Origin of the sequence: Nostoc sp. WHI, from assembly GCF_015714725.1 — a bacterium.
GTDB lineage: Bacteria > Cyanobacteriota > Cyanobacteriia > Cyanobacteriales > Nostocaceae > Nostoc.
Map to the genome: position 1 here is coordinate 1 of NZ_WBKM01000145.1, position 111512 is coordinate 111512.

Below are 111512 nucleotides of genomic sequence, written 5' to 3' on the forward strand. Positions count from 1 at the left end.
ATACTGCATCACCAGTATCATCGCCAACCGCCAAGGTGCTTGCGCTGGCTGACCGCGTTGCGGATAAAGTGCAGCGAAGTCTTCATCTTGATAAAAGACCCCAAGTTCATCACGCAAGCGCATATATAAATTACCTTTTGGAAATGCGGCCTTGGCTACACGTACCGTTTCATCGGGAATAGGAGGAATTTCTTCAGGATGTAAGCACATATACTGCCTCCACAGGTATTTCTTCTAGTTTATTGATTATTGAGGCAGCTAACTTAATTTTTTTCTTTCCGTGTATTACATGGGAAGGTAGAATTACCCTTCCCATGTAATACACGGTAAAATCGGCGTTTTTATGTTAAGTAATGTTTCGCCAACAGTATCAGATATCTGCAAGATGGGACACGTTGTAAAGTTTTGTCAAAGTAATGCTCAAAACTATTGATTTACCGTTGCCCAGAGCAAAAAAATTTAATCACAAAGGCTGAGAAAATTCATCATAGGTTAGATGGCCATCATCATGAAAACAAGTAAAATTGCAGACTGATGAATCCGTCAAAATCCTTTTGGAATGGAGTGTCGATAATGACATTAGCAATGACTCCACAAATAAAGCCTTTAACAGATGAAGAATTACGGAAGATAAACGCTTACTGGCGTGCAGCTAACTATCTTTCGGTTGGGCAAATATATCTACTCGACAATGCGCTGCTCAAAGAACCGCTAAAGCTGGAACACGTCAAACCCAGGCTATTAGGTCACTGGGGAACAACGCCAGGGCTGAACTTTATCTATGTTCACCTGAATCGGGTCATCAAAAAATATGACCTAAACACAATTTATATTGCCGGCCCTGGTCATGGAGGACCTGGACTGGTAGCTAACACCTACCTAGAAGGCACTTACACTGAGTATTATCACAACATCTCCCAGGATGCTGAGGGAATCCAGAAACTCTTCAAACAATTCTCTTTCCCCGGTGGTATTCCCAGCCACGTTGCACCGGAAACCCCCGGTTCAATTCACGAAGGCGGGGAACTAGGTTATGCCCTCGTCCACGCTTACGGTGCTGCCTTTGATAACCCTGACTTGATCGTTGCTGCTGTTGTCGGTGATGGCGAAGCTGAAACAGGCCCTTTAGCAACTAGCTGGCATTCCAACAAGTTTCTTGACCCCGTGCATGATGGTGCTGTACTTCCGATCCTGCATCTGAACGGGTATAAAATTGCCAATCCAACAGTACTGGCACGGATCAGCCATGAGGAATTAGAAAACTTATTTGTGGGCTACGGCTACAAGCCATACTTTGTTGAAGGGGAAGATCCCGCAGATGTCCACCAGCAAATGGCGGCGACTCTAGATACAGCGATCGCCCAAATTCAAAGCATCCAAAGAGAAGCCCGCGTACATGGTTTTACCGAACGTCCCCAGTGGCCGATGATTGTCATGAGAACCCCTAAAGGTTGGACAGGCCCCAAGGAAGTAGATGGTAAAAAAACCGAGGGTTCTTGGCGATCGCACCAAGTTCCCTTGACCAACATCGCCAAACAGCCAGAACACCTAAAACTTCTAGAAGATTGGATGAAGAGTTACAAACCAGAAGAACTCTTTGACAGCAACGGGAAGCTGATGCCCGAACTAGCAGAATTAGCTCCCAAGGGTCAGCGACGCATGGGTGACAATCCCCACGCCAACGGCGGTATTTTGCTGTGCGATTTGAAAATGCCCGACTTTCAAGATTATGCCGTAGATGTTCCTGAACCAGGTAAAGCGATCGCTGAAGCTACCAAAGTTGCCGGAAAATTCCTCCGGGAGATCATGCAGCTTAACCAGGAAAGCCGTAACTTCCGCATCGTCGGCCCCGACGAAACGGCATCGAATCGCTTAGACCCTGTGTTAGAAGTCACAGATAAGACTTGGGTAGGCCAGATCCTCCCCGAAGATGACCACCTTGCCTACAATGGTCGGGTGATGGAAATTCTCAGCGAAACTTGTTGTCAAGGATGGTTAGAAGGCTACCTCCTCACAGGGCGGCACGGGTTCTTCTCTTGCTACGAGGCTTTTATCCACATCATTGACTCGATGTTCAACCAACACGCTAAATGGTTGAAAACTACCTTAGACATTCCCTGGCGTAGACCAATAGCTTCTCTCAATTATCTACTCACCTCCCACGTTTGGCGGCAAGATCACAACGGTTTCTCTCACCAAGACCCCGGTTTTATCGACCATGTAATCAATAAAAAAGCAGAGATCGTCCGCGTGTATTTGCCCCCCGATGCCAACACTCTGCTATCGGTAACTGACCACTGTCTAAGAAGCCGCAACTATGTGAATGTCATTGTTGCCGGAAAGCAACCAGCATTGCAATATCTTGATATGGATGCTGCTATTAAGCACTGCACCAAAGGCATCGGTATTTGGGAATGGGCAAGCAATGACCAAGACGGCGAACCAGATGTAGTGATGGGTTGTGCTGGCGATGTTCCCACTTTAGAAACCTTGGCGGCCGTTGACATCTTACGCCAGCACTTCCCTGACTTAAAGGTGCGGGTAGTGAACGTAGTCGATTTGATGACACTACAGCCAAGAGGCGAACATCCTCACGGTTTGAGCGCAAAAGATTTTGATACGATTTTCACCACCGATAAACCGATTATCTTTGCCTTTCATGGCTATCCTTGGCTGATTCATCGCCTAACCTATCGCCACACTAACCACACTCAGCTGCATGTACGTGGCTACAAGGAAGAGGGAACTACCACCACCCCCTTTGATATGGTTGTTCTCAACGATCTTGATCGCTTCCATCTGGTGATTGATGTAATCGATCGCGTGCCAAAATTAGGATACAGGGCAGCTTATGTCAAGCAGCAGATGCAAGATCGTCTGATCGAACACAAGCACTACATTGAGAAGTACGGCGACGATATGCCAGAAATTCGCGACTGGAAGTGGCCCTATTAGCTTAAGGGTAACACCTGCGACGGCACACGAGTACTTAAGCAATAAATGCTCCTCCAGTCAGAAAAACTGGAGGGGTATATAGCAATACGGTTCAGTTAAGGGTTATTGGTGCAGATAATTAGTCTTTCAAGACGCGATAAATCGCCTCTCTACATCAGGGTTTTGGGCTTATCTGAACTGTGTTGAGGCATATAGGACAATACACTTGGGTTAGTGATGTTTAGTGTTCGGAGATCCCCGCAACCCCTTTAAAAAGCTTGCTCATATCTCTTTCACCCCCTTTTTAAGGCAGGGCTGTTTCACAGCCTAAAACAGGTAAAATTGCAAGTGTTGAGGGGATAAAAAATCATGGGTGCAAATCTGATTGAACAACTGCGGTAAGTCGAAGACTTCAGAACGACTTTAGTTAAGCTAAGTCCATCTAAAGAACCATAAATGCATCTTTTTTGACACTATATGTAGTGATTAAAAGGTTGACATTGTAGATGAAATAATAAATTATGGTGACGGGATAAGGAAATTAAAACTTTAATCCCAAGTCAAACAACTTTGATCGAGGATATCTCTAATGGCTCGTATCCAAATTACTGATCTTAATCCCTCTGAGTCTGAACTATTATTGTGTGAACTTACTGCCGAAGAAATGTTAGAAATTAATGGAGGTAGTTGGTTTACAAGAATAGTAGGGGCTACATTAATAGTTGCTGGGGTTTTGACAAGTTCAGTTGGTATAGGTGTTGCTTTGATTGGAGCAGGTGCAACTATTTTTGCATCTGGGGAAGAATAACTTTTTTCCTAGTCTTTTTAGGTATTAATTAATATCACTCACTAAACCACTGTCTAATAGCCTATTTTCTAGTTGTTTATTTCTATCAAAATAAACAACTAGAGAATAAATTTATGAATTGGGCTTAGATGCGGTTCACGACCGTTTGAAAAGTGGATGAGGCGATCGCTTGTTAGCTGCAAAACTTTTCGGCAGCTAAATAATTTAATTATTGTACTAATTATCTAGATTTTCTATTGCAACTATTTATTGCGGGATATCTGGATATAAGCAACCAACACTTGCACTAAAAATTGTTTGTCCAATATTCGTGACATAAATGGTTTATTAATGTCTAATAAATACTTAGCAAAAATATTTAAGTAGTTTTTACATACCCTAGAATCAATAGATATTAGGCAATCATACTGCTCAGTAACTAAGCCTAAAAATAGTCACAAATTTAGAGGGAAATCAACATGGAAAGCAAAGAAAGAAACTATAACGGTCAAATTCAAATTGACGATCTAATTAATGATGCTGTAGAGAATGCATTAGCACGACGGAACCAAGCTTTAGATTCAGAAGATGTTTTGTCTAATGAAGAAATGAAAAATGTTGTAGGCGGAATAAGTATTATTAAACCTCCTCTTATATCAGGAATCATAGTATGTCCTACCACAATAGGACTCGTAGCATATCCAGATGAAAGCCTTTTGTCATAAAGATTCTCTTCACTGGAGGTTCAATTGATGAAAGAATTTGCTGGTGATAAAACTACACTCTGTCCCAGTGCTAGACCCGAATCTGTGGATAGTGTTGTCTTTGGCGTAATAGGTGGGACAGTTACAAAACCCCATGTAGCTTATCTCAAGCATCCTCAACCCGTCACAGATGAACTAATAGCAAAAGCTAGTCCAATTACACCTGCCGAAATTTTTCGGACGGCGGCGCCTTGCGCTACTAAAGCTTGTCAGCATTTTGATGGGCAAGATTGTCGTCTAGCAACGCGAATTGTCGAAAAGTTACCTGTAGTAGCAGAAGAACTACCCCCCTGTTCCATCCGCCGAGATTGTCGATGGTGGCAGCAGGAAGGTAAAGCAGCTTGTATGCGTTGTCCGCAAGTTATTACAGATAACTACAATCCCTCTGAACTAGCAATTAAAGTAGCGACACCTATTGTTGGTTAAACACAACTACAGATTAGGTTTCTTAAGCGAAATAACTTTCTAACAAACATTTGATTAAGTAATTTCAATCCAATTTTTAGATGCACAAGAGTCGCTGTCAGAGTTGGCTGAGGAAGACGAGAAAGGCATTCATGGCGGTTATGGAATTATTTTCGGATATTTTCCAGTGGATATATTGGCATAATTTTCCTGAATACAGTCCAGAAAAATTATCCAATAAACTGGTTCAATATTCAAACAAAATTACCAACTGTTAAGTAAGTTCAGGAGCAGAAGATTATGTCTCTAGAAAATGTCAAAGCTTTTTACGAAAAGCTAGCAAATGATGAAGGGTTTCGTAATCAAATTCAAGGCGTTAGTAGTAAGGAAGAATGTAGTCAAATAGTTAAAGCTGCTGGCTACAATTTCACTTTAGAAGAGTATGAAGAATATACCGCTCAATTGTTGGAATCTGCCGCTGGTGAAGGTGAACTCAAGGATTTAAGCGAAAAAGAACTAGCAGCCGTTTTTGGTGGATTAACTGGAAAGCCCCAAATCCAACCATTATATGGGGCTGTTTGGCCACCCTATCAACTCATGTATGGAGTTATTCGGGTAGATGACATACTTTAGGGAACCTCTGTTGCTACCATAACAGATTAGATTTCTAAGGACGGATGGGTATCTGTCCGTCCTTAGAAATTCAAAGGAAAATCGAAATGAAAGATAACAAAAGAATGTACAACGGTCAAAAATATATTTAATTAATCAAGTTCAGGAGAATATTATGTCCTTAGAAAATGTCAAAGTTTTCTACGAAAAGCTAGCAGATGATGAAGCATTTCGTAATCAAATTCAAGGCGTTAATAGCAAGGAAGAATGTAGCCAAATAGTTAAAGCTGCTGGCTATTATTTCACTCTAGAAGAGTATGAAGAATATACTGCTCAATTGTTCGAGTCTGGTGCTGGTGAAAGTAAACTCAAAGATTTAAGTGAAAAAGAACTGGCAGCCGTTTTTGGTGGATTAACTGGGCAGAACAAATTCCAACCACCCTATGGAGTTGTTCAGACGAATGACATAGTTTAGGAAACCTCTGTTGCTCCGAAAACAGATTAAATCTCTAAGGACGGATGGGGATTTGTTGTGCCTTTCTAGAAAAATTAATTGAGGGTATTTTCATGACTTATCGCCGAATTAGTTATGCAGTTTGGGAAATTACACTTAAGTGTAATCTGGCCTGCCAACACTGCGGTTCTCGTGCTGGTCAGACAAGGGCGAACGAACTTTCTACAGCAGAAGCCCTTGATTTGGTCAAGCAAATGGCGGAAGTTGGAATCACAGAAGTAACCATAATTGGTGGTGAAGCTTTTCTCCGTCCTGACTGGCTAGAGATTGCCCAAGCAATTAACAAAGCTGGGATGTTGTGTGGTATGACCACTGGGGGTTATGGTATCACATTAGATACAGCCCAACGGATGAAGGAAGCTGGTATTGGCGTGGTTTCTGTATCGGTTGATGGTTTAGAAGCAACTCACGATCGCTTACGTGGTAAATTAGGCTCTTGGCAATGGGCGTTTAAGACCATGAGCAATCTCAAGGCAGCAGGTATACCCTTCGGCTGCAATACTCAAATCAATCGTCTCTCTGCACCAGAATTTCCTCGTATTTATGAGCATCTCCGCGATGCCGGAGTATTCGCTTGGCAAATTCAGTTGACTGTACCGATGGGAAATGCCGCAGATAATAGTGAGATTCTGCTGCAACCTTATGAATTACTAGATTTATATCCGATGATTGCTCGTGTTGCTCAACAGGCAAAGCGCGAAGGAGTGCAGGTACAACCGGGAAATAATATCGGTTATTACGGGCCCTATGAGCGACTGTTGCGCGGAGGAGATGCTTGGTCATTTTGGCAGGGATGTAGTGCTGGATTGTCTGCTTTAGGCATTGAAGCAGATGGTGCTATTAAAGGTTGTCCCTCACTGCCTACCACTGCCTACACTGGAGGTAACATCCGCGACTATTCACTGCGGACAATTATTGAAGAAACCGAGGAACTGCGGTTTAATTTGGGTGCTGGTACTTCCAAAGGAACAGAACATTTGTGGGGTTTCTGTAAGTCTTGCGAATTTGCCGAACTTTGTCGTGGTGGTTGCAGTTGGACTGCTCACGTTTTCTTTGATAAGAGAGGTAACAATCCTTACTGTCATCATCGCGCCCTGACTCAGGAAAAAGATGGTATTCGGGAGCGAGTGGTTCTCCAACATCAGGCAGAGGGGAACCCCTTTGATAATGGTGTGTTTGGGCTAATTGAAGAACCGATAAATGCCCCTTGGCCTGAAAACGATCCACTTCATTTTACTAGCGATCGCATTCAATGGCCAGAAAGTTGGGAAGAAGAACTTGAGTTAGTTTCATCCTTAGTTAGTTCTAAATCGCATTCAGATAAATAATATGTTAGGTGATTTTATGCCTCTACAAGATACAACTATTACTCATATTGACCAATCTCAAAGTAAGGTAGAGCCTCTACCAACCCTGTTACCTCGTTCAGCTTGGAATAGTCAGTTAGATTATTTGCGACTAATTTTTAGAGCTAAGAAGGCTTTAGATCGGATTGAGAAGGAAGCTGGTATTTTTAAAAGTTCCAACTAATGGATTAATATCTATGACATTTATCTTAAATTCACAGAGTGTTTTCGATTATTTACTTCAAAAAGGATTATGTAATCAATCTGAACAACCTCCCATTAAGATAGAACCAGTTACAGCTAAAAATTTTAATTTATTACTGAGTTGGTCAGGCGATCGCAAGCTGCTTGTGAAGCAAGAACGATACAATCAGGAAGGGAAAGCGGCTGGTGAATTTTTAAGTGAGTGGCGAATTCAAGAATTTTTACAGCAATTTCCAGAAATTAACCACTACCGCTCATTTTTACCAGAGGTGCTGCATTTTGATGCTGAAAATTCCATTCTTGTCTTCAGATATTTGGATGATTATCGAGATTTAATGGATTTCTACACTAAAGAAAAGAGCTTTCCTACAGAAATATCTAGGGAAATTGGCACTATCTTAGGGACTATCCATTGTGATACTTTTAATCGCCAAGAATATCAGGAATTCTTTTCTAAAAATTCAGATAATCTAATGGCTGATCAAGTATCACATTTAGTTCGGAGATTAGAACGCGTTGAACCGGAAATTTTTGGTCTAGTTCCTAGCGATGGGTTAAAGTTTTTTGCTCTATATCAACGTTATGATAGTTTGGGGCAGGCGATCGCTGAATTAGGTAATGCTGTAATTCCCTGTTGTCTAACCCACAATGATTTGAAACTGAATAATATTCTGTTGTACAAAGATTGGCAGGATTCCAGTAATAACATTGTCCGACTAATTGATTGGGAACGCTCGACTTGGGGAGATCCAGCTTTTGATTTGGGAACACTTCTTGCCAGCTATGTACAAATCTGGCTGAGTAGTTTGGTTATCAGTAATTCTTTGAGTATTGAAGAGTCTTTACGCTTGGCAATAATACCTTTAGAACTGCTTCAGCCTTCAATTGCTACATTAACCCAAGCTTATTTCAACACTTTTCCAGAAATTCTAGAACACCGCCCTGATTTCTTGTCGCGGGTGGTACAATTTATCGGTTTTGCTTTAATTCAACAGATTCAGGCGATGATTCAATATCAAAAATCCTTTGGCAATATGGGGATTGCCATGCTTCAGGTTGCTAAGACGCTATTAAGCCGTCCTGTACAATCGATGCCAACAATTTTTGGTGCTGCTGCTGTTGAATTAACTCACCTGAGCAGTTCTGTTGTTTAAATCATTTTATTATTACTAAACGTAGTTATGCAATTATTAAATTCTCCTCAAACTCAGCTAGAGACTGGTTTAACTGGGCAATTACTGGATGTTCTGCAAGATATTGTTCGCAAAATTGAAATAAAATCTGATTTCTCCATCCACCATCCAGATTACAAACCTTTGGAATTACCATTTGAGGCAATTGAACGTTTTCAGAAGTTGCCAACCCAGATGCAACAGAAATATCTGAGTCTACAATTGCGGAGTTTTCTTTACGGTATTTATTACAACGGTTCTATGCAAAGTACGTTGGCACTAGATGGGGAGGAAAATGATTTGCCCTTAGATTTGGAGAATAATACTGTTTTAGGGGTAGATGTGGGGTTTTATAAGCGATTGCATGAAAGTAATTTTGGAAAGGGCTACTTTGACCCTGGTTGGTCTGTTTTGAAAGAAGAAACTGATGGTAGTTTAGCAGTAAGTAAAGGCGGTTTGAGACTGCATATTGAAAGGAATAAGCATCTTCAACCTACTGAAGTGGCAGCTGTGGTAGGTGATTCTGTCGCTATCCAGATGCCAAAGAATCTGGTGCAAAATGGCTTTTACATGGCAGTTAGCAATGTCGCATCTAAAAGTCATGAAAATCTGGTACGGGTATACTTTAATTTCAGCCCTGAAGGTGCAGTGGTGGTTATGGGTAGCCTGACGCGGCGGCTGAATGCCATTTCGATTTTCTTCCACTTTAAGGTGCTGTATAACCCAGATGACTACAAGCGTTACGATTCAGGGGTACTGTATTTTGAAAAAGGCAACTATGAAGTTGTCCAGCAAGTCCTTGAGGCCGTCTATGCAGAAAACCAATCCCATTTTCAGCCAGAAGTCCCATTATTCACCATGCAACTTGCACCAGGATTAGGGTTGGCAGAAGAACCAGATCAAAAGTTTGGTGTTCAGGAAAGCTTTGGAATGAATCGCTGTCAGATTGTGGCGAATGGGTTGCTGGAAGCTTGGTATCAAGGAGATGAATCAATTGAGGGGAGGATGCAGGCTATCATTAAGCAATTTTCTAGTTTGGGGATTGACTTGCAACGCCCTTATGTCAATGCCAATTCAGAAGATATTTATTAGTAGTTCCATTGATTGAGGGGAATAAGCTGATTGGCTAAACTATAGTCCGATGCTTCGATGTTGGCGATGGACTTAACGATACTCAGGTAGCTCATGCTTTTTGATGGGTCAGGGTGCTGGTAGACTGCTAAAATGCCGGGATGATTTGGGTTTGCTTTGTGCAAAGTCTGGAAGTCATCACAGTTGCGAGTCAATAATACACGCTGTTCAATTCTTGCATAGTCAAGTACAAGTGAGTCAGGCTTGCTCATTAAAGCTGCTTCGTTGACTGTTATTACATTATGACCTGCACTCCGTAACAAATTAACTAAACGTTTTGCCTGGGAGTCTTCATCAATGAGTAGTTTTAGGCTCAAGGCAGACTCCTTGTTGTTCGAGGCGATAACGCTCCTCTTCTGCTTCAAGCTTTAAAAGTTCTTGGTGACTTTCGCAATAGTGAATAGCTTCGTCGATCGCAGCAAGGGGGAGGTTCCAATTATCTGCTGCCTCTTCTATTGACATCTGGTTAACAATCATATCCTGCCAAACAGTCGAGGCAAGTAGTTTTCGCCCTTTGATGTAAAGTTGCCGCCGCCAGGGGTGAGGGCGTTCCACCAGATACAGCCCGTTGCCTGTTGGGGGAGATTCAAGTTCTGGGATAAGTAGGCGAACTTGCCCTTCTGGGGTATGGAGAAACAGTTGAGTGCCTGGACGCATGTGGCGCTTGAGAGTAACCATTAGGTCGATGGAACGCAGGATTGTTTCTTTGGTATTAGGAGCTGCGATCGCATCACGTAGCCAGTTGAGTTTTGCTTCTTGTTCTGGAGTAATGTTGAAGTTCTGTCGCTTGGTTTCTACCGTTTCTGAATTAGATGATATCGGCGTAGTCATGTTACCTCATAACTAGGAATCAGCTTTGTAAGTACAATATGAGTATACCAAACTCATAAAGAGATGTGATCAGCCTAGAGTTTGGATGCCAACTTTGTAGAGGTTGTGGAAAGCGATCGCGCAGTTTGCAGCACATCTCACCTAACTTCGACAGATTGTAGCGAATAGCATGGGGTTTGCTGCTACTGCGACAATAAGATAGCCCTAAATTTTTATCGTTCAGTCTTAAAGGATTCTTGGGCTGATTTTTTGTGGCTTTTGGTTAGTTCAAAATCTATAGGGACATAACTGTTTTAATTTTGTCTCTCGTCAAGCTTATCTACTTCTACAATCCTCTACAAAAAATAGATTTTTACCAGAAATAGCCGACTATTTTTACCTAAATATGTAACTTTTATGGTCTGTTCACTCTGTTGAAATGTCTACGAATATTCAGTTTTTTAAATAAGATGTAATCAGGAAGCAAACATAACTATTTGATTCCTAATTACTAACACAATTGTATTGGAGACTAAACTAAAATGGCTAATATCAAAGTTAATGACATCAAACCTGCTGGTGCTGACTTGTTTGGCGATTACGAAAGTTACATGGATGAACTGGTCGATAGTGAAATTAATAATATCAAAGGTGGTCGCGCATCTGGTGTTCAGGTTACTGTGGTTGCTAGCTGTGCATGCCAAGCACAGCGCTAGCACTAGCAGAGTAATAGCTAGCTGATATCATTTCCTAAGCAACTTAGGTACACCCAAATTTTGTTTACCAAGGTTAGTAGATTTGAAAACGTACCTCACCAGGTTGGTAACCGCCATAATGTCTTAAAATGTATTAGGGACTTGCGTAAGAACAAAGTACCAGTAAAATCAGTTCTACTCAAAAACTGACAAAACTTGTTTGGTATATTAATAATCCGCAAGTTCCTTACTTCTTCATCGTTTTTACTTAATCTCTGCTAAGACAACGAGATTAAATATTCTAATATTGAGGTAAAATCTTAACATATTATTTACAATCTTATTGATATTCAATAGCAGAAAAAGTAGGTTTATCATGACAACTAAGCTAAACTCTAACAATGTATCTCAATACTTACTTGAGGTTAGTCTTTCCGAAGAACAGGATATAGAATTAATTAATATTAAACCTAAATGTAGCCAAGGCAGCAATAATTTAATTTTTTTAACGATCCATCTACCCAGTGGTCAACAACTATTTGTTAAGCAGGATTCTCATCACTACGATAATAAAAAAACCAACATAATTAATTGTGAGTGGCGGCTTCATAAATTTTTGCAATCTTTGCCAAATTTATCTCAAATTTATTCTTTGTTATTAGAAATACTTCATTTTGATGATATCAATTCTATTCTAATTTACAAACAATCAGATAACTACATTAATTTAGAAAGTCATTACAAAAAAAACAAAAGCTTTCCTATAGCAATAGCAGAGTTAATGGGTATTACTCTAGCAAACTTACATCGCGAAACTTTAAATTGCCAGAATTGCTGTGATTTCCTAAATGAGGAAGCAGTTGATGGCAAATGTTACTATCAATTTCCTCATCCAAGTCATTTATTAGGTAGACTTAAGCCAGAGATTTTAACTCAAGAGTATCCCCCAGAAGGCAATATATTTATGTCTTTTTATCACAACTGTGAAAACTTACAATCTACAGTTACAGAGCTTGTAGCTACTCATAATCACTACTGCCTAACTCATAACGGGTATGAGTTAAATAACATTTTAATTCCCCGGTCAGGTGAGGGAATTTTGTCTAAAATTGAGAGGTCTAATGAGAGGATTATTAAGCTTATTAACTGGGATAAATGTAGCTGGGGCGATCCAGCTTTTGATGTAGGGACAGCGATCGCTGGTTATTTGTTGTTATGGCTGGAAAGTTTAATTATTCATCCTGCTATTAAATTGGAGGAATCTCTTAAGCTAGCTATAATACCTTTAGAAGCGGTTCAACCTTCAGTTGTCACCCTCACTAGCTCTTACATTAGTAGTTTCCCCAAAGTTCTAGAGGAATTTCCTGATTTCCTTAGTCGAGTTGTCCAGTTTACTGGTCTTGCCTTACTCTACAAAATTATAGCAAGAATTCAGTCATTTGAAGCATTTGATCATAGGCAAATTTGCATACTTCAATTGGCTAAAAGGTTGCTATGCCAACCAGAAAAATCATTTAGCTCTATTTTTGGGATGACGGAAGCTGATTGGCTAAAAGCTTTGAAATTACCTTAACTTCTGGCTAGGTTACGGTTCAAAATTTTGACCAGTTTATGGGTAAAAGCATATTGAAACAGTTAAATAACATCAGGATTAATAGTCATGCAAGTGCTACAAATACTTCAAGAGCTTGCCAGTCAAATTGAAATTGAATCTTATAATTTTGTGGTCATTCATCCTAAGTTTCAGCAGCAAAAAATACCTGCTGATGTTCTGGCACAGCTTCAAAAACTGCCTCAAAATGTTCAAGATGAGTACCTTATATCACTTCTGCAAAAATTAATCTTTGGCATTTACTACAGTGGAGAATCTTTACTAAAAAAAAATCAATTAACACAGATAAATTATGAAATTGGATTAGAGGATACCCCTTGCGAAGTAGACTGGGAATTCTGTGACAAACTACATAAAAACAATTACGGTAAAGGTTCTTGGAATCCAAACTTTCGTGTCCTAAGACAGGAAGCTGATGGCAGTCTCGCAGTTGAAAAGAAAGGTATTACAATACACATCCAGCGAGACCATCATCTTAGGTTAGAAGAGCAATCAGCTGCGATAGGTGATATGGTGTCAATACCTAGGCCATCTAGTCACATCAGAAATCAATTTTATATAGCTTATGGGGACTTAGTTTATACTTGGAGTTATCCATCAGTGTATATCTACTTTAACTTCAGTCCTAAAGGTGCAGTTGCACTAATGGGACATCTAACAAAGCAATTAAATGCAATTAAGATTCCTTTCGACTTCAATGCCTTGTACAATCCCTCTAGCTATGGGCGATATAACTCAGGAATTTTACGAATTAATAAGGATAGCTACGAAGTAGTTCGGCAAGTACTACAGACTGTTTACGCAGAAAATGAATCCCACTTTCAAACTCATGTTCCTATATTCACTAAAGTGCTTGCGCCAGGGCTGGCTTTAGCAGAAAGACCTGAAAAAGAATTTAGATTTCTGGAAGATTTTGGCATGAACCGCTGCAAAATTGTTGCCAATGCCTTGCTCGACGCTCATAACAATAGTGATGAATCTCCAGAGGCTAGAATGAAATACATACGCCAGCATTTCAAGGATCTGGAAATTGACCTCGAGAGTCCCTATCTCAATCCTAATTCTGAAGATATTTACACACCATTGTTTACATCCAATGGTGTGTAAGCCAATAGAGCTGTTAAACTCAATAAAACTCAAGGTTCAACTTTAAGATAAGAACTCAGCTAAGGTCGTTCCAGTGCTTAATAACCTCAATTTTTGCAATTTGTTGCTTTAACCATTCAGAAAACAGATGTGAATAAATTTCTTGGTACAACTTGTCATTCAATTGCGATTGAGTAATCTCCTCAACTAAAATCAAGTGTACTCCCTTAGAAGTCAAAATTGGTTTGATAAGCTCCGGTGGTTTAGCAGTAAAAACAGCAGCAGAAATTTCTGGCTTCAGTGAGTCGCGGAACACCATTCCTTTATATCCTCCAGAACGGCGTAACTCTGTATCCTGAATGTATTTATGACCAACATCATAGAAACTCATCTCACCTTCTTTAATAGCATAGAAAAGTTCTAGCGCTAAGTCTTCATCATCCAACACAACCTCATACATTACCACACCAGCATAGTCTAGCTGATGTTCAAAAAAATAAGGTTCGATTTTATCTATGAATAGATGTTGGCTTAACTTACTAATAAGAATACTGTTATATACGATTTCTTCAAAGTCATCTAAGGACAACCCATATTTTTCTAGCCATTCCCAAGTCTCTTCAGCACTTGTGAGTTTATTTATTAAGCGGAATAAGTCTGCTGTTTTTTGTAATTCTTCTGTATCTATTTTTATCCCAGCTTCTTCCGCAGCAGTTCTAATCACTTTGCGGCTAATAATCTGCTCAACTATTTCAGGAATTTTGTAAGATAACTTAACTTGCTGAAGAATATCTTTGTTAGTAATAGTGATAGTTTGTAGCATTATATTTCTCCTAAATTTGGTTAGCAAAATTAAACATGAGAGCATGACTTATTGGCTAGATGTAGAGACATTACATGTAACGTCTCTACATTTCCAATTCCTATGTCCCTTGGACACAAGGAAGGGGGTTAAGTTTTCTACAATTTCACCCCACCCTGTTGCAACTGCTTAAACGGATCAAGCAGAAAATCAATAATCCGACGCTGGCGTACAATTACCTCAGCTGTCGCCGTATCCCCAGGACGCAAGGCAATACACTTATTAGCCGAGGGAATACAATTTTGGTTTAGGGCAATTTCCAAGTCATAAGCTGCCACCTTTCCATTAGATGTTTCTACCTCTATAGTAGTAGGAGAAATGTCTAACAATTCTCCTTCTAGTACTCCATAATCCTGAAACGGATAAGCATCAAACTTTAACTTGACTGGCAATCTTTTTCGCAAAGAACCACTCTCAGTTGTCGCCATTTGCGCCCGAATTATTAAAGGCGAACCTTGCGGTGCAATCTCCGCAATCATTGTTCCTGGTTGCACTACAGACCCAGCCCGTTGTATTGGTAACAGAAACAATCTACCATTGACGGTGGCTCTTAACTCTCGTTGTCCTAACTGAAACTTTAACGAAACAATTTGACTCTTACTTTGAGCAATTTCTGCCTGAAGCGTAGTAATTTCTGTCTCCAAATTCTTCTGTTGCTCGTCGATTCTTAGCAGAGCTAGCTTACTAGAACGAGTCAAGGTCTGATAACTCCTTTCCTGTTCTTTCAGTCGCAACTGTGCCTGCTCAATATCTGCATTTGCTTGCCGAATAGTCCGCTCATAACTACTCTGTTGTTCTACCAAACGTAGTTTAGCCTGCTGAATATCTGACTGATTTTGTTCGTATAACTGTTGCTTATCTTTAGCTATATCTTGCTTTTCCACAACATTAATTTCTGGAATAACCCCTGACTGCCAAAGACTGCGATAGCGTTCAACTTCCCGCTTGTTACTCGCCAAACTACTGTTTACTAATTTATTAGCAGTTTGACTATGCTCAAGAGTTTGTCGTGCCTGATTGACTTGAGCCAATTTTTCGTCTTTTTGTAAGTCATAGGAATTCCTAAGAGCATTCATATTCTGTCGCGCTTGGTCAATTTGAGACTGCTTTTCCAACTGTTGAGATTGATTTTGTTGCTGTTGCGTTGTCAAAGATACAACTAACTGACTTGTAGATAAATTTAACTGAGAAAGTCGATTTAATTGTCCCTCTAACTTATCCTGTGCCTGTCGTAATTCCGCCTTAACTAATTCTGATTCCAATACCAACAAAGTCTGCCCAACTTTAACCGAATCACCCTCTTTTACCCGAATTTCGGCAACAGTACCAGCCACAGCCGCATCCAGCCTAACCGTCTTTCCCTTTGGCTCAAGTCGCCCTCTTGCCGTACCTGTTTCATCTACCTTAGATAGCATCGCCCAAGGTAAAATGATCGACACAAACACTACCAAAAAATATAGCAATCCCCTTGTCCAAACCTGGGGCAAGCTATCAAGTAAATCCTTGGTCGCGTCAGCCCAATCATCAGTTGATCTAGCTGGTGTTTGTTCTTTTAAAATTTCCTCGCGCTGTTCTACCTCATAGATTTGGGTTTGAACCTTTCCATTCAATGTGTTTGGCATGATTTTTCCTGATATCAATTTTTGATTTTGAGAGTGGGGACAATACGGTTCGGTTAATATGTTTGGCTCTCGGAGATCCCCCCCAACCCCCCTTAAAAAAGCTACCGTGTACACACAAGTCGAATTTCTTCTTAAATCCCAAAGATTACCTACTTAATCGCAGTGATGGTTAGGGTGGGGTAAAACTAAAGCTAAAACCTTAGTAAATCAGGTTTCAGGTGAGGTTTTAAGAATTTATGCAATAAATATATTGATTTCGGGTGGTCATTTATTGATTTCGGGTGGTCGTTTATTGATTTCGGGTGGTCGTTTATTGAATTCGGGTGGTCGTTTATTGAATTCGGGTGGTTGTTTATTGAATTCGGGTGGTCGTTTATTGAATTCGGGTGGTCGTTTATTGAATTCGGGTGGTTGTTTATTGAATTCGGGTGGTCGTTTATTGAATTCGGGTGGTCGTTTATTGAATTCAAGCAGTGGTTAGGGTGAGGTAAAACCCAGATTCTTGAACAATTTCAGACTTGTGTGTACACCGTAGCCTTAAAAAAGGGGGGCTTAGTCTCCTATTTACCTGTTTTTTAAAGGGGTCGCCGCAGGCGGGGGATCAATCTTATCCGAACGGTATTGGGAGTGGGGAGACAAAAAAAGCTTCCTGCTTGTCCTCTTGTTTCACCCCGCAACATCCAACTGCTGATGATTGAGATAAAAATAATGTCCCCGCTTCGCCATCAACTCTTGGTGAGTTCCACTCTCAATCAACACGCCGCGATCTAGCACCAAAATTAAATCTGCATTTCGTACAGTTGAAAGGCGATGGGCAATTACTAAGGTGGTTCTGCCTTTGAGAATTGTGTTTAAATTCGTCTGAATAATCCTTTCTGATTCTGCATCCAGATGGGAAGTCGCCTCATCTAAAATCAACAGTTTAGGATTGCCTAACAACGCTTTAGCGATCGCAATTCTTTGTCGCTGTCCTCCAGACAACATCCCCCCTCCTTCACCAATCTGGGTTTCATAACCCATAGGTAACTTTTTAATAAACTCATCAGCACCCGCCAATCGCGCCGCCTCAATGATCTCTGCTAAAGTTGCCCCAGGATGTGCCAAGCTAATATTTTCCCGAATAGTTCCGCCAAACAAAAAGGTATCTTGGTCAACTACCCCAACTTGCTCGCGTAGAGAACGCAACGAAAGACTGGTAATATCGTGACCATCAATCAACACCTTGCCATTTGTGGGAGGATATAACCCCAAAACCAGCTTAGAAATCGTGGTTTTCCCCGAACCACTCCGTCCCACCAAGGCAACCATTTGCCCGCTTTGTATTTCAAAACTGAGATTTTCCAAAACATTGATATCGCTTTCAGGGTGATAGCGAAACGTCACGTTGTCAAAGCGAATGTTACCTTGAATGGGTGGTAAAGATTGTCGCGCCTGGTGCTGCAAATCCTCTTCTGGTTCCGCATCCAACACATCATTAATGCGTTCCACGGCAATCACCACTTCTTGCAATTGATTCCACAAAATTGTTAATCGTTGGAAGGGTCTAATAATATTTCCCAGCAACATATTAAATGCTACCAATTGACCAATGGTTAGCTGGTTGTGAATTACTTGGTACGCCCCGAACCACAGCAACATAGTAGTTACCACTGCTTCAATTGTGTTGCTGAATATTTGCAGACGATTGCTGATAATTTGCCCGGAAAAGTTAGTTTTTATTTCCTTACTTAATAACTCTTCCCAATGCCAACGCACTGTCTGCTCCACTGCTGTGGATTTAACTGTTCGCACACCAGAAAGGGCTTCAATTAGATAGCTACTTTCATTAGCAACAGCATTAAAGATTTCCCTAGAAATCTTTTGTAAAAAAGGTGTGGCAATCACTGCCAGCAGGAAAAAAGGCGGTACAATCACCAACACTAGCAACGCCATTTTCCAACTGTACCAAAACATCAATCCTAAATAGATAAAGACAGTGACTAAATCCAACAGGATGGACAACGCCTCACCGGAGAGGAAGCGTTGAATTTTGCGGTTTTCCTGTACACGAGAGATAATATCCCCCACATAACGGGACTCAAAGTAACTCAAGGGTAGCCGCAGGGTATGGCGAATAAATCCCACAATCAGTGCTAAATCGAGCTTATTCGCCGTGTGGTCTAACAGATATTGCCGTAATCCCGTCATCGCCACACGAAATAAACTAAAAATCAGTAACCCTAACCCTACCGCCGTTAAGGTTAGTTCAGATCGCTGCACCACCACTCGGTCTAAAATTAACTGCGTGAATAGGGGGGTAACGAGTCCAAAAATCTGGATAAATAAGGAAGCGACAAACACTTCCAGCATTACTAAAGAGTGAGGCTTCATTAACTCAAAGAACTGCCAAAAGGGAGTTGTAGTCTCTTTGGCATCCTTCAACCAGGCTGTGGGTTGCAGCAGCAGTGTATAGCCAGTCCAGTTGGCTTTAAATTCCTGGTGGCTGAGGGTGCGCTGACCAATACCAGGATCTGCCACAATTACCTGTTTTGGGGTGATTTCATAGACAACGATGTAATGCTTACCCTCCCAGTGGGCGATCGCAGGCAATTTTTGCTTTGCCAATTGGTCAATACTCGCTTTCACCGGTCGTGTAGCAAACCCAATACTTTCCGCCGCCGTCGATAACCCCCGCAGCGATGAGCCATTACGGTCAACATTGGCGATATCCCGCAGGCGATTTACACTAAAGTTTTTCCCCCAATAGCGAGACACCATCACTAAACAAGCTGCACCGCAATCTGATCCACTCTGTTGGGCAAAAAACGGATAGCGCCGAATCGCACGTTGTAATAAATGCCCGACTCGCTGCGTGGAGTTGGGAAAATAGGCTTTGCTAATCTTTTTCTCGCGTGGCTCTACTGCTGGTGTTGACAAAATCTTCGTTTCATGCAGCAGTTTTGAATCCGATAGAGGCTGATCTGAGTCCAGGTGTTGGGGGTTACGGGATAGTGCCTTAGCCCACAAATGCTCCTGAATTTGGGGATATTTAGCCATCAATGGCCATAACACTTCACCCGGAATAAAGCACAGTTGCAAGTTGACTGAAGCCCTTGCTGCATAAGGTCTGAAGTCATTCTCCTTAAACAAGGTAAATTCCCCAAATGAGTCTCCCGCCTCCAAAGTAGCGATTAACTCATCGGCGCTATCTAGTAACCTTGCTTTGCCAGCGATCGCAATATATATACCCGCTTTAGCATCAGTTCCTTGCCAGAATTTGCCGACTTTTGGATTGATAAATTTAACTTGTTGAAGACAGTGTTGAAATTCCTCTGTTGAAAGAGAATAACCCAGAGTATTGTTGAACTGTTGCAGAGTAAGCAACTGAGCAGATATATTTTGCGCCATGAATGTCTAAATGTTTTCCTAATTTTGCAAAGTTAATAGGTAAAAATTCGGAATCATCTGGAATAGCTGCCGATTTGAGGTCACAAATCAAAATTTTGGAACCCTGAGCCTGTTCATTACTGTTTTGTTCAACATTATTGGGTTTTGGTAGTGTGGATAATCCCATCTGTTTGAGTAGCCGCTTGATATGGCGATCGCTTACCTCAATGCCAAATTCCTTTGCTAGATGTTTCGCAAGCCAGTTTGCTGTCCAGCGTCGAAAAGCATAGCCATGATCGCGAGGACTACTGTTAACTAATTCCTTCAAACGCTCTAAATACTGATCATTCACAGCCTTCGGGCGACCAATGGGGCAATCTTGCCATTGGTGCGCCATCCCAGTCCGGGCTATGTGTGTCCAATGTCGTGCTGTTGCTGCACAACATCCCAAGGTTTGACAGATATCTGTTTGAGTTTCCCCTTCATCTGCCAATAACATGATTTCAATTCGTTGGCGGTAGGATTCAGGTAAACTATTGTGCAAACTTTGTAGTAGCAGTTTCCGTTGAAACGGTGTTAAACACTTACCACCAGATGCACTTAAGTACTTAGTTTCAGGTTTTGCTTGGCAGTCGGACATATACGTAGAATTTGCTAGTTTTATAGATCCACAAATGCCCTGTACTTGATGCATGATTTGTCAAGCACTTCCAAATGAGTGTTTACACGTACAAATTATTACACTAATAGCGCACATTATTTTATGTATTTTATTATGTATATATCAAGCTACAAGTCATCTGTTGTAAATTCCGAAGATTAAGGGCTATATAAATTTTGATGAAATATTGGCTAAATACGCTAATTGCGTATAATTACTATATTAGGACTTACGCGCTGTAAAAATTTATTATCTTGTGCATCAACGAAAATATGTCGTTTCAGGCTTTTATCAATTATCCTTCAATAAATAGTGTAGGCGCAGCCCGCCGTAGGCATCGCCTAAAAAGTGCCGAAAAATCAAGGTTTAATGCCTGAAATCCATACCTCATATTTAGTTTCCCCTGTCAATGCGTAAGTCCTAAGATATTTGATTTACAAGTATAAATATTTTCAGGATATATAGTTAAGTTTTATCCAGACAGTCTCTTGATCTATCTTCTCAACTATATCGAATTTTACTTTAGTTACTATTTGCCTGACAGGTTAAACTTCAAGCAAAGGGAGACTAACAGTAAATGTTGTGCCCACTCCAACTTGACTATTGACTGTAATTTCGCCTCCGTATGCTTCGACAGACTTTTTAGCGATCGCTAGCCCCAAACCGGTACCAGGAATGCTTCCCACATTGTCCGCACGTTGGAAAGGCTGAAACAGTCGCTTTTGGTCTTCTTTCGGAATGCCAATTCCCCAATCTTGAATTCGGAAAATAACTGTTTTTTCCTGACTAATTAGTTCAAAGCGCACTATGCCACCCGGTAGTGAATACTTAATAGCATTGCTAAGTAAATTGCCCAGAATGTGCCGCAGTAAACTTTTATCCCATAATGCTTCGCCTAATTGCCCAAAAGTGGCGAATACCAAAGTCAGATGTTTCTCATCTGCCATTAATTGAACTTCTTCGATTAGTTGGTGGCAAAAAGCTTCTAAATCTAAGCAGATGAGTTCAAATGGCAGTTTACCAGAATCAGCTTTACTGATGAATGAAACTTCATCTAATAGCTGCGCCATGTTTTTAATCGCCGAGCCAATCATTTGCAAATGATTCTGTTTTTTCTCTTTGGTCAATTTTTCGTCGTAGTTTTGTAGCAATCCAGCAGCCAAGAGAATAGTATTTAGGGGACTACGAATGTCATGAGAGAGCATTGAGACAAATTCAGATTTGAACTGGTTGAGTTCATTGGCTTTCATCAGTTCAGCAGTTCGTTCTTCAACTCGGATTTGTAACGTTTCATTGACCGTGCGTAATGATTCTAAAACCTGTTTGCGCTCGATCGCATGACGCAGGGAGCGAACCAATACATCTGAATTTACCTGGCGCTTGATTAGATAATCTTGTGCCCCCCGCCGCACTGCCTCAATTGCCAGTTCTTCATCATTTGTATTGGTTAGGACAACAATCGCTATGCTTGGGGCTAGATCAATCAGAAGAGGCAGAGATGACAATCCTTCACTGTCAGGTAGAGTTAAATCTAACAAAATAACATCGTAATTACACTGAGTTAGTTGCTGAAGTGCTTCTCCCAATCGCTTCACATGAACCAAAGTAAATTCTTGGGACTGGGCTTGCATCAAAAACTCTTGTAACAACCTAGCTTCTGCTAGATTATCTTCAATTAACAGGATTTTTACTGAGTAGCTTACAACCATAATTTTCGGGTTTCACCCCTGGAAATTTTTGAGTGGTGAGTTAGGATTAGCCCTGTTAAGGTGAGTCTCCTATTCATCAAGCTGTTCCACATCTAGTTTACATATCTAAATTTAATTAAACATTGTATTAGGATTTACGCAAAACTACACGAGGTAGGGGCAATTCATGTAGACGCAAAGCGGCTTCCCGCAGGGTATTGCCCCTACCCAAAAATAAGGGTTTTGGCTATTATTTGCGAGCATCCCTCACTCCGATGGTAGCGTGACAGTACAGAGCCAAAAATCTACAATACTCTTGACGATTTGGAATAGCTGGTTAAGGTTGCGGGATTTAGTGATATAGCAATTCACATGCAAGTTGTAGCTGTCAAAAATGTCATCCTCATTTTTTGAGGTTGTTAACACAATGACTGGAATACATTTTAATGCTGGGTCAGTTTTAATTTCCGCTAGCACTTCTCTACCATCTTTCTTGGGCAAATTCAAATCCAGGAGGATGAGGTCAGGGCGCGGTACATTAGCATATTCGCCTTCTTGGCGTAAATAAGCCATAGCATCTATGCCATCCCTGACTGTGACCACCTCGTATGGCACTGAACTATTTTTTAACGCTTCTTGAATTAAGCGAATGTCGGCTTTATTGTCCTCAACCAAAAAGATAGTTTTGTGTTTTTCTCCTGTTTCTCCGTTCAAGTTCATGTCCTCCAACTGGAATCGTAAAGTAGAAGGTTACGCCTTCACTCTGTTCTGACTCTACCCAAATCCGCCCTCGGTGGCATTCGACAATCTTCTTACATATCGCTAAACCTATACCTGTACCGATATATTCATCCCGTGTATGTAGGCGCTGAAAGATGACGAAAATGCGATCGCTAAATTGTGGGTCAATGCCAATACCATTATCCCGAACTGAGAACAGCCAGGCATCTTCTATCCTTTTTGCTCCCACATGAATTTGTGGCGGCTGGTGACTGTGGAATTTAATGGCGTTACCGATCAGGTTTTGGAATAGCTGCATCAGTTGGGTGCTGTCAGCCATCACCGTTGGTAAGGGGTCGTGGGTGATAGTAGCCCCACTTTCATCAATGCGTTGACGCAAATTGCCCAGCGCCCGATCTAAGGGTGTTTTTACCTCGATCATTTGAAATGCGATCGCCTGCATATCCACTTTCGAGTATGCCAGCACGTCATCAATTAAAGTCTGCATTAGGGTAACTCCCTCTACAGCGTAGCTGATAAACTCCTGGGCATCTTTGTCGAGTTGTTTGCCATAGCGCATCTCTAACAGCTGCACGTAATTCACAACTTGATTAAGAGGTTCTTGTAAGTCATGGGAGGCGACATAGGCAAACTTTTTCAAGTCTGCGTTAGAACGTTCTAAATCCTGCGCTAACTGGGCAAGTTCATCGGCTTGACGCAGCACAATATTGATAATTGCTTTCCGCAGTTCCAATACTGCTTTAACTTCTACATCTTTCCAAGGCAAAGATGTTAAGCGAACAGTTTCTTTCCACAGTTCAAATGATTTACGTGGACATAAACTGACATTTCCTTCTGACTCGCTAACTTCAAACGCCTGATTAGGATCGCCACCCCAGTTTACAGTTTGAATTACTTCCGGTCGAAACCATAAAACATAATTTCGTTTGGCAATGGAAATAGCTAATAAACCGCTAGCGACATTTTTAAAATTTTCGGCATCTGGATAAATCTGGGGCAAAGAATCTGTATAGAATATTTCTTCTTCAACGTTATTTTTGAGCCATTGCACTAAAAAATTCAGGTCTTCTTCTTTCGGCGTTTCACCAACTACCGTGCATTTTCCCCTGTAACACACGGCTGCGCCTTGAGCGCTAGCCAAATCTAAAAAATGCTGCGGGTTTTTAACTAAACCATCAATAAAGTTTTCTTCTTGAGACATATATTCAATCAAGACTAATTGAATATGTGTCAGATTTATCCGATGATCGTAGTCTTGTGTCTCTTCTCTAGCTGAGATTTCGGCAAATATTACTCGCCCCAAAAATTCGCAAGCTTTACGCAATTCGTAGGAGATATATTTAGGAGATTGATGATGGCAAGCAATAAGCCCCCAGAGTTTTTGGTCTTTAATTAAAGAGATAGTCAGCGTTGCACCAACACTCATATTATGCAAGTACTCTATATGACAGGGAGCAGCACTTCTGAGAATAGAGTTGGTTAAATCAATGGGGCGATCGCTAATTGGATTATTAATAGGAAAAATTGTTACTGGTTCAGAAGAAGAATCCGGGATGATTCTAATGGAATTGGCAACAAATAATTTTTTAGCTGGTTTGGGAATATCTGACTCTGGGTAATGCAATCCTAAGTATGGTTCTAGGATTTCTAGTTTGTCTTCTGCGACGACGGAACCATGTCCATCATCATCAAATTTATATAACATTACCCTGTCAAATTCCGTTATTTTCCGAATTTCTTGAACGATAACTTGACCAAACTCACGGAGATTTGATGTTTTTTGGAGTTGATTTATCGAGGATTGAACTAGATGATAGAAGCTTAAAAATGGAATCTTTTCCTGAGTAATAGCAGGTTCTAATTCCAAAATCAAAAATTTCTCTTGATTGCGGTGAAATACTGCATCAAATACTATGTAAGTATCACCTTTTTTTCGCACCCAAACTTTGGTGGAATTGATGAAATCAATATCTACCCCGCATAGCCCTGTTTGAATTCTCTCTATTTGGAATGGGTCGAGTAAATCTTCTAGTTTTTTCTGCAACATACTTTCGGGAGTGATCCCGAAAATCTTTAATGTATTAGTGCTAACTTGTAATATTTTTAACTCAGGTTCCTCTAAGACTAACAGGATACCATGAGGCTGAATTTCACTAGAAAGATGAATTGATGCCTCTTTCAAGCTAATTAAATTAATAACTGGCAGTTCTAAGTTCATTTTGATGACGATCCTCCTTTATTGTGGGGGAGTATCAAAACTAGAATATTTATTAATAACGAAGAATCATCAATGTAAAAAATTTTATAATTTCTCATTTATTATTTTTACCTTAGTATATAATTTAATATGCTCTAATCTTGTGTTTTGTAGTTTTAATATCATCGGCTTGGGCTTTTAACAGTCTAACAGTAAATAAAGCTACATAATGATAATAAATGTGATGTCACTGCTTTTTCACGTCAAACCGTTTCTCTCCGACTCGGAAAGGGACAGACTTAAAGAAAAGTTCAAACTGACGTTATGTTAAGTTGAGAAAACTGCTCAATGTTCCCATACCTTCTTTAATCAGATCCAAGAGTTGAACCACATTCGCAGTTTATAGCCCTCAGGGGACAGGGGTAAAGCCAAATATACAGGCATCCAGAAAATAAAAGCAGCCAGAATGATAAAAGTAATGGTGATACCTAGCGCCCGGAGTTGTTGATAATAACTGCGAAGACACTGATCGACAAACCAAGCGATCGCTAAAAATACAAACACTACTGCACACATATAATGGTAGATAAAAACGCACCTCGTTACCTTCATCCAAGGTACTAAGTTTGCGGCATAATTTAAAATTAAATATAAGGCAATCCAACTATCGACACCAAGAGTTTCAGGCACAGAAAAACGCTTTTGCTTTACCAAATTAATCACAACTTTTGATACCAGCATCCCTGTTAAAAACAACATGGCAGCAACACCAAACCACCACAAAAAGGGATTGCCCATTGCATGAACATCATAAATAACTTTCCCAGCACCAGCAGGTAAAGGCGGCCCCATCACAGGTAATGGAGCAGTGATACTTTCAGCCATTTGATAATAATATGCCATTGGTCGAATCATCAAAGGCCATTTGTACCAGGCGGCACAATAAGGATGCACGTTAGGACTATTGCCACCTAGCTGTAAGTGAAACTTTAAAATTTGCTGATGTACTGCAATAAATCCATAAGTTTTATCTAGTTGAAGGTGGGGAATCCAAATGATGCTGTAGATAAAAGCTGGAATTAGTCCTAGATAAAACAACATTTGGAAAACATTTAGCTGAGTCAGGTTTTGTAGTGGTGTCTGAGATGAAGGAGAATAATTACTAACTCCTGCCTCCTTCAATGAGGGGGATATAAAAAGAAGTTTGGAGTTAGGAAGAGAATACATTCCCTGAATTATCCATGCTGTTATCCAAATGAGATAAGCACCTGACAGGAACCATAAACCATTCCACTTAGTCCCGACTGACGCACCAAAAGCAATGCCAGCAAGAACTAACCAAAAAGAACGTTGCCGATGTTGGTTATCTAATGCCAATAATAAAAACCAGTGTCCTAATAAACCAAAAATGACGATATAAATATTACTTAAAGCATAGCGAGACTCAACTAGAAAGATGCCATCACAAGCTGTGAATAAACCTGCAAGCATTGCAAAGCTACGACGATAACTTAATTGATAAGCGATCGCAGCCACAATTAAAGGAATAAATGAGCCGGTGAGGGCATTTAACCACCGATAAGTCCAAGGCGATCGCAATGAACCTGTCAGCCCATTTACCGTATCGTGCCAAAAAGGAATGTGACTACCAATCCAAATGCCGATACCAATAATATATTGACTTAGCGGCGGATGAGCATTAAAAAATGGTGTATGCGTGAGATAATTATTACCGAATTTAGCAAAGTAAACTTCATCAAATACCAGAGTATTGAATCGCTCCAATCCCCAAAATCGCAAGGCAACTGAGAGAATAAATATACTCACCACCCCAATTCGGAACCACTTTTTAGTCATTAGTCATTTGTTATTTGTCCAAAGTCCAATAAGAGTGCTGAGTTAAGAGTCAAGAATTATCCCCTATTCCCTTAGTCCCTTACTCTCCCTCATCTCCCCCTGCTCCCCCTACTCCCTGCTCCCTACTTACCCTCCACTCTTCAGGTGCATCTAGTTTAAACAGAAGTAGTTCAATGCCGTAATACTTGTTTGTCCGCCCTATTGGTTTCATACTCAATCGTTCAGTTACACGGATTGAAGCATGATGTCCTGGCTTCACTACGGCATAAATCACTGGCAAGCTCAAAACACTAAATCCGTAGTTGAGCATAGCTCGTCCTGCTTCTGTTGCATACCCTTTACCCCAAGAAGCTCGCCGTAAGTGCCAGCCTACCTCATAATCTTGAGTGAGTAAACCATCTTTGTCAGGCAATTGTTCGAGAAGGATAGTTCCCACAATTGTTGTAGTTTCTTTTTCGACAATTGCCCAAGATCCATTACCATTTTCGTTAATTAAGCGCAGACGTTGTGACTCAACACTTGTGACGCGAGAGCCGAGAAAGTGCGTAACTTCAGGGTCATTATAAATTACAAACGCTTGTTCGGCATCGCTTTCGGGTATCCAACTGCGAATGATCAAGCGTTCGGTTTCTAAAAGATTTGTCATCTTGCTTTTGGCTAAACTAAATCGCCATTCTGCAAAATAGTAAGATACTTATGGTTGAGCAGTCAAAAGTTTTGTAGACAATTACACAAACAAAATATAGCGATCGCTATGCTATGGGCAATTATCCAGAAATATAACTACCGTTGGCTAGGTAATCGCAAATTCTGAATTTTCTCTCAGTTCCTCAGACCGGAATCCCAATACAATCCGATCCTTTGCTACACCTGCCCTAACTAATTCTGTTGCTAGCCCCTCCTCAGTGCCATCACGTTGAATCCAAATTTTGTTATCAATAATATCAATGTGAATCAGACAGCCGTGAACGCGGCGGGTTGCAGTTACGGAAAGTTCAGGTACTGGTTCTCGACCAAGAATCATCACTAAATATCGATCCTGTTCTTTATCAAAAATAGTTTCATGCTGAATATTACCGTAAGAGTAAGGAATTTTCGTGTGTTCAGTAAGAAGGGTGCAAATTATCTGTCTGTATTGTTCCAGAGTATCCATCGGACTATAATCTCCCGCTTTGGATTGAAAACAATGAGAGGAATTTTGTAATCTTCCAATATAAGTTTACCAAGGGGTTCTTCCTCAAAAACGTCATTAAAAATATCCTCGTGAACAGCAATATACAAAACCCTCTCTGGATAATTGCGGGACATTACAGCAAGGTAAGTAAAGTACTGACCAATTGCCTGTTCGAGGTTCGCCACTTCTGAGTCACCACTGAAAGTTTTGATTTCAACAGCAATTTTCTGCGTTCCTTTTTCTGCTATGAGCAACTTTTCGGCTGCCAAATCCACGTAAAGATCCTTTTTTCCCCACTTTAGATGAAAGGGGTCATCAGTAACAATCCAGCCATCTTTGATCAGCGCATTCTTTAAGTTATTGTGGTAGCGGTCTTTAGCTGGCATACATTACTCAAATTACGAATTACTACTCTCAACTTTCGCAACTTCCAGCATTGTCTTTAAAACCGAATCTGGATTCAGACTAATCGAGTCAATTCCCTCTTCAACTAAAAATTTGGCAAATTCTGGGTAATCACTGGGTGCTTGTCCACAAATGCCGATTTTGCGATCGCATTTTTTCGCCGCTTGTATCGCCATTTTGACCATTTGCTTCACACTCTCACTGCGCTCATCAAATAACCGCGCCACTAATGCCGAATCCCGATCTATTCCTAATGTCAACTGAGTTAAATCATTGGAACCAATGGAAAAGCCATCAAATACTTTAGCAAACTCTTCAGCCAAGATGACATTACTGGGCAACTCGCACATTACGTAAACTTGCAAACCATTAACACCCTGCTGTAAGCCATTTTTTGCCATCTCTGCCAAAACCAAACGCCCCTCATCAGGAGTACGGCAAAAGGGAATCATCGGGATGACATTAATCAAACCCATATCTTCTCGTACCCGCTTTAGGGCATGACACTCCAAAGCGAAAGCTTCTCTGTAGCCTTCATCATAGTAACGCGCCGCTCCCCGCCAACCCAGCATGGGGTTTTCTTCATGGGGTTCAAACTGTCGCCCACCTAATAAGTTGGCATATTCATTACTTTTAAAATCTGACATTCGCACAATCACAGGCTTGGGATAAAATGCCGCCGCAATTCTGCCTACACCTTGGGCTAATTTATCTACAAAATATTGAGATTTATCGTCATAAAGTGCAGTAATCTGAGCAATTTTAGCTTTCACAAATTCATCTTTTAACAAGTCATAGTGAATCAACGCCATTGGATGAATTTGGATTTGGTTAGCGATGATAAATTCTGTTCGTGCTAAACCTACGCCATCGTTGGGAATTGCTGATAAACTCAATGCTTCTTGAGGATTACCCACATTCATTAAAATTTGAGTGCGGGTACGGGGTAAGTTTTCTAATGGGACTTCTTGAACTTCAAAAGGTAATAAGCCTGCATAAACTTTTCCTTCTTCGCCTTCAGCGCAAGAAATTGTAACCTCTTGACCAGGTTTCAAGATTTCCGTAGCATTGCCGCATCCGACGATCGCAGGTACACCCAATTCTCGCGCAATAATCGCTGCATGACACGTTCTGCCACCAGAATTTGTGACAATTGCACTGGCGCGTTTCATAATCGGCTCCCAATCGGGATCAGTTCTCTCTGTCACCAAAACTTCCCCAACTTGGAACTGTCCGAGTTTCTGAACATCTAAAATTAAGCGGGCTTTTCCTTGACTAATGGCTTCTCCAATAGCACGTCCAGTAACAAGGGGGAGTAGGGAGTCGGGAGTCGGGAGTGGGGAGTGGGAAGATTTTTCGCCAGTTCCTAGTCCCCAATTTCCAGTCTCCAATAACAAGCGATAACTCCGCAATATATTTCCCGTTTTCTGCGACTGGACGGTTTCGGGACGCGCTTGGACGATAAAAAGTTGGTTAGTAATGCCATCTTTCGCCCACTCAATGTCCATTGGGGTGTAAATGCCGTGAACTTGAGAATAATGGTCTTCAATTAAACACGCCCAATTTGCTAATTGTAAAATCTCTTGATCACTCAGGGCGAATTTGCCTCTTTCACTGGTTGAAACAGTTACATTTTTCGTTAATTTGGAGCCGTCATCATAAACCATTTTTAATTCTTTGCTGCCCAACTTCTTATCAATAATTGGACGAAAGCCTGCTTTTAAAGTTGGTTTAAAAACATAGTATTCATCGGGATTTACAGACCCCTGTACAACATTTTCTCCTAAACCATAAGCAGCTGTAATCAATGCTGCATCTTTAAAACCGGTTTCTGTGTCAATGGAAAACATCACCCCAGAGGTTGCTAAGTCAGATCGCACCATTTTTTGCACACCCACAGCTAGAGCAATGCTAAAGTGGTCAAATCCTTTGGTGTGGCGATAAGAAATAGCGCGATCGGTAAATATGGAAGCAAAGCATTTATGACAAGCTGCTAAAACTCCCTCAGCACCGACAACGTTAAGATAAGTTTCCTGCTGTCCGGCAAAACTAGCATCGGGCAGATCCTCAGCAGTGGCGCTGGAACGGACTGCAACATCTGTCTCTGCATGGTATTTTTCACAAAGACTTTGGTAAGCTGTGGCGATCGCTTCTCGCAATTCTACCGGAAATGGAGTGTGGATTAATAGCGATCGCGCTTTTTTTCCCCGTTCTCGTAAATTTTTGACATCTTCAACATCCAAGTCGGCAAAGAGTTTGCGGAGTTTGGCTTCTAACCCTGCTGATTGAATAAAATTACGATAAGCGTAGGCAGTGGTAGCAAATCCAGTGGGAACGTTAATACCTTTGGGCGTTAGCTGTTGAATCATTTCCCCCAGTGAGGCATTTTTCCCACCAACTATAGGGATATCAGCAATGCCAACTTCATCAAACCACAGAATGAGCGATCGCTCTTGGGAAAATTGAGATAAAGTGCTTTTAGATACTGTAGCCATAAATATTACCTTCTAAAGTCGTAAATACGTAATTGCTAGTATATTTTTCTCCTGTTTAATTTTAGTGCTTGTAGCAACTGTGTTGCAGGGTAGGGTAAAGTAGCTAAATTTTGACTTTTTACAGGATAAAGAAAAATAATTTGGTTACCCTAAACACATAACTCCTTAAGAGTATTTATGTCACGGAAACCGATATCATAAATAAACGTAAGGTTTTGTTTGTACCACTTGATTTATATTGGTTTAGAGAAACTTTTGTGACTAACATTGCGATTTTCGTGACAACATCGCAATTTTTGTCATAACATAGCGACTTTCATGACTAACATCACGACTTTTGTAACTAAATCATGCTGCGTGAACCCAATTTTCTTCAACCCTCGTGAGATTGTGCCATCGCTGATGTCGCCCTCCCACAGTTGAGCCATCTCTACCTGGGTTTTATCCAGGAAGGCAGGAGGCAGAGGGCAGGAGGCAGGAGGAAAAATGGGGTCTTGGGTTTAAGACCTGACTTTTCACGGTATCTGAAAAACCTCTCTCTAAATCTCTCTCCTAAAAGGAGAGAGACTTTGAATTTTCCCCCTTCCCGACACGGGAAGGGGGTTAGGGGGTTAGGTTTTCGTGGACTTATCCACATAACGTGAAAAGTCAGGTTTAAGACAAGAACACTGAACTCTCGTTCAGTGGCTCTAAATCAGTAGGGGTCGAATCCCCTACTATTTACTCCTTCTGCCTCCTTCAATACCATGAGATTTAGCAAAAGCCCGAAATTCATCCCAGTCTGTGATTTTGTGGTTGTTTCCAGGCGGATGGTTAGGCAACGGCAGAATATCTCCGGTTTCAGCTTTGCGCTGCAACCATAGGTTGATCGTGTTGCGGCTGAAGTTGAACAGTTCGCTGGCTTCGCTTTTCTTGAGTCCATCTCCGTGGACTAATAAAAACTCAAAGTTACGGGATAACATCTCCTAATGTTTTGGATTTTGAATCGCTCTTAAGAGTTTTATGTGATATTGTCTAAGCAGTTTTGAGAATTCAGCTTTGCTGTTTGGTATCGTAGCTCTAAATCAGGAAGAAATCTATGTATCGATTCCAGATCAGCGCATCCACGCAAATAGGTGAATCCATCGGTATCGTCGGTTCTACCCCCGAATTGGGACTGTGGGACATTAAAAAATGTGTCCGCCTTCGTACAAATGCCGCTCGCTATCCTTTATGGTGGACAGAGACAAAAATCGCCATTCAGCCATCTCTGGAGTCAGATGATGTCTCACAACAAGCCACTCCGTATCTACACCAGAAAATTGAATATAAATATATACGTCTCGATTCAAATGGCGGCGCGCGATGGGAAGCTTTAGGTTCAAACCGCTGGGTGCCGATCAATCCTGACGAGTCCAATACTATTGTTGTTGATGATGGCGCATTCGGTTATTTGCAGCCTTATCCATTCGGATACGTTGAAGAGCCTACTGTCAAAATGCCCCTGAACGAAGAGTCTGAGAGGCTCAAAATTGCAGTCATTGGCAGTTCTGTTGCATTTGGTCATAAAGCCTGGCTATTTAAAGGTTGGGTCTCGCTTTTGGGAGAGGCTTTGCAGCAAAAATACGGACACCAACTCGTAAATATATCTGAGGCGGGGACAAATGTCAGCAGAACGATCGCCCGTTTTATCTCAGATGTCACCCCAGAACAACCGGATGTGGTCATTATTACCCTGTCTCTGGGCAACGAAGGGTTAGCCCAGTGTGCCCCTCACCAACGCCGGGCAATACAGCGACGGTTTGAAAGTGGCTTGCAGCTGCTTGTCAAAATGACGCGCGAAATAGGAGCATATCCGATTCTGGGTGGGGTCTATCCCAATAACAACTATGAGTCAGAACATTATTTGCTGCTAAAGGAGACACACAACCGGATGCTGAATTGGGGCTTGCCCGTACTGGATTGGTTAGCAGCAGTCGATAATGGACAAGGACGCTGGAAAGCGGGGATATCCTTCGACCCGGCTCACCCCAACACAATCGGTCATCGCCTCATGTATGAAGCGATCAATCTGCATTTGTTCCAGATTGACAAAAATGAATTGGCAAGAGAAGAGCAACGCTTTCGACAGAGGAATGAAGTCCCCATCTACCTTGACAATGGGGGCTTCCATGTCTTTGCTCATATCGAAGAAAAGCGTTTACGGATCACCAATTTATCACAATACAGTTACACGATCGCTCCCTATTGGCAGGAACTACAAACTGCACTGCAAAGTAAGGCAGGATTGATACCGGGCATTTACATTGCCAAGTCTGTCAAGGAAGGGACACCCCCCTTCTTTGCCGTGCAAGAGGATGGCGCGATCGCAACCACAATAAACATCCCCCCTGATGCTGACCTAGAATATAGAGCCACCTTCAATCTCTTTTCGCCGAACAACTCACAAGTTTTGTTCTATGACGGGGATCTGGGGATTTTACAATCGGACGAACGCAACCTCTGGGTGATCAACGAATCAGAGAATGAGTATAATATCCAGCCGATGTGGCAGGAAGTTTGCAACGCACTGAAAGCCATGCCATCGGGCGTCTATGAAGATCCACTTGCTCCCAATGCTCCCTTTCGTACCATGATGATTGGCAACAATGGGCTAGAAAGCCGGGTGAAAGCGCCGCCCAAGTCTGCTATGTTGTTTCAATACAAGTGTAAATTAACGGATATCAGCCGTGTTGCCATTCTCCCCCTTGGCGATCGCTGTGCCGTCCGCATGATGTTGTATAAAATGGAGTACGACGGCCCCGCTTTTCCGTTTGATCTGACGCGCACCACCAATATTGGAGATGTTGCCGATGCGATCAAAAACGGTTTTGATGACATGTGGAACCCTGCCTTCCTGCACTACAGTCAAGATGCAGGCAGAATCTATCATAGTAAGTGGTCGGGTCTGTCCTTTGCCCATGAAGTCGAGGAGACAGATGACCCTCTTAATAATATGTCTCCCGTCCATGAACGAATGCGCGTTCGATACACAGCACGCTCTGAAAGGTTTTGGTATGCACTGCGGCACTGCGACAAAGTACTTTTCGTTCGCACAGGAATTAGCGATCGGGCTGGTGTGATTGATCTGGTTGACAAATTGCAAAAACAATGCCAGGGGAAACCATTTCAACTTTTGATCCTTTCTCCCCAAAGCGATGATGAGTTTTTAAACCTTCCCAATGTGCTGCATTATAATGTTGAGTTTAATCCCGATCTGATGTATGACGATTTGGGACACTGGATGTACTGCACAGAGGTAATGCGCCAAATTCTGAAATCCCTTGATGTGTCCAGTAAAAACCTCTTTTGGTGCCCGCCGAATCCTCCGAAGGAGTGAGAAATTGGATAGGGGCAATGCCCTTCGACGCAGGCTCAGGGTAAGACCTGCGGCGGCCTACGCTTACGCTCAGGACTCCAGACCTTACGGAATGAAAACTCTCCTTGCACCTATGTAGTTCCCAATGTAAAGCACAATTTCAACCAGACGATCAACACAATCTTCTCGATAACTGGAGTCAGTTAACACTCGATCAGCATTACCAATTGTTACCACAGGTAATGAGTTCGGGGTATTTTCTTCACGCATGACTTGTTCAAGTGAGTCTTCATCTTTCATGCTTCGATTTGCTGTAAGTAAAATCATTTGATTCTTTTGAGCCAGCCTCCAGACTACTCTATCGCTGCTATCAATTGACAATCCCATCTCTTCAAAGGTGACAAAACGAATTGGGACAGAATCAAGCCAACCAAGGCTTGCAATACTCCCAAGAAGGATTCGTGCATGTCCCTTGAGGTTATGATCAACTAAAAAAATCATGACTGGGACTGATGTCGTGCCTTCGATGCCTGAAGTTTTTCCCAGGCGGCTTCTAGTCCAGGTGGTGGTGGTAGGGTTGCAATCTGGGCAACGCGCTCACGATTTTGTTCTTCATAGTACTGCCGAAGTTCCTCAGCTTCCTTAAGAACAACTTGGTACTCGGCTTCAATTTCAGCCCGATGTCTCTCTATGTAAGAGAGCGCAGCGTCGATTTGTTCTTCAGTCAGGTCAAACAAGGAGCGAATAAATTTAGGAGGGTACTGGGCAGTCACGTAATCCATAACATCATAGAGGGTGATACGGGTTCCTGCGATCGTCAGTCCGCGCTCTGTGCGGATAATGGCTGTTTGTCCACTTGATGCCAGAGTCATATCATTAGCTCCTCTGAAAACTAATTCTATACTACACCTCTGCAAAACCTCTTCTGGTGTCCACCCGAACTCCCAGTTTATAGGCAAATAGAACTTATTTATTCATTTTCAGTTAGTTAAGATTATCTACTTCTAATTTTATGAGTTCCATTGTTGGATTTGTTGTAACATTAAAAACTCTTGCGATTAGATATTTATCTGCTATTTCCATTAGAGCAAACTCATTTGGTGAAATAAAGAAAGCGACTTTCTCTACATTTTTGCTATGTGGTGTTGCTTTACTGTCAATGTATATTTCTTTTCCATTCTCCACAATTTTAAAATCGTGATCCTCAGTTGTATTTTCTAAAATATTACGCCAAAACACCTCTACAAAATTTCCTATTTTGAAACCAGTTTTTGTTTTTTGAAGAGGTCGTCTGCTGTATTTTTGGCTGTAAATACGTTTTAGTTCTTCATACACAAACAACTCACCTTTTCTACCCAAATCTTCATCAGATTGGTTGTAAGGTCTGTTTCCTTGGTTAATTGCAACACTTTCAGGCTCTTTTGGATTTAAAAAATTTTCAGGAATAAGGTTAATATCATAGCCTTTCTCGTTTAAATACTCTACTCCGGTTGCAAAAGTTTCTAAAAGCAACACAATCAAAAGTCTTTCAGCATATCGTATACCTAAAAATTTACCTAAAGGCTCAACCAATCCATCTAAAACTCTTGGACTATACCAATTACCGACATAGTAAAAATTATTTTCTTCTGCCCAAGAACTTCGTTTTTGTTTATCATCTTCATTGCCATAAGACAGATAAATTTCAGAAGTTTCAAAAAAACAAATGTTTTTGAGCTTCTTGTTTATTCGTTCATATTCTAATTCCCACTCTTTAGGATTTTTTGATTTTTCAACAGATATAACTGCAACCAATGGAGAAATATGCACAAGTTTGTTTTTTAGGTCTTTGATTTCTACTTTGCTGTTTGGAATAGAGACTGTTACTTTATCAATAATTGCTACCCCAAACAAACGCAACAATTCAATAATTTCAGGAGTTAGTTTTTCAGTGTATGCCAACTTTGAAGCCCTAAAACCTTCAACAGTAACAATAGATAAATCTTTGGGATAGAAAAATATACTTCCGTCTTTGGACAAAAGCTTATTTTCTGTACCCCAAATGTTGATTTTTTCTTTGTCTGAACTATGCAAATTTATTGAGGCTAATTTTTCATAGATTAGCCTTATTCGTTTTTCATTATCCTTCTGTTCTTCCTCGCTTATAGTTATATTTTGCGATATGCTTGCAAGTACTTGCAGGTAGTCGCTTACTCCCAAATCCCGTTTAAAATTCAGATAATTTAACCAATCGGGTGGAATAGGCTCATTATAATCAAAAATAGGTAAATATTTCCCTACCATTTCTTTGATTTTGGGTATATCACTGCTAAAAACTTCTGAGGCTTTTAAGCAGGTTTCTTGAGTAGTAGGAATGAATTTAGAGTTTTCCAAACTCCAAAAAAAGTAATTTTTAACATCTACTTTACTTCCATAATGTCCCCAAGGCATCGAAGCTAACTTCTCAACTGAATTAATGCTAATACCTAAAAAGGCTTGTTTCCAAAATAACCGAGCAAAATTTATACTTTCTCTAGCAAGTTCAGAATATGCTATTTTATTTATGTAGACTGAATTATAAGAATTTACCAAAGTAGGATATCTGTGACCTTTATTGGCTTCTGCTCCAACTTCTTCAAAATATTCAAGTTCAATTTTATCTAAATCATTACTGCGATTGACTTTTATATATTGCAATTCGATATTTTCATTTACACCAATTTTCAGGAAAAAAGTTTTCCATTCACTTTTGAAATCTTTGCTTTCAAAATAGGTGTCAGAAACATAAAAATCGTTTTTATAAACGGTTTCGATACGTAACTCAGGCTCGTAAAAATCAGATAAATATGTACTTTCAGCAGTAATTAAATTTTTTTCTTTGGTTATAATTTTAAATTTTTGTAATTCTTCATAATGTTGCTCTTGCAATGTACCTTTTTTATGAGCATTAAAAAGGTATCTACCAATTTGTAAGGCATTATCTTTTGTAATATATGTATCAACTTGGGCAATAATATTTTTTTCAATAAAGCTCAAATCTGAAGGCTCACTTACACCCAAAATTTCAAGCCAATTTCTGATAAATTGATTTTGATTGATTTTTTCTACTACGCTATTGTGAATTATGCTAATATCCGAACTAAAACTATCTGAAAATTCAACTGAAGGAAAATAAATGTGTTTGGGGGTTTTCGGTTTTTGAGTTTCATCTAAAATAAAAGGCGTATATCTTAACTTTTCATTCCAAGTATTTCTTTCGTCATTTTTTGAACGTTCGGCTTGTTTATAGAGAAATGAAATAAGTTTAAAGTTTTCTTCCAATTTGTGTTCACTTACAAAAATATCAGAAGCAAGAAATCCTTCTAGATCATCAATATCAAACATTTTAACGCCTATTTTACCCAAAGTGCTAATAGGTTCTAGATAAGGCACAAAAGAATCAATAGTAAAACTTGTTGATAATTTTTGATTAACATAACTGATAAGTGTTTGCTTATCAATAAAATCGGAAATATTTGTTTTATCAAAAATAACTTGGCTAACTTTTAACAAGTCACAGCTTAAATTTGGAATAAACGCAATCGTTTCAAGTGCTTCTTTATAGCCTTGGTTAAAACTTTGCTCTAATGCACTAGAACCATCCAATTTATGAGGTAAAATACTCAAAAACTGCTTATTGTATTTGCTTGATTTACTTGCAAGTTCGGCAACCCACGCAAAGAACTTTAAAGGAATTTGTCTAAAAATCCACTGATTCCAAAAAACATCTTGATGCAAATGTTCTCTTCCTGCATCAGTCAAAAAACTTGCATTAACCAAAAATGGAAAACTGTAATTAATAGAAGTCGGCAAATAAGTAAATATTAAACGATTTTCTTTATCAATAGCCTTCAATCTATTTTCTTTTAATTGAATGGCAAACGAAATTTCTGTACGCAATGCATCTTTTAGCTTTTTTGGTGATTTTTCATCATCATTTATTTGTTTTCGTACATCTAAGGGAATATCAAAATGTTCTGTTTTAATAAGCCATTCGCTTTGTGTATTACCGTTTCTTTTTAATAGAGTAATTTCTTCTTTTGTTTTTTCAATTATTAGTTCTTCGCTGCTATTTACTGTTATTAAAACTTTTTCACTACGCAGAAAAAGGACAATTTGTGTATTAGAAAGTAAATTAGCTAAATCTTTTTTAAGTTTTTCAACCTTATCGTATTTGATAACTGTTGAAACGTTAAAATCCCGAAAAACAGAAAGCTGTTTTAATTCTGGAGGTAATTCTGTCCAAATCGGAATAACTTGCCAAGGCATTTTTGGCTGTTCATCTTTATGCTTGGCTCGTCTTTCATTCTGCCAAGCACTTTTACTGCTCCACTTGCTATTCCAATAGTCTTGCCAATAGTTTCTATCATATCGAAAACAGAAATTTTTGCTTTTAATAATTACAAAATTAGAATGAGAGAAAACAGACTTAAAGCCAATTCCTTTAAAGCCTGTTTTATTGTTATCTCCTGTTTTTGTTCCGTCACCCGCACTCGATATGCTTTCAATGTCAATTTTTGAAAAAGGCTCTCCCTTATGTGAAACTATCAGATAATCACCTACGAAATCTATTTGAGCATCAAGCCTATTATTTTGATTGCTTGCATCATCAGCATTTTGAAGAAGTTCATAAATAAAACGCTGACTATCGGTATTTATATCTCTTGAAATTGTATTACAGAGATTTGCAGTAGTAATAGCCAATTCAGGATTGTTGTAATCTGAATTATTGTGGGTTAGATTTTCAAGAAATCGTTTTTCTGTCATTGCAAATATCTCTGTTATTGGGACTTAAACAAAAAAAAACTATAAAATAGCCTCAAATGTATATACAGAGAGACTTTGACATCTTTGTGCTTAATTTATTGATATATCTGGGTTTCAGCCATCTTTGAGCATTTAGTGTATTTCCTTTACCCTTCATGGGTTTGAGGCTTGTTTTTTACTCAAAAATGTTTAAGTCCCGCTATCTCCTCTGAAAACTAATTCTATGCTATACGGATAAAAAACCAGTTAGGGAAAAGCGATCGCTTTTCCCTAACTATGAGTTGGCAATAACAGTGAATTTTAATTGATGCCATTCCTCAATAGCCCAATGGATGCCGGAAATCACCAACCACTTTGTCAAGTTCTTGAGCGATCGCTAGCAACTCCATCTCGCGCCATCGCTTGCCCACAATTTGCATTCCAATCGGTAAGCCATTGTAAGTTTGTCCTATGGGAATCACCACCGCCGGATGACCACTGAGATTAAATGGCATGGTGTAAGATCCATTTGCCACCACATAAGGATAGGATTTGCCCATCAAACACTTCGACAGCAGAGACTTGGCGATCGCAAATCATCTGAGCAAGTTGATGGGCGGGTAGGAAAACTAAGTCACTCATCGGTCGATTTTACCTCATTTTTCGGACTCCCAGGCTTGATAAAGTTAATTATATTGACTTAAGTTTAAGGGGTTACAAGGTTTGAAACTCTAGGTTTAATTAGGGCTTAACGATCGCTATAATCGAAATAGTTCAACCACCGTCGGCTTAATAACTTTCCCCATAGCGTTGCGTGGTAATTCTTCAAGCGTCAAAATTTGGGTTGGCACTTTATAAACAGCCAATCGCTCTTTTACCCAACTCCTAAAAGATTCTAATGTTAAAGTTTGTGAGCTTTGCAATACTAACGCCGCACAGACCCGCTCACCCCACTCTATATCTGCAACCCCAACTACTGCACATTCTTGAATATCTGGATGCGATCGCAACACTTCTTCAATTTCCAAAGCAGAAACTTTATACCCTCCTGTTTTGATGATATCCACGCTCATCCGTCCCAAAATGCGGTAGTTGCCATTCTCGACTACGGCAGTATCTCCAGTGCAGAACCAGCCATCTTGGAAGGCTTTGGCGGTTGCTTGGGGATTTTGCCAATATTCTAGAAACACTCCAGGGCTTTTAACTTGGATCTCTCCTGGTGTTCGTGTTGAGACTAACTCCCCGTTCTCATCTACTAATCTCACTTCAACTTCAGGCAGGGGCTTCCCCACATATCCTGACCACCGTTGACCGTGTAAAGGGTTCGATAGCGCCATGCCTATTTCCGTCATCCCATAGCGCTCAAGCAGAAAATGGCCGCTGATAGTCTGCCACTTTTCTAAAACTTGAACTGGTAACGCTGCCGAGCCAGAAACCATCAGGCGCATTTTAGCACAGCCTGCTGACATACTTTTTTGGCGTTCGCTTGAAGCAGCTTCCCAAGCTGCAATCAGCTTCACATAAATTGTCGGTACTGCCATAAATAGGGTTAAGTCACCATCACAAATTCGGTTCCAAACAATTTCGGCATCGAACTTGCTCAACAGATGGCACTGTGCCCCAGCCCATAAAGCACAAGTCAATACGTTGACAATCCCATGAATATGATGTAATGGTAATACATGTAAAATGCGATCGCTAGATGTCCATTCCCAAACGGTGGTCAAGCTAGTTACTTGCGCTTGAATATTTTGATGAGTCGTAACCACACCCTTGGGTTTACCTGTTGTACCGCTAGTGTAGAGAATTAAAGCGCGTCTAGTGATATCTACATCTGGGAGTGGAGCAATATCAGATGGAAGCGTTTCTGAGGTGAGGATAAATCGCAAATTTTGTTCAGTTGCGATCGCTCGCAGTATAGCCTCAAAATTGGGATGGGCAACGATAATCGCTGCTCCAGAATTTGTAATGACATACTCTAGTTCTGGTCGCGGGTGGGAAATACACAGAGGTACAGCGATGCCACCAGCACGCCAAATCCCCCACTGAGTAGCTACATACTCAAACCCAGGCGGGATCAGAAAAGCAACTCGCTGCTCCTGTAAATCTTCAGTATTCTTAAGCAAATTTGTCGCTATTTGACTAGAGGCATAGAGCAAATCCCCATAGGTAAATGCTCCGACTGTTGTAGCGTTGGCGCAGCCTCTCGGAACGAGAATCGCTATTTTCTCATTGTGTTTTTCAGCACGAGTAATCAATGGGAGATTCACGTTACTTTACCGGTTGAGGGTTGATTTCAGTCTAATTACTGAAAGCATATAGCAATCCCGGCAGTGGTAAACATGTAGTGATGCAAAAGTCTGAAATCTTTATTGTTTAGTGAAGAATCAAGCCCCTCCGGGGTGGTAACAAGGAACTCTTAACAGAGATGGAAGCTACTTTTTGATGTTCAGCTACCAGGCGTTGCTTTTGAATATATTCATTCAGTTTGACTTGAGCTTGAGCGTAAACTAGAGTATCTTTGGGAATATTTCGGAGAAGTTTCACAGCACTATTAAAATCACCAATAGATGCTTTTTTATACGCTTTCTGTAAAAAATATGCTGCTCTGATCTGCCGCTTTCGACTGTATTCGGCCAACTTGTCTTGAATTAAAGCACCTGCGGAACTTTCTTGAGGAATTTGACGCAGATAATTTAAGGCAGCAGAAAAGTCTTTTTTCCTAGCTCTTTCGTAAGCTTTTAGTAATAAATTTTCCGTCTGGGCTTCAATGTTGACGTATGCTTGCTGAACTAATTTATTTGTTTTAGATTGCCAATACAAAATATCTGGAACTTTAGCCGATGCCTGAAGAACATCCGACCATCTGCTCTCATTAAAAGCTGTTTCAGCTATTTGATATTCCTGTGCGGCTACTTGCCATTGCTGTTGCCATTCTCCCATTGTGGCTTGAGCTTCTGGATAAACATTGCTGTGAGAGGGAATTGATTTAACCAGTGCGATCGCTTCTTGCAAATCCCCTGCTTGATATTCTTTTTTTGCTTGATATAAAGCGTCTGTTTCTGAGTACGCGGGTGAAGTATTAATTAAGGAATATACACCAAATCCCATCAATAAAGAGTTAGCCGCCAGCCCTACTTTCATTCCTGTTAATAACGTCGATGATTTCCTATATGTAGGATTTTCAGAATTATCATCTTCAATCGCCGCTTCTATAGGAAAGTAATCATCTACTTCTAATATTTCTGGTGGCTGAGTTTCCCAGATTATTTGTTTAAGTACTCGCAGTACCTCACCCGCAGACTGAAAGCGATCTTCGCAATCATAGCGGATCATTTGGCTGAGAACAGCAGCTAGATAATCGTTAACTGGTGTGTTTTGCGATCGCCAAAAAATTTCATTAGTATAAGGATCAGCCTTTAATTGTAGTGGTTCTAACCCAGTTAAAGCTTGGATGGCAATCATACCCAAAGCATAAATATCACTGTTGGGTTGTGTTTTACCAATAAATTGTTCTGGCGGTATATACCCCAATGAAGTGACGGGAATTCTATAAATTGGCAATTCCGCACCTATGCCAAAATCGATAGACTGGATTGAACCAAAGTCAATCAATACTAACTTACGTAGGGCTTCGCCATTACGTCTAATCAAGTTTTCTGGTTTAATATCGCAATGGATAATGCCTTGAGAGTGAACAAATTCCAGAATACCTAAGACATCTATCAAGAATTCTACAACTTTGCTTTCACTCCACAGACACCCCCACTCTTGATTGATGGGCAATTCCGCAGTCAGCGTATGTCCTTCAATCCACTCTTGCACTAAATAAAATCGCTCGTTTTCTTCAAAGCAGGCGATGAATTCTGGAATTTGGTGATGGCTTCCCAGCAGCTTGAGGGTTTGGGTTTCAGTCAGAAACAGTGACCTCAGCATCTCCAAGTAGCCGGATTCAGAACTGCTAACTTTTATCTGCTTAACAACGCATTTGGGATTATGTGGATAATCTACATCTATAGCAATGTATGTTTGTCCAAATACCCCTGCACTCAGGCTTTGGACAATTTCGTAACGCCCTTGTAGTAATTTACCGATTATGTGCTGGCTCATGACCTGGTTACTCAGTAAGTCCTTTTATTTAGTTTTTCTGACATTCCTTCGTGTTTCCGGAATCATTGAAGAATAGATTTCCAGAACATTAATACTAAAATACAAACTTGATTTCTTTCAGTATTTTTACTTAAAAAAATAGTATTTTAATTTATCAAAGGTTATTATAATTATTAAATATTAATATCACGATATTTTTTTATATAACTAATAAAAAATCTCAAACTTAAAAGCTATTTTTTGTCTTTTTGCAAGAGATTACACGTAATTTGAAGGGGAAAAATGGAGAAGCCATAAAAACTGTATAAAGTTTATATGTTTTTACTTACGATGGTATTCTATAGTATCATGTTACTAACAGCATTGTTTAATCTAATACATAATTTACAGTGCTAATACAACCCTAGTTCAATACTGAATTTTTCACTATGCTTAGTTACTCTGATTGTGGAGCAACTGTGTCCTTTGAAAATCAGTAATTGCACAGGAAAAATTTTTGTGATTTTCACTTAAACCGATTCAAATTTAGAGGGATATTCCATGAAAAACTGTTACAAATTGGCAATTACGGCTGCTATTGTTGGATTCGGATTAGGAACGCTGAACGTAGCGCAAGCAGCAACTGTTAGTTTGACTAGTTCAAATCAAGGTTGGTGGAGTACGGATAGGAGTAACCAGAATCAGAACGAAAACTATATAACTGGAAATCTCGGCATCGAAGGTTTTCGTAGCTTTTTTACATTCGATCTTGGTACTCTAGCTAGAGTCTCCACAGCAACTTTACAAGTTCAACGATATGAAGGTTCAGTAAATCCAACAACGACTCTAGGTTTTTTTGATGTTGAAACATCTGCTGATGTACTTAGTCAAAAAGTTAATAACCCAGATATCAATATTTATAACGATTTGGGAAGTGGGAAAAACTATGGAACCTTTAATGTCACCAACACTTTTGGCAATTCAGACGAAATCCTAAATTTTGTTCTCAACTCGGACGCTATTGCAGATATTAATGCTAGAAGCGGGAAATTTTTCTCAATTGGAGGTGCGCTTCTGGGTGTTCTTGAAACTGAAGACCAGGTTCAGGTTCTATTTGGAGCTAGTGGTGATTCGTCTGCGATACTTGTGGTTGATGCCGATTTAGTCCCTGTTCCAGAACCTGCCACTCTTAGCGGTATAACACTTGCTGGTATTACGGGTTGGTGGCTAAAGCGCAAAAGAAAAGCGTTCCAAGCTCTATAAACTAATCTAATTTGATGTCTGTCCAAAAAAGTATTTTTTCCTAAAAAAATGTTAATGCTCTTGCAAAAAAGCAAGAGCATTTTTGACACTAGCAGGACTCACGCAAACAAGGCATCACCGTGCCAAACCGGGTTAATTGTACTCTAAGGCTGAAAGTAAGATGAGGTAAGCCTTTCAAGAAGCGCTTTTTGGTGAAAAAACTATGATTATGCTGCTAGTTTTGATCGAGTTTGAACGAAAAATCGTCGTTTCAGGCACTTGAATTTGTCTTAGCGTACAAAAAACCTTTTTTGGCACGGTGATGCCAACAATAGCCGAAACCCTTATTTTTAATAGAGGCAATTTATGAATTGCCCCTACAGCGTGTGGTTTTACGTAAGTCCTAACTAATTTGTAAAAAAAGTTTATAGTTATTGAGATTTTTCTCTGCTTTCTTGTTCCTCTATAGCCTCGGATTTATCTTGTAAAGGTTTCACTACTCGCGCGATCGCTTCCTGAATAAAAGCTTTAATAAATTCATCTCGGCGATTAATTTGAAACTGTCGCTGCACAACTTCCGTCATTCCACCATCACCCCAATCTTGGTCATGACGAAAATATTCGATAAAACTTTTACCAGCAATTCGTGTTAAATAAGCTGCTGTCACGCCTTGAATCGCTCTACCAATAATAAAAGTAGCAACATTGAGCTGCAAAGCTGTAGATAATAATTGAATTGCTCCCTTGACAATGCCTAAACTAGCGATGGTTTTCGCTAAAGAAAGGGCTAACTCTCGTCCCCGTTCCATATTCAATTCACAGCCGTAAACTCTCCCAATTTCCACAACCATTTGAGCATTAACTGCGGCTGTTGCTAATAAATCTACGACTGGTATAGGCGTGACTGATACCACCCCAGCACCAATCCACTGAAACCGCTCCACGATTTTGTCAGCTTGACGGCGACGTTGGCCATCAATGAGTTTTCGCGCCTCGTCTCCCAATCGCAGAGATTGCAAAAGAATGTTATCCGCCACCAAGTCTTCACCCTCGGCGCGTAAAACAGTAGCTGTGCGCCGCAGCAAAGGAACAATATCTGGTTCCGGCTGGAAGGTTTCGCCAGTTTCTAGTTGTACAGATTGGGGATTAGCAGCGATCGCCACCACATCATTAGTAGCAATAAATCCCCGTACCCGTTGACGCAATCTAGCGAGGATAGCTTCTTTATCTTCATCTGTATATAAATCAGTTTTATTGAGAACTAAGAGCGATCGCTTACCAATTTCTGCCAACCCCCGCAACGGCTCATATTCTGAGCGACGTAAATCATTATCGACCACAAACAACAGTAAATCTGCTTCTGTTGCCAGTTCTCGCGCCATTTGTTCCCGTTCTGTCCCCGCCACACCCGCTTCTAAAATCCCCGGCGTATCTGTAATTAAAATCTTGCGTTCTAATCCCTTTAACCGCAGACAATAGGTTTCCCCAACTTGGGTTGTACCCATCGGTGCATCCACCTGACCAACCATCCGCCCCATAATCGCATTAACTAGGGAAGTTTTACCAGCACTTCCCGTACCAAATACCACTACTTGAATTTCACCCCGGGCTAAATTTGCCTCAATCTCCCGCGAGCGACTTAATAAAGCTTGGCGTGCTACCTCATCTTGAATTTGCCCTACCTGTTGCCGCACAGCCTGGAGAGTTGTAGAAGCAGCGTCAGATTTGCCAGCCGGAATTTGCGCCGCAGTCACTCGCTTAGGGTTGCGGCGCGATCGCTTTTCCCCAGCCCGAATCACCACTACATAATAGACAAAAGCAGCAACCAAAGCTCCTATAAGCACAATCAGCAGCAACAACAGCAGATTGCCTAGCAACGGCGAATAGGACAATTGCCAGTAAAGCCGTGATAGGGAATCAATTAGCCATAGGGCTAGCCCCAAAATGACGATCAGACCAACAATCAGCGTTATTATGCGTGACAGAGGCATGGCTGGGATAAATTAGTGGGTATTTAAGTAAGCAGATGCTTCTGATCTTAATAGTTTCAGTATTTTTTACCAGAGTAGTAAGAAGCAGCTTTTAATCAACGAGGCTAAAGTTTGAGCCTCTGAGGGTGGAAGTTGAGCCTCTGAAGGTGGAAGTTGAGCCTTTGAGGATGGAAGTTGAGCCTTTGAGGATGGAAGTTGAGCCTTTGAGGGTGGAAGTTGAGCCTTTGAGGGTGGAGGTTGAGCCTTTGAGGGTGAAACTTTAAGTTCTAACTTTTCACTACCCAATACTTCTAATCTTTATAGCTTCAGTATTTTTAACTAGGGTAGAAAAAAGCAACTTTTGATAGACTGAGAGCGCATTTTGGATCAAATTTGCTTTCACTCACTTGCGGCTAGATTCGTTGTTTTTGATGAAAAACCGCCGACTAAAAAAATTCAATAGCGAGTTATACCATGACTGCAACACCTGAATTAAGATACTTTAACTGGGTTCAACAAAGATTTCATCGGCTTAGTATTCGGCAAAAAATTTTTTTTGGGTATAGTCTGGCTTTGGGAATTGCAGTTTTGGGAACAACGGCAGGATTGATAATAGGCGATCGCTATTTCCAACAAGCTAGACAACAGAGGATACTGGCAGATGAGCAAGGAAGCTTGTTAAGTAGTTTGCAAGGAGAAATGTTGAAAATACAGACCCACCAGCAAGAAATACTGCCTTATTTGCAACAGCCACAAGCGTTGCAAAGGGGAATTTCTCATTTCAAAAGCGATTTGGCGGAAACTGAAACGTTGCTTTTTCAGATGGAGGAATTTAGTCAAACCAATTTGCAAGCAGATTTACAAACTTTGCTCACAAAGCATGACAGCACGATCACTGTATATTTTCAGCAACTTAGATCGCTAATTCAGCAAATTTTGCCATTAAGTTCACAGCCAGAGGGAGCACTAAAAGCGGAGCAATTAATCTTGCAATTTAGTCAAAGTCAGGATGCTCTGAAGTTTTATGAATTTGCCCATGAGTTAACCGAGTTTGCCAAAACAGTTCAAGAACGCCAAGAGGAGGCTGGTATAGCCCAAGAACGGGCTGCGTTAATCCAAGCTGAAATTATTATTGGTAGTATGCTGCTGTCAGTAGCGATCGCTGCCATGCTTGCTTTCTACACAAGTAGAATCATCGCTTATCCCATTAACGCGGTGACGAATATCGCTCAAAGAGTTACCCAAGAAGCCAATTTTGATTTGCAAGCGCCTGTAACTACAGAAGATGAAGTTGGTGCATTAGCTAGCTCCCTTAACCAGCTAATCCAACAGGTAAAGCGCCTTTTAGAAGAACAACAAGCCGAGGCTCAAGTCCGATTAATTGAAAGTGAGAAAATGTCTAGTTTGGGACGGATGCTGGCTGGTGTTGCCCATGAAATTAATAATCCTGTAAATTTTATCTCTGGTAATCTTATACACGCCAAAACCTATACTGACGACTTATTAAGACTACTAGAAACATACAAAGCCGAAGTTTCTCAGCCTTCCACTGCTCTGCAAACTTTAGTAGAAGAAATTGATTTGGAGTTTCTAGAAAAAGATTTGCCAAAACTCTTTAACTCAATGACAGTTGGCGCTGACCGCACACGAGAAATTGTCCGAAGTTTGAAAGATTTCTCTCGTTTAGATGAGGCGGAAATGCAATTAGTAGAGCTACACGCTTGTATAGATAGTACACTGTTGATTCTGAACGATCGCCTGAAAAATAGTATTAACCTTGTTCGCAAATATGGGGATATTCCACCGATTCCAGGCTACACAGGTTTACTTTATCAGGTATTTATGAATCTTCTTAGCAATGCCATTGATGCTTTAGAAGAAAAATCGACTGAGAATCCCGAATTTATCCCTGAAATCACTATTATCACAGAATGCTGGCAGAATGATTTGGTAGTGGTGCGAATTGCAGACAACGGCTCTGGTATATCACCAGAACATCAGCAGAAGATATTTGAAACCTTTTTCACCACCAAACCACGAGGCGTTGGTACAGGTTTGGGGCTAGCGATCGCATATCAGATTGTGGTAGAAAAACATCAAGGTAAGATTACTTGTCAGTCTGAGTTAAATCGAGGTACAGAATTTGCAATCGCTCTACCGATTTCTCACCCTTAAGATCCTAGCTTTTAAAAGTTAATTTTTTCATAATAGTCAGCAGCAAGTAAAAGGTGGCGTGTTTAAATCTTTTGGTAGACTTACGAAACGCCTATTCAAACACTTCAAGCCAATTTTCGCCAGCTTTTTGTGAACAAACGGAGAAACAAACTTATGGGACTTTTCGATCAAATTCTCGGTGCCGTCGCTAATCCTAATCAACAAGGTAGCTTAGGTCAACTAGGAAGTATTGTTAACACTGTACAGCAGATGAGCGATCAAAGTGGCGCAAACCCCTCTACCATCCAATCAGTTTTGTCAATTGTGGGTGGCCAAGTGCGTTCTGCTTTACAACAAAAGCAAGCCACAGATGGTAATGAAGCCGCACAAACTCTAGTAAATCAATATGCTGGTACTTCTTCCAACTCCCAAGCTGTCGATTCGCTGTTTTCTCCTGACATACAACAGCAGGTAGCTGAAGTTGCTGCCCAACGCACTGGGCTAGATGCTGGTATAGTTCAACAATTGCTGCCAGTAGCAGTACCTTTGGTACTTAAGTTTTTGCAATCAGGTGCCAATGCCCAAAATCCCCAAACTGGTGGTAATTCTGTACTCAATTCCTTCTTAGATGCTGACGGCGATGGTGATGTCGATATCGCTGATGCCATCCACATGGCTAGTCAACATATAAGACGGTAATAATTTTCTTCCCACTCTCTGATGATAAACCGCTCGTCCTAAGACATCGGCAATTAGGACTTGCTAGATATTTAGCTAAGACATAGGCTGAGAAGATAGTATATTTGCAAATATTAAGTCAGACAGTCTATGGCTAAAATTTTTGACTGTATTACTGAGGAACTGCAAGACTTTATTGCTGCCCAACAGCTTTTCTTTGTTGGCTCTGCACCCTTGAGTCCTACGGGTCATGTTAACCTCTCTCCTAAAGGTTTTGACTGCTTTCGTATCCTCTCCCCTAACCAAGTAGCTTACCTCGATCTCACAGGCAGTGGTAACGAAACCTCAGCCCACTTGCAAGAAAATGGGCGGATAACCTTCATGTTTTGCGCTTTTGCAGAACCCCCATGTATTCTACGTCTCTACGGTCAAGGAAACACAATTTTACCGAATTCTCCAGACTGGAACTCTCTGTATTCTCTGTTTTCGCCAATACCTGGGAATCGTCAAATTATCGTCGCTGATATCCAAAAAGTACAGACCTCCTGTGGTTTTGGCGTACCACTTTATGAATATCAAGGTCAGCGCCAGATATTAGTAAACTGGGCTAGTAAAAGAGGTGAAGAGGGAGTTCGAGAGTATCAACAACAGAAAAATCTCGTCAGCCTTGATGGTTTAGCAACTCCACTGAGTAAATTACTCTAAATTTGTTTGACACAAACGGACTTTTGAGCAGAAGTTATGGATTATTTTACTCGTTTACTGACACAGCAAGACGAGCTTTTTCTATGGCAAATGCTGTACGAGGCGGCGCACATGGCAGAAGAAGGTAATTTAACAATGCAAGATGCGATGAATCATCCTGATTTAGCAAAATATGTTAAAAATTGGGGACTTAAAGATGATATTGGTTTCATCGCTATTTTGAAAACTAATAATCAGCCAGTAGGAGCAGCATGGCTGCGTTTACTGATGGGTGAAAATAAAGGATATGGTTATCTTAATGATCAAACTCCTGAATTAGCAATAGCTATTCTTCCCCAATATAGAAATCAGGGCATAGGAACGCAGTTACTAACGCATTTGTTAGCAGTAGCCAAAACATTTTACCCATCAGTATCACTCAGCATCAGAGAGACTAATCCAGCTTTAGGTTTATATAAACGATTAGGTTTTGAAGTGGTTGCTGGAAGCGAAACAATTAACCGAGTTAGCGGAATCTCTTTCAAAATGAAAATTGATTTTTATTAGCTTGTAGGGTAGGCATTACAATGCATTGGTGTCAACTTAAGCCAAAATCCCTTTTAAATCTCGTTTCTAGCCTCTGGCTAGAAATGCTGCTCATCGCGGCTCTGCCGCAAGTCTTGAGGCGGAGCCTCCCGTTAGGCATTCCCAGTCGGAGACTGGGAACGAGACAATCTCTAAAAGCATTGTCTAGACTGGTTTTTACGTTAAGTTGACACCAATGCATTACAATGCCCACCCTACTGTTAAATCATCAAGCCAAATTCCAGGTTTTGCTAAAAAAGTCGAATAGATAAAGTGATAGGTCGCCAACCCAATAGGATTTCTATCAACCTCAGCTAAAAGAACGAAAGCAAGGGGCTTTTCTCCAAATAAATCCATTTCTAACTTTTTCGGAGTTGCTTCTACAGATTCAGGACAACCATCAAATTCAGCTTTCAAATAGATTAATTCCATAATGGCAGCAATGTCTCTCTTGTTGGCATCTCGAACTGAAATATTTGTACTAATCATCTTCTTTTTACTATTTCCTTAAAATTCGTATTTGGGAATAATTTCTGTTTCATTCTGTGCTGCCTTTATCCACTCTTGCATTGCTGGAAGTGCCAAAACTGCCTCAACATAATCTTTAGAAACAGTATCTAACTGCACATCATAGGTTATAAAGCGCAAGATAACTGGAGCAAAAAACGCATCAGCAATTGTGAAATTACCAAATAATAGATTACCGCCAGCCCCAAATTTTTGACGAGATTCTCGCCAGATGTTGGTAATATAGTCAATGTCTTGTTGTACACCGGATGCTAAACCTTTACCAGGATATTTCTTACGGCAGTTCATCGGCATATTCTGACGCAAATTTTGAAACCCTGAATGCATTTCCGCAGTAATGGAACGAGCTAATGCCCTTGCTGCCTTATCTTCTGGCCACCATTGCCTAGTCGGAAATGCTTCAGCTAGGTATTCACAAATAGCCAGAGAATCCCATACAGTTTGTGTATCGTGCAATAGTACAGGTACTTTTCCTGATGGTGAGTATTGCCGAGTTTTTAATAAATAGTCTGGGCAGTAAAGAGGAATCCGAATCTCATTGAATTCCAAACCAAATTGCTTCATCGCTAGCCAGGGACGAAGTGACCAAGATGAATAATTCTTATTACCAATTACCAAAGTGAGTTGCGTCATATTTCTAGTACCTATAAAGTTGTTCAATTTAGTTAAGGGACTTTCAACAAATAAATAAATGATCCAACGCTAAGGATGCATTCGCGTAGCGTCTCGTAGAGAAGAACGCAAAGGAAAAGAAGGAAGAGATAAATCAACTTTTAGGCAAGTCTTTTTTTAACTTCCTCAGCCAAATTTTCTAGTAAAACTTCTACTTGGTCGCCTGTTTTTAAATCTTTGAGTGAGGATTTTTGTGCGGCTGCTTCTTCAGAACCAATAATTACACAGAATTGAATTCCCTGTTTGTCTGCTAGCTGAAATTGTTTACCCAAGGGACGCTTATCAAAGCTAGTTATAACATTAATTCCTGTCTGACGCAGATGTTGAGAAACTTTTAAATAAGTGGGCATTAAATCATCTTGCATATTTACTACCATCACCTGGGCTGGTGTAGCAGCTAATGTATTAAGAATACCAGCTTTGAGCAACCGGCTAATTAAACGAGTTAAGCCTATAGAAATGCCGACACCTGGCATTTTTTCGCCCAAAAACACCCCAACTAATTCTTCATATCTGCCACCAGAACAAATACTACCTAATGCTTCATGTCCTAATAGAGTTGTTTCGTAAACTGTGCCAGTATAGTAATTAAGACCACGCGCAATAGATAAATCAATACAAAAACGATTTTCGGCAACTCCCAGATTGCGAACACCTGCAATTACTGTTTCTATTTCAGCAATTCCCAGGCTCAAGTGCTCGGTTTCTGGTAGATTTTGTGTAAGGTGCTTGAGTTTATCTAATATTTCATCAACCGAACCATCAATTTTAATAAAATCAATAACTTTCTGAGCTTGTTCTGCTAGAATACCCTCTTTTTCTAAATCCTGTTTTACCTTGGCTTCACCAATTTTTTCTAAGGTATCAACGATGCCAATACAAGATTTAATTTGATTTTCAGTAATTCCCACAGATTTAAAAAAACCTGTCAGAATTTTGCGATTATTGATGCGAATCAGAAAATCGCCAATATTAATTGCTTCAAATATCTCAGTGATAATTGCAGGCATTTGAGCATCATAGAGCAAGCTGAGTTCACGACGAGCGACTACATCGATATCGCACTGACGGAATTGACGAAAACGCCCATCTTTTGCCCGTTCTCCCCGAAAAACCATATCCATTTGGTAACGAGCAAAGGGAAAGGTCAATTCATTGAGATGACGAGCAATATACGCCGCTAGAGGAACTGTTTGGTCAAACTTTAAAGCTCTTGCTTCTGAACCAGTTTCACCTGACTTATCTCTCTCAGCTTGTCGATTTGGTGGCAGAATAGGATCAATTCCATAAATGATATTGTCGCCTTGGTTGCCTTTAGCTTGGAGTACTTCTAAACGTTCTACCGCAGGTGTTTCAATAGGTGTAAATCCATAGCTTTCAAAAACTCTACGGATGATATCTAGCAAATATAATTCTAAACGCTTTTCGCTAGGCAAAAATTCTGGGAAACCGCTAGGAGTAGAAAAGTTTATTTTGTCACCTTTGGCCATGCGTGTACCTTACCAAGTTGAACTTGTTTGGCGTTGCTAAATGAAGCTAATTCATCTTTTGACTCAGCAACGCCGATTGTTTTATCTTAGCCGTTGTTCTTGAATTAAGGTGCGTTGAAAGATTTGATTGTTTTTAAACCAATGCCAAGTGCGGGCACGATTGTTACTGTCTGGACTAATGTAGATCATTTCATATAAGCTCATTTCTGGGTTTGTCTTGTAAGCAAACCACAAAATCACGACAGAATCATCAACTTCCCAAGCTTTACCTTGAATGCGATCGCTGTCAAACCATAGCTTATTATCTTTATAGATTCCGGGAAACTCATACTCTTCTTTTTTACCATCAGACCACTTGTAACGATTTATTTGGTAGTAGGGATAAAGTCCATTTTCTGGGAATTGACAAGTTAAGTAAGACTCATGGCTGTCAAGAATTTTTCCTGCTGTGTCAATTAATGTATAAGTTCCTACCCAATCACCCTCATGACGAGCCAGCACGGGCATTCCTTCTAGAATATTAGAAACCATGTTAAATCACCTTTTATTGTTCTAACATTTGAAAAAATCGGGTAAAGTAATCTGGAAAGGTTTTCGCTGTACAACCGGGGTCTTTAATTACAATCCCCGGAACTTTTAAGCCAGTGACAGAAAAGGCCATTGCCATGCGATGATCATGATAAGTTTCGATCGCAGCTGGAGTAATGGGGCCAGGCTCAATCTTGAGTCTATCGGCAAATTCTTCAACCTGGACTCCTAAGCGCCGCAACTCGGTAACAACCGCGTGAATACGGTCGGTTTCTTTATAGCGAATATGTTCCACATTGCGAATGGTAACAGGTGAACTGGCAAAGGGGGCGATCGCTCCTAAAGTTTGTACCAAATCTGACATATCGTTCATATCAATATCGATACCCAGCAATTGCTCTGGCCCTGTTACTTCGGTGTAATCATCGGATTCATGAATTTGGCAACCCATCTGTTCTAAGACATCGAGCCAAAGAATATCACCTTGACAGGATTGTTTGGTCAAATGCTTAACCCGCACCCGTCCACCAGTGACGGCGGCGGCGGCAAAAAAGTAAGAAGCATTTGACGCATCAGGTTCTATTGTGTAATGACGAGCCTGGTAACGCTGACCTGCTTTAATTTGAAATTGATTTTCACCGATTTCAATCACCTCTACGCCAAAATCTGCCATCAGGCGACAAGTCATTTTGATGTAAGACTGAGAAACCAGCGTACCCTCAACTTCAATAATTGTGTCTTGTTGAGCATAAGGCGCAATCATCAGTAATGCCGAAAGTTGCTGACTTGTTTGGTTGGCTTGCAAACGAAAATTTCCCCCAGAAAACTGCCCACCGTAGATGGTGTAAGGCATAAACCCAGGATTTCCCTCGAAGTTAACGGTTATTCCGCTTGTTTGCAGCACCGTCAGCAAATCACCCATCGGTCTTTCTCGCATCCGAGGAACACCGTCTAGGCGATATTCACCGTTACCCAATGCCACCAGCGCCGAGATAAACCTTGCTGCTGTACCTGCTAAACCCACAAATAAATCTGCTTGCTTCGCTGGAATTTCGCCTCCCCTTCCTGCCACTTGAATCTGAGCCAGATGAGGATTTAGAGTAATGGGAATGCCCAATTGCTCTAAACATTTAGCAAAATAATCGCTGTCGTCACTAAATAAGGCATTTTCTAAAATAGAGTTGCCTTGCGCCAAAGCAGCAACGAGTAACGCCCGATTGGTAATACTTTTAGAACCAGGAATCTCTACCGTGGCATCTATTGGGCGATTCAAAGGAGGGATTGCAATAGTATCCACTTAAAACCTCTATATAAGTGTTTAGCTACAATTCACTTATGTTCTCATATTTTGACACTCTCAGGTCTAAAGACACTGAGATTCTGCGGACAGAGTAAACTTAGGTAGCATCCAAAGTCTAACTCTCGCTGCGGTCGTCAAGACCCGCCTACCCAGTAAGCCTAAGTCTAGGCTTAGATTGCTGGCTACTTTTCGCAAAATATTCGCGCTGCCGTTCAAATCTGCATTTACAATTGAACCATTTGCTGACTGATACAGACCTCTTTTAATCCGCTTACCAGATGCTTTCCACCCAATAGGTTTTTGACCATATTTGGGTAGGGAGTCTCCATCTAGAAAGCTAGCTTTTGACGTGTAGGCTTCCTCGGTTTCAATAAATCTAATGCCGTGCAAATCACACAGTTGTTTCAATCGGTCTTTCAATTTACCCAAAGGCATTTGAACAAACTTCTGATTGTTCACTCTACCCATATTGGCATTAGACTTAAAACCCTCGTTCCACCCAAGTACTAAAGTACCAACGCCATATTTAAGGCAGTGGTCAATAATTAATCTTGCTGCTTTGTTAATCCCGTCCCGCATCTGGTGATTACGTTTACGGGTTACACGGTCTAACCAATTGTCCCAATAGCAAGATGGTTTACCCTCCTTACGTGTTGATACTTTCTTATTCCATAGCTGATTCATCGCCTTCATTGCACGGGCATCAATCAACAGGGAATTACCCAATGTATCAACACAAGCAGCTAAATTATCAGCAGTCCCAAGGTCAATAGACAACGCCTGATTTGTATCTAGATCGTGCTTTTGTTTGGCGACTTCGTAGGACATCTCAAGATAAAAAGCACCATTCTTAGGTAGAATCGTAAACTCTTTAACCTTTGAGTAGTCAATGTTTGACGGCATTGGCAGAAAGAACTCAGACACACCAAACCAACGCCTAACTGTCAACCCCAGAGAAAACCTAAGTTGTCCATTAACTAATGTTGGTTTTTGACCTCCTGAGTTTGGATAGGCGACTTTGAATAACTTTAACCCTTTTAGATAATTAGGTGGTTTCGGCCTGAAATGTAGTTCACCTTTTAAATACAAATCTCTCAATTCTTTGAAAGACTTGAACGCCTCTGTAACTGACATTAGAGTTTGTTGCATTGGCGTAGAAGGCAGAGATTGAGCAAGCATTGACTTTGCAATTGATGGCTCAAATGCTAAATCAAATTTGCCTGTCAACAGTTTATTTGTTTTAAAAAAAGTTTGTCGTGCAAAATAAATCCCTGTATTGTAAAGCTTGCCTGATTGCTCGCAGAGATATTCTAATAGCGCTTTCGTCTCATTCCTTGGGAACAACAAAACTTGTTGCACACCCATGCTTTTGTTAGGTTTTGCCACTATTTGCACCTACAAGATTAGTTGCTTTGCATATAGTAATTGATTATAGTAGATAAATTAATACATATCTACTAATCTAGGATGCTCACTCAGCAAGATTATAATACTCATAACCATGTCAAGTACTTGATTAACTATCATTTTGTGTTTATCCCTAAACGGCGAAAGAAAGTTTTAGTAGGTGAAGTGACAACTAAAATTAGACAGATATTTGCTGAATTAGCTATAGAGAAAAATTGGGATATTCTCGCTTTAGAAATAGCTCCTGACCACGTTCACTTGTTTGTTAGCGTCAAGCCTACAGATACTCCACATTTAGTAGTTAAGGCTTTTAAAGGACGCTCTAGCTATTTGCTGAGAAAAGAATTCCCTGCTCTTTTAAAACTTCCTTCATTATGGACAAGTAGTTATTTTGTGAGTACTGCTGGTAACATAAGCAGTGAGGCGGTTAGAAAGTATATTGAAGATCCTCACCATGCCTCAAATTAAGAAAAAAATACTACTGCGACTAAAGGAGCCACTGCGTTGCGCGGGTTAAGAGCGTTGTAGCAAGTGGCGTTCGCCCGTGCCGCTTCCCTCTCAGGTCTGAAGACGCTGAGTTTCCCGCATCCCGCGTATTCCTATGAGTGGGGAGTGGGGAAGGTTATATCGTCAAAATTGCGTTTCTGAGTGGATGTGAAGAGTTTCGCCTGTCTGTGGATGCTCAAAACGAAGTTCTCTAGCGTGCAGATGTAACCGACTTGCTTCTGCACAGCATCCATAAAAGCGATCGCCTAAAATAGTTACCCCAAGTCCTCGCGCATCAGCTGCATGAACCCTTAATTGATGAGTGCGTCCTGTTAGCGGTATAAATTCTATGCGGGTGTAGTCTCCTCCTTCTCTCGCCATTACCCGGAAGTGTGTCAAGCTGGGTTTACCGCGCTGCCAATCAACTTTTTGCTCAGGGCGATTTTGCGGATCTCCCCACAATGGCAGATCAATTGTACCTTGGTCAACTGTCGCAGCCCCGCCAAGTATGGCTTCATAAACCTTGTGAATCTGCCGTTGCTGAAACTGTTGGCTGAGTTGTCGATGGGTTTGGCGATCGCGTGCCAATAACAAAATACCAGAAGTTTCCTGATCCAGGCGATGCACAGATGCAAGCGCCATGCCATCGGGTAACAGATGACGTAAGCGACTCAAAACACTATCTTGGCGATCGCGGTAACGGCCAGGCACCGAAAGCAGCCCAGCAGGTTTGTTTACAGCAATCAGCCATTCATCTTGATAAAGAATGGGGATCTCTTCCTTGGAAAAATCTTTATTAATGATTGAAATAGGTTTCAACCCTGAGAGCAAAAACCCCATCAACGGCTGACATCGCTCGGCACAGGCTCCATAAAATTCTCCCGGTATTTTGTCCTGATTTATCGAAGACGCTCCCCACCAAAATTCTGCCATTGCCAGTGGTTTGAGGTTATGCGTTGCCGCATAATGGAGCAGTTTTGGGGCACAACAATCTCCAGTGCCAGTGGGCAAGCCTTCTGGCATCAATTGCTGCAACGATTGCGATCGCCCGGAAAAATTAGTCAGGCTGTAGCTAGCGTGCATCTGAGCTTGTAATTGACGAGATAATATTTTACGCTGTTGTTTCAGTTCGCTAATTCGCGCCTCTGTAGCTGTAATTAACTGCTGGAGGGGCTGTAATACTGCATTTTGCTGGCGTTTAAGTTGTCGTCGCTCAAGTCCCTGCTGACGGCTTTCTTCATCGAGTTGTTCAAGGGAAAGAGTTAGTGCTTCTCCAGTAAAAGTATTGCAGATTTGCTGACGTTTTTCCTGTCGTTGATGTTTGCAATGACGATGGCGATCGCTCATTTCTTGCAATTGCTGCTCAAACTCATGACATAAGGTTTCATACTGCTGGCGTTCGTTCAGTTGTTTCAAAGTAAGGAGTTCTTGCTTGATCGCGTCCAACTGTGCCAAAGTGCTGGCTTCCTCTAAAGCAACTCCGTCTCTTCCCGGAATTGGTGGTATCCAGCCTTCAACTACGCTGCAACCATTCAAAAGACCGGAGAAGGCTTTGAGTACCCGTTGTTCGCCATTGGATAGTTCAACTAATAATACTCCATACATCTTACCTTCACGAGAATAACAGTCATTGTTAGCAAGGTGTTGCATGAGTCCGTGGGCGATCGCTTCGGACATTGCATTGCGGGGTAATTTTAGGCGATGTCTACGACGGGCTGCGCCTACGCACAGAAAATAATTTGACTTAGAAAGTCCGGGAATTTACTCAGGGGAAGTTACAGCAGTGGGAAGGGTAAATGTAAGCTGAGTATATGCCCAAGAAAATCAGAGAACTCAAAAGCTTATTGCTGCAAGCAGGCTTTACCTACCGTCCTGGTAAAGATAGCCACACTAATTGGTATCATCTTCTCATACCTGGGAGAGTTACTATAGCAATCCTAAATGAGTCGTGAAAAATATAAATAAGGAAACGAACCGCCAAGAACGCCAAGGACACAAAGGGAAGAAAGAAGAAAGAGATATAGAATTTTCACAAATGATTTAGGACTGCTATAATTCACTGATAATGTTAGTATCGCAGAGAAAGCTCATACTATTCTTCAGCAAATGGAATAGGGCGATCGCTACATCGTGCAGGTGTCTCTAAAATATAATTTTCTTCAGCACAGATTTGACGTAGTTCTACAAAAGCATCTGCGAAGGAAGAGACTTTTTGTTGCTGATGCCAAGCAAGGAAGGCTTGAAAAAGTTTAGGTTCTACGATCGCCGCAACTAATTTGTCCTGCTTGAAGATTAATTGAGGTTCTGATGCAATAGCATCAATCACCTCTGGCAGTTTTTGTTGTGCTTCGTCAAGTTTCCAGTTCATTTGTTTTAAATGTTGGACTGCTGATTATAACTTAACGTAACTTTAGATATCGCTTGGCATAGATCCAGATAATCTTGATTAATCTGCGATCGCTTGCTAGTACTTCTCCATCGCTCAAAGAGTCGAGACAGAGCATAATCAGGATTAATCAGGCTGTGTTGTTGGTAAATTTTACTTATTTTTTGTGTTTTCAGCTAAATACTCAAAACAGCTAACTCAGCACGGGCTAAACGCCCCGCTACCGCTAACACTAAGGTAGCCGCCAAATTTTGATGGTGTTGTCCCAACTACTACCAACAAGGGTTTTGCCATCTGGGCTAATGGCGACGGAATAAACCGAGTCAGAATGCCCGCAGATCATAACTGTGCATCTATAAGCAAATGTATTTATTATCGCTTAAGCACGACCTACTTCTGGTAGAAACTGTCAAGACTACCACTGACAAGGGTTTAGCCATCTGGGCTATATTTGGTTTTGTTGATTTCTAGCCAGTTGCAGAGCAGGAACTGAACTCTGTTGAGCGCTGTATCAATTATGTAGAGCTATTCTACAGCACTCATTTGACAACTGGCATAGCTGGGACACCAGAAGCGGAAAGTTTTACCTTATCCCCCGTACACTTCTTTACTGTCCCGTTGTGTTGATATCTCCATTGAAACTGCAACTCGAAGTTATGAGATGCCAAATTGCCAAAATTGCTTAGGGCGGTATTTCATATCATGTTCGACTTAAGACTTATGTCATTGCGAGGGTCGCGTGGCAATCCCAAAACTTTGCGATTGCTTCATTCCACTTCGTTGCATTCGCAATGACATATCGTAAGTGATTTGCCGAACTTGATATCATCCCCATATTCTTTTCCTGGAACAGCTAATCTTCGCCCAAGATTTGCCACCACACTGCACTCATCACTCAATAGCCCCTTGTGATTTGAAGTTACAGAGGTGTCACAGAAGCCTGTTGCACCGTATTGTTAACAGTTTTTGGTTCTACAAAAGCTTCTCGACCTGTAATCAATCTAGAGCGACGATTACGAGTAATATAATTCCACGCCCACTGAAATACTACTAGTAATTTAGTGTCAAACTCGATTAAGAAGTAGATGTGAACTAGTAGCCAAAATGCCCAAGCAATGAAGCCTGTGAGTTTGATTAAGCCTAAATCTACAACAGCTAAATTTTGCCCAATCATCGCCAAACTACCCACATCGTTGTAATTAAATTGTGGCAAAGTCTGACCTTTAAGCCGTTGTTTAATTAGTTTACCTACATACTCTCCTTGTTGTTTAGCGACAGGTGCAACACCAGGTAAGACTTTACTATCTTGGTGGGAGAAGTTAGCTAAATCTCCAATTACGAAAATGTTGGCATAACCCTCGATAGACAAGTCAGGTTCTACAATTACACGCCCAGAGTAATCGCACTCTACACCTGTACTTTCTGCTAAGACTTTCCCCATTGGGGAACCTTGGACACCTGCTGCCCACAATATAGTTTTTGAGGCAATTTCTGTAAATTCATTGTCTTGCTTGAAAGTAACGATATCACCTTCAATATTTGTCACCCTAGTGTGAGTGTGGAGTTCCACACCCAACTTTTGCAAAGATACTGCTGCTGATGCCGATAACTCTGGCGCCATGTGTGGGAGGATGCGAGGGCCCCCTTGTAATAGTAAAATTTTCGTTTCTGAAGTGTCGATGCTGCGGAAATCTTCTTTGAGAGTTTTGTATGCCAACTCAGCGATCGCACCTGCTAATTCTACACCCGTCGGGCCACCCCCCACAATCACAAAACTCAACCAAGCACGGCGAATTTCTGGATCAGTTTCTTTTTCTGCTGCTTCAAATGCGCCAAATATCCGGCGACGCATTTCTATCGCATCTTCCACAGTTTTCAAGCCAGGAGCAACTTCTTTCCAGTCATCCTTACCAAAATAGGAATGGTTAGCACCTGTGGCGATAATTAATGTATCATAAGGTACTACTTCATCACCCAAAGTAACTTGTTGCGCTTTTGGATCAATATCATTTACTTCTCCCAACAACACCTTTGTATTCTTGCTTTTGCTAAATACAGATCGCAATGGTGCAGAAATATCAGAAGGTGCTAACGCACCTGTAGCAACTTGATATAAAAGCGGCTGAAATAGGTGAAAGTTACGTTTATCAATGAGAGTAACATTTACATTCGCTGCATTCAGAGCCTTTGTTGCATACAGTCCACCAAAACCACCACCAACGATTACAACCTGATGTGGTGCATTATTATTAAGTGCAACTACCATACGAAATATTTCCTTGTGTTAATAAGCTGTAACTATTCTTAACAAAGATGTAACAGCATTATGATAGAGGTTGCTGCTTATTTAGAACAATTGAAAAAATAATAAAAGTATTCAAAGTTATACCATTTTGAATTTTAGATTTTAGATTTTGGATTGGAAACCGCTTACTGTATCTGGGTTTCTCTGTCCATCTGTAGCAATCATTTTTCAAATTGATATTAGTGATGCAATACGGTTCGGTTAATATGTTTGGCTCTCGGAGATCCCCCCAACCCCCCTTAAAAAGGGGGGCTTTTTTCCTCCTTTACCCCCTTTTTAAGGGGGTCGCCACAGGCGGGGGGATCTTATCCGAACCGTATTGATTAGTGATGGGTCATTATCAAGAGAGAAAAGTTTAGTAATTATGAATTCGGCAAGCAGGTCTATTTGCACTCATTGAACTGCTTTCCTTCAACAATAAGATATTCACTATGAGCGATAACTATATTTTGAAACGTATGCATACATACAGACAGCAAATCCTAAAAGAAAATAAAGAAATCTGTTATTCGTCCAACCAAATAATAAGATACTAATAGTAGTAGCGTATACAAAAAACGATTTGTAGTTTCATTTAACTCATGTTTGAGTGCATCTGAGTACAGCTTAATATATTGCAAAATATCTTGATGAAATGTTTGCCAAGGCTTACAGGTAAAGTTTCTTGTAGCGAGTACAGAAATTCTTTAACCCTGCCCAAAAAATACTAACACCCCTATTGTTAAAGACTAGCGCCCCTACCCCAAGACAAATTTTAAGTTTATCTTGAGTAGGGGTTTCGGCGTTTGAGTACAACATTAATCAATCCAATAAATCCAATCAACATTAGTTTTCCTATCTAGTTGGAAGTCGCCTGATATAAGCATAAAAATAGCAGATAACTCTTTCTACCAGATAGACATTACCGATGCAACAGTCTTTAGACAATATTAGCGATGTCTACGACGGGCTACGCCAGACTACCAAAACGCAGAATTCTGCCCATACATCTATGCTGAAAAATTTACTCTCTGGCGTTTTTTTTGAGCCATTATTGAGTGATTTTCGCATTATTTTTGAGCGCGATCCCGCAGCCCGGAATTGGCTAGAGGTGGTGTTTTGCTATCCAGGATTGCACGCGCTATGTTTGCATCGTCTGGCTCACTGGTTACATTGTCGAGGAGTGAGTTTTATCCCCCGCTTAATTTCTCATTTGGGGCGATTTTTGACCGGAATTGAAATTCACCCAGGTGCAGAGATTGGTCAAGGCGTGTTTATTGACCACGGAATGGGTGTTGTGATTGGCGAAACTGCGATCGTCGGCGACTATACACTGATTTATCAGGGCGTCACCCTTGGCGGAACTGGTAAAGAAACTGGTAAGCGTCATCCCACAGTGGGTAAAAATGCTGTGATTGGGGCGGGTGCGAAAGTTTTAGGTAATCTGCAAATTGGCGATCGCGTCCGTATTGGTGCAGGTTCGGTTGTCTTGCGGGATGTTCCCAGCGATCGCACTGTGGTGGGAGTTCCCGGCCGAATTATTTCTCGGAATAAAAGCGCCAGCCTTTCTCCCTTAGAACATGGAAAGCTACCCGATGTGGAAGCAACCGTGATTCGTTCTTTGCTCTCGCGGATCGAGCAACTCGAAAAACAACTGCAAACTTTAGAAGTCAAGAGTCATTAGTCATTGGTCATTAGTCATTTGCAAATGACAACGGACAAATGAGAAAAGACAACGTACAAATGACAAAGGACAACGGACAAATGACAAATCATACTTTAGGCGATCAAGTATTGCAGATTCCTTTGAGCGATCGCTGGCGAATCTATCACCGTTTGCAAGAGTTAAAAATTAAGAGTTCCTGTCCCCCCGATGGTTCTTTACGAGTGGAAGTGAACAATTTGCTAGAAGCAATTCTAATTCGCAGTACGGTTATGCAATTTCTTGCTTCTCGTCACGAATTATTAGAGTGGCTAGAGCGTTGCTGGCATTACAGGGATGAATCCTGAGTAAAAATGAAAAGTTTTTCATACCCTACTCCCCACTCCCTACTCCCCACTCCCCCTTTTGTTCATAGATGCACAAACCTCGAATGAGTTTAGAAGTTGAAGTTACTGTCAGCTAGCAGATTTTGTTGCAAACTGAGAAAGATTAGTCGAGTTTTAGATTTTATCTAGTCTGCTAAATCTGAAATTTCCCTGACATATAACGACAATTAAAAAGGCGGAATTACCAAATTAAATTGGAATTTCTAATTTTTAACTCTTTTCCAAATTAATAAATTTAAAGTTCAACTATGCCGACTCGTAACAGAAATATAAAACTCCTCAACTTTTTGCACAATGAACTTGAACTTTCAAATGCTGATATTGCTGTAGCTCTGCGACACCGGGAATTAGAAAATGGCCCACTACCGATGCTTCTCTGGCAGTATGGTTTAGTTGACTTAGAACAGCTAGGAAAGATTTTTGATTGGCTAGCAGAACAAAGTTAACTAATTTGTATCCTTTAACTTTGAATATCATTACCTGCCTAAATTACACACCAATGCTCTAGAAAATATGAGGTCACTAAGATGATTACATCCTTAATTGCTGGATTCTGTGTTTTGCTTTGTTCCGGATTTGCTAATAGCTATATTAGTTCATTGCTACTCGAACAAATTTCAACTGACATCGGTAAAAACGATTAGTAAATTATACATGGTTTTAGTTCCCTGCCATACAGATGTGATGCTACTAATTGGACAATAATTAAGGATCATATATCCTACATTATGAATTGTGATATTTTTAGCATTTACCATTACTAGGGATTGTAGAGAGAAAGGATATTAAGAATACTTCCAACAGAGGGATATTTGCAATGAATCAAATCATAATTAATGACACGACATTACGTGATGGCGAACAAGCAGCAGGTGTTGCTTTTAACCTAGAAGAAAAAGTAGCGATCGCTAAGTTTCTCGATGCCATTGGTATACCGGAATTAGAAGTAGGTATACCGGCAATGGGTGAGGAAGAAACACGAGCGATCGCCGCAATTTCTGACTTGGGTTTACAAGCAAAACTCTTGGGCTGGAACCGCGCTGTCATTTCAGATATTAAGGCTTCTATCGCTTGCGGTCTGAATCGAGTGCATATTGCCATTCCCGTCTCTGGTATCCAAATTGCCACTAAATTTCACGGTCAATGGCGAGTAAGTTTACAAAAACTCAAAGACTCTATCAGCTTCGCTCTCGATCAAGGTCTTTGGGTAGCAGTCGGCGGAGAAGATTCTTCCAGGGCTGATGAAAACTTCCTCTTAGATGTAGCGCTTTATGCCCAAGAATGGGGTGCATCCCGCTTTCGCTTCTGCGACACCGTAGGAGTTCTTGACCCTTTCACCACCTACACCAAAGTCCAACGGCTGGTTTCAGCTTTGATGATTCCCCTAGAAATCCACACGCATAATGATTTTGGTATGGCAACTGCCAACGCACTTGCAGGTATCAAAGCCGGAGCCTCATCCGTGAATACCACAGTCAACGGATTAGGTGAAAGAGCAGGAAATGCAGCATTAGAAGAAGTTGTCATGGCTATCAAACGCATTTACGGCATCGATTTGGGCATTGACACTCCCAGTTTGCTGGAACTGTCTCAACTCGTTGCTGCCGCATCCGGTGCTAGTGTACCACCCTGGAAGGCGATCGTTGGCGAAAATACTTTTGCTCACGAATCTGGCATCCATGCTCACGGAGTATTGCAAAACCCCATCACCTACGAACCATTTGCTCCCGAAGAAGTGGGTTGGGAACGGCGCTTAGTATTAGGTAAACATTCTGGACGGCATTTGGTTTCAAACTTGCTAGAGCAGCATGGCATTTTCTTGAACTCCCAAGAAACCCAGTCTGTTTTAGACGCAGTGCGCCATCAATCGGTACAGAAAAAACGCAGTTTGACGACAGAAGAACTATTGAATTTGGTCAGAGAACAGAGGTATTCTCATGCAACGCGATGAATTAGAACTAAACCTACCACCTGCTTTTGAAATTGGTGAAAAAGTAAGAGTTCGTAAACTGCTAAAAAACGATGGTACTTTTCCCGGTAAGGAAGTCGGCCAAGTTTTAGTAAACAAGGGAGATATCGGCTACATAGCGAGTATAGGCACATATTTGCAGACTTCCTATATCTATGCTGTGCATTTCTTAGAAACAGGGTTCGTCGTCGGCTGTATGAAAAAAGAACTAGAATCTGTTGAGGAATCTCATGAAAGTAATGCTACGCATGAATGACGCCGGCACCTTAGTAGTTTACGTTGCTAAGAAAGACCTTGAAGAAGAAGTCGTCAAACAAACCGATGGAAATGATGGCAAGATTCTCACCCTAGCAAATGGTTGGGAATTGGAATTTAGTGAATTGCCAGATGCAGCCAATTTACCCAAAACTGTAGAAGCTAAACGCCTCGCTTAAAAAATGGGGAGTGGGGAGTAGGGAGTAGGGAGTTATGAGTTATGAGTTATGATTCTTAACTCTTAATTCCTAATTTTTAATTCTCTATTCCCCACTCCTAACTTTTAATTCCCTACTCCCCACTCCCCACTCCCAAATTTTTATCAATCATGGGTGACAAGTATTTGACGTTATCAGAATTGAATCTTGAGGGACAGTTATTAGGTTTTGTTGGTGGTGAACCAGGAAAATATAAATACTTGCAATTGGCAGTTCCATCTGGAAATGTAGAAATTAAACTGCCTAAAGAGTTGCGCCGTTCTCTAAGTTTATCCTTAGTTCCTGGTCAGCAAATTCGGGTTTTTGCTCATAGTAAGTTAGACTCGCACACAAGTAAAATTAAAATCAAAGCCTATCGGGTGACACCAATGGATGGGTGTCCAAATCAAGATTTACCACCTCAACCCAAAGCGAGGATTATGGTATGTCAAAAGTCTGGTTGCCTCAAGCGTGGTGGTAAAGAGTTATTATCAGAATTAGAAAAAACTTTGAGCGATCGCAATTTGTTAGACAAAGTTATCATTGAATATACTAGCTGCCAAAAATGCTGTAGCAGCGCCCCCAACTGGGTTTTAGAAATTGGTAACAAGAAATACAAGAATATTTCTACCGATGCGATCGCATCTTTGCTAGAAAGTCACTTAAGTTAATAGTACTAACCTTTTCTAGCTATTCTTAAAATAATACACGACTTTGTAGGGGTAAAATTTTTACCCCTATTTGTTGTTGCTATTGTCTGCCAATGACGGCATAGGCTAGTTCTAAGTAGGTTTGCAAAAAAAAACCAAATGTGAGAAAATAGGTCTTTCGTCCCTCGTTAACAAGGAGTATTCAGCATCAGTAATAGAGCGTAGACGCAAAACACAATATTTTTCTGCCAACCTATCTTAGGGTAAATATGAATAATTTTCCTTATATGAGAAAAAACCAAATAAACCAAATATTGTTAGGTCTTGCCATAGTTTTGTCATTAGTATTATGTGGAGAATTAGCAATTAGAGCTTATTCTTTTAATCTTGATTCTTTAGCTAATTCCACAGGTAAATATTTACGTGATTTTTCTAACAATTTTGACAAACTAAGAACAGTTATAGAATACTTGTGTTTAAATATTATATATATTCTGTGGTTAATAATAAATAAAAATCAACAAACAGATATAACTTTTATAAAAATACTAAAAAATAGTTCATTTTTTTTGTTAATTGCCTTGATAAGTTATCCAATAAGTACCGATGTTAATTTATATGTGCATTATGGTTTGATGAATTTAAATGGAATTAACCCTTTTATTAATGGTGCAGGCACATTTACTTCAAAGTTGTCTGCATTTCTTGTCTGGAAACAGACTTCAACTTATGGGCCTGTATCTCAACTATTTTTTACGTTTTCCGCTATTTTCGTTGCAATTACTCCTAGCTTAGGAATTTATGTATTTAAATTAATATGTCTTTTATTCCATATATTAAATGCTTACTTAATATGGCGGCATTTAAAAAACTCTCCTCATAAAGTTAATGTAACAATTGCATATTTAGTTAACCCATTTCTGCTATATGAGCAGGTTATAAATGCACATATTGATGTCTTTATTTCTACAGCTTTAATTATTTTAGTAATATGCCTCAAAAATCGTAATTATATAGCTGCGATCGTTACAGCTTGGATTGGTTTTCTAATTAAAACATTACCAATTATTTGGCTGCCTTTAGTTTTTGTTTACTTAATTAAGCAAAAACGTTGGAAAATTTTATTCAGTGCTATTTGTATCTCTGTAGCTATAATTTTTGCAGCTTATCTTATAGCTTTGCCTACAGTAGATGCTTGGAAAAGCCTTTTAAATCCTGGGGTTGAAGGAAAAGTAAGTGCTTCATTACATGCTTTAGTTAAGAAATTAATAAGTTTTAAAATTCTCAACTTTTCTCTAAGTTTCCAACAGAATCTCTTCTCAATATTTAAATCTCTAATGTTTTCTATATTTGTACTTTCTTATTTGATTATTCTGATAAAACCATATTGGAAAAAAAAATATTCTGAAACTAATCTTAGTATAAACATAGGATGGATTACCTTAATATTATTTCTATTTGCTGCTCCTTGGTATTGCTCTTGGTATTCCTCTGTACTGCTGGGAGTTGCAGCTTTAAACATACATTCAAAAAGATTCGTGATTACTAGCATCCTATTGTGTATTCCAAGTACAACTGTCGGTGTAACGCTTTTACCAGCCTTAGGAGCAATTATATTTTGGTTTGCCCGTGATATCCAAGCTCAAAAAAAATTGGTGTAAGGATTCAGGACATTGCTGATTCTAAGTATAATTATTACTTGTATTAAGCCGCTTTGCGTCTACAAACAGGGTTATAAATTGGATGGGTAGTAAATCATACTTAATTTCAGCAACGCCAGATTCAGTTCTAAGGTTAAGATGCAAATAACTCTGCATTCTCGTAATTGTTATGAGCCTTACCACTGCTAAACGCTTTACTATAGCTGAATATCATCGGCTAGCTGAACTCGGCTTTTTCGAGGAGGATGAGCGAGTAGAGCTAATTAAGGGTGAAATAGTCCAGATGGCTGCTAAAGGTACACCGCACTCTGTTTGTGAAACACGCCTAGAGAGAGAATTATATAAGTTAGTAGGCGATCGCGCAATCCTGCGAGGACAACAACCAATTACTTTATCTAACAACAGTGAGCCTGAACCAGATAGAGTAATTGCAAAAAATAGAGATGATGACTATCTAGGGAATCATCCCAATCCATCTGATATTTTACTCTTAATTGAGATTGCTGATTCATCCTTAAAATATGACCAAGAAGAAAAGCTACCTATTTATGCAGAAGCAGGTATTTCTGATTATTGGATATATAATTTAGTAGATTATTATCTAGAATGCTATAGCGAACCTTATCAAGCTTTGCAAGGTAAATTTGGTTATCGCCGCAAACTGATTTATCTGCCAAATGAATCAGTTCATCTGCCATGTTTCCCTGAATTGTCACTCGATTTATCTAAGATATTTTCTGGGATGTTATTTTAAAATCGCTGCAAAAGCAGATTAAAAAATTAGTATTAACTTGACAATCTACTCATCTCGATAAACATCTCTTCGATGTCCTACCCTAACAACTTTAACTATCAGCACATCATCTTGAATCTCGTATAAAATCCGATAATTGCCAATACGAATACGATATTTATTGTCGGTATTTTCTAGCTTGACAACGCCGCTAGGACGGGGATTGTCAGCCAGTTCTAAAATTTTCTCGTTAACTCTATCTCGAATATCAGCAGATAATTTTTTTAATTGTTTTACAGCCCTATTAGAAATTTCTATTTGATAAGTCACGATTCTAATTCTTGTTTGTACTGTTCCCAAGTAATAGTAGGTTCATTTTCAGCTTCTTCAAAGGCTTTAATATCCTCTTTATCCTCTACTTTCCTAATGTCTAACAGTTCTAGAACATCTTCTAAAGTGTCTTCATAAGCTTGTTCTAGTCTTTGATTGATTGCTTTTAACAACTCTTGTCTTTTAGTTGTAGTTTCCATAATTAACCTCTGCAACTGCAAAACTTTTAATTAATTTCCGATTGAGTGATTATATTATCTCCATTACATATAATCCTGAAACTCTCCTAATGGCTTATCAAAGTCATCTGTTATTGTAATCAAACCTTTGGCACTACCAAATAAAAGAGAGCGTTTTTTCTCTGGAATCACCGGAGTTAGCTTAACCACTGGCTGCTCATCTTTGGTGATGATAATTTCTTCGCCATTGATTGCTGCTTCGATTAATTCGTGTAAGTGTTGTGATGCTGTGTCGATAGTAATCTGTTGCATGACTTTCACTATTTAATTAACTATTTCAAGACTGAATTTCACTGTCTTATAAAACTGGGATTTGTTGCTGAAGATAACCGCCTTAAAATGTGTTTACAGCATGACGCACCAAGGTCTATTGATCTATAAATTATTTTTAAAAGACCATCGCTCAATTTTATTATAGCGTGTACACGCGCTATAAGGTCTTATATAATGAATAGGGTATTATTGCTATTTACCGCTGATACTGATATTCTCTTAAGGTGAAGTCAGCGGACGTTTATTCATAGATTTTCACTATAAATCGTCATGCTAGACTACAACACACCTGAGTATCTTCCTTCCTCAGAAGAGTTACCTTGTTCCGATGATACGCCTGTGGATAATGAACTACAAAACCTGATTCCCAACTTATTAAAAGCAATCTTAGCCTTAATTTGGCAAGACCGATGGGACTGGTTTTTTGGTGTTAATATGGGCATTTATGATCGTACAGGTCAAATTCGGCGAACTCCTATAATTCCTGATGGCTTCTTAAGCATAGGAGTACCACGCCGTAAGAATGATCCCAAGGGACGGTTAAGCTATGTTTTGTTAGAAGAAAATAACGTTTCTCCTACATTGGTGTTGGAAGTTGTTTCACAAACTTATGGGGGAGAATACGACAAGAAAAAGACCGATTATGCCAAGTTGGGCGTGTTGTATTATGTAACTTATAACCCTGATTATTATCAGCGCGACAAGCATCAACCTTTTGAAGTTTATCGACTAGAAAAAGGTGAATATGTGCGTCACCTTGGTGAACCCGCCTGGATGCCTGAAATAGGTTTGGGAATTGGTAGAAGTCAAGGTATCCATGAAGGATGGCAGCGCGAGTGGCTATACTGGTTTGATGAACAAGGTAATAGATTTCCCACTCCAGAAGAACTTGCAGAAGAAGCAAGTATTCGTGCTGAAGAAGCAAGTATTCGCGCAGAACAAGAAAGTATTCGTGCAGAACAAGAAAGTATTCGTGCAGAACAGGAACAACAGCAACGCAAATTAGTAGAACAGTTGTTACAGCGTTACCGCGATCGCTTTGGCGAATTACCTGAGTAGTTTCTTTTAAAGAAAATATTTAAGTTGCATAAACTAAGTAAAGACGCAATGAATATTAATTGTGTCTTTACGTTTAATCTTCATTTTTAAATCAATTCTTCCAATGCGTGTTGCAAATCATTTGTCACATCAGCAACAGCTTGTCTAGCAGCCAAACGATTTCCTTGATACGCCGAGTAACGCTCAGAAATAGATATGGGTTTACCCACAGTAATTTTGACTTTTTGCTTACCCAATTGCGGACGCTGTACAGCTTTATTACCTTTGATTTTAGAGATCATTTTCCCTAAAATTAAAGTTGTCTCAGCAAACCTCTCTGCTGTTGGATTTTCACGAATATAATTCCCAGAAACAGCCACAAAACTTTCTACTAAACGCATGTGCCACATCCGCGCATTCGCTTCTTCGGCAACGCGATCGCCTAAAGCTCTTTCTACAGCAGATACTCCTTTTACATCCTTAAATTCTTCTCTAAATATATAATTCCAGCCGGCTTGTTCTACCCGCCGACATCGGTCAGTTAAATTACCTTTTGACTGCAAATCAAAATACTGTTCTGATATTAACAGTGCCGCATTTAACAAAGCTTGCAAACGAACTGCTGACGCTTCATTTCTATCTGGAATTTGCCCAGCGACAATCTTGGGATCTGCCAGCTTTTGATGATAAAACCGGGTGTAAAATTCTTCCATCAACGAAAGTAAATGTTCTGCCAAAGCCAACAACCGAGGATAAAGCAACTCTACGGAAGCAAGTTCTGGTGGATTCACAGGTAAACCACTAGCCGCTTCCAATTCACTTAAAAGATTGGCGATCGCATCCCAAGGAGCATCAACGTAACTATATTTAATCCCAACTGGTACAATTAGAACCTGTTGATCACGTCCAGCTTTTTGCAAATCTTCAGCACACCAAAAGCCTAATTGGGCGATACCAGGTTCTAGGGGGCTAATATTTTCTGATAAACCATTGGTAGCACCTTCTGGCGCAGCCGCCATCGGGAATTTCCCATTGGCAAACAAGTCACGCGCCGAACGTAACCCCGTCCAGTCAGCTTTACCGCGCTGAATCGGAGTACCACCTAAACGAGAAGCAATCCAACCTACATAGGAACCGGCCCATAGAGGAATGCCGCGATCGTAGATGAAATGAGCGTGAATCGGAAGTTGTAGTATTGTACCTTGCGATCGCGCTACCTTCGGCACGAGTTGAGACAGCAAGTAGGTCAAACAAAATGGATCATCTGTTTTAGGATGACGAAATGCCAACATAAAGCGGACTTTACCATCTTGAAACTGTTGATAAAGATCCACCAAATTCTCTACGTTGTCTGCTTCAATTTGGGTAATAGCTGTTTGCCAGTTTATCCAACTGGGTAGCAACAGATGGACAACTCGTAGAAATAACGGGTTAAAGGCCGGAGGAATAAATTCTAAGGGTGCTTGTGCTTGATAAATTACATCTGCCAAAGTAGTTTCTCCTAAAGGTGCCGCGATTTCTAATCGCCCGGTGTTATTTCTTTTAAGATATCTTAACGGCTGTAAGTAGTTAGTCAACATTAAATATACATTTGTCATTGCGAGGGTCGCGTACTCCTGCAAATAAGCAAACTACGTGCAGCGTCTCGTTTGCACAGCCTTTATTAGAGAAGATAAGCAATCGCAAGACTTCGAGATTGCAACTCTTGGAGACGCTCCGCGAACACGACCTTCGCAATCACTGCCTACTTACTTAAGCTGTAGTTATTAATATTGCAACTGTAGCGGTATCTGTCATGACGGGAGCAGCTCCCGAACTTATGGGAGCGGTATCTGTCATGACGGGAGCGGTTCCCGAACTTATGGGAGCGGTATCTGTCATGACGGGAGCGGTTCCCGAACTTATGGGAGCAGTATCTGTCATGACGGGAGCGGTTCCCGAACTTATGGGAGCGGTATCTCTCATGACGGGAGCGGTATCTCCCGTGATTTCCAGGCAAAACAAAGTATGCGCCATCAAGTTGTGCTTATCAACTTAGTTAGGACTTACGCAATAACTCTCTGAAACCCTTATTCCTACCCCTGCGGGAAGCCACTTGCAGAGGAGCCAGTGCGTGAGATAAATTCATACTTTCATTCAACAACGCCGCAAATATTAATAACAAGATAGACTCAAGCTAAATCCTAACAATATATTTTCACCCGATAATTGTGTGGGCAGATTTCGCACTTCCACATCTTGTTTTTGGCGATAAATTTCCACTTGCTGCTGTTGGGGATTAATCAGCCATGCTAATTGCACGCCTGCATCCATATACTCTTGCATTTTGGAACGCAACATTTCCAAATCATCTGTTGCTGACCTTAATTCAATGACAAAATCGGGTGCAATGGGGGGAAATTTGCGTCTTTGTTCAAGTGTAAGTGCTTGCCATCGTTCTCGTTGAATCCAAGCTGCATCTGGCGAACGGTCAGCACCATTGGGTAACTTAAATATAGTAGAAGAACTGAAGGTAAAACCGAGGGCAGTTTGCCGATTCCAAATTCCCAAATCAATAATTAAATCTGCTTCTCGATTGCCGCTTTCTCCTCCAACGGGGGACATGATGATTAATTCTCCCTTGGCAGTGCGTTCAAATTTAAATTCGCGGTTGTTTTGACATAAGTGATAAAATTGTTCGTCACTTAGGTGAACAGTGTCTAGTTTTAATGTCAAATGACTCATAACCTAGACCTAGATTAAATAGTTGCAAGGATTATATTATGCCATATCTTAACGGCTGTAAGATGCTGATCGCGCTCACAATGCAGGTTCCAAAACTAGGATAACTTCTTAGTCCGGCCAGGCGAACGAGAGTTTGTGTGTCCGCGATTTCTAATCGTCCGGTGGTTTATAAACAAATTAGAGATTCTGGAAAGGGAATAAACGATGCGACTGTCACAAATGTTATTCGTTACACTGCGGGATGATCCGGCTGATGCTGAGATTCCCAGCCATAAATTATTACTCCGTGCAGGCTACATTCGTCGCATCGGTAGCGGTATTTATGCTTATCTCCCGTTGATGTGGCGGGTACTGCAAAAAGTTTCCCAAATTGTCCGGGAAGAAATGAATGCTACAGGCGCACAAGAATGTCTTTTGCCGCAATTACAACCTGCTGATTTATGGAAGGAATCGGGACGTTGGGACACTTATACGAAAGCTGAGGGGATCATGTTTTCCCTGATTGACCGCCGTGAGCAACAATTAGGATTAGGGCCAACTCATGAGGAAGTTATTACTGCGATCGCTCGTGATATGATTCGCTCTTATCGTCAGCTACCACTACATCTCTACCAAATTCAAACCAAATTTCGCGATGAAATTCGTCCCCGCTTTGGTTTGATGCGTGGACGAGAGTTTATCATGAAGGACGGCTACTCTTTCCATGCCGATGAAGCCAGCCTCATAGAAACTTACCAGGATATGTATAAAGCCTACAGCAATATTCTGCGGCGTTCTGGTTTAGCTTTTCGAGCAGTGGAAGCTGATTCTGGTGCAATTGGCGGTTCTGGTTCCACAGAATTTATGATTTTGGCGGAAGCTGGTGAAGATGAAGTTCTCTACACTGAGGATGGTAAATACGCCGCCAACGTAGAAAAGGCTGTTTCTTTACCAATTGACACCGAAAGCTCACGGTTTACAACTTATGAGAAACGCGATACACCTGGAACAGAAACCATTGAAAAGGTTTGTCAACTCCTCAACTGTTCTCCCACTCAATTAGTGAAAAATGTCCTTTATCAGACAGTTTATGATAACGGTATAACGGTGTTGGTTCTGGTGAGCATTCGAGGCGATCAAGAAGTTAATGAAGTCAAGTTGCAAAATGAACTGACTAAACTAGCTCCTGAATATGGTGCTAAAACTATTATTAGTTTGAATGTACCAAATGTAGAAGCCCAACAAGCATGGACAGCGAAATCTCTACCTTTAGGCTACATTGCCCCAGATATTGCAGATGATTATATTGCCGCCAATAAACAGATCCATCCCAAATTTTTACGCTTGGTGGATCAAACAGTCGTTGATTTAAAAAACTTTGTTACAGGTGCCAATGAAGCTGGTTATCACGTAGTTGGTGCTAATTGGAATGAGCAACTTAAGTTACCAAGCAGTGTAGTAGATGTGCGGAAGTCCAGACCAGGCGATCGCGCCATCCACAACCCAGAACAAATTCTTGCAAGCGCCCGTGGAATCGAAGCAGGTCACATCTTCCAATTAGGCACTAAATATTCCCAAGCGATGGGAGCAACTTATACCAATGAACAGGGTGAAGAAAAGCCGCTATTTATGGGTTGTTTTGGTGTAGGTGTATCACGATTAGCACAAGCTGCCGTAGAGCAATCTTACGATAAAGATGGGATTATTTGGCCAGTTGCGATCGCACCTTATCACGCGATCGTCACAATTCCTAACATTAAAGATGCTCAACAAATTGAAATCGCCCAAAAACTTTACACAGAACTTAATCAAGCGGGAATCGAAACTCTACTCGATGACCGCGATGAAAGGGCGGGAGTGAAATTTAAAGACGCTGACTTGATTGGCATACCTTATAGAATTGTAACCGGACGTGCGATCGCTAATGGCAAAGTCGAAGTTGTAGAAAGAGCAACCCGTAACTCTCAAGAAATTGTCATTGAGGAAGTTACAACTACACTTCATAAGTGGATTACGGAAGCAATAGAGGGTAAAAATTAAACGCAAAGGGAAGCGCAGAGGTTCGCGGAGGGGCTTTTGTAATAAATACTTTGCGTTCCTTTGCGTTTTCCTCAGCGTTCCTCTGCGTTGTAAATTTCATCTTCAACATCTCCAGAAAGAATGAGATTTATATAATTTGGCAGGTGACGGATAAAAAGTAAAAATTCTAAAATGGAGTTAGAGATTTGCAAAATTAAAAATAATCGCATTTTGAGGCATAAAGTCTCCTCCCGGTTGGGGGAAACTCTTCAGTTATAACTATCGTCCTTAATCAGGCTGCTCCTCACATAACCACCATCTCAGCCCTCAGTCAGGAAGGTTTTGAACATGAAAGACCAACAAGGATCTAATCGTATTTCTTCAGGCGTAATTGCAGCCGTCTCAGTAGTGGTTTTAGCAGTGGGTGGCGGTGTGGCTTGGTTTACCTCACAGTCCAGCAATTCTCCTACACCATCAAACCCCTCTGCGCGCATCGAACAGCCAGCACAGCCATCAACTAGGCAGCCAGTTAATGAGCAAACCCCTAACGTTTATTGGCTCAGATCAAAGGAAAATGACAAAAATGTTGCTTTGGTTCCCCAGCCTCTTAAAATAGCTTCTGTACGCTCCAACCAGCCTTTAGAAGCAGCTTTCCAGAGTTTGTTAGCAGGGCCAACAGAAGGGACAGATTCGACAACTATTCCCAAAGGAACCAAACTATTGGGGCTGAAGACGGAAAATGATGAAGTTCACGTTAATTTATCTGAAGATTTTACCAGTGGTGGTGGTAGCACTTCAATGATGGGTCGGGTGGGACAAGTTGTTTACACTGCGACAACTTTAAATCCAAAAGCCAAGGTTTACATTGACATTAACGGCAAACCGTTGGATGTTTTAGGCGGTGAGGGTGTAGAGTTGCAACAGCCACTAACTCGTGAAAGCTTTCAGAAAAATTATCCGCTTTAAAAAAGTTAGGAGTTAGAAGTTAGGAGTGAGGAGTTTTAACTCATAACTCATAACTCATAACTCATAACTCTTAGTTAAGCTTGCCGATTACTATTTAACACCCGAAAGTTACGGGCTTGCTGTTCTAACCTTGTGGCGAGGCGATCGCAAACCCGATTACACAAATCAAAAATCATTTGATCTTCTACCCGGTAATAGGCGCAAGTTCCTTCACTGCGGCGGCTAAGAATACCTGCTTGCCACATTACTTTCAGGTGTTTTGACACATTTGCCTGAGAAGTCTGTGTTGCCTCTACCAACTCTTGCACGCATTTTTCTTCATCCCGTAGTAAGTGTAGCAGCCGCAGGCGCATCGGCTCACTTAACAGACTGAAGTATTCAGCTACTTGTTGCACCACTTCTGGTGGTAAAGGCAACGCTTGTTTCATCAGGATTAACCCGCAAGGACTGAAAGTTTTAACAATGACTCATTTCATATATAGATTAATACTTAATCTGGGTTAATTCGCATCATAGGTTGACCATATTCTACGGCATCACCATTTTGGAGAAGAATTTCCATCACCTGTCCAGAGACTTCGGCTTCGATTTCATTCATCAGCTTCATCGCCTCAATGATACAGACTGTTTGACCCTTGCGGACGCGATCGCCCACTTCTACAAATGCCGCTTCCCCCGGCGCAGGAGCGCGATAAAACGTTCCTACCATTGGGGAAGGCACTTCTACTAATCTCTGATCAATGATTGAGGGAGGATTTACTGACAGTTGCACTTGTGTGCTAGTACCAGTATTCTCAAACACGCGAGATGTGGACACCTCCGTTACCTGACTTGCGCTCACCTGGTTTCCCCCAGATGAACCCGACAAGCCCGAACCTACCACACCGCCTAAGGTGGCTTGACCTACCGACAAAACCTGATTGCTAATGCTCACAGCCTTACGGACTGTTAGTTCAAAGTCATCGCTTTTGAGTATGACTTCTGCAATATCTGTTTGTGCGATAGTTGCCAGTAGTTGGCGGATTTCATTAAAGTCCAATGGCACAGTTTTTATTACCTCGACCTATCCGTAAATTAGCATTTTAAGTGTGGCAGGGATTTCAATCGGGAGCAAATATCTCCGTAGAGATGAAAGTTATTCCCTGCTGATATATTTATCTTCCTGAGTATCAACTCGGATGCGTTCTCCTTGGGAAATAAACAGAGGAACCATCACAACTGCACCAGTTTCCAGAGTTGCTGGTTTTGAGCCACCTGTAGCAGTGTCACCTTTTAAACCTGGATCTGTTTCGACAATTTCCAGAACCACAGACTTAGGCAATTCTACTCCTAGCACCTGTTCGCCCCAACGAATAACTTCGGCTTCCATACCTTCCTTAAGGTATTTGACGCGATCGCCAATTTGTGCGCGAGTCAATCTGCCTTCTTCGTAGGTTTCCATATCCATAAAGACGAAATCATCGCCCTCTTTATAGGTATGCTGCATCGTGCTTTTTTCTAGGGTAGCTTGCGGCAGCGATTCCCCTGCTCGGAACGTTTTTTCCATCACGTTCCCAGTCTGGACATTTTTTAACTTAGTTCGTACAAAAGCGGAACCTTTGCCTGGCTTGACGTGGAGGAATTCGATCACTCGCCATACAGACCCATCTAATACAATTGAAACACCGGATCGAAAATCGTTACTGGAGATCATGAAACTTTCAAGTTTTGAAAGACAATCGGCACTTATTGTACCCCTCAAGCGGGGTAATTAGCTATTTAGTCATTAGTCATTAGTCATTGGGCAATTCAATTTTGGATTTTGGATTGACGATTTTGGATTAAATTTAAATCTAAAATCCAAAATCTAAAATCTAAAATTCTTACTCCCCACTCCCTGCACTTGCATTTCTTTTCACTCAGCACTCAAGACTCAGCACTCATGCTGTGGGAAGATTATTGATGGGTTACATCCAGTCAACAATTTAATGCTGCATTTGAGTTATCCCATGCTTAACTTATTAAAATCCTGGCTGAAGAACAGCCTAATGGCAATACTGCTGGTAACAATATTTTTAGGCATAACTACAGTTGGGTGGACTCCCTTCAGTAGCGCCGCGCTGCCAGCTGGCAATGCAATTACTGACGGCAGAGCGCTGTTGCGGTATGCACTCCCGATAGATAACAAACCTGTGCGGCAACTACAAGCCAGTTTAGAAGATATTTCTGCCCAACTCCGGGCAAATCGGCGGTGGGGTGCTATTTCCAAAGACATCAGCAAAGCATCCCGCATTCTCGATAAACCTTCTCAAATCTTAACAAGCGTTCTTGAAGACCGCCAACCCCAAGCCGAAGTTTGGATTAACGAGTTAAAATCTGGCGTGGGTAAACTGCAAGAATTAGCGAACAGCAAAGATAAAGAAAACATCCTGCAAGAGAGAGGTAAACTGCTAAATCTCGTTACTCAGCTAGAAGAGTCAATGGTGAAAAAATTCCCCTTTGAAGTACCTGCTCAGTACAGTAACTTACCCCAACTTAAAGGTCGTGCCACTGTAGAGTTTAAAACTAACAAAGGCAATTTGACCCTTGTAGTGGACGGTTACAGTGCCCCTGTCACTGCTGGTAATTTTGTCGATTTGGTACAGAGGGGTTTTTATAATGGCTTAGAATTTACCCGTTCTGAAGAATCTTACTTTCTGCAAACTGGAGATCCCTCTGGAAAAGACGTGGGTTTCATTGATCCAACAACGGGCAAATATCGCGCGATTCCCTTAGAAGTCTTGGTGGAGGGCGATAAAGCACCCACCTATGGCATTACTCTAGAAGAAGCTGGTCGTTACGTTGATATGCCAGTTCTGCCTTTCTCTGCTTTTGGTGCAGTGGTAATGGCTCGTCCCGAAAGTGAAGTGAATGGAGGTTCATCGCAATTTTTCTTCTTCCTATTTGAACCGGAACTCACCCCCGCCGGACGCAACCTATTGGATGGTCGTTATGCCGTTTTTGGCTATCTCACTGAGGGCAAAGAAGTTTTGGATAAACTAAAGGCGGGTGACAAAATTGAATCGGCAACTGTGGTTCAGGGAATAGAAAATCTGATTGAGCCGCAAGCTGCATAATCATCAAAGAGAGCAGGGGAGGCAGGGGGAGAACAATTACTAACTTCTAACTCCTAACTCCCCTGACTCAGATTCCCGGCGGTAAATACCTGCTCAACAGCGATCGCTAATTCGGGAAAAGTCCGTGATACAATTTTCTGAGTAGCGGTAAAAACTGTTTCTTCGTAAAACCCATCTTCCAGTAGTAACACCGAAATTTTTGCTTTCAGTGGGTCTACAATCCAATATTCAGGAACCTCTAAGGCTGCATATTCAGATCGCTTATGGCGATAATCCCGTTTCACAGATTCTGGACTGACCACCTCCACAATTAGTAATGGCGGTGACTGAAATACTGCTGAGGCATTCAACAATTCTCTAGCTTGCTCCAGTGTAACTACACACAAATCAGTCAACCTAGATTTATTTCTACCCGTTCTCACCCCACTTTCCCGAAAACAGAGCCAAGGAGAACTACAACGCTTGATTTCTGCATCTAGCTCTTGCTCAATAAATTTAGCAATCAGGAAATGTTCGATAGTAGGTGGGTTCATAAGTTCTAACTTGCCATCCACTAGTTCATAGTGGAAACCGTTGCCATCATCAGAGATTAAGTACTCTTCAAAGGTGATGCTGGTTACTGGTGTACTGACCATGCCAACTGTCTCCTAAACGATACCCTTATCTTAAATCTAACTCCTAACTTCTAACTCCCGTGACTTAGATTCCCGGCAGTAAATACCTGATCAACAGCGATCGCTAATTCGGGAAAAGTCCGTGATACAATTTTCTGAGTTTCGGTAAAAACTGTTTCTTCGTAAAATCCATCTTCCAGTAGTAACACCGAAATTTTTCCTTTCAGTGAGTCTACAATCCAATATTCAGAAACCTCTAAAGCCGCATATTCAGATCGCTTATGGCGATAATCCCTTTTCACCGATTCTGGACTAACCACCTCGACAATTAATAACGGCGGTGACTGAAATACTGCTGAGGCATTCAACAATTCTCTAGCTTGCTCCAGTGTTACTACACACAAATCAGTCAACCTAGATTTATTTCTACCCGTTCTCACCCCACTTTCCCGAAAACACAGCCAAGGAGAACTACGACGTTTGATTTCTGCTTTCAAGGTAGTATCTAAAAAATCGACAATCAGAAAATGTTGAATAGTAGGTGGGTTCATTAGCTCTAGCTTGCCATCCACCAGTTCATAATGGAAATCACTGCCATCATCATAGATTAAGTACTCTTCAAAGGTGATGCTGGTTACTGGTGTACTGACCATGCCAACTGTCTCCTAAACGATACCTTTATCTTAAACAGTAAAATAAATCATCAGTTTTCTTATAATTTTGCAACCCGGAAAACCGATTGTGAACAGTGAATTATCTGCTCTACAAGTAAAAGACATTGGTGAACAAGGTCTTTTGGAAAGATTACAGCGCTTCTGTCCTCCAGAAATGATTGGAGATGATGCAGCAGTGTTTGAGACTGCACCAGAGCAATCTTTGGTAGTAACAACAGATGTGCTAGTTGATGGCGTACATTTTAGCAACGTCACCACTTCCCCAGAAGATGCTGGTTGGCGAGCTGCTGCTGCCAATTTATCAGATTTAGCAGCAATGGGCGCTTCGCCATTGGGAATCACTGTCGGGTTGGGACTCCCTGGTGAAGTTAAGGTGAGTTGGGTGGAGCGACTATACCAGGGAATGACAGAATGCCTGCAAAAATACAATACCTCAATTGTCGGGGGTGATATTGTGCGATCGCCTGTTACTACTCTGGCAATTACCGCTTTTGGTCAAGTTAACCCCAGTCAAATTATCCGCCGTTCTGCTGCTGTTGTCGGGGATGCGATCGTCGTTACAGGCGTGCATGGAGCCTCTCACGCTGGCTTAGAACTGCTCTTACATCCTGAATTGGGACAAAACCTCAACGACGCAGAACGCACGGCTCTAATCCGCGCACACCAACGCCCACATCCACGATTAGATGTCTTACCAATCCTCTGGAAAATCTTAACATCCCCATGCCCCATGCCCGTTGCTGGTATGGATAGCAGCGATGGTTTGGCAGATGCGATTATCCAAATCTGCCGCGCCAGTGGCGTTGGTGCTGTCTTAGAACGCAGACAAATTCCTGTACCAAAAACTTTTAACCATTGGCTGACACAAGAGCAAGCGCTAGAATATGCTCTATACGGTGGCGAAGACTTTGAATTAGTGCTGTGTTTGCCACAAGAGTTAGCATCAGCTTTAGTACAACATCTTGGTGAAGGTGCTGCGATCGTGGGCAGCATTACATCCGGCTCAACAGTATTATTGCACGACGAACAAAAAAAATTCCCTGACCAAGTTCTAAGTCTTAGCCAGGGATTTCAACACTTCAATAGTTAGAAGTTTTAACTCCTAACTCCTAACTCCTAACTCCTAACTTTTTTAGGACTTACGCAAAACTATACGCCGTAGGGGCAATTCATGAATTGCCCCTACCTGAAAATCAGTGTTTTGGCTATTGTCTGCGTAAGTCCTGTTTTTAATTAAACCCACTTTTCAGCTACCAATTCAGCCAAATCCAAAACTCGTTGGCTGTAACCCCACTCGTTGTCATACCACGCCATAACTTTTACTAGATCATTACCCAAGACCAAAGTCAAGTTAGCATCAACAATTGAAGAAGCATCATGACCTTGATAATCGGAAGATACCAATTCTAGTTCGCTATAATCCAAAATGCCTTTGAGTGAACCTTCAGCAGCATCTTTAAGAGCTTGGTTAACTTCTTCCGTAATAGTACGCTTCTCAACCTGAACTACGAAATCTACCATTGAGACGTTCGGGGTCGGTACGCGTAAGGCAACACCATTTAGCTTACCTTTAAGCTCTGGGATAACCAGCGCTACTGCCTTTGCCGCGCCAGTGGAGGTGGGTACAATATTGATTGCTGCTGCCCTCGCCCGTCGCAAATCCCGGTGAGAAGCGTCTAGCAAGCGCTGGTCACCTGTATAACTATGGGTAGTGGTCATCGTGCCTTTGATGATGCCAAATTTATCGTTCAACACCTTGGCAATCGGTGCCAAGCAGTTGGTAGTACAGCTAGCGTTACTGATAATGTGGTGTATGTTGTGGTCATAGTCGTGATGATTCACACCCATCACAAAAGTGCCATCCTCGTTTTTACCAGGAGCGGTAATCAGAACTTTCTTGGCTCCAGCATTCACATGCTTGAGCGCTCCTTCCTTGCTAGTAAACACCCCGGTTGCTTCGATAATTAGGTCAATTCCCCAATCTTTCCAGGGCAAGTTTTCTGGATTGCGATCGGATACGCATTTAACGGTCTTGCCATTAATGAGAATGGAGTTATCATCGGCACTAATCTCAGCACCCTTGATCTTCCCTAGCATTGAGTCATACTTCAGCAGGTGAGCATTGGTTCTAGGATCTGATGTGTCATTAATAGCGACAAGATCGATTTTACTATTCTCTCTACCCACCCAGCAACGCGCAAAGTTACGTCCAATCCGCCCGAAACCGTTGATTGCAACTCTAATCACAGTGTCTTGCCCTCTGTATTTATGCTTATATGTTGATATCATTGACCCCAATCATATCGCAAAGGGGGGAAGTACTTATAACCAGAAAGTGTTGTGTCCATAAAAAAACACACAATTTATTCAGATTCGGGGGAGTAAAGATTGTTGTTAATGATATATAATCTAACCGATTCCGGGACTAAATAACGAATTGACTGGCGATCGCCCTTGGTATTGAGGAAGTTATCGCGGCACAATTTGCGAATTAGACTTGACGAAACCCCTACTAAAGGTATATTCAAGAGTTGCCAGTGAATGGTATCTGACTGCTCCCTGAGTTGTTGCTCCACTTGCTTGCAGATTAATTTGCTTTGAGTTATAGTCTCACCACCTAGCAGTCGGGGTGCGATTAACCAATCACACATTTGTGCTAGTTCGTGTCCACGATACCAACGAGGTAAGGTTTGGAAAGTATCCAAGCCCATAATCCAGTACCAGTGAGTATTTGGGTAAGAAGCAGATAAGTCGAACAGCGCGTTAATGGCATAGGAAGTCCCAGAGCGATTTGCCTCCACTCGTGAGACAGTAAAGGCTGGGTTATCTTTAATGGCTAATTGCAGCATTTTGACACGATGCTCAAACAAAGCTGCTTTTTTGTGAGGAGGATTTAAAGATGGCATCCAAATTACCTTTTCGAGGGATACTTGATGCAAAGCTGTCTCGGCTACGAGCAGGTGTCCCCAATGAATTGGATCAAATGTGCCACCAAAAATTGCTAGTTGCTGCATCCAGTTATGCCTGGGTTTTATGCGATTGAAAAATAGTTTCATTACTAATGTACTATTGTACTCAATTCACGCTTAGACTTGATGCAATTTAAAATCAGTTTCATTAACAATGTACTATCGTAGTCAACTCCAGTAAGGTAACCAAAAATATGTATTTGACATTACAAGAATTTCTTTCCCGATGCGACCAAAACTTTCAGAATAATCTTAAGAACAGTTCAGAAATAGCAAAAACCTTTAACCAAGGTAAAATCATTTTGAACAAGGAAAACCAGAGCAGAAACATCATTTGGGCATCAAACATAAACATGATACAGGAGTAGTTACGGTAAAAATCAAATTCCTGTTATGATACGCGTGTCATTTGTGATTATGGTGTGGTGTGGTGTAAGAGGAACAATAAATGAGTAATTCTGTAGATTTTAGTGGTAGACCATTTCATTTCATTGGCATCGGTGGCATAGGTATGTCTGCTCTGGCATACGTTCTCACTAAGCGTCAATTTCCAGTATCAGGTTCGGATCTTCGTCCAAACCACATTACGCACAAATTGGAATCTATCGGTGCTCATATTTTTGATAGACAAGAGGCAAGCAATCTTGAATTCTTTCGCCCTCAAGTATTAGCGAATACAGTAGTATTAAATTCACCAGAACAATTACCTGTTGCTACTAACTCAAAACTGCCTCAAGTCATTTGTTCAACAGCAATTAACACGAATAATTTAGAATATAAAGCAGCGCTGGAATTAGGTTGTCCAATCTTACATCGTTCAGATGTACTAGCAGCCTTAATTGCTGATTACTACAGTATTGCAGTGGCAGGAACACACGGCAAAACTACAACCAGTAGCATGATCGGTTATATGCTTCTGGAAGCAGGTCTAGACCCAACGATTTTAGTAGGTGGCGAAGTTAATGCTTGGGAAGGTAATGCTCGATTGGGACAAAGCCAATATTTGGTAGCCGAGGCAGATGAATCAGATGGTTCTCTGGTAAAACATGCTCCCGAAATTGGCATCATTACCAATATTGAACTCGATCATCCTGACCATTACGATACATTAGAAGAAGTAATTGACATCTTCCAGACATTTGCTAAGGGTTGTAAAACGTTAATAGGTAGCATTGACTGTGCTACAGTGCGCGATCGCTTGCAACCTACAATCAGCTACAGCTTACACTCAGATACCGACGCTGACTACACCGTTACTAATGTTGATTATCGTGCTGATGGCACCACAGCTTTAGTATGGGAAAGAGGCAAAGCTTTGGGCGTGTTGAACTTGCGGCTGCTCAGTCGGCACAATCTCAGTAATGCCTTGGCAGCAGTGGCAGTTGGTCGCGCTCTGGGCTTAGAATTTGGAGCAATTGCCAAAGGTATCGCTACCTTTGAAGGAGCCAGACGCCGCTTCGAGTTCTGTGGTGAAGTTGATGGCATTACCTTCATTGATGACTATGCTCATCATCCCAGCGAGATTCGTGTTACTCTGGCCGCCGCACGTTTACAGGCAAGACCAGGGCAAAGAGTAGTTGCCATCTTCCAACCCCATCGCTATAGCCGTACACTTACCTTTTTAGAAGAATTTGCCCAGTCCTTTACTCATGCTGATTTGGTGGTGCTGACTGATATTTACAGTGCAGGTGAACCTAATTTAGGGCAAATTACTGGTGAACAGCTAGCGGCGGAAATTGCTAAACAGCATCCGCAGGTAGTTTATCAGCCAACTTTACCTTCAGTATGTGAGTTCTTGCTACAAACACTACGCCCAGGAGATTTGGCGTTGTTTTTGGGTGCTGGGAACTTGAATCAGGTAATTCCTGAAGTCATGACGACACTTTGCGAACCTGCTAAAGCCACATCCTAAGTGGAAACTTTGCGAAGTTTTATTTCTGAGTAAAGCGCCCTTATAGCAACAGTTCCAAAGTTAAATCTATTACCGTATTTTTACGGTAAATAAATGTAAAATTTTACCAAAATTAAAGTAAAGATGAGCATTTCTCAGGCAGATGTAAACGTCTGCACAGTTTCTGCTTTGAATACAAAGAAACACCAAACAGCTAATTCGGTGGAGAGTGAAGTAATTTACTTACCCAGTACTGATTGTGTGATCAAGTCCCAAGCTTCTTTGTCAGCGTTTACTTCCTATAGAGTTGGGGGAGCAGCTGATTGGTACGTTGCCCCCCGAAACTTAGAAGCACTGCAAGCAAGCCTTAAATACGCAAAAGAACGCGATTTAACGGTGACAACACTGGGAGCAGGTTCTAACTTATTGGTGAGCGATCGCGGTATATCAGGCTTAGTCATTAGTACTCGTCATCTCCGCTACAGCTATTTTGACCCAAAAACAGGTCAATTAACGGTTGCAGCTGGAGAATCAATTCCCAGCTTGGCATGGGAGGCAGCAGCACTGGGGTGGCAAGGATTAGAATGGGCTGTTGGTATCCCTGGAACAGTCGGAGGTGCCGTCGTCATGAATGCAGGGGCACACAATAGCTGTATCGCAGATATGTTAGTTAGTGCCCAGGTACTTTTACCCAATGGTACACTAGAAACCCTTACCCCCGATCAGCTAGGTTATAGCTACCGGAGTTCATTATTGCAAGGTGGCGAGTCCCTTTCTCCTGATGGAGAAGATGTGCCAACGGAGAGGCGTTGCCAACCCATAGTTACCCAAGCCACCTTACAACTCGCGCCAGGTGCCGACCCAGAAAAAGTTGTGGCGCTCACCAAGCAACACAAAAAGCATCGATTGACCACCCAACCATATAACTTTCCCAGTTGTGGCAGTGTGTTCCGCAATCCCAAACCTTACACTGCTGGTTGGTTAATTGAACAAACTGGTCTGAAAGGCTACCAAATTGGTGGAGCACAAGTAGCATTACTCCATGCTAATTTCATCGTTAACCGTGGTGGGGCAAAAGCCAGCGATATCTTCTGTCTCATTCGCCACATCCAACATCAGGTACAAGAACGTTGGTCTATTCGGTTAGAGGCAGAAGTTAAAATGCTCGGAGAGTTTCAAGCTGCTTGTTAAAATTTTCAATTGAGGGAATAAGGAATTAGGAAGTGGGGACTCGATAGTGGAGAAGAAGTTTAATGCCCAATGATGCTACTTGCTTCAAGCCTCTTAACCCGTCCAACGTAGTGGCTCCCCAATGCATATTTTCTACTCCCTATTGCCCATTCTAGGAAGCATTAATTATTGGTAAAAAAAGAGGCAAATTACTTACCGCATCTATAATTGAATTTGATTTGTTATTCAACGCACACGCGTACAACTAATTATGACAGGAAAAGGACAGGGATTCGGCTTTGGCTTAGGAAAAATGAAAGAATTGGCCGAAGCTTTTAAGAAAGCGCAGCAAGTTCAAGAAGGCGCAAAGCGACTCCAAGAAGAATTGGAGCAAATGGAGATTCAAGGAGAATCTGGCGGTGGTCTGGTCAAGGTGATTGTCAGTGGTAACCAAGAACCCAAGCGGGTAGAAATTTCTCCAGATGCTTTAGGAGAAGGTGCAGAAGTACTTTCCGATCTCGTAGCTGTGGCAATGAAAGAAGCCTACAACAAGTCCACTGCAACAATGCGGGAACGTATGGAAGAATTAACCAGTGGGTTAGAACTTCCTGGATTTTAGTCAAAAGCATTAGTCGTTGATGAGCCAGTGCGGTCTTCTCCCTACAGCTCTTCTCCTAAAGGAGACCCTACGCGAACGGGCATCCTACGGCAGGCGCTAGCCTCTCCCTTGGGGAGAGCTACGGTGTACACACAAGTCGAAAAAAGCTCGATTTCCCATTGTTCTCTCGTTCCCATGCTCTGCATGGGAATGGCTGATTAGAGGCTCTGCCTCCAGTTAGACATTGAGCCAGAGACTCAATGAATGCATTCCCAGGCGGCAGCCCAGGAACGAGGAAAGCCTTATTAAGTTAGGTTTTTAGGAGTTGTGTGTACACCGTAGCTTGGGGAGAGGGGGAGCCATTGCGGGGGTTTCCCTCGTTGTAGCAAGTGGTGTGTGTGAGACACCAAAGGCTGATACGCAGCGTAAAGCCTTTTCTTCTCCCAAGGGGAGACGCTACGCGAACGAGAGGCTCCGCCAACGGCATAGCTTCTCTACGAGACGCTACGCGAAAGCTTAGAGCGAGTCCGCTACTCCTAGCTAGGTCGAAGCAACGCGTAGCGTCTGGGTTTTCCCTATGAGCAACTGGCGTTAACGACGTAGAAACGTCACCTGAAGGGTCATGAATTCTTGGTCAATGGCTGTAGACAAATGACTAAGGACAACAAATAAATATTTATGCCTTACAAGTTGCTGTTTGTCTGCTTAGGTAACATCTGCCGATCGCCATCGGCAGAAAACATTATGAATCACCTAATTGAGCAGGCTGGCCTGAGCAAACACATCTTTTGTGACTCTGCTGGTACATCTAGTTATCACGTTGGCAACCCACCTGACAGACGTATGAGTGCCGCAGCTGCTACAAAGTTGGGAATTGAACTGCGTGGTCGATCCCGCCAGTTTCAAAAGTCAGACTTTCAAGACTTTGATTTGATTTTAGCGATGGATCAAGAGAATTATAAAAATATCCTCACTTTGGATCAAACTAAGCAGTATCAGCATAAAGTGCGTTTGATGTGCGAGTTTTGCTCTCGACACACCTTGAAGGAAGTTCCAGACCCCTATTACGGTGGTCAAGAGGGATTTAACCAGGTTATTGATTTACTGATCGATGCTTGTGAAGGTCTGCTCACATACGTTACCAGCCAAAAACCAATAAGCTAAAGTTATGAGTTAGGAGTAGAGACGCGATTAATCGCGTTTGTTAGGAGTTAGGATTTACCTATTATCTTGTTAACTTCTCACTCCTCACCGCAGGCGGAGCGTCTCCGGCATGGTGGTAATGCTGAATTTACTAAAGCTGCTTTCAGGTGGAAAGATGGCAAAGTATTTTTAGCCAAATGCGCTCAACCTTTAGATATACGATGGAGCCGACAACTTCCTGAAAGTGCAGAGCCATCAACAGTTCAGGTATTCCTCTCGCCCTCTGGACGGTGGACTGTTTCAATGCTGGTGGATGTTGCAATCGAGGCATTGCCTAAGTCGGGTAATCAAATTGGTTTGGATTTGGGCATTACCAGCTTGATTGCTTTGAGCAATGGTGAAAAAATTGCTAATCCTCAAGCGTTTAAGACTAAACGCCGTAAATTGCGGAAAGCTACTATTGCTCTTAGCCGCAAGAAAAAAGGATCTAACAATCGCCACAAGGCAAGACTGAAAGTAGCTATTGTTCATGCAGAAATTAGTGATGCTCGTAATGATTTTCTTCACAAATTGACAACCCGACTGGTTCGAGAAAACCAATTGATTGCAGTCGAAGATTTGTCTGTGAAGAATATGGTCAAAAACAAAAAACTCGCTCTTTCAATTAGTGATAGCGCAGCGTTAGCGAGTCTTCGAGCGTCTGCTAGCTGGGGTGAACTGCTTAGACAGCTTAAATACAAGTGCGATTGGTATGGTCGTAACTTTGTGTCTGTTGACCGATGGTTTCCCAGTTCAAAACGCTGTGGAAGTTGTGGTCACATTGTTGAAAAACTGCCTCTGAATATCAGAGAGTGGAATTGCCCCAACTGTGGGACACACCACGACAGAGACATCAACGCTAGTAAGAATATTTTGGCTGCGGGACTCGCAGTTTCAGTCTGTGGAGCGAACATAAGACCTGATAGGCATGAGTCTAAAGGGCAGTTGCGAAAAACCAGCAATGGAAAGAAACAGAAACCTAAGTCGTGAGTCTTAGGAATCCCCGACCGTTTACGGCGGGGAGGATGTCAATCCACTAGACCATGCTTAATCGCAAAACGCACTAATTCCGCTCGGTTGTTGGTTGAGGTTTTTCTCAATAAACTGCTAACGTACTTTTCCACTGTTCGAGGACTCAGGTGTAGCTGATGACCCATTTCTGCATTAGAAAGACCATGAGTCAATAACTCTAGGACTTCCTGTTCTCTATCAGTGAGGGATGAATGCAAGTGGGATTTGTGAATTTGAGTGGACAGAGAATTATGGGTGTCTACCGTTTTTGTCGAGGCGGAAATGCCCAAATTATCTTTATGAGAAAAGCGGTACTCTGATTGAATAATTTGCGATCGCTCCAAAAGATTGCGGATTGCTGCTGCTAACTCTTCCAGTTCAAAAGGCTTAGGCAAGTATAAATCGCACCCTGACTGGTAGCCCAGAATTCTTTCTTGCGTCTTAGTGCGTGCTGTTAATAAAATTACAGGTAATAGACGAAACACTGGTCGTTGACGCACTCGACGCACCAATTCATAGCCATTCATCCGTGGCATGACGATATCCGTGACAATTAAATCAGGATGATGCTGATCCACCATAACCAAAGCCTCTTGACCGTCATTAGCCGTGATCATCGAGTAGCCAGACAGTTCAAGATAGTCGCTAACAGACAGACGAGTGCCCAAATCATCATCCACTACAAGGATCGTCAAGGGCATGGACAATACACCCCTAGTATTTTTTACTTAGAAATTTGCTTCTACGTGCTCCATCAATGAACACAGGCAAGAATAGTGTTCCTATGTTTCATACTATGACAGGATGAGCAGCTAATAACTGCCTCAAGGCTTATTTATAAAGAAAATCTTAAATATTTAGGACAGGTTAACGAAGTGTAACTCACCTTTGACTCCCTCTGCTTGGGAGGCATAGAGAGCTTTGTAATTTGTAACAACTCATCAATAAGAACAAGCACTATTGAGCGTCGGAAGCCTCCGCTCAGAATTCTCTCTTTGTGATAATTCCCTAGCCTATCACTAATGATTATTAGTGTCAGGTAACTTAAAGTTGCCAGAAAAGTTTTAATTACGAACTTAGAAAAGCTAAATTAGTGATATATGGTTCAGCATTGATAGCGGTTCTAAGATACACCCTATAATTTACAAGCTAATCCAAATAGTTTTTTAGGTACATTTAAAGCACACAAATTATCAATGAGCGACAAGAACGAAGGTTACAAAGTTATTAGCGACAACCGTCAAGCCCGTTATTTGTATGAAATTCTGGAAACTTATGAAGCTGGAATTGAATTAACAGGAACCGAGGTGAAGTCAATTCGTGCAGGTAAAGTCAATCTCCAAGATGGCTATGCTTTGCTTCGTAATGGTGAAGCATGGTTGATCAATGTGCATATCTCGCCTTATACCGCTAGTGGACAATATTTTAATCATGAACCACGCCGTACACGCAAGCTGCTGTTGCATCGCCAAGAACTCCGCAAGCTAATTGGCAAAGTCGAACAGCAGGGTTTAACTTTAATCCCCTTGAAAATGTATCTCAAACGAGGCTGGGTAAAAGTGAGTATAGCCCTTGGCAAAGGTAAAAAGCTCTACGATAAGCGAGAAGACCTGAAACGACGCCAAGACCAACGTGACATTCAACGGGCGATGAAAAACTATTGAGGTGAGGGTTAGTGTCACCAAACTACCACACTAGGGTGAGAAATGGATTGCTGTAAAAAGCATATTTTATATCCACAGCGTGAGTTGTGAAAATGCCTAGTTTATGGCCATAGATTGATTTTGCTAACGTCGGGACTCGATATAGTGGTGAGTAACTTCGGAATGTTATAAGGAACTTTCACAATGAAACGTAATTTCACCGCAGCTGTTGGCGCTGGCATTCTCACCTTGAGTATGGGAATTTTGCCTTTAACTCTATCCGCACAAGCTCAGACGACTACTACTACTGACCCTGGAGTAAATACTACTCCAACGACAACCATTAACGACGATCGCAACGACTTTGATTGGGGTTGGCTGGGATTAGTTGGTTTATTGGGTTTAGCTGGTTTAGCTGGGAGAAAGCGTGACGACGAACCAGCTCGTTACCGCGACCCCAATGCTACTGGGGCTACTACATACAAAGATTAAACAATTCAAAATTTACTCATTCAAAAATTATTGGTTGTCAGTTGTCACTAGTGAAACAACTGACGACTTCTTGGTATTAGTTTACTGCTCGTTCTGAGTTAATCGAATTTGTCTGTTTTGGAGCTAAAGGTGTCCAGTAGCTGGCAATTAAGGCAACCATAAGCCACCAGAGAGTATTAACTTCGGGACGATACCAAACAGTATCGACAGTGCCATGAGCTATCATACCCAGCAAAGTAGCGATCGCTCCAATTAGCCAAAATCCTTCTAGACTTCTGGATTGTCGTAATCGTCGCACTTCCAGGAATGCCGTATTAAATGTTACAATTAGTAGCCAAATAAAGAAGGCTAAACCAACAAAACCAGTTTCTACAACCACCTCTAAAAAAATCGAATAGGCACTCAAAGCAGTGTAACGAGGACGTTGGTAGAGGGGATAAATTTGATTAAAAGAGTTGTGACCAGGGCCAATGCCGAAAATCGGGCGATCGCGAATCATCTCAAAGACAGCATCCCACACATTTCGGCGAAAATTATTACTGCTATCTTTGCGATCAGCAAAAATACTGAACACGCGCAGCCGGACTGGCTCTACAAATATCACCGCTAGCACCAATACCCCAATCAAGCCTCCTAAAACAATCGGCAGTAACCAAGTACGCCAAAAAGGAGGCATTTCCACGCTTTTCCAATAAACTAGCAATGCCATCACTGCTAAAACTGCTACCACTAGTCCAATCCAGCCACCACGACTAAAAGTCAAAACCAGGCAAGCAGTATTGACAATCAGCATCGTTAATGCTAAAGCTTTTTTGAGCCAAGTTTGCCATGCAAAAATTGCCACTAAGCTAAAAATTACTGCTGGTAGGAGGTATCCAGCCAACAAGTTAGGATTGCCTAAATAACTGTAGACTCTTGTAGTTTTAGATAAAGGAGATTGTGGGTCAACCCAAGTTGCGAGCGCCGTGGCTCCAAAAAACCATTGCCGTAACCCATACACGCTGACAATTAACGATACGTGCAGGTAAAGGATGATAATCCAAGACCGGAGGCGAGGCGACCTCAGTACCCTGGCACAAAGGGCAAATAGTAGCAAATACAAAGTCAACGTTGCCAAGTCGTTGAGTGCCGCCTTTTTCACTGGTGATAATGCTGTTGCTACTGCGGCAATTCCCCAGTAGAGCAATACCAGTAGGTGAATGGGAGTGACTGACGAGATATTTGTTAGGGCTGGTTCATCAGATAAAGTCAACAGCAGCCAAAATCCTACACAAGCCACCAGCAACAAACCCACTAACGTACTTGAAGCAAAAGGTGCAAGGGCATATACTAAGCTCAGTAAAGCAGATGCGATCGCATCTCCCCACTGGATCAAGATGCTAGTTTGGCGCCAAGAACTTAACAGCCCCACCAGAGAGCGGTGTACGTAACTGGTAGCAAGATATTCTTTGAGCGGTAAATATGATAAAGTAAACCGTTGCCAGACTAAATTCATAAAAAACATTGCGAGCAATTAGCCTGCCGACGCAGAACTTGGAATTGATCATAATGCGTATGACGAGAAAAAGGTAATAATCTAGATTGCTTTCTTAGTGATGGTGCTGTTATTCATAGCTATCAGCCACTACCTTTAAGCCAAAAGTACTTCAGATTCAAGACAGCCCTTCATATACTGAGTACACAACAAAGCATGAATTTATCTTTCCCTATCACCTCTAACCTGTAACTTTTCCCCTATTGACTGTCATCAGACATCGCTATTTCCTTGTGTAGGAGTCATCAGTTGCAGTGGCAAAGAAAGCACATAACGATATCCTGGTTCTGGTGAACCTTGAATCAAAATTTGTCCCCCATGCAATTCTGCCAGTTGACAACTTAGCAATAGACCTAAGCTTTCACGAGAAAGACTTCCAGGTGATTTTACTAAATTTATACCTGAACTAGCAGCAAAGAATTTTGAGTGGGAATCACTCAAGTTTTTTGAATCTTCCACTGCTACTGATGAAGTAGCTGATTGTTCTTGGCTTCCTGTAAGAGTATTGTAAGTTGCTACTTCACCTGTTAGCTCCAACAGCGACAAAGAATTGAGACGGAAGTAGGGATCAACCTCAGTTATACCGTCCCCAAGCCACGGATGGGAAACCCAAATAGTAATGTTGAGCGTATCTTCCTTGTAAGAGACATGAATGCGAACAATGCTACCTGTGGCCGAAAGTTGAACCACACTGAAAACTAGATGATACAGAATTTGCCGCACCTTGTCTTTATCTAAAGTCCAAATGCGATTGCGTCCTGGTTCTATAGACAGGCGAATATCTTGTTCGCGGCGATTAGCTACTTCTTCTAAGGTATTGATAGCTTGTTGACACAGCATTTCAATATCCACTGGAGCTAGATTCAGCACAGTTGAGTTTTCATCCATAACTCCTAGTTCGGTAATTTCGTTTACTAGGGAAAGCAAGTACCGACCACTGTGTTGGATAATTTCCAAATATTCTCTTTGCTTAGTCGTCAACGGCCCATAAATCTCACGTCCTAAAACACTAGCCATACCGAGTACAGATGTTAAGGGCGTGCGTAACTCCTGAGTTAGCTGACCCAAAAGTTCCAGTTTCAGTTGCTTGGTAGAAATAGAGTCGCTATCTTTAGTAGCAGTGGGTGGGGTGATTCTATTCTCAGCGTTACGCTCATCATTGAGTGAAAATATCGGAGTGCTTGATTCAAGTCTCCCTTGCAGGAGTCGGTTACGCTCAAATTCACTCATGCTCCAACGAGCTATGATTTGTAAAAACTCAATGTCTCGGGTTGTAAAATTGCGTGGCGCTAAATCCATCACCGCCAATGCACCCAAGCAATGTCCCTCAGCATCAATTAATGGCGCTCCCAAGTAAGCACGAATGCCATAATCCTGTACCAATTTGCTGCTAGCAAGTACTGGATCTGTAAGTTTATGTGTATCATTAATTACGAATATTTGAAAGCTCTCTACTACCTGGGTGCAAAAGGATTCGCGGCGTAAAAGTTGGCGGTTTTGTGCCAAATTATTCATGAGTCCCAGCCTAGATAAGCCCACCGCCGACTTGAACCAATGGCGTTCTTGATCTACAAATCCCAATATGGAAATTGGTGCTTCCAAAAAATGGGCAGCAGTCTGTGTGGCTTCTTCAAAAACCGGAATCGTTTCTGATTGCCGCAAACCTAAATCTGACAAAGCTTTCAGGCGTTGTTGTTCTCTTGTCTCGTGAGAAGTCCAACCATCCTTTAGGGCAAATAATTTGTTTTCAGGCTCTACCATTGCCACTGCTACCTTAATAATTTCTTGATACTGCAATTGATACAAGCCCTATTTCTAGGTTATCAATTCCTATTTTTAAGCATTCCCTAATTTTGCCTCTGACAAACAAGTTTGGGACAAAAGTTTTTTACACCTTCAATTAAGTCGGCAATGCGGTATCTACTAGTTAGTAGTGACTGGTGCTGGATATTCTTTATTTAGAACTGGTGTAGCCTTTATTGCTTGAAATTTTGCAATCAAACTGCGTTAGATTTTGATTCAGCCAGGGTAAGCTAACGCTAAGGGTAATAATACAAAACGGCACATTGCGCGGAGCTTCTTTCCCCGTAGGAGTACGAGCATAATTACAAATTTTGCGTAGCGGTACTAGATAGTTTATCTAATTTTCTATCCGATAGATTAAACCTCTTGCAATTTTATGCCGAAAATTGTGCAGACTTTTCTATTTTTTGCCATGATAGGAAAACATTGTAGTTAGGGATAACAGCACCAAATTACGTGAAAAATCCCCAAATTAATCATTGTTTATGACAAAATTAGTATTTTTTTCATAAATATAATCAACCTAAACTTTACTGTTAAAGCAAAAATAGATTAAATTTTGTAAAGCAGAATTTTTTGATATTTAAGTTTTGAGGACAATTGGTAATGAATAAAATGACTATTAAAGTTCCTTTTGTAGACCTGAAGTTACAACACGAACCAATTCAAATGGAGCTGCAACATGCAATCCAATCTGTATTGGAACAGGGAGATTTTATTTTAGGGCAAGCACTCTCAGATTTTGAAGCAGCATTTGCGGCAGTGTGTGGGACAGAATATGGAGTTGGTGTTGCATCAGGAACAGATGCGATCGCTCTCGGATTACAAGCGTGTAATATTGGGGCTGGCGATGAAGTTATTTTACCAACAAACACTTTTGTAGCAACGTTGATTGGGGTGCTACGTTCTGGCGCTAAACCTGTTTTGGTAGATTGCGATCGCCAAACAGCTTTAATTGACTTAGAGGCAGCAGCAAAGGCAATTACGCCTCATACCAAAGCAATTATTCCTGTACATCTTTATGGTCAGATGGTATCACCACGCGATCTATTGAAATTTGCCGATACCTACAAAATCCTAATTTTTGAAGATGCAGCACAAGCACACCTCGCTCAAAGAGATGGATATTACGCTGGTTCAGTAGGAATAGCAGCAGCTTTTAGTTTTTATCCCAGCAAAAATTTGGGAGCCTTTGGAGATGGGGGAATGCTGCTGACACGAGATTTAGATGTAGCTCAGAAAATGATGCGCTTGCGAAATTATGGTGCATCGCAAAAGTATTTTCATACTGAATCAGGTACGAATAGCCGTTTGGATACTTTGCAAGCGGCTGTCTTGCACCAAAAGCTACCATATTTAACCAAGTGGAATCGCGATCGCCTGAGTATTGCTCAAGAGTATGATAACGAACTAGCACCCTTAGCATCTGCTGGGATATTTCCTCTAGAAAACCAAAGTGGTACAGGACACGTTTATCATCTTTATGTCATCAGAGTTGATGATTCTTGCCCTATAGAACGTCAACAGATCCAGGAACACCTAACAGCAGTGGGAATTCAAACTGGCATTCATTACCCAATTCCTTGTCATCTCCAGCCAGCATTCACTAACTTAGGCTATCAGCCTGGAGATTTCCCTCAAGCAGAGAAGTTGTCAAAGCAAATATTATCATTACCGATGTATCCTGGTTTGAACAGTAGCCAAATCAAAGAAGTTGTAGCAGCGATCGCTCATGCAGTCTCAACAATTTCTCAGGCAAATGAACCCTTACCTACTGACCTTGGCAGCGTGGTAGTCTGAAGTTAATTCAATGACAGAAACATCTCACCCTCTAGGACTTAATTACTGACAGTTTTTAAATTACTTAAAATCATGGCACTCCAGCAACAAGTTAAAAACAGAAACGCCTCAGGCTTATTAAATCTAGCCATTTTGGGCGTTTTGCTACTGCTTTATAGTCCTATATTGTTACACTGGTTAAATGGTTGGCTGCATAAAAATATCAGTACAGAACACGAATATTTCAGCCACGGGATTATTGGTATACCATTTGCTGCTTATATAGGCTGGATGAACCGGAAAAAATGGAACCGCTTGCCAGATACGATCCATCCTTTAGGCGCTGTTTTCTTGTCATTAGGGGCAGTATTCTATCTTAGTGGTGTTACAGAGTGGGTTAACCTTTCCTTACCCGTTATTCTGGCAGGATTGTGCCTGTGGTATAAGGGAATGTCGGGTTTGCGATCGCAAGGATTTCCCCTGCTACTAGTATTTCTGGCAACCCCAACCGCAGTACCCTACCTTATTGCTCCCTATACCTTGCCCCTTCAAAGCTTCATCGCTGGTACGGCAGGCTTTATACTCAATCAATTTGGTATGGAAGTAATTGTAGATGAGATAAATCTCTACGTGGGAGGACGGATTGTGGAAGTCGCCCCCTATTGTGCAGGGCTGAAAATGCTGTTTACTACTCTCTACGTCGGCTTGATGCTGCTTTATTGGACAGGCTCTTTGTCTTCACGCCGCACAACTATGTCCTTTTTATCTATTGCTGTGATAATTAGTATTATTGCAAATATCATTCGTAATACTTTACTGACTTTCTTTCACGGCACAGGTCAAGAAGCAGCTTTTATATGGCTGCATGAGGGTTGGGGCGGTGATCTTTACTCTGCTTGTATGCTGGTGTCATTAGTGCCCTTACTGAATTGGATTAATAGCTATTTCTCAGCATCTCTAGAAACTCAGCAAGAAGGAGAAAGTTAGAATCACTGGGCATTGGGCAAAAACAGTTCCGTTAGCGGATAGCTATGGTTTAGCCCGTTCCGAGTTCCGAGTTCTGAGTAAAGAAGTGAGATTCCCAACTCGCTACTCAGCACTCGGCACTCAGCACTCCTAAAGGGCATTGAGATTTTCCCATCCCTCTCATCTCCCACCCTGCGGGAAGCTAAAGCTACATCTCCCCCAGTCTTTTTTTGAATTTTGACAGGACTTACGCAAATAATAGCCGAAACCGTGATTTTCAGGTAGGGGCAATTCATGAATTGCCCCTACAGCGTGTCATTTTGCGTAAGTCCTATTTGAATTTTGAATTGATTTCTGCCCATTCCCTTAATTTTTTGTCGCTGATGCGTAAGTCATAAATATTACTGAACTCATGGTGTGATTTTATAAAGTAAAATTTTGCCTAAGTATTACAATTTTTACTGATGATTTCCTTCTCTAAGTTTTTCAAGGAAAACCAATTGAGTCAGGTAGCAGCACTTTTGTTATTGCTATTGCTGTTGGCGATGGGAGGAATTCCCGGATATCTGACAGGACAGTGGCAATGGAAACAGCCGCCACCTGTTACTACCCTCAACGAATTAAGGCAAATCCGCAAAACTGGTTTAACCCTTCCTGGTTGGCAAACTAGTGAACAAGCAGAACAGCAAATTGGCGAACATAAATGGTCTTTGCAGGTAATTAAAAAAGAAGGTTCCCAATCCCAGGCAATCCTGCTTTTACTGCCGCAAAATGGGCCTATGGATCAACCACAGGTAGAGTGGACAGACGTTAACGGCTGGGGAAGGTCACGTTGGGGAAAGTGGGATGTAGCTCAATATCGCTCTGCTGAATTTACTGTGAAACCGCCCGCAAATTTAACTTCTAATGTCAAAAATAAAGTAGAAGCTAGGTTCTTTCGCGCCTCCACACCACAGCAAACCTTTGCTGTTTTGCAATGGTACGCTATGCCAGACGGCGGAAATCCATCACCTTTAAACTGGTTTTTGGCAGATCAATCAGCACAATGGCGTAAGCAACGCACTCCTTGGGTGGGCGTGAGTATTTTGATTCCAATGGAACCTTTGGGGCAGGTAGAAACATCTTGGTCTTTAGCCCAGTCTATCGGAGAAACAGTGCAAGCTGCATTAATGGCAGGCCCTTTGTAGAGTCTGTTACAGATACATTTTTGCAGAATTCATCAGAAGTATCTCTCCAATAACAGTCAAGCTGAAATTAAGTTATAAAGATGTTAAAAACATGAAATTTTAAATTAAAATTGGCAAAATTTTTCTCCTTTTTTTTGGTAAATACTTGCAGAAAAAAGACACATTGAGAACATTTTTAGAGTAAGATAACCAATCGGCGCGACTAATTCTTATGTCAATTTCCCTGCACTGATGTTCATAGATACCAGTTCTTATATGCGTGCATTCAGCGCCCTGTGTTTTGTCAGTCTTCAAATAGGAGTTTTCTTAACAACACCTATTCAACTTGTCGTTGCCCAGCCTTTTCCAGGACAATCACCAGGACAACCCCCTTCGCCTGTGCCAGGTACTGAGGTTGTACCTCCAGATGCAAATGACGAAATTTCCCCCCAACTCAGCCGCTACCTCTTGGGACCAGGAGACACAATTGGCGTTGTGCTTCAGCGTCCTCCTGGCCCATACCGCTTAGGAATAGGAGATGGAATTAGTGTTGCGGTTCAGCGCTTTCCAGATTTAAGCTTTCAAGCTGTAATTAATCCAGAAGGTAACATTGTGGTGCCTCTACTGGGAACAGTGTCATTACAAGGTTTAACTTTGGAGGAAGCTCAAGAAAAAATTCGCTTGGGTTTAAATCGTTATGTCGTTGATCCAGTAATAGTTTTAGGACTAGCAGGGCAGCGTCCAGACTTGAGTTTTCAAGCTGTAATTAGTCCAGAAGGCAACATTGTAGTGCCGCAAGTGGGAACAGTGTCATTACAAGGTTTAACTTTAGAAGAAGCTCAAGAAAAAATTCGCTTGGGTTTAAGTCGCGTTTTACCAGATCCGATCGTGGTAGTATCTTTGGCAGGGACGCGGCCAGTTCAAGTTACCATTAGCGGAGAAATATTTCGACCAGGAATTTATCCGATTAATTCATCAACACCCCGCGTTGCTGATGCCTTGCTAATATCTGGTGGTTCAACATTGAATGCAGACCTGCGACAAGTGCAAGTACGCCGGAAGTTAATCGATGGTTCCGTGATTTCGCAAACTATTGATTTATATGCAGCACTGCAAAATGGCGGTTCAATACCTAATTTACGCTTACAAGACGGAGATGCGATACTCGTCCCCCGTCGTGAAGTTGGTAATGAGGACAGTTATGACCGCAATTTGGTAGCACGTTCATCCTTGGCCACACCACAGATTAGAGTCCGGGTTTTGAACTATGCTGCTGGAGGTATTTCCATTCAAGCACTGCCTAACGGCAGTACATTTGTCGATGCTTTGGGAGGAGTAAATCTCGATACTGCTAACCTTCGGGACATCGCTCTGGTTCGCTTTGATCCGGAACAAGGTAAAGCTGTTACCCAAAAACTTGATGCTAAAAAAGCTTTAGGAGGCGATGCGTCCCAAAACGTATCACTTCAAGATAATGATGTTCTTGTTGTCGGTCGGAACCTCATCGGTAGAATTACTAATTTCTTGACTACCATTACCCAACCTTTCTTCAATGTTCAATCCTTTCTGCGGTTTTTTGACAACTTCGGTGGCGGTAATTCAAATTAGTGATTAGAAAAGAAGGATACAATCTGGAAATAGTTTGGAGTGGAGGCAGCCACTTCTTCAACTTCTATTTGAATTAATTAATGGAAAAATATTAAAGATATCAACCGAGATATAGCCGTTCTCACTCGCATGAAGTACACAAAAACCTTTATCTAGCAAGAGATTTACTCGTAAGAGTGTACCTCACCAAGATAGAAAACGCTATATACAGTAGGAAGTTGATAGCGTCCTTGTATCAAAGCCACTATCTTTAGTTTGGTGCTTCCTGATTTTGAATTTTGTTAGCGCAGCGTAAAGCCTTCTCTGCGAGACGCTAGGCGAACGGCATGGCTTCTCTACGAGAGGCTGCGCCAACGCTTAGAGCGAGTCTGCAAGCGTCATTTTGAATTTTGAATTGGAGCGAAGTGACCATGACCCCACCAATTGTTAAGCGCTATCTTATTGCTTTTGATAAGTACAAGTGGATTGGATTAGCTAGTTTTGCTTTAGTTGTAGTAGGGTCAACAGTCGTAGCTGTGCAACCAGAACCACCTACTAGCTATATAGCATCTGGCGCACTTACCTATAGTGGGCCACCAGTTTCTTTTTCTGCAACTGGTAGTGAAATCCAACAGCAAGGAAAGGAACTAAATGCGGAAGTTTTACTATCAAATCAGATAATTGCGGCAGTGGCAGAAAAAGTGAATGTCAAACCGAAACAGCTCGGTAGCAGTGTCGTCCTTTCTCTACCTAAAAAAAACCCCAGGAGTGGAGAATTAGAATCTAGTATCTTGGAATTGAAATATGTAGATAGTGACGCCAAACGAGCTACAGAGGTCTTGGCAGAGCTGATGCAAGCAATGATCAAGTTGAGCAGTGATATCAATACTGGGCGACTACAAGCAATTATTCAAAAAATTAACGATCGCACACCACAAGCGAAACGAGAACTGCAAGTTGCTGAGAAGAAGCTGGAACAGTACGATCGCATAGAGCGAACAGCAATATTAGCAGCAGAGAATGGCAGTTTGCTAAGTGCCATTACTTCCAGCCAAAATCTCCAACGGCAAATTCAATTAACTATTTCTGGAGTTAATGGTCAAGTTCGCAGTTTAGAAAATAAGTTAGGGTTAACAGTTGGACAAGCTTATATTTCTTCTGCTTTGAGTGCCGATCCAATTATTGGTAACTTGCGAGCGCAAATTTATCAAAGCGAGTCACAAATCGCCGTACTCAGAAAAGATTTGCGACCTGAACACCCAACGATGGTTCAGTTGGGGCGTCAGAAACAAGCTGCTGAGGAATTGCTGCAACAACGTGCATCTGAGGTTCTAGACGGTGCTGGTGTGGCAGCTCCGCTCCAGGGTAACATTGCAGGTATTCGTACCCAAAGCAGCTTAGATCCAGCACGGCAGCAATTGGCAAACCAAATGGTGTCTTTGCAAACCCAAGGGGAAACGCTGCAACAACAACTAGCCCAAGAAATTCAACAAGAAGCGCGACTCCGACGAGAGTATTCTTTGATACCCAATAAGCAATTAGAGCGATCGCGTTTAGAACAGGAGGTTGGACTCAAAAAAGCCATTTATGACCAAATGCAGGTGAAGCTAACCGATGCTAAAACCGCAGAGGCAGAAACCACCAGCAGCCTCAGCATTGCCAGACGCCCCACAGTAGTTGTCGATGTCAAACCTCCTAAGAGTGTACCTATTACCCTTGCTGTGGGTGGTTTCTTAGGTGTGTTGATTGGTGGCGGGGTGGTGTTTTTGTTGGGAGCAATGGAAGGGACTTTCAAAACCAGGGAGGATATCCGCGAGAGTCTCAAGCAACGGGAAGTGGCACTATTGGGAGAATTGCCTTTAATGCCAGTTGATGATTTAGATAAAGATGCAGTGCCGGTGGTACTTTCCCAGGATTCTCCTTATTTAGAATTTTATGAGAAGTTCCGTAGTAATCTACGCCGGATTGGTGGTAAAAACTTAAAGGTGGTGTTGATTACTAGCACTAGCAGCCAAGAGGGTAAAACGGCAAGTGCTTATAACTTGGGTATAGCTTCGGCCCGTGCTGGTAAAAGAACCTTGATTATCGAAACCGATTTGCGATCGCCTTCCCGTTGTACGTCCTTGAAAGTAATTCCTGATCCCGACGCCACTATTGAACCCCTGCGTTATTACGCTAATTTGAGTGAATGTATTCGTTTGGTTCCCGATGTAGAAAATTTATACATTCTTCCGAGTCCTGGTCCTGTGCGGCAATCTGCTGCTATTCTTGAATCAAGCGAAATGCGGCGGCTGATGGAGGATGTCCGCGAGCGTTTTGATTTAGTCATTTTAGATACTAGTCCCCTCAGCATATCCAATGACCCTTTGTTAATTCAACCCTACACTGATGGCATGGTACTGGTGGCACGACCAAATTATACACAAGAGAACATGTTGGGTGAAGCTATTGATCAATTGGTTGAGTCTGAACTGGGACTATTGGGGGCAATTATCAATGGCGCTGATATCATCGTTGCTTTACCTGTAGAAACGTTTTCATCTGAGGTAGAACCGAGAATTGTCGAAGAATCAGAAGAAGTTGCAGCGCGTCCCAGGAAAACATAGGAGCATGGAAAATAGAGAATGAAAAAGAGGCTTAAAATGCCTATTAGTCACGTCTAAACAACCCAAATAGGGGAGCAAGAATCACCCCAAAAACAAAACCACCGATGTGTGCCCAATAGGCAACTCCACCAGTTTGCACGCTCATGTTAGCGGCTGCTTGGAGGGTAACAAGACCAGATATCACATTCTGCACAAAGAAAAGTCCAATTATGACTAGTGCTGGAATTCTGATTGTAGTGAAGAAAAAGCCCAAAAATATTAAGGTCATAACTCTAGCCTGGGGAAAGCGGATAATGTACGCACCTAAAACCCCAGAAATTGCACCACTTGCTCCCAAGGAAGGAATCTCAGAATTTATGCCAATAAACCATTGGCACAAGGCAGCTAGAGCACCACATGCTAAATAAAAAATCAGATATTTGAAATGACCCAATCGATCTTCAATATTGTTGCCAAAAACCCAGAGAAACAACATATTAGAGATTAAATGCCACCAACCACCGTGTAAGAATTGCGACGTAAATAATGTTATCCACTCTCTACTAAAATCGGTGGTTAACTCTTGAGGCACTACCGCATACTGACTTAAAAGCTGACTTAATTGTGCATTTGACAGGCTTACCTCATGAATAAAAACTAAAATATTCATGCCAATTAACCCGTAGGTGAAATACGGGGTGATTCGCGTCGGATTTTCGTCGTAGAGGGGAAACACAGGTATTTTTCCTAATTTATTGTCTAACTGCAATATAGCTTGTTAGGCTGAACGACACACCTCTACTACGCTCAATATTCTCAAACTTATATCCGCAGGAAATAATTGACGCACTGCTGTTTCCTGTTGATTCAATTAATAGCCAGAGAGGCGCAGAAATAATCAACGCCTATAGTTTGGCTTTTTTTAATAAATATCTCAAGGATTTTGATTCGTCATATCCTGAAGTTACTTTAAAATCTCGGCGTGCAATAGTTGTACCAGAACCAAGTCTTTTAATAGCTTTGGTAAAAGTTTTTACGGTTGGGTTTTTATTAAATAAAAACCGCCCTATTAACAATCTAGTAATTCTCGCCTTCAGGTAGGGTGAGAATTTCAACGCCATCTTCAGTTACAGCCAAGGTATGCTCACATTGAGCAGAAAGCTTGCGATCGCGCGTTACAGCAGTCCACTTATCACTGAGAAGCTCAACTTCATAAGTGCCTTCGTTAATCATTGGCTCGATGGTAAAAACCATCCCTGGTCTAAGGCGCTTGCCCTTACCGCGTGTGCCATAGTGGGGAACATCCGGCGCAGTATGGAAAATGTTACTAATGCCGTGTCCAACAAAATCTCGGACTACAGAAAAGCCGTGTGCTTCAGCATACTCTTGAATGGCTGCACCAATGTCGCCAATGCGGGCCCCTGGTTTAACTTCAGCAATACCTAAGCGGAGACATTCCTCTGTCACCTCCACCAGCTTTCTCGTTTTTGGGGAAGGTGTGCCGACAAAGAATGTCTTGGATGTATCGCCGTGATAACCTTCAACAATTGGGGTAACATCAATATTAATAATGTCACCTTCTTTGAGAATTTGCTTGGCATTGGGAATGCCGTGACAGATTACCTCATTTACACTAGTGCAAATCGACTTAGGATAGCCTCTGTAGCCAAGGGGGGCGCTTTTTGCTTTATGCGCTTGCGTCCAACGTTCGGCTTCATCATTGATTTCGAGAGTGCTAACCCCTGGCTTCACCAACGGTTCAAGATGCTGGAGAAGTTTGGCTGCTAAACGTCCAGCTTGACGCATTTTATCTAATTCTCGTTGGGATAAAATAACAATTAGTTCAGTTTTTTGTTCGGTTTTCATTAACTTTTATCTAAAGTATCTTTCATAAACATAGTTAACCCTGTGTGTGCAGCTCTTTGTGCAGCATCAGCAACCTTTAAGGTATACAAGCTCTCCTCTGGGGTAACGTACAAAGGAGTGCCATCAAAAAGATGGTCTAACACCATACTCGTGTCTTTAGCGAACAAACCCCGGCGAGGGCCAACCTCTATAGGTGTTGTTTCCCCTGGCTGGATAAACAATCCTGTGTCACCATCAAAAATTAAACCACCTTTTTCACCGTGAACTTCAAACTTGCGTTCTGATTGCCAAATAGTTTCGCCTTTGCCATAAATTACTTGGGCTAAAAGTCCACTGGTAAAGCACAGTTCACTAGTGCAGAAACAGGTTTGATAGTATTCGGGTTCTATTTCCCAATATCGCTGGTGACAGTTGACTGTAAATACTTTACCAAATAAATCGGTGAGGCGATGTAGGCGGGATAGTGCACCAATTAAGGGAAAACCAAAAAGCTCATGGTTATAAGTCCATTTGCGGGGTGCAGGATTCTGGGGATTGATGGTGCTGTAGCGAACATAAAACACTTCACCAATTTTGGCTAAGTTTTGCTTCAAAGCTTGATGCAAACCACCCAAAAGTTCCAGGTGTTCAACGTGCAAGAGTTTTTGTTGGGCTTTGGCTAAGGCAATTAGTTCCTCAGCTTCGACCACATCCAAAGAAAGAGGATACTCTACAATTACGTGTTTGCCGTTGGTAAGGGCTGCACTAGCGATCGCACCATGATCTCGATTCACAGTGCAGATTGCCACCAGGTCTACATCTTCGCGCTCTACTAGCTGTTGCCAAGAACTCAATGCTTCAATCTGGTACTCTTTGGCAAAGGTTTCTGTTTTTTCCGGGGTATGACCAACAATTGCTACTAGATGCGATCGCTCATCATGCAGCAATGCCTCAGCCCGAAACTTTGCCGCATACCCAGTACCTACCAAACCTACACGCACTCTTGCTTTTTCCAAAGCTGCTTCTGGATTATACATGATCCTCACTAGTTCTGTTTTTGATCCTCCCACGTTTCTAGTAGTGGGATTTTTTCTTTATAGAGAATCCAACTACTTTACCGAAAAGTTGGGTCTAAAGCCCCGTGCTTGTAGGACGGCTTTTTATTCTATTTTTAATTAATCTTATACCAAATATGGTAGTATAAGATAAGAGGTGGAAAGATGCTTGTTTTTGAGTTTAAAGCTTATGGGAAGTCAGCGCAGTTCACAGCAATAGATGATGCGATTCGGACTGCAAAGTTTATTCGTAATAGCTGTATTCGGTTATGGATGGATGTTTTAGGCACGGGTAAAAACGATTTGCAGAAATACTGTGCTGTACTTGCGGCTAACTTTCCGTTTGCTAATGAACTCAACTCAATGGCTCGACAAGCTAGTGCCGAACGAGCATGGTCGTCTATCTCTCGGTTTTATGACAACTGCAAGAAAGGTATTCCTGGTTTAAAAGGTTATCCTCAGTTCCAGAAAGATTGTCGTTCTGTCGAATACAAAACGTCAGGATGGAAGCTTGCAGATAATCGAAAATCTATCACCTTTACTGACAAAAAAGGTATCGGACGATTAAAACTCAAAGGTACTCGTGACTTGCACTTCTATCAAATTAACCAAATAAAACGGGTGAGGTTGGTAAAACGTGCCGATGGTGTATATATTCAATTTTGCATTGATGTAGACCGTTCTGAAAATATAGAACCAACTGGTAATACAGTTGGGCTGGATGTCGGTTTGAAGGAATACTACACCGACTCTGACGGCGTAGTAATTGAGAATCCTAAGTTTCTGCGTAAAGGCGAAAAAGTTCTTAAGCGTTCACATTGTCGTGTTTCCAGAAAAGTGAAAGGCTCAAAAAACAGAGGCAAGGCAAGACAGATTTTAGGAAAACGCCACCTCAAAATAAGTAGGCAACGTAAAGACCATGCTGTGAAATTAGCACGGTGCGTAGTTCAGTCTAACGACTTGATAGCCTATGAAGACTTGAGGATTAAAAACATGGTGAAAAATCATTGTTTAGCCAAGTCCATTAATGACGCATCTTGGTATCAGTTCCGTGTCTGGGTTGAGTACTTCGGTAAAGTATTTAAGCGCGTCACGGTTGCGGTTAATCCGCAATACAGTAGCCAGGAATGCTCTAGCTGCGGTGAAGTTGTTAAGAAAACTTTATCTACCAGGACACACGTATGTTTGTGCGGTTGTGTAATGGATCGTAATGAAAACGCAGCGAGAAATATCCTTAGTCGAGGATTGGGTACCGTAGGGCATACGGGAACCTTTGCACTAGATGCAAGTAACGCTTGGGGAGATGAAACCCCTACTCCAGTTGGTGAAAACCTGCTTGAGCAAGTTTTGTCATAGATCCAAGAATCCCCGTCTCTTTAGAGCGGGGAGTGTCAAAACTTCGTCCTTCCCCCTGCTCCTTACCTCTTTTTCAAGGAGGCATGAGACTTGATTTGAACCAAGTTAGAAGTACGTTCTCGTACCCCTACTCTTAAAGTTTGCTACGCACAGCATCGACCACAACAGAAGGGAACAGTAGGCAGAAAAAACCAATTGGAAGGGAATTCAAATATAAGTGGCATCAATTCCATTCACGTTTTTTTACTTAGAAGATAGTTTCTTTAATAACAGCCTCATTAAGTGGATAAATATATAAATAAAACTTATCTGGATTGAGTAACTAAATTTCATTACTAATCGCGTTAAATTTCCAGTTATATTGTTTAATTTTTCTCGTAGTATCAGAATTGAAGCAAATTTCAATCAGCCGCTAATCACATAGGGCAGCTGTAAACTTTGCTTTAGGATAACTTACACTGCCGTTTCAAAAAGAGAGGATTACTCAATGCCTACTTTTAAAGTCACCCTAATCAACGAGGCCATAGGGCTTAACACAACACTTGATGTTCCTGATGATGAATATATTCTAGATGCTGCTGAAGAAGCTGGTCTTGATCTGCCCTACTCTTGCCGCGCTGGCGCTTGCTCGACCTGTGCCGGGAAACTCGTATCAGGTACAGTTGATCAGAGTGACCAGTCATTCTTAGATGACGATCAAATAGAAGCTGGATATGTGCTAACCTGTGTCGCTTACCCAAGCTCTGACGTAACAATCGAAACTCACAAAGAAGAAGAACTCTACTAAGGGTTAGGCGCCTCAACGATAAATCTCTTGCAAGAGTTACTGATGTTGAAAAAATAGAAGCAGCGCATCTAGGGGATATAATCTCCTCATACTATCTATGTTTTTTCAAGATACTTTGACAAAAAGCCTAATTTCATAACAAAGCAGGAACATAAGATTGACTGTGTTCCTGCTTCTGCTTCATTGATATATTTATTGAGTTAATACATTAAGAGCCAAGATAAATAAATGTCCTGACTATTGAACTCTAGTATGAGAAGTCTAGGGGCTTTTATGCTTTTCTTTGTCGGCCAACAATTATATAATTAAAGCTTATCGTTATATAAGCAATTAGATTTCATTACTAATCGGGATCATTGCCCCCTCCATTGTAGGCTACCGTGTACACACAAGTCATCGAATTACCCGAAATCCTTGGAAAACCTCACCCTGTCCTGGCAGACATCCCTCTCCACAAGTCATCGAATTACCCGAAATCCTTGGAAAACCTCACCCTGTCCTGGCGGACATCCCTCTCCACAAGTCATCGAATTACCCGAAATCCTTGGAAAACCTCACCCTGTCCTGGCGGACATCCCTCTCCTTACTAAGGAGAGGGACAGGTTTTGCGTAGCATAACCAGGGTGAGGTTTTAGGAAAGACTTGTGTGTACACGGTAGGTTAAAAAGGGGGAACCGGAATCAAAGTCTCCCAATTTATCGGGAGATTTAGAGGGATCTAAAACTTTTGATACCGACAAGAGGACTTTTCAAACATCCTCTAAAGATGCAACTTGAATAGTGAATAGCTTAGAGCTTAATCTCCTCACTGAGAACTTGAATCTGAGTACCGGGATAGTAAAATTGCAGAATTTTCGGACTCGACCAACCTAATTTAGCTAAATTTTGAGCGCCAGTTTGACTCAAGCCTACTCCATGTCCTAATCCACCACCAATAAAGGCGTATCCCCACAGTTCTGATTTGCCTTTATTCAAAGGTTCTATGTAAAAAAGCGTGCTTGTAGGAGCGGCAAAGGCACTGCGAACTTCGTCTTTGTGAAGAATAAAGGTACTGTTATCCGTTTTAACTGCAAGTTCGAGGATACGTCCACTTTGGCTTCGCTTAACTACTGCCATAGCCTGAATTGTTTTAAATTTGCCATGCGGACTACTTTTCACCAGCAAAAACTTCTGCAAGTCCTTGGTAATATCCTTTAACGGGGTTTCCTTGTGCCAACGAAACATATCCCACTTGCTTTCATTAAATCCTTGTTGCCTATTAATAAACTTTTGGAAGTTCTTTTCATCTGCTAAACTCTGCTTAGACAAGTTCCAAAAATTAGTCGCAGCATCCAGTACAGGGCGGAGATAAGGACGATCTTCACCATTCCAGACATCGCTGAAAGAGGCGGTAACGCCGCCAGTAGTAGAAGAATACAGGGCATCTACTAGCTGGTCTTTATAAGTTAGTACCCTGCCTCTAGTTGAAGCGATCGCTCGGTCTGTTTTGGCAGCTGCTCCATTCAGCCCATAATAAACTTGGCAGTGAGTGTCAGCACATAACTGATAGTTATCTGCGGCAAACCTGCGTAAATTTCTCAAGGCATAAGTGCGGGCGAGAATTGCCTGGGCTTCTAGCGCTGCTGCTGGTGCATCCGTGCCTATTTCGTAAGGTACAACTCCACGCAAATAAGTTTCTAAGGGTACTTGATTAACTAGAGTGTATGTGCCATAGGCATTTGACTGCAAATTCAGTCGCCCTGCATAAAGACGAGCATTCTCTGATTTTTCGGTTTTATTCACCCGAATCAAGTTTTTATCAGTGCTGATTTCTAAACCATTCTGGCTGTAGCGCTTGCCATCCACCACCAAACTCACGCGCGGCACTTGTTTTAAAATCTTAGTATCAAGATATACTTTTTCTTGAGTAGCAGCTTGGATGTTCTGCAATAACAAGCGTCGCAGTAAAGGAGTGCTGTAAACATCCCGTTTCGCCCAAACCTGCCAGCGTTCTGGCTGGGCTATTTCTACCTTCATTCCTTGAGAACGCCATTTGTTAGCGCTGTCTTCCGCAGTTTCAAAAGTACGGTATGTGCCTAAAACTATCACTTCTTCAACTGCTGCCTGGGGTAAAGCTTGCATGAGAGTTTCCAGCTTTACAGGATTTTTAGTAACCAGGACTTGCTGCTTGTTGCCCGTTTTAAATTTTAGTTTTAAGCGATCGCCTTTTGTTGGTTCCAGTTGCAGCTTGGCTGTGGGTTGTTCGCCAAATCGCTGCACAATCCCAATTTTCAGTTCTACATCCCGGATGTCGCTCTTAGGCCCTGATGCAGCAGTCAGTCCCAAAAGGCAAAATGTTGTCAGTACAGTGTAGGAAAAACGCCAAAACGAAAATTTCATGGCTGCCTCATTCTGCCCCTTGATGCGGCGTTGGAGCTGATTTTCCAATTGCTTTTTAGTTCGGTGTTTTTGTCGCATGAATGCTCCAATGATACCATTACCAGTTTTGCTCCAAACATTAGTTGCAAAATGAAGTCATAATGACTATGATTTAGCTAGAGACACAAAACAGAAATAGTTGGATAAACTTTTTATGGTCAGAGTCCAATCGATTCCATTAAACCAAATTAAACGGCCGTTGCCCCGTGCAAACGATCCAAATAAAGTGCAAGCTTTAATGGAATCGATTGCGGAGATTGGGCAGCAAGAACCCATTGATGTCCTAGAAGTAGATGGACAATATTATGGCTTTTCTGGTTGCCATCGGTATGAAGCTTGCCAGCGTTTAGGCAAAGAAACCATTTTAGCCAGAGTCCGTAAAGCTAACCGCAGCGTTTTGAAGATGCACTTGGCATAGAGAGTGGCGAGCCGGGGGACAAGGAGAATAACCTACCTATGCCCAATGCCCAATGCCCAATGCCCAATA

General features: G+C 41.4%; 103 protein-coding genes and 4 pseudogenes. 52 read left to right on the forward strand and 55 right to left on the reverse strand.

The genetic code is table 11. The features are described from left to right. Positions 1-210: pseudogene (locus F8S12_RS14470) on the reverse strand (IS5/IS1182 family transposase); the annotation flags it as partial. A gap of 363 nt (positions 211-573) precedes the next feature. Between F8S12_RS14470 and F8S12_RS14475 the strand changes: the two are divergent. The 10 genes from F8S12_RS14475 to F8S12_RS14520 all read left to right on the forward strand — a co-directional run bounded on the left by F8S12_RS14475 (position 574) and on the right by F8S12_RS14520 (position 9830). Continuing rightward, positions 574-2955 (forward strand): phosphoketolase family protein, encoded by a 2382-nt coding sequence (locus F8S12_RS14475; RefSeq protein WP_196516952.1) that lies wholly within the window; start codon positions 574-576, stop codon positions 2953-2955. 568 nt (positions 2956-3523) lie between these two features. Next, entirely contained in the window at positions 3524-3742 is a 219-nt protein-coding gene (locus F8S12_RS14480) for a hypothetical protein (protein WP_196516951.1), read from the forward strand. Positions 3743-4200: 458 nt separating this feature from the next. Next, positions 4201-4446, forward strand: coding sequence for a hypothetical protein (locus F8S12_RS14485; protein WP_196516950.1), 246 nt, complete (start codon positions 4201-4203; stop codon positions 4444-4446). Positions 4447-4473: 27 nt separating this feature from the next. After that, the gene (locus F8S12_RS14490; RefSeq protein WP_196516949.1) at positions 4474-4911 is read left to right on the forward strand and encodes a nitrogen fixation protein; all 438 of its coding nucleotides are present in this window, start codon (positions 4474-4476) and stop codon (positions 4909-4911) included. 279 nt (positions 4912-5190) lie between these two features. After that, positions 5191-5523 (forward strand): Nif11-like leader peptide family natural product precursor, encoded by a 333-nt coding sequence (locus F8S12_RS14495; protein ID WP_196516948.1) that lies wholly within the window; start codon positions 5191-5193, stop codon positions 5521-5523. Between the two features lie 154 nt (positions 5524-5677). After that, a complete protein-coding gene (locus tag F8S12_RS14500) occupies positions 5678-5977 on the forward strand; it encodes a Nif11-like leader peptide family natural product precursor (RefSeq protein ID WP_196516947.1) in 300 nt (99 codons plus the stop codon). Between the two features lie 92 nt (positions 5978-6069). Further along, the gene (locus F8S12_RS14505) at positions 6070-7344 is read left to right on the forward strand and encodes a nif11-class peptide radical SAM maturase 3 (RefSeq protein ID WP_196516946.1); all 1275 of its coding nucleotides are present in this window, start codon (positions 6070-6072) and stop codon (positions 7342-7344) included. A gap of 16 nt (positions 7345-7360) precedes the next feature. Then, positions 7361-7546, forward strand: coding sequence for a hypothetical protein (locus F8S12_RS14510; RefSeq protein ID WP_230968017.1), 186 nt, complete (start codon positions 7361-7363; stop codon positions 7544-7546). A gap of 13 nt (positions 7547-7559) precedes the next feature. Continuing rightward, positions 7560-8720: a phosphotransferase family protein gene (locus F8S12_RS14515; RefSeq protein ID WP_196516944.1), complete on the forward strand. Its 1161-nt coding sequence runs from the start codon at positions 7560-7562 to the stop codon at positions 8718-8720. A gap of 27 nt (positions 8721-8747) precedes the next feature. Then, positions 8748-9830, forward strand: coding sequence for a T3SS effector HopA1 family protein (locus F8S12_RS14520; RefSeq protein WP_196516943.1), 1083 nt, complete (start codon positions 8748-8750; stop codon positions 9828-9830). On the opposite strand, the gene F8S12_RS14525 is transcribed toward F8S12_RS14520, so the two are convergent. Further along, the gene (locus tag F8S12_RS14525; RefSeq protein WP_196516942.1) at positions 9827-10186 is read right to left on the reverse strand and encodes a DUF5615 family PIN-like protein; all 360 of its coding nucleotides are present in this window, start codon (positions 10184-10186) and stop codon (positions 9827-9829) included. The two genes, F8S12_RS14520 and F8S12_RS14525, sit on opposite strands and share 4 nt — an antisense overlap. Beyond that, the gene (locus tag F8S12_RS40605; RefSeq protein WP_230968016.1) at positions 10164-10700 is read right to left on the reverse strand and encodes a hypothetical protein; all 537 of its coding nucleotides are present in this window, start codon (positions 10698-10700) and stop codon (positions 10164-10166) included. Before F8S12_RS40605 ends, F8S12_RS14525 begins: the two co-directional genes overlap by 23 nt. A 521-nt stretch (positions 10701-11221) precedes the next feature. Between F8S12_RS40605 and F8S12_RS14535 the strand changes: the two genes are divergently transcribed. The 3 genes from F8S12_RS14535 (at position 11222) to F8S12_RS14545 (ending at position 14093) form a co-directional block, all read left to right on the forward strand. Next, positions 11222-11395: a hypothetical protein gene (locus F8S12_RS14535; RefSeq protein WP_196516941.1), complete on the forward strand. Its 174-nt coding sequence runs from the start codon at positions 11222-11224 to the stop codon at positions 11393-11395. Between the two features lie 355 nt (positions 11396-11750). Then, positions 11751-12947, forward strand: a complete 1197-nt coding sequence (locus F8S12_RS14540) for a phosphotransferase (protein ID WP_196516940.1) — start codon at positions 11751-11753, stop codon at positions 12945-12947. 87 nt (positions 12948-13034) lie between these two features. After that, complete coding sequence (locus F8S12_RS14545) at positions 13035-14093, forward strand: T3SS effector HopA1 family protein (protein ID WP_196516939.1); 1059 nt, start codon at positions 13035-13037, stop codon at positions 14091-14093. A gap of 55 nt (positions 14094-14148) precedes the next feature. On the opposite strand, the gene F8S12_RS14550 is transcribed toward F8S12_RS14545, so the two are convergent. Further along, complete coding sequence (locus F8S12_RS14550; RefSeq protein WP_196516938.1) at positions 14149-14895, reverse strand: peptidylprolyl isomerase; 747 nt, start codon at positions 14893-14895, stop codon at positions 14149-14151. A 137-nt stretch (positions 14896-15032) separates the two neighbouring features. Beyond that, positions 15033-16556 carry an HlyD family efflux transporter periplasmic adaptor subunit gene (locus F8S12_RS14555; protein ID WP_196516937.1) on the reverse strand — a complete coding sequence of 508 codons (1524 nt, stop codon included), beginning with the start codon at positions 16554-16556 and terminating at the stop codon, positions 15033-15035. 250 nt (positions 16557-16806) lie between these two features. Between F8S12_RS14555 and F8S12_RS14560 the strand changes: the two genes are divergently transcribed. After that, positions 16807-17037, forward strand: a complete 231-nt coding sequence (locus tag F8S12_RS14560; RefSeq protein ID WP_196516936.1) for a hypothetical protein — start codon at positions 16807-16809, stop codon at positions 17035-17037. A gap of 185 nt (positions 17038-17222) precedes the next feature. Here the strand turns inward: F8S12_RS14560 and F8S12_RS14565 are convergent, their stop codons facing one another. The 12 genes and pseudogenes from F8S12_RS14565 to F8S12_RS14615 all read right to left on the reverse strand — a co-directional run. Beyond that, positions 17223-19943, reverse strand: a complete 2721-nt coding sequence (locus tag F8S12_RS14565; RefSeq protein WP_196516935.1) for a peptidase domain-containing ABC transporter — start codon at positions 19941-19943, stop codon at positions 17223-17225. Continuing rightward, positions 19837-20562 carry a helix-turn-helix domain-containing protein gene (locus F8S12_RS14570; protein ID WP_196516934.1) on the reverse strand — a complete coding sequence of 242 codons (726 nt, stop codon included), beginning with the start codon at positions 20560-20562 and terminating at the stop codon, positions 19837-19839. Before F8S12_RS14570 ends, F8S12_RS14565 begins: the two co-directional genes overlap by 107 nt. A 566-nt stretch (positions 20563-21128) precedes the next feature. Next, positions 21129-22292, reverse strand: coding sequence for a hybrid sensor histidine kinase/response regulator (locus F8S12_RS14575; RefSeq protein ID WP_196516933.1), 1164 nt, complete (start codon positions 22290-22292; stop codon positions 21129-21131). A gap of 246 nt (positions 22293-22538) precedes the next feature. Continuing rightward, positions 22539-22985 (reverse strand): response regulator, encoded by a 447-nt coding sequence (locus F8S12_RS14580; RefSeq protein ID WP_196516932.1) that lies wholly within the window; start codon positions 22983-22985, stop codon positions 22539-22541. After that, on the reverse strand, positions 22939-25230 hold the full coding sequence (locus tag F8S12_RS14585) for a sensor histidine kinase (RefSeq protein ID WP_230968015.1): 2292 nt from the start codon (positions 25228-25230) through the stop codon (positions 22939-22941). Before F8S12_RS14585 ends, F8S12_RS14580 begins: the two co-directional genes overlap by 47 nt. Positions 25231-25578: 348 nt before the next feature. Beyond that, positions 25579-27066: a dolichyl-phosphate-mannose--protein mannosyltransferase gene (locus F8S12_RS14590; protein WP_196516931.1), complete on the reverse strand. Its 1488-nt coding sequence runs from the start codon at positions 27064-27066 to the stop codon at positions 25579-25581. Between the two features lie 79 nt (positions 27067-27145). Further along, complete coding sequence (locus tag F8S12_RS14595; RefSeq protein ID WP_196516930.1) at positions 27146-27712, reverse strand: GNAT family N-acetyltransferase; 567 nt, start codon at positions 27710-27712, stop codon at positions 27146-27148. A gap of 147 nt (positions 27713-27859) precedes the next feature. Further along, the gene (locus F8S12_RS14600) at positions 27860-28219 is read right to left on the reverse strand and encodes a XisI protein (RefSeq protein ID WP_196516929.1); all 360 of its coding nucleotides are present in this window, start codon (positions 28217-28219) and stop codon (positions 27860-27862) included. After that, the gene (locus tag F8S12_RS14605; protein ID WP_196516928.1) at positions 28189-28626 is read right to left on the reverse strand and encodes an element excision factor XisH family protein; all 438 of its coding nucleotides are present in this window, start codon (positions 28624-28626) and stop codon (positions 28189-28191) included. Before F8S12_RS14605 ends, F8S12_RS14600 begins: the two co-directional genes overlap by 31 nt. Positions 28627-28638: 12 nt before the next feature. Next, positions 28639-31140 (reverse strand): phosphoenolpyruvate synthase, encoded by a 2502-nt coding sequence (gene ppsA, locus F8S12_RS14610; RefSeq protein ID WP_196516927.1) that lies wholly within the window; start codon positions 31138-31140, stop codon positions 28639-28641. 353 nt (positions 31141-31493) lie between these two features. After that, positions 31494-31586, reverse strand: a pseudogene (locus tag F8S12_RS40610) (IS630 family transposase); the annotation flags it as partial. Between the two features lie 297 nt (positions 31587-31883). Beyond that, positions 31884-32102, reverse strand: a pseudogene (locus F8S12_RS14615) (hypothetical protein); the annotation flags it as partial. Between the two features lie 116 nt (positions 32103-32218). Between F8S12_RS14615 and F8S12_RS14620 the strand changes: the two are divergent. Next, positions 32219-34498 carry a DUF1796 family putative cysteine peptidase gene (locus F8S12_RS14620; RefSeq protein ID WP_196516926.1) on the forward strand — a complete coding sequence of 760 codons (2280 nt, stop codon included), beginning with the start codon at positions 32219-32221 and terminating at the stop codon, positions 34496-34498. An 84-nt stretch (positions 34499-34582) separates the two neighbouring features. Here F8S12_RS14620 and F8S12_RS14625 read toward each other — a convergent pair whose 3' ends face one another. The 7 genes and pseudogenes from F8S12_RS14625 to F8S12_RS14655 form a co-directional block, all read right to left on the reverse strand. Beyond that, positions 34583-34978 carry a DUF5615 family PIN-like protein gene (locus tag F8S12_RS14625; protein ID WP_196516925.1) on the reverse strand — a complete coding sequence of 132 codons (396 nt, stop codon included), beginning with the start codon at positions 34976-34978 and terminating at the stop codon, positions 34583-34585. Continuing rightward, positions 34975-35349, reverse strand: a complete 375-nt coding sequence (locus tag F8S12_RS14630; protein ID WP_196516924.1) for a DUF433 domain-containing protein — start codon at positions 35347-35349, stop codon at positions 34975-34977. Before F8S12_RS14630 ends, F8S12_RS14625 begins: the two co-directional genes overlap by 4 nt. 112 nt (positions 35350-35461) lie before the next feature. Next, entirely contained in the window at positions 35462-39262 is a 3801-nt protein-coding gene (locus F8S12_RS14635; RefSeq protein WP_196516923.1) for a sacsin N-terminal ATP-binding-like domain-containing protein, read from the reverse strand. 317 nt (positions 39263-39579) lie between these two features. After that, a pseudogene (locus F8S12_RS14640) lies at positions 39580-39798 on the reverse strand (amidase family protein); the annotation flags it as partial. Next, the gene (locus F8S12_RS14645; RefSeq protein ID WP_196516921.1) at positions 39746-39883 is read right to left on the reverse strand and encodes a hypothetical protein; all 138 of its coding nucleotides are present in this window, start codon (positions 39881-39883) and stop codon (positions 39746-39748) included. The pseudogene F8S12_RS14640 and the gene F8S12_RS14645, both read right to left, overlap by 53 nt. Before the next feature lie 116 nt (positions 39884-39999). Then, positions 40000-41511, reverse strand: coding sequence for an acyl-CoA synthetase (locus F8S12_RS14650; protein ID WP_196516920.1), 1512 nt, complete (start codon positions 41509-41511; stop codon positions 40000-40002). Between the two features lie 106 nt (positions 41512-41617). Further along, entirely contained in the window at positions 41618-43351 is a 1734-nt protein-coding gene (locus F8S12_RS14655) for a serine/threonine-protein kinase (RefSeq protein WP_196516919.1), read from the reverse strand. A 540-nt stretch (positions 43352-43891) separates the two neighbouring features. Here F8S12_RS14655 and F8S12_RS14660 point away from each other — a divergent pair. Next, positions 43892-44593 (forward strand): PEP-CTERM sorting domain-containing protein, encoded by a 702-nt coding sequence (locus F8S12_RS14660; RefSeq protein WP_196516918.1) that lies wholly within the window; start codon positions 43892-43894, stop codon positions 44591-44593. A 410-nt stretch (positions 44594-45003) separates the two neighbouring features. Here the strand turns inward: F8S12_RS14660 and F8S12_RS14665 are convergent, their stop codons facing one another. After that, on the reverse strand, positions 45004-46563 hold the full coding sequence (locus F8S12_RS14665) for a YcjF family protein (RefSeq protein WP_196516917.1): 1560 nt from the start codon (positions 46561-46563) through the stop codon (positions 45004-45006). Between the two features lie 125 nt (positions 46564-46688). Here F8S12_RS14665 and F8S12_RS14670 point away from each other — a divergent pair, with 125 nt between their 5' ends. From F8S12_RS14670 to F8S12_RS14690, 5 genes are all read left to right on the forward strand, one after another. Further along, positions 46689-46826, forward strand: coding sequence for a hypothetical protein (locus tag F8S12_RS14670; protein WP_196516957.1), 138 nt, complete (start codon positions 46689-46691; stop codon positions 46824-46826). Between the two features lie 190 nt (positions 46827-47016). Further along, the gene (locus tag F8S12_RS14675; RefSeq protein ID WP_196516915.1) at positions 47017-48717 is read left to right on the forward strand and encodes a sensor histidine kinase; all 1701 of its coding nucleotides are present in this window, start codon (positions 47017-47019) and stop codon (positions 48715-48717) included. A 153-nt stretch (positions 48718-48870) separates the two neighbouring features. Further along, positions 48871-49395 carry a DUF937 domain-containing protein gene (locus tag F8S12_RS14680; RefSeq protein ID WP_196516914.1) on the forward strand — a complete coding sequence of 175 codons (525 nt, stop codon included), beginning with the start codon at positions 48871-48873 and terminating at the stop codon, positions 49393-49395. A 129-nt stretch (positions 49396-49524) separates the two neighbouring features. Beyond that, positions 49525-50079 (forward strand): pyridoxamine 5'-phosphate oxidase family protein, encoded by a 555-nt coding sequence (locus F8S12_RS14685; protein ID WP_196516913.1) that lies wholly within the window; start codon positions 49525-49527, stop codon positions 50077-50079. Positions 50080-50115: 36 nt separating this feature from the next. Further along, complete coding sequence (locus tag F8S12_RS14690) at positions 50116-50625, forward strand: GNAT family N-acetyltransferase (RefSeq protein ID WP_196516912.1); 510 nt, start codon at positions 50116-50118, stop codon at positions 50623-50625. Positions 50626-50844: 219 nt separating this feature from the next. Here F8S12_RS14690 and F8S12_RS14695 read toward each other — a convergent pair whose 3' ends face one another. The 6 genes from F8S12_RS14695 to F8S12_RS14720 form a co-directional block, all read right to left on the reverse strand. After that, entirely contained in the window at positions 50845-51132 is a 288-nt protein-coding gene (locus F8S12_RS14695) for a hypothetical protein (RefSeq protein WP_230968012.1), read from the reverse strand. Between the two features lie 18 nt (positions 51133-51150). Continuing rightward, positions 51151-51804 carry a glutathione S-transferase family protein gene (locus F8S12_RS14700; protein ID WP_196516911.1) on the reverse strand — a complete coding sequence of 218 codons (654 nt, stop codon included), beginning with the start codon at positions 51802-51804 and terminating at the stop codon, positions 51151-51153. A gap of 140 nt (positions 51805-51944) precedes the next feature. After that, a complete protein-coding gene (gene hisS / locus F8S12_RS14705; protein WP_196516910.1) occupies positions 51945-53333 on the reverse strand; it encodes a histidine--tRNA ligase in 1389 nt (462 codons plus the stop codon). 81 nt (positions 53334-53414) lie between these two features. Continuing rightward, entirely contained in the window at positions 53415-53864 is a 450-nt protein-coding gene (locus tag F8S12_RS14710) for a DUF3598 family protein (protein WP_196516909.1), read from the reverse strand. 13 nt (positions 53865-53877) lie between these two features. Next, on the reverse strand, positions 53878-55158 hold the full coding sequence (aroA, locus tag F8S12_RS14715) for a 3-phosphoshikimate 1-carboxyvinyltransferase (RefSeq protein ID WP_196516908.1): 1281 nt from the start codon (positions 55156-55158) through the stop codon (positions 53878-53880). Positions 55159-55224: 66 nt separating this feature from the next. Beyond that, a complete protein-coding gene (locus tag F8S12_RS14720) occupies positions 55225-56526 on the reverse strand; it encodes an RNA-guided endonuclease InsQ/TnpB family protein (RefSeq protein ID WP_196516955.1) in 1302 nt (433 codons plus the stop codon). A gap of 102 nt (positions 56527-56628) precedes the next feature. On the opposite strand from F8S12_RS14720, the gene tnpA reads away from it, so the two are divergent. Beyond that, positions 56629-57036 (forward strand): IS200/IS605 family transposase, encoded by a 408-nt coding sequence (tnpA, locus tag F8S12_RS14725; RefSeq protein WP_196516907.1) that lies wholly within the window; start codon positions 56629-56631, stop codon positions 57034-57036. Positions 57037-57198: 162 nt separating this feature from the next. Here tnpA and F8S12_RS14730 read toward each other — a convergent pair whose 3' ends face one another. Further along, positions 57199-58731, reverse strand: a complete 1533-nt coding sequence (locus F8S12_RS14730) for an RluA family pseudouridine synthase (protein ID WP_196516958.1) — start codon at positions 58729-58731, stop codon at positions 57199-57201. Between the two features lie 134 nt (positions 58732-58865). On the opposite strand from F8S12_RS14730, the gene F8S12_RS14735 reads away from it, so the two are divergent. Beyond that, entirely contained in the window at positions 58866-59006 is a 141-nt protein-coding gene (locus tag F8S12_RS14735; protein ID WP_196516551.1) for a type II toxin-antitoxin system HicA family toxin, read from the forward strand. A 140-nt stretch (positions 59007-59146) separates the two neighbouring features. Here the strand turns inward: F8S12_RS14735 and F8S12_RS14740 are convergent, their stop codons facing one another. The 3 genes from F8S12_RS14740 to F8S12_RS14750 form a co-directional block, all read right to left on the reverse strand. After that, positions 59147-59422, reverse strand: coding sequence for a prevent-host-death protein (locus F8S12_RS14740; protein ID WP_196516552.1), 276 nt, complete (start codon positions 59420-59422; stop codon positions 59147-59149). A 250-nt stretch (positions 59423-59672) separates the two neighbouring features. Continuing rightward, complete coding sequence (locus F8S12_RS14745) at positions 59673-59783, reverse strand: WD40 repeat domain-containing protein (protein ID WP_196516553.1); 111 nt, start codon at positions 59781-59783, stop codon at positions 59673-59675. A 576-nt stretch (positions 59784-60359) separates the two neighbouring features. Next, positions 60360-61706 (reverse strand): NAD(P)/FAD-dependent oxidoreductase, encoded by a 1347-nt coding sequence (locus F8S12_RS14750; RefSeq protein ID WP_196516554.1) that lies wholly within the window; start codon positions 61704-61706, stop codon positions 60360-60362. A gap of 946 nt (positions 61707-62652) precedes the next feature. Here F8S12_RS14750 and cysE point away from each other — a divergent pair. From cysE to F8S12_RS14795, 9 genes are all read left to right on the forward strand, one after another. Continuing rightward, positions 62653-63408, forward strand: a complete 756-nt coding sequence (gene cysE / locus F8S12_RS14755; RefSeq protein WP_196516555.1) for a serine O-acetyltransferase — start codon at positions 62653-62655, stop codon at positions 63406-63408. Between the two features lie 80 nt (positions 63409-63488). Beyond that, complete coding sequence (locus F8S12_RS14760) at positions 63489-63734, forward strand: Asr1405/Asl0597 family protein (RefSeq protein ID WP_196516556.1); 246 nt, start codon at positions 63489-63491, stop codon at positions 63732-63734. A gap of 287 nt (positions 63735-64021) precedes the next feature. After that, positions 64022-64219, forward strand: a complete 198-nt coding sequence (locus F8S12_RS14765; protein WP_196516557.1) for a DUF2949 domain-containing protein — start codon at positions 64022-64024, stop codon at positions 64217-64219. Between the two features lie 371 nt (positions 64220-64590). Beyond that, positions 64591-65724 carry a homocitrate synthase gene (gene nifV, locus F8S12_RS14770; protein WP_196516558.1) on the forward strand — a complete coding sequence of 378 codons (1134 nt, stop codon included), beginning with the start codon at positions 64591-64593 and terminating at the stop codon, positions 65722-65724. Further along, positions 65711-65998, forward strand: coding sequence for a nitrogen fixation protein NifZ (locus tag F8S12_RS14775; protein WP_094327372.1), 288 nt, complete (start codon positions 65711-65713; stop codon positions 65996-65998). Before nifV ends, F8S12_RS14775 begins: the two co-directional genes overlap by 14 nt. Beyond that, complete coding sequence (gene nifT / locus F8S12_RS14780) at positions 65973-66176, forward strand: putative nitrogen fixation protein NifT (RefSeq protein ID WP_196516559.1); 204 nt, start codon at positions 65973-65975, stop codon at positions 66174-66176. Before F8S12_RS14775 ends, nifT begins: the two co-directional genes overlap by 26 nt. Before the next feature lie 149 nt (positions 66177-66325). Further along, on the forward strand, positions 66326-66865 hold the full coding sequence (locus F8S12_RS14785; protein ID WP_196516560.1) for a (2Fe-2S) ferredoxin domain-containing protein: 540 nt from the start codon (positions 66326-66328) through the stop codon (positions 66863-66865). Between the two features lie 248 nt (positions 66866-67113). Beyond that, positions 67114-68505, forward strand: a complete 1392-nt coding sequence (locus F8S12_RS14790) for a hypothetical protein (protein ID WP_196516561.1) — start codon at positions 67114-67116, stop codon at positions 68503-68505. A 169-nt stretch (positions 68506-68674) separates the two neighbouring features. Next, complete coding sequence (locus tag F8S12_RS14795; RefSeq protein WP_196516562.1) at positions 68675-69259, forward strand: Uma2 family endonuclease; 585 nt, start codon at positions 68675-68677, stop codon at positions 69257-69259. A 45-nt stretch (positions 69260-69304) separates the two neighbouring features. Here the strand turns inward: F8S12_RS14795 and F8S12_RS14800 are convergent, their stop codons facing one another. The 3 genes from F8S12_RS14800 to F8S12_RS14810 all read right to left on the reverse strand — a co-directional run bounded on the left by F8S12_RS14800 (position 69305) and on the right by F8S12_RS14810 (position 70059). Beyond that, positions 69305-69568 (reverse strand): type II toxin-antitoxin system RelE family toxin, encoded by a 264-nt coding sequence (locus tag F8S12_RS14800; RefSeq protein ID WP_196516563.1) that lies wholly within the window; start codon positions 69566-69568, stop codon positions 69305-69307. Next, positions 69565-69768, reverse strand: a complete 204-nt coding sequence (locus tag F8S12_RS14805) for a hypothetical protein (protein ID WP_196516564.1) — start codon at positions 69766-69768, stop codon at positions 69565-69567. The genes F8S12_RS14800 and F8S12_RS14805 overlap by 4 nt, the downstream gene beginning before the upstream one ends. Before the next feature lie 63 nt (positions 69769-69831). Then, complete coding sequence (locus tag F8S12_RS14810) at positions 69832-70059, reverse strand: type II toxin-antitoxin system Phd/YefM family antitoxin (protein ID WP_196516565.1); 228 nt, start codon at positions 70057-70059, stop codon at positions 69832-69834. A gap of 291 nt (positions 70060-70350) precedes the next feature. Between F8S12_RS14810 and F8S12_RS14815 the strand changes: the two genes are divergently transcribed. Then, positions 70351-71139 (forward strand): Uma2 family endonuclease, encoded by a 789-nt coding sequence (locus F8S12_RS14815; protein WP_196516566.1) that lies wholly within the window; start codon positions 70351-70353, stop codon positions 71137-71139. Positions 71140-71225: 86 nt separating this feature from the next. Here F8S12_RS14815 and F8S12_RS14820 read toward each other — a convergent pair whose 3' ends face one another. The 3 genes from F8S12_RS14820 to F8S12_RS14830 form a co-directional block, all read right to left on the reverse strand. Continuing rightward, on the reverse strand, positions 71226-72608 hold the full coding sequence (locus F8S12_RS14820; protein ID WP_196516595.1) for a 1-acyl-sn-glycerol-3-phosphate acyltransferase: 1383 nt from the start codon (positions 72606-72608) through the stop codon (positions 71226-71228). Positions 72609-72870: 262 nt separating this feature from the next. Then, positions 72871-73134, reverse strand: coding sequence for a hypothetical protein (locus F8S12_RS14825; protein ID WP_196516567.1), 264 nt, complete (start codon positions 73132-73134; stop codon positions 72871-72873). 138 nt (positions 73135-73272) lie between these two features. Beyond that, on the reverse strand, positions 73273-73842 hold the full coding sequence (locus tag F8S12_RS14830) for a Uma2 family endonuclease (protein WP_196516568.1): 570 nt from the start codon (positions 73840-73842) through the stop codon (positions 73273-73275). Positions 73843-74046: 204 nt separating this feature from the next. Here F8S12_RS14830 and F8S12_RS14835 point away from each other — a divergent pair, with 204 nt between their 5' ends. Both F8S12_RS14835 and F8S12_RS14840 read left to right on the forward strand, forming a co-directional pair. Further along, on the forward strand, positions 74047-75861 hold the full coding sequence (locus F8S12_RS14835; RefSeq protein WP_196516569.1) for a proline--tRNA ligase: 1815 nt from the start codon (positions 74047-74049) through the stop codon (positions 75859-75861). A 327-nt stretch (positions 75862-76188) separates the two neighbouring features. Beyond that, positions 76189-76806: a GerMN domain-containing protein gene (locus F8S12_RS14840; protein WP_196516570.1), complete on the forward strand. Its 618-nt coding sequence runs from the start codon at positions 76189-76191 to the stop codon at positions 76804-76806. A 74-nt stretch (positions 76807-76880) separates the two neighbouring features. Here F8S12_RS14840 and F8S12_RS14845 read toward each other — a convergent pair whose 3' ends face one another. The 3 genes from F8S12_RS14845 to efp all read right to left on the reverse strand — a co-directional run bounded on the left by F8S12_RS14845 (position 76881) and on the right by efp (position 78499). Continuing rightward, positions 76881-77234 (reverse strand): ArsR/SmtB family transcription factor, encoded by a 354-nt coding sequence (locus F8S12_RS14845; protein ID WP_196516571.1) that lies wholly within the window; start codon positions 77232-77234, stop codon positions 76881-76883. Between the two features lie 62 nt (positions 77235-77296). Continuing rightward, complete coding sequence (accB, locus tag F8S12_RS14850; RefSeq protein WP_196516572.1) at positions 77297-77851, reverse strand: acetyl-CoA carboxylase biotin carboxyl carrier protein; 555 nt, start codon at positions 77849-77851, stop codon at positions 77297-77299. A 90-nt stretch (positions 77852-77941) separates the two neighbouring features. Continuing rightward, a complete protein-coding gene (gene efp / locus F8S12_RS14855) occupies positions 77942-78499 on the reverse strand; it encodes an elongation factor P (protein ID WP_196516573.1) in 558 nt (185 codons plus the stop codon). 295 nt (positions 78500-78794) lie between these two features. Between efp and F8S12_RS14860 the strand changes: the two genes are divergently transcribed. Then, positions 78795-79901 (forward strand): peptidylprolyl isomerase, encoded by a 1107-nt coding sequence (locus F8S12_RS14860; RefSeq protein ID WP_196516574.1) that lies wholly within the window; start codon positions 78795-78797, stop codon positions 79899-79901. 53 nt (positions 79902-79954) lie between these two features. On the opposite strand, the gene F8S12_RS14865 is transcribed toward F8S12_RS14860, so the two are convergent. Both F8S12_RS14865 and F8S12_RS14870 read right to left on the reverse strand, forming a co-directional pair. Further along, entirely contained in the window at positions 79955-80536 is a 582-nt protein-coding gene (locus F8S12_RS14865; RefSeq protein WP_196516575.1) for a Uma2 family endonuclease, read from the reverse strand. A gap of 50 nt (positions 80537-80586) precedes the next feature. Beyond that, positions 80587-81168, reverse strand: coding sequence for a Uma2 family endonuclease (locus F8S12_RS14870; RefSeq protein ID WP_196516576.1), 582 nt, complete (start codon positions 81166-81168; stop codon positions 80587-80589). A gap of 88 nt (positions 81169-81256) precedes the next feature. Between F8S12_RS14870 and thiL the strand changes: the two genes are divergently transcribed. Continuing rightward, positions 81257-82279, forward strand: a complete 1023-nt coding sequence (gene thiL / locus F8S12_RS14875; RefSeq protein ID WP_196516577.1) for a thiamine-phosphate kinase — start codon at positions 81257-81259, stop codon at positions 82277-82279. Between the two features lie 143 nt (positions 82280-82422). On the opposite strand, the gene F8S12_RS14880 is transcribed toward thiL, so the two are convergent. Further along, the gene (locus F8S12_RS14880; protein WP_196516578.1) at positions 82423-83436 is read right to left on the reverse strand and encodes a type I glyceraldehyde-3-phosphate dehydrogenase; all 1014 of its coding nucleotides are present in this window, start codon (positions 83434-83436) and stop codon (positions 82423-82425) included. 116 nt (positions 83437-83552) lie between these two features. Next, entirely contained in the window at positions 83553-84203 is a 651-nt protein-coding gene (gene nadD, locus F8S12_RS14885) for a nicotinate (nicotinamide) nucleotide adenylyltransferase (protein ID WP_196516596.1), read from the reverse strand. 403 nt (positions 84204-84606) lie between these two features. Between nadD and murC the strand changes: the two genes are divergently transcribed. The 5 genes from murC (at position 84607) to F8S12_RS14910 (ending at position 89989) form a co-directional block, all read left to right on the forward strand. Then, positions 84607-86070: a UDP-N-acetylmuramate--L-alanine ligase gene (murC, locus tag F8S12_RS14890; RefSeq protein ID WP_196516579.1), complete on the forward strand. Its 1464-nt coding sequence runs from the start codon at positions 84607-84609 to the stop codon at positions 86068-86070. Positions 86071-86193: 123 nt separating this feature from the next. Beyond that, entirely contained in the window at positions 86194-87240 is a 1047-nt protein-coding gene (gene murB, locus F8S12_RS14895; protein ID WP_196516580.1) for a UDP-N-acetylmuramate dehydrogenase, read from the forward strand. 250 nt (positions 87241-87490) lie between these two features. Beyond that, positions 87491-87838 (forward strand): YbaB/EbfC family nucleoid-associated protein, encoded by a 348-nt coding sequence (locus F8S12_RS14900; protein ID WP_196516581.1) that lies wholly within the window; start codon positions 87491-87493, stop codon positions 87836-87838. Between the two features lie 657 nt (positions 87839-88495). Further along, complete coding sequence (locus F8S12_RS14905) at positions 88496-88981, forward strand: low molecular weight protein-tyrosine-phosphatase (RefSeq protein ID WP_196516582.1); 486 nt, start codon at positions 88496-88498, stop codon at positions 88979-88981. Positions 88982-89047: 66 nt separating this feature from the next. After that, positions 89048-89989: an RNA-guided endonuclease InsQ/TnpB family protein gene (locus F8S12_RS14910; protein ID WP_230967973.1), complete on the forward strand. Its 942-nt coding sequence runs from the start codon at positions 89048-89050 to the stop codon at positions 89987-89989. 38 nt (positions 89990-90027) lie between these two features. Here F8S12_RS14910 and F8S12_RS14915 read toward each other — a convergent pair whose 3' ends face one another. Next, entirely contained in the window at positions 90028-90711 is a 684-nt protein-coding gene (locus F8S12_RS14915; RefSeq protein WP_196516583.1) for a response regulator transcription factor, read from the reverse strand. A 495-nt stretch (positions 90712-91206) separates the two neighbouring features. Here F8S12_RS14915 and smpB point away from each other — a divergent pair, with 495 nt between their 5' ends. Both smpB and F8S12_RS14925 read left to right on the forward strand, forming a co-directional pair. After that, positions 91207-91674 (forward strand): SsrA-binding protein SmpB, encoded by a 468-nt coding sequence (gene smpB / locus F8S12_RS14920; protein ID WP_196516584.1) that lies wholly within the window; start codon positions 91207-91209, stop codon positions 91672-91674. 183 nt (positions 91675-91857) lie between these two features. Beyond that, on the forward strand, positions 91858-92145 hold the full coding sequence (locus F8S12_RS14925; protein WP_196516585.1) for a WGxxGxxG family protein: 288 nt from the start codon (positions 91858-91860) through the stop codon (positions 92143-92145). A gap of 76 nt (positions 92146-92221) precedes the next feature. On the opposite strand, the gene F8S12_RS14930 is transcribed toward F8S12_RS14925, so the two are convergent. Both F8S12_RS14930 and F8S12_RS14935 read right to left on the reverse strand, forming a co-directional pair. Then, a complete protein-coding gene (locus F8S12_RS14930; protein WP_196516586.1) occupies positions 92222-93640 on the reverse strand; it encodes an IctB family putative bicarbonate transporter in 1419 nt (472 codons plus the stop codon). Positions 93641-93892: 252 nt separating this feature from the next. Beyond that, a complete protein-coding gene (locus F8S12_RS14935) occupies positions 93893-95440 on the reverse strand; it encodes a GAF domain-containing sensor histidine kinase (protein WP_196516597.1) in 1548 nt (515 codons plus the stop codon). Positions 95441-96097: 657 nt separating this feature from the next. Between F8S12_RS14935 and F8S12_RS14940 the strand changes: the two genes are divergently transcribed. The 5 genes from F8S12_RS14940 (at position 96098) to F8S12_RS14965 (ending at position 103586) form a co-directional block, all read left to right on the forward strand. Further along, positions 96098-97282: a DegT/DnrJ/EryC1/StrS family aminotransferase gene (locus tag F8S12_RS14940; protein WP_196516598.1), complete on the forward strand. Its 1185-nt coding sequence runs from the start codon at positions 96098-96100 to the stop codon at positions 97280-97282. 72 nt (positions 97283-97354) lie between these two features. After that, positions 97355-98248, forward strand: a complete 894-nt coding sequence (crtB, locus tag F8S12_RS14945; protein ID WP_196516587.1) for a cyanoexosortase B — start codon at positions 97355-97357, stop codon at positions 98246-98248. Positions 98249-98691: 443 nt separating this feature from the next. Then, the gene (locus F8S12_RS14955; protein WP_196516589.1) at positions 98692-99414 is read left to right on the forward strand and encodes a cyanoexosortase B system-associated protein; all 723 of its coding nucleotides are present in this window, start codon (positions 98692-98694) and stop codon (positions 99412-99414) included. Positions 99415-99645: 231 nt separating this feature from the next. Continuing rightward, positions 99646-101001 (forward strand): polysaccharide biosynthesis/export family protein, encoded by a 1356-nt coding sequence (locus F8S12_RS14960; protein ID WP_196516590.1) that lies wholly within the window; start codon positions 99646-99648, stop codon positions 100999-101001. 410 nt (positions 101002-101411) lie between these two features. After that, on the forward strand, positions 101412-103586 hold the full coding sequence (locus F8S12_RS14965) for a GumC family protein (protein ID WP_196516591.1): 2175 nt from the start codon (positions 101412-101414) through the stop codon (positions 103584-103586). A gap of 43 nt (positions 103587-103629) precedes the next feature. Here the strand turns inward: F8S12_RS14965 and F8S12_RS14970 are convergent, their stop codons facing one another. From F8S12_RS14970 to F8S12_RS14980, 3 genes are all read right to left on the reverse strand, one after another. Beyond that, complete coding sequence (locus tag F8S12_RS14970) at positions 103630-104301, reverse strand: rhomboid family intramembrane serine protease (RefSeq protein WP_196516599.1); 672 nt, start codon at positions 104299-104301, stop codon at positions 103630-103632. A 341-nt stretch (positions 104302-104642) separates the two neighbouring features. Further along, complete coding sequence (gene map / locus F8S12_RS14975) at positions 104643-105431, reverse strand: type I methionyl aminopeptidase (protein WP_196516592.1); 789 nt, start codon at positions 105429-105431, stop codon at positions 104643-104645. Then, positions 105431-106447, reverse strand: a complete 1017-nt coding sequence (locus F8S12_RS14980) for a Gfo/Idh/MocA family protein (protein WP_196516600.1) — start codon at positions 106445-106447, stop codon at positions 105431-105433. Before F8S12_RS14980 ends, map begins: the two co-directional genes overlap by 1 nt. A gap of 183 nt (positions 106448-106630) precedes the next feature. Between F8S12_RS14980 and F8S12_RS14985 the strand changes: the two genes are divergently transcribed. Next, on the forward strand, positions 106631-107821 hold the full coding sequence (locus tag F8S12_RS14985; RefSeq protein ID WP_196516593.1) for an RNA-guided endonuclease InsQ/TnpB family protein: 1191 nt from the start codon (positions 106631-106633) through the stop codon (positions 107819-107821). A gap of 487 nt (positions 107822-108308) precedes the next feature. Beyond that, positions 108309-108608, forward strand: coding sequence for a ferredoxin (locus F8S12_RS14990; RefSeq protein ID WP_196516594.1), 300 nt, complete (start codon positions 108309-108311; stop codon positions 108606-108608). A 788-nt stretch (positions 108609-109396) separates the two neighbouring features. Here the strand turns inward: F8S12_RS14990 and F8S12_RS14995 are convergent. Then, positions 109397-111064: a SpoIID/LytB domain-containing protein gene (locus F8S12_RS14995; protein WP_196515948.1), complete on the reverse strand. Its 1668-nt coding sequence runs from the start codon at positions 111062-111064 to the stop codon at positions 109397-109399. Between the two features lie 115 nt (positions 111065-111179). On the opposite strand from F8S12_RS14995, the gene F8S12_RS15000 reads away from it, so the two are divergent. After that, complete coding sequence (locus tag F8S12_RS15000) at positions 111180-111443, forward strand: ParB N-terminal domain-containing protein (RefSeq protein WP_196515949.1); 264 nt, start codon at positions 111180-111182, stop codon at positions 111441-111443. The last annotated feature ends 69 nt before the right edge of the window (positions 111444-111512 follow it).

Bases quoted from the DNA above. Each gene is read 5' to 3' on its own strand.
- F8S12_RS14710 (WP_196516909.1), bottom strand. From the start codon at position 53,864: ATGGTTTCTAATATTCTAGAAGGAATGCCCGTGCTGGCTCGTCATGAG.
- F8S12_RS14830 (WP_196516568.1), bottom strand. From the start codon at position 73,842: ATGAGTCATTTGACATTAAAACTAGACACTGTTCACCTAAGTGACGAA.
- F8S12_RS14540 (WP_196516940.1), top strand. From the start codon at position 11,751: ATGACAACTAAGCTAAACTCTAACAATGTATCTCAATACTTACTTGAG.
- F8S12_RS14745 (WP_196516553.1), bottom strand. From the start codon at position 59,783: ATGATCTGCGGGCATTCTGACTCGGTTTATTCCGTCGCCATTAGCCCA.
- F8S12_RS14805 (WP_196516564.1), bottom strand. From the start codon at position 69,768: ATGGAAACTACAACTAAAAGACAAGAGTTGTTAAAAGCAATCAATCAA.
- F8S12_RS14620 (WP_196516926.1), top strand. From the start codon at position 32,219: ATGTATCGATTCCAGATCAGCGCATCCACGCAAATAGGTGAATCCATC.
- F8S12_RS14510 (WP_230968017.1), top strand. From the start codon at position 7,361: ATGCCTCTACAAGATACAACTATTACTCATATTGACCAATCTCAAAGT.
- F8S12_RS14625 (WP_196516925.1), bottom strand. From the start codon at position 34,978: ATGATTTTTTTAGTTGATCATAACCTCAAGGGACATGCACGAATCCTT.
- F8S12_RS14585 (WP_230968015.1), bottom strand. From the start codon at position 25,230: ATGAACTTAGAACTGCCAGTTATTAATTTAATTAGCTTGAAAGAGGCA.
- nadD (WP_196516596.1), bottom strand. From the start codon at position 84,203: ATGCAGCAACTAGCAATTTTTGGTGGCACATTTGATCCAATTCATTGG.
- tnpA (WP_196516907.1), top strand. From the start codon at position 56,629: ATGCTCACTCAGCAAGATTATAATACTCATAACCATGTCAAGTACTTG.
- F8S12_RS14985 (WP_196516593.1), top strand. From the start codon at position 106,631: ATGCTTGTTTTTGAGTTTAAAGCTTATGGGAAGTCAGCGCAGTTCACA.
- F8S12_RS14495 (WP_196516948.1), top strand. From the start codon at position 5,191: ATGTCTCTAGAAAATGTCAAAGCTTTTTACGAAAAGCTAGCAAATGAT.
- F8S12_RS14700 (WP_196516911.1), bottom strand. From the start codon at position 51,804: ATGACGCAACTCACTTTGGTAATTGGTAATAAGAATTATTCATCTTGG.
- F8S12_RS14575 (WP_196516933.1), bottom strand. From the start codon at position 22,292: ATGGTTGTAAGCTACTCAGTAAAAATCCTGTTAATTGAAGATAATCTA.
- nifV (WP_196516558.1), top strand. From the start codon at position 64,591: ATGAATCAAATCATAATTAATGACACGACATTACGTGATGGCGAACAA.
- F8S12_RS14490 (WP_196516949.1), top strand. From the start codon at position 4,474: ATGAAAGAATTTGCTGGTGATAAAACTACACTCTGTCCCAGTGCTAGA.
- F8S12_RS14750 (WP_196516554.1), bottom strand. From the start codon at position 61,706: ATGGTAGTTGCACTTAATAATAATGCACCACATCAGGTTGTAATCGTT.
- F8S12_RS14815 (WP_196516566.1), top strand. From the start codon at position 70,351: ATGCTAGACTACAACACACCTGAGTATCTTCCTTCCTCAGAAGAGTTA.
- F8S12_RS14940 (WP_196516598.1), top strand. From the start codon at position 96,098: ATGACTATTAAAGTTCCTTTTGTAGACCTGAAGTTACAACACGAACCA.
- F8S12_RS14600 (WP_196516929.1), bottom strand. From the start codon at position 28,219: ATGGATACTCTGGAACAATACAGACAGATAATTTGCACCCTTCTTACT.
- F8S12_RS14740 (WP_196516552.1), bottom strand. From the start codon at position 59,422: ATGAACTGGAAACTTGACGAAGCACAACAAAAACTGCCAGAGGTGATT.
- F8S12_RS14665 (WP_196516917.1), bottom strand. From the start codon at position 46,563: ATGCCTCTGTCACGCATAATAACGCTGATTGTTGGTCTGATCGTCATT.
- F8S12_RS14990 (WP_196516594.1), top strand. From the start codon at position 108,309: ATGCCTACTTTTAAAGTCACCCTAATCAACGAGGCCATAGGGCTTAAC.
- F8S12_RS14680 (WP_196516914.1), top strand. From the start codon at position 48,871: ATGGGACTTTTCGATCAAATTCTCGGTGCCGTCGCTAATCCTAATCAA.
- F8S12_RS14570 (WP_196516934.1), bottom strand. From the start codon at position 20,562: ATGTCCGACTGCCAAGCAAAACCTGAAACTAAGTACTTAAGTGCATCT.
- F8S12_RS14590 (WP_196516931.1), bottom strand. From the start codon at position 27,066: ATGACTAAAAAGTGGTTCCGAATTGGGGTGGTGAGTATATTTATTCTC.
- F8S12_RS14870 (WP_196516576.1), bottom strand. From the start codon at position 81,168: ATGGTCAGTACACCAGTAACCAGCATCACCTTTGAAGAGTACTTAATC.
- map (WP_196516592.1), bottom strand. From the start codon at position 105,431: ATGAAAACCGAACAAAAAACTGAACTAATTGTTATTTTATCCCAACGA.
- F8S12_RS14915 (WP_196516583.1), bottom strand. From the start codon at position 90,711: ATGCCCTTGACGATCCTTGTAGTGGATGATGATTTGGGCACTCGTCTG.
- F8S12_RS40605 (WP_230968016.1), bottom strand. From the start codon at position 10,700: ATGACTACGCCGATATCATCTAATTCAGAAACGGTAGAAACCAAGCGA.
- F8S12_RS14545 (WP_196516939.1), top strand. From the start codon at position 13,035: ATGCAAGTGCTACAAATACTTCAAGAGCTTGCCAGTCAAATTGAAATT.
- F8S12_RS14505 (WP_196516946.1), top strand. From the start codon at position 6,070: ATGACTTATCGCCGAATTAGTTATGCAGTTTGGGAAATTACACTTAAG.
- F8S12_RS14900 (WP_196516581.1), top strand. From the start codon at position 87,491: ATGACAGGAAAAGGACAGGGATTCGGCTTTGGCTTAGGAAAAATGAAA.
- F8S12_RS14515 (WP_196516944.1), top strand. From the start codon at position 7,560: ATGACATTTATCTTAAATTCACAGAGTGTTTTCGATTATTTACTTCAA.
- cysE (WP_196516555.1), top strand. From the start codon at position 62,653: ATGCAACAGTCTTTAGACAATATTAGCGATGTCTACGACGGGCTACGC.
- F8S12_RS14605 (WP_196516928.1), bottom strand. From the start codon at position 28,626: ATGCCAGCTAAAGACCGCTACCACAATAACTTAAAGAATGCGCTGATC.
- F8S12_RS14485 (WP_196516950.1), top strand. From the start codon at position 4,201: ATGGAAAGCAAAGAAAGAAACTATAACGGTCAAATTCAAATTGACGAT.
- F8S12_RS14935 (WP_196516597.1), bottom strand. From the start codon at position 95,440: ATGGTAGAGCCTGAAAACAAATTATTTGCCCTAAAGGATGGTTGGACT.
- F8S12_RS14595 (WP_196516930.1), bottom strand. From the start codon at position 27,712: ATGACAAATCTTTTAGAAACCGAACGCTTGATCATTCGCAGTTGGATA.
- F8S12_RS14500 (WP_196516947.1), top strand. From the start codon at position 5,678: ATGTCCTTAGAAAATGTCAAAGTTTTCTACGAAAAGCTAGCAGATGAT.
- F8S12_RS14860 (WP_196516574.1), top strand. From the start codon at position 78,795: ATGCTTAACTTATTAAAATCCTGGCTGAAGAACAGCCTAATGGCAATA.
- F8S12_RS14535 (WP_196516941.1), top strand. From the start codon at position 11,222: ATGGCTAATATCAAAGTTAATGACATCAAACCTGCTGGTGCTGACTTG.
- F8S12_RS14685 (WP_196516913.1), top strand. From the start codon at position 49,525: ATGGCTAAAATTTTTGACTGTATTACTGAGGAACTGCAAGACTTTATT.
- ppsA (WP_196516927.1), bottom strand. From the start codon at position 31,140: ATGGCTACAGTATCTAAAAGCACTTTATCTCAATTTTCCCAAGAGCGA.
- F8S12_RS14695 (WP_230968012.1), bottom strand. From the start codon at position 51,132: ATGATTAGTACAAATATTTCAGTTCGAGATGCCAACAAGAGAGACATT.
- F8S12_RS14730 (WP_196516958.1), bottom strand. From the start codon at position 58,731: ATGTCCGAAGCGATCGCCCACGGACTCATGCAACACCTTGCTAACAAT.
- F8S12_RS14720 (WP_196516955.1), bottom strand. From the start codon at position 56,526: ATGGGTGTGCAACAAGTTTTGTTGTTCCCAAGGAATGAGACGAAAGCG.
- F8S12_RS14865 (WP_196516575.1), bottom strand. From the start codon at position 80,536: ATGGTCAGTACACCAGTAACCAGCATCACCTTTGAAGAGTACTTAATC.
- F8S12_RS14980 (WP_196516600.1), bottom strand. From the start codon at position 106,447: ATGTATAATCCAGAAGCAGCTTTGGAAAAAGCAAGAGTGCGTGTAGGT.
- F8S12_RS14690 (WP_196516912.1), top strand. From the start codon at position 50,116: ATGGATTATTTTACTCGTTTACTGACACAGCAAGACGAGCTTTTTCTA.
- F8S12_RS14520 (WP_196516943.1), top strand. From the start codon at position 8,748: ATGCAATTATTAAATTCTCCTCAAACTCAGCTAGAGACTGGTTTAACT.
- F8S12_RS14930 (WP_196516586.1), bottom strand. From the start codon at position 93,640: ATGAATTTAGTCTGGCAACGGTTTACTTTATCATATTTACCGCTCAAA.
- F8S12_RS14995 (WP_196515948.1), bottom strand. From the start codon at position 111,064: ATGCGACAAAAACACCGAACTAAAAAGCAATTGGAAAATCAGCTCCAA.
- F8S12_RS14840 (WP_196516570.1), top strand. From the start codon at position 76,189: ATGAAAGACCAACAAGGATCTAATCGTATTTCTTCAGGCGTAATTGCA.
- F8S12_RS14845 (WP_196516571.1), bottom strand. From the start codon at position 77,234: ATGAAACAAGCGTTGCCTTTACCACCAGAAGTGGTGCAACAAGTAGCT.
- F8S12_RS14795 (WP_196516562.1), top strand. From the start codon at position 68,675: ATGAGCCTTACCACTGCTAAACGCTTTACTATAGCTGAATATCATCGG.
- F8S12_RS14790 (WP_196516561.1), top strand. From the start codon at position 67,114: ATGAATAATTTTCCTTATATGAGAAAAAACCAAATAAACCAAATATTG.
- F8S12_RS14565 (WP_196516935.1), bottom strand. From the start codon at position 19,943: ATGGCGCAAAATATATCTGCTCAGTTGCTTACTCTGCAACAGTTCAAC.
- F8S12_RS14955 (WP_196516589.1), top strand. From the start codon at position 98,692: ATGATTTCCTTCTCTAAGTTTTTCAAGGAAAACCAATTGAGTCAGGTA.
- murB (WP_196516580.1), top strand. From the start codon at position 86,194: ATGAGCATTTCTCAGGCAGATGTAAACGTCTGCACAGTTTCTGCTTTG.
- F8S12_RS14675 (WP_196516915.1), top strand. From the start codon at position 47,017: ATGACTGCAACACCTGAATTAAGATACTTTAACTGGGTTCAACAAAGA.
- F8S12_RS14835 (WP_196516569.1), top strand. From the start codon at position 74,047: ATGCGACTGTCACAAATGTTATTCGTTACACTGCGGGATGATCCGGCT.
- F8S12_RS14550 (WP_196516938.1), bottom strand. From the start codon at position 14,895: ATGCTACAAACTATCACTATTACTAACAAAGATATTCTTCAGCAAGTT.
- F8S12_RS14630 (WP_196516924.1), bottom strand. From the start codon at position 35,349: ATGACTCTGGCATCAAGTGGACAAACAGCCATTATCCGCACAGAGCGC.
- F8S12_RS14965 (WP_196516591.1), top strand. From the start codon at position 101,412: ATGACCCCACCAATTGTTAAGCGCTATCTTATTGCTTTTGATAAGTAC.
- F8S12_RS14760 (WP_196516556.1), top strand. From the start codon at position 63,489: ATGACAAATCATACTTTAGGCGATCAAGTATTGCAGATTCCTTTGAGC.
- F8S12_RS14645 (WP_196516921.1), bottom strand. From the start codon at position 39,883: ATGAGTGACTTAGTTTTCCTACCCGCCCATCAACTTGCTCAGATGATT.
- F8S12_RS14785 (WP_196516560.1), top strand. From the start codon at position 66,326: ATGGGTGACAAGTATTTGACGTTATCAGAATTGAATCTTGAGGGACAG.
- crtB (WP_196516587.1), top strand. From the start codon at position 97,355: ATGGCACTCCAGCAACAAGTTAAAAACAGAAACGCCTCAGGCTTATTA.
- F8S12_RS14810 (WP_196516565.1), bottom strand. From the start codon at position 70,059: ATGCAACAGATTACTATCGACACAGCATCACAACACTTACACGAATTA.
- F8S12_RS14660 (WP_196516918.1), top strand. From the start codon at position 43,892: ATGAAAAACTGTTACAAATTGGCAATTACGGCTGCTATTGTTGGATTC.
- F8S12_RS14775 (WP_094327372.1), top strand. From the start codon at position 65,711: ATGCAACGCGATGAATTAGAACTAAACCTACCACCTGCTTTTGAAATT.
- smpB (WP_196516584.1), top strand. From the start codon at position 91,207: ATGAGCGACAAGAACGAAGGTTACAAAGTTATTAGCGACAACCGTCAA.
- F8S12_RS14960 (WP_196516590.1), top strand. From the start codon at position 99,646: ATGTTCATAGATACCAGTTCTTATATGCGTGCATTCAGCGCCCTGTGT.
- F8S12_RS14635 (WP_196516923.1), bottom strand. From the start codon at position 39,262: ATGACAGAAAAACGATTTCTTGAAAATCTAACCCACAATAATTCAGAT.
- murC (WP_196516579.1), top strand. From the start codon at position 84,607: ATGAGTAATTCTGTAGATTTTAGTGGTAGACCATTTCATTTCATTGGC.
- F8S12_RS14475 (WP_196516952.1), top strand. From the start codon at position 574: ATGACATTAGCAATGACTCCACAAATAAAGCCTTTAACAGATGAAGAA.
- F8S12_RS14735 (WP_196516551.1), top strand. From the start codon at position 58,866: ATGCCCAAGAAAATCAGAGAACTCAAAAGCTTATTGCTGCAAGCAGGC.
- nifT (WP_196516559.1), top strand. From the start codon at position 65,973: ATGAAAGTAATGCTACGCATGAATGACGCCGGCACCTTAGTAGTTTAC.
- F8S12_RS14765 (WP_196516557.1), top strand. From the start codon at position 64,022: ATGCCGACTCGTAACAGAAATATAAAACTCCTCAACTTTTTGCACAAT.
- F8S12_RS14925 (WP_196516585.1), top strand. From the start codon at position 91,858: ATGAAACGTAATTTCACCGCAGCTGTTGGCGCTGGCATTCTCACCTTG.
- F8S12_RS14905 (WP_196516582.1), top strand. From the start codon at position 88,496: ATGCCTTACAAGTTGCTGTTTGTCTGCTTAGGTAACATCTGCCGATCG.
- F8S12_RS14555 (WP_196516937.1), bottom strand. From the start codon at position 16,556: ATGCCAAACACATTGAATGGAAAGGTTCAAACCCAAATCTATGAGGTA.
- efp (WP_196516573.1), bottom strand. From the start codon at position 78,499: ATGATCTCCAGTAACGATTTTCGATCCGGTGTTTCAATTGTATTAGAT.
- hisS (WP_196516910.1), bottom strand. From the start codon at position 53,333: ATGGCCAAAGGTGACAAAATAAACTTTTCTACTCCTAGCGGTTTCCCA.
- F8S12_RS14655 (WP_196516919.1), bottom strand. From the start codon at position 43,351: ATGAGCCAGCACATAATCGGTAAATTACTACAAGGGCGTTACGAAATT.
- F8S12_RS15000 (WP_196515949.1), top strand. From the start codon at position 111,180: ATGGTCAGAGTCCAATCGATTCCATTAAACCAAATTAAACGGCCGTTG.
- F8S12_RS14825 (WP_196516567.1), bottom strand. From the start codon at position 73,134: ATGGCGCATACTTTGTTTTGCCTGGAAATCACGGGAGATACCGCTCCC.
- F8S12_RS14480 (WP_196516951.1), top strand. From the start codon at position 3,524: ATGGCTCGTATCCAAATTACTGATCTTAATCCCTCTGAGTCTGAACTA.